This is a genomic window from Halomonas sp. RT37, from assembly GCF_040070525.1.
GTDB lineage: Bacteria > Pseudomonadota > Gammaproteobacteria > Pseudomonadales > Halomonadaceae > Halomonas > Halomonas litopenaei.
On sequence record NZ_CP098827.1, the window covers coordinates 282,669 to 396,396 of the forward strand.

95 protein-coding genes, 7 tRNA genes, 3 rRNA genes and 1 pseudogene (1 of these 106 running past the window's edge) are annotated in these 113,728 nt (G+C 63.8%); 56 read left to right on the forward strand and 50 right to left on the reverse strand.

Annotated features, from left to right (window positions below; translation table 11 throughout):
- From secG to NFG58_RS01335, 13 genes are all read left to right on the forward strand, one after another.
- Positions 1–402: the 3' portion of a preprotein translocase subunit SecG gene (gene secG, locus NFG58_RS01275; RefSeq protein ID WP_045992270.1), read on the forward strand. The gene continues 33 nt to the left of window position 1, outside the view; the window shows 402 of its 435 coding nt (coding positions 34–435); its start codon lies beyond the left edge, outside the window; its stop codon occupies positions 400–402.
- Positions 403–419: 17 nt separating this feature from the next.
- A tRNA-Leu gene (locus NFG58_RS01280) sits at positions 420–506 on the forward strand.
- A gap of 136 nt (positions 507–642) precedes the next feature.
- A tRNA-Met gene (locus NFG58_RS01285) sits at positions 643–719 on the forward strand.
- 211 nt (positions 720–930) lie between these two features.
- Positions 931–1,392: a ribosome maturation factor RimP gene (gene rimP / locus NFG58_RS01290; protein ID WP_045992269.1), complete on the forward strand. Its 462-nt coding sequence runs from the start codon at positions 931–933 to the stop codon at positions 1,390–1,392.
- A gap of 73 nt (positions 1,393–1,465) precedes the next feature.
- Complete coding sequence (gene nusA, locus NFG58_RS01295) at positions 1,466–2,959, forward strand: transcription termination factor NusA (protein WP_348827437.1); 1,494 nt, start codon at positions 1,466–1,468, stop codon at positions 2,957–2,959.
- A gap of 27 nt (positions 2,960–2,986) precedes the next feature.
- Positions 2,987–5,524 (forward strand): translation initiation factor IF-2, encoded by a 2,538-nt coding sequence (infB, locus tag NFG58_RS01300; protein WP_045992267.1) that lies wholly within the window; start codon positions 2,987–2,989, stop codon positions 5,522–5,524.
- A 21-nt stretch (positions 5,525–5,545) separates the two neighbouring features.
- Positions 5,546–5,962: a 30S ribosome-binding factor RbfA gene (rbfA, locus tag NFG58_RS01305; RefSeq protein WP_108131787.1), complete on the forward strand. Its 417-nt coding sequence runs from the start codon at positions 5,546–5,548 to the stop codon at positions 5,960–5,962.
- The gene (gene truB, locus NFG58_RS01310; protein ID WP_222516166.1) at positions 5,962–6,915 is read left to right on the forward strand and encodes a tRNA pseudouridine(55) synthase TruB; all 954 of its coding nucleotides are present in this window, start codon (positions 5,962–5,964) and stop codon (positions 6,913–6,915) included. The genes rbfA and truB overlap by 1 nt, the downstream gene beginning before the upstream one ends.
- 90 nt (positions 6,916–7,005) lie before the next feature.
- Positions 7,006–7,275 carry a 30S ribosomal protein S15 gene (gene rpsO, locus NFG58_RS01315; RefSeq protein WP_045992264.1) on the forward strand — a complete coding sequence of 90 codons (270 nt, stop codon included), beginning with the start codon at positions 7,006–7,008 and terminating at the stop codon, positions 7,273–7,275.
- 234 nt (positions 7,276–7,509) lie between these two features.
- Positions 7,510–9,642, forward strand: coding sequence for a polyribonucleotide nucleotidyltransferase (gene pnp / locus NFG58_RS01320; RefSeq protein WP_045992263.1), 2,133 nt, complete (start codon positions 7,510–7,512; stop codon positions 9,640–9,642).
- Between the two features lie 109 nt (positions 9,643–9,751).
- Positions 9,752–10,984, forward strand: coding sequence for an MFS transporter (locus tag NFG58_RS01325; protein WP_348827438.1), 1,233 nt, complete (start codon positions 9,752–9,754; stop codon positions 10,982–10,984).
- A gap of 115 nt (positions 10,985–11,099) precedes the next feature.
- Positions 11,100–11,402 carry a hypothetical protein gene (locus NFG58_RS01330; protein WP_348827439.1) on the forward strand — a complete coding sequence of 101 codons (303 nt, stop codon included), beginning with the start codon at positions 11,100–11,102 and terminating at the stop codon, positions 11,400–11,402.
- Positions 11,395–12,936, forward strand: a complete 1,542-nt coding sequence (locus NFG58_RS01335) for a sodium:solute symporter family protein (RefSeq protein ID WP_348827440.1) — start codon at positions 11,395–11,397, stop codon at positions 12,934–12,936. The genes NFG58_RS01330 and NFG58_RS01335 overlap by 8 nt, the downstream gene beginning before the upstream one ends.
- 161 nt (positions 12,937–13,097) lie before the next feature.
- Here NFG58_RS01335 and NFG58_RS01340 read toward each other — a convergent pair whose 3' ends face one another.
- The 9 genes from NFG58_RS01340 to NFG58_RS01380 all read right to left on the reverse strand — a co-directional run bounded on the left by NFG58_RS01340 (position 13,098) and on the right by NFG58_RS01380 (position 22,431).
- The gene (locus NFG58_RS01340) at positions 13,098–14,273 is read right to left on the reverse strand and encodes an acetyl-CoA C-acetyltransferase (RefSeq protein ID WP_348827441.1); all 1,176 of its coding nucleotides are present in this window, start codon (positions 14,271–14,273) and stop codon (positions 13,098–13,100) included.
- Between the two features lie 241 nt (positions 14,274–14,514).
- On the reverse strand, positions 14,515–15,222 hold the full coding sequence (locus tag NFG58_RS01345) for an HAD-IA family hydrolase (protein WP_108450006.1): 708 nt from the start codon (positions 15,220–15,222) through the stop codon (positions 14,515–14,517).
- Positions 15,223–15,280: 58 nt separating this feature from the next.
- Complete coding sequence (locus NFG58_RS01350; RefSeq protein ID WP_348827442.1) at positions 15,281–16,588, reverse strand: TRAP transporter large permease; 1,308 nt, start codon at positions 16,586–16,588, stop codon at positions 15,281–15,283.
- Entirely contained in the window at positions 16,585–17,190 is a 606-nt protein-coding gene (locus NFG58_RS01355) for a TRAP transporter small permease (RefSeq protein WP_108131779.1), read from the reverse strand. Before NFG58_RS01355 ends, NFG58_RS01350 begins: the two co-directional genes overlap by 4 nt.
- A gap of 54 nt (positions 17,191–17,244) precedes the next feature.
- Positions 17,245–18,258, reverse strand: coding sequence for a TRAP transporter substrate-binding protein (locus NFG58_RS01360; protein WP_108131778.1), 1,014 nt, complete (start codon positions 18,256–18,258; stop codon positions 17,245–17,247).
- Positions 18,259–18,329: 71 nt separating this feature from the next.
- Positions 18,330–19,307, reverse strand: a complete 978-nt coding sequence (locus NFG58_RS01365; RefSeq protein ID WP_108131777.1) for a D-glycerate dehydrogenase — start codon at positions 19,305–19,307, stop codon at positions 18,330–18,332.
- A 119-nt stretch (positions 19,308–19,426) separates the two neighbouring features.
- Positions 19,427–20,398: a sugar kinase gene (locus NFG58_RS01370; RefSeq protein ID WP_348827443.1), complete on the reverse strand. Its 972-nt coding sequence runs from the start codon at positions 20,396–20,398 to the stop codon at positions 19,427–19,429.
- Positions 20,395–21,480 (reverse strand): LacI family DNA-binding transcriptional regulator, encoded by a 1,086-nt coding sequence (locus NFG58_RS01375; RefSeq protein WP_108131775.1) that lies wholly within the window; start codon positions 21,478–21,480, stop codon positions 20,395–20,397. The genes NFG58_RS01370 and NFG58_RS01375 overlap by 4 nt, the downstream gene beginning before the upstream one ends.
- A gap of 258 nt (positions 21,481–21,738) precedes the next feature.
- Positions 21,739–22,431 carry an HAD-IA family hydrolase gene (locus tag NFG58_RS01380; RefSeq protein ID WP_045992255.1) on the reverse strand — a complete coding sequence of 231 codons (693 nt, stop codon included), beginning with the start codon at positions 22,429–22,431 and terminating at the stop codon, positions 21,739–21,741.
- 250 nt (positions 22,432–22,681) lie between these two features.
- Between NFG58_RS01380 and NFG58_RS01385 the strand changes: the two genes are divergently transcribed.
- Entirely contained in the window at positions 22,682–22,969 is a 288-nt protein-coding gene (locus NFG58_RS01385; protein WP_052704310.1) for a DUF4235 domain-containing protein, read from the forward strand.
- A gap of 42 nt (positions 22,970–23,011) precedes the next feature.
- Here the strand turns inward: NFG58_RS01385 and NFG58_RS01390 are convergent, their stop codons facing one another.
- The 3 genes from NFG58_RS01390 to NFG58_RS01400 form a co-directional block, all read right to left on the reverse strand.
- On the reverse strand, positions 23,012–23,998 hold the full coding sequence (locus tag NFG58_RS01390) for a 3-hydroxyacyl-CoA dehydrogenase (protein ID WP_348827444.1): 987 nt from the start codon (positions 23,996–23,998) through the stop codon (positions 23,012–23,014).
- On the reverse strand, positions 23,995–25,086 hold the full coding sequence (locus tag NFG58_RS01395) for a zinc-binding dehydrogenase (RefSeq protein ID WP_348827445.1): 1,092 nt from the start codon (positions 25,084–25,086) through the stop codon (positions 23,995–23,997). Before NFG58_RS01395 ends, NFG58_RS01390 begins: the two co-directional genes overlap by 4 nt.
- Positions 25,087–25,208: 122 nt before the next feature.
- Positions 25,209–25,730 carry a 2,4'-dihydroxyacetophenone dioxygenase family protein gene (locus NFG58_RS01400; RefSeq protein WP_348827446.1) on the reverse strand — a complete coding sequence of 174 codons (522 nt, stop codon included), beginning with the start codon at positions 25,728–25,730 and terminating at the stop codon, positions 25,209–25,211.
- A gap of 419 nt (positions 25,731–26,149) precedes the next feature.
- Here NFG58_RS01400 and NFG58_RS01405 point away from each other — a divergent pair, with 419 nt between their 5' ends.
- Together NFG58_RS01405 and NFG58_RS01410 are read left to right on the forward strand one after the other, a co-directional pair.
- Positions 26,150–27,169 (forward strand): AraC family transcriptional regulator, encoded by a 1,020-nt coding sequence (locus tag NFG58_RS01405; RefSeq protein WP_348827447.1) that lies wholly within the window; start codon positions 26,150–26,152, stop codon positions 27,167–27,169.
- A gap of 268 nt (positions 27,170–27,437) precedes the next feature.
- Complete coding sequence (locus NFG58_RS01410; protein ID WP_045992250.1) at positions 27,438–28,526, forward strand: hypothetical protein; 1,089 nt, start codon at positions 27,438–27,440, stop codon at positions 28,524–28,526.
- A gap of 106 nt (positions 28,527–28,632) precedes the next feature.
- Here NFG58_RS01410 and fba read toward each other — a convergent pair whose 3' ends face one another.
- The 5 genes from fba to NFG58_RS01435 form a co-directional block, all read right to left on the reverse strand.
- Complete coding sequence (gene fba, locus NFG58_RS01415; protein WP_045992249.1) at positions 28,633–29,697, reverse strand: class II fructose-bisphosphate aldolase; 1,065 nt, start codon at positions 29,695–29,697, stop codon at positions 28,633–28,635.
- 145 nt (positions 29,698–29,842) lie between these two features.
- Positions 29,843–31,006, reverse strand: coding sequence for a phosphoglycerate kinase (locus tag NFG58_RS01420; RefSeq protein ID WP_348827448.1), 1,164 nt, complete (start codon positions 31,004–31,006; stop codon positions 29,843–29,845).
- Positions 31,007–31,073: 67 nt separating this feature from the next.
- Positions 31,074–32,102 (reverse strand): glyceraldehyde 3-phosphate dehydrogenase NAD-binding domain-containing protein, encoded by a 1,029-nt coding sequence (locus tag NFG58_RS01425; protein ID WP_348827449.1) that lies wholly within the window; start codon positions 32,100–32,102, stop codon positions 31,074–31,076.
- A gap of 136 nt (positions 32,103–32,238) precedes the next feature.
- Positions 32,239–32,955, reverse strand: coding sequence for an LrgB family protein (locus NFG58_RS01430; RefSeq protein WP_045992246.1), 717 nt, complete (start codon positions 32,953–32,955; stop codon positions 32,239–32,241).
- Positions 32,952–33,335 carry a CidA/LrgA family protein gene (locus NFG58_RS01435; RefSeq protein ID WP_348827450.1) on the reverse strand — a complete coding sequence of 128 codons (384 nt, stop codon included), beginning with the start codon at positions 33,333–33,335 and terminating at the stop codon, positions 32,952–32,954. The genes NFG58_RS01430 and NFG58_RS01435 overlap by 4 nt, the downstream gene beginning before the upstream one ends.
- 174 nt (positions 33,336–33,509) lie before the next feature.
- Here NFG58_RS01435 and NFG58_RS01440 point away from each other — a divergent pair, with 174 nt between their 5' ends.
- Positions 33,510–34,562: a class I fructose-bisphosphate aldolase gene (locus NFG58_RS01440; RefSeq protein WP_222516157.1), complete on the forward strand. Its 1,053-nt coding sequence runs from the start codon at positions 33,510–33,512 to the stop codon at positions 34,560–34,562.
- Between the two features lie 165 nt (positions 34,563–34,727).
- Here the strand turns inward: NFG58_RS01440 and tkt are convergent, their stop codons facing one another.
- Entirely contained in the window at positions 34,728–36,719 is a 1,992-nt protein-coding gene (tkt, locus tag NFG58_RS01445) for a transketolase (protein ID WP_222516156.1), read from the reverse strand.
- A gap of 371 nt (positions 36,720–37,090) precedes the next feature.
- On the opposite strand from tkt, the gene metK reads away from it, so the two are divergent.
- From metK to NFG58_RS01475, 6 genes are all read left to right on the forward strand, one after another.
- Positions 37,091–38,311, forward strand: a complete 1,221-nt coding sequence (gene metK, locus NFG58_RS01450; protein ID WP_045992242.1) for a methionine adenosyltransferase — start codon at positions 37,091–37,093, stop codon at positions 38,309–38,311.
- 902 nt (positions 38,312–39,213) lie between these two features.
- A complete protein-coding gene (locus NFG58_RS01455; protein ID WP_348827451.1) occupies positions 39,214–39,681 on the forward strand; it encodes a hypothetical protein in 468 nt (155 codons plus the stop codon).
- A gap of 262 nt (positions 39,682–39,943) precedes the next feature.
- A complete protein-coding gene (gene ligB, locus NFG58_RS01460; protein ID WP_348827452.1) occupies positions 39,944–41,998 on the forward strand; it encodes an NAD-dependent DNA ligase LigB in 2,055 nt (684 codons plus the stop codon).
- 39 nt (positions 41,999–42,037) lie between these two features.
- A complete protein-coding gene (ahcY, locus tag NFG58_RS01465) occupies positions 42,038–43,465 on the forward strand; it encodes an adenosylhomocysteinase (protein ID WP_108449994.1) in 1,428 nt (475 codons plus the stop codon).
- A 193-nt stretch (positions 43,466–43,658) separates the two neighbouring features.
- Positions 43,659–44,462, forward strand: coding sequence for a UDP-2,3-diacylglucosamine diphosphatase (locus tag NFG58_RS01470; RefSeq protein WP_108449993.1), 804 nt, complete (start codon positions 43,659–43,661; stop codon positions 44,460–44,462).
- A 270-nt stretch (positions 44,463–44,732) separates the two neighbouring features.
- Positions 44,733–45,386, forward strand: coding sequence for a glutathione S-transferase family protein (locus NFG58_RS01475; protein WP_348827453.1), 654 nt, complete (start codon positions 44,733–44,735; stop codon positions 45,384–45,386).
- Positions 45,387–45,421: 35 nt separating this feature from the next.
- On the opposite strand, the gene NFG58_RS01480 is transcribed toward NFG58_RS01475, so the two are convergent.
- The gene (locus tag NFG58_RS01480; RefSeq protein ID WP_348827454.1) at positions 45,422–46,351 is read right to left on the reverse strand and encodes an AEC family transporter; all 930 of its coding nucleotides are present in this window, start codon (positions 46,349–46,351) and stop codon (positions 45,422–45,424) included.
- 248 nt (positions 46,352–46,599) lie between these two features.
- Here NFG58_RS01480 and metF point away from each other — a divergent pair, with 248 nt between their 5' ends.
- On the forward strand, positions 46,600–47,448 hold the full coding sequence (gene metF, locus NFG58_RS01485; protein ID WP_108131758.1) for a methylenetetrahydrofolate reductase [NAD(P)H]: 849 nt from the start codon (positions 46,600–46,602) through the stop codon (positions 47,446–47,448).
- A 293-nt stretch (positions 47,449–47,741) separates the two neighbouring features.
- On the opposite strand, the gene NFG58_RS01490 is transcribed toward metF, so the two are convergent.
- The 4 genes from NFG58_RS01490 to prlC all read right to left on the reverse strand — a co-directional run bounded on the left by NFG58_RS01490 (position 47,742) and on the right by prlC (position 53,629).
- On the reverse strand, positions 47,742–49,928 hold the full coding sequence (locus NFG58_RS01490) for a TRAP transporter permease (protein WP_124805095.1): 2,187 nt from the start codon (positions 49,926–49,928) through the stop codon (positions 47,742–47,744).
- A 73-nt stretch (positions 49,929–50,001) separates the two neighbouring features.
- Complete coding sequence (locus NFG58_RS01495; RefSeq protein ID WP_045992233.1) at positions 50,002–50,994, reverse strand: TAXI family TRAP transporter solute-binding subunit; 993 nt, start codon at positions 50,992–50,994, stop codon at positions 50,002–50,004.
- A 277-nt stretch (positions 50,995–51,271) separates the two neighbouring features.
- Complete coding sequence (locus NFG58_RS01500; protein ID WP_108449991.1) at positions 51,272–51,520, reverse strand: YheV family putative zinc ribbon protein; 249 nt, start codon at positions 51,518–51,520, stop codon at positions 51,272–51,274.
- Between the two features lie 60 nt (positions 51,521–51,580).
- Positions 51,581–53,629: an oligopeptidase A gene (prlC, locus tag NFG58_RS01505; protein WP_348827455.1), complete on the reverse strand. Its 2,049-nt coding sequence runs from the start codon at positions 53,627–53,629 to the stop codon at positions 51,581–51,583.
- A 111-nt stretch (positions 53,630–53,740) separates the two neighbouring features.
- Here prlC and NFG58_RS01510 point away from each other — a divergent pair, with 111 nt between their 5' ends.
- The 3 genes from NFG58_RS01510 (at position 53,741) to NFG58_RS01520 (ending at position 57,057) form a co-directional block, all read left to right on the forward strand.
- A complete protein-coding gene (locus NFG58_RS01510; RefSeq protein WP_045992230.1) occupies positions 53,741–55,081 on the forward strand; it encodes a sodium-dependent transporter in 1,341 nt (446 codons plus the stop codon).
- A 41-nt stretch (positions 55,082–55,122) separates the two neighbouring features.
- A complete protein-coding gene (locus NFG58_RS01515) occupies positions 55,123–55,707 on the forward strand; it encodes a gamma carbonic anhydrase family protein (RefSeq protein ID WP_348827456.1) in 585 nt (194 codons plus the stop codon).
- 666 nt (positions 55,708–56,373) lie between these two features.
- Positions 56,374–57,057, forward strand: a complete 684-nt coding sequence (locus tag NFG58_RS01520; RefSeq protein ID WP_045992228.1) for a metal-dependent hydrolase — start codon at positions 56,374–56,376, stop codon at positions 57,055–57,057.
- Here NFG58_RS01520 and NFG58_RS01525 read toward each other — a convergent pair.
- Genes NFG58_RS01525 through NFG58_RS01535 form a run of 3 tightly spaced genes read right to left on the reverse strand, consistent with a single transcriptional unit; the run spans position 57,021 to position 61,081 of the window.
- Entirely contained in the window at positions 57,021–58,409 is a 1,389-nt protein-coding gene (locus tag NFG58_RS01525) for a sigma-54 dependent transcriptional regulator (RefSeq protein WP_213227304.1), read from the reverse strand. The genes NFG58_RS01520 and NFG58_RS01525 overlap by 37 nt on opposite strands.
- On the reverse strand, positions 58,406–60,301 hold the full coding sequence (locus tag NFG58_RS01530; RefSeq protein ID WP_348827457.1) for an ATP-binding protein: 1,896 nt from the start codon (positions 60,299–60,301) through the stop codon (positions 58,406–58,408). The genes NFG58_RS01525 and NFG58_RS01530 overlap by 4 nt, the downstream gene beginning before the upstream one ends.
- 3 nt (positions 60,302–60,304) lie before the next feature.
- Positions 60,305–61,081, reverse strand: a complete 777-nt coding sequence (locus tag NFG58_RS01535; protein WP_045992225.1) for a GntR family transcriptional regulator — start codon at positions 61,079–61,081, stop codon at positions 60,305–60,307.
- 428 nt (positions 61,082–61,509) lie between these two features.
- On the opposite strand from NFG58_RS01535, the gene NFG58_RS01540 reads away from it, so the two are divergent.
- The 10 genes from NFG58_RS01540 to rrf all read left to right on the forward strand — a co-directional run bounded on the left by NFG58_RS01540 (position 61,510) and on the right by rrf (position 75,332).
- Positions 61,510–62,265, forward strand: a complete 756-nt coding sequence (locus NFG58_RS01540; protein ID WP_045992224.1) for a (Fe-S)-binding protein — start codon at positions 61,510–61,512, stop codon at positions 62,263–62,265.
- Entirely contained in the window at positions 62,262–63,692 is a 1,431-nt protein-coding gene (locus NFG58_RS01545; RefSeq protein ID WP_108449987.1) for a LutB/LldF family L-lactate oxidation iron-sulfur protein, read from the forward strand. The genes NFG58_RS01540 and NFG58_RS01545 overlap by 4 nt, the downstream gene beginning before the upstream one ends.
- Positions 63,689–64,345: a lactate utilization protein C gene (locus NFG58_RS01550; RefSeq protein ID WP_108449986.1), complete on the forward strand. Its 657-nt coding sequence runs from the start codon at positions 63,689–63,691 to the stop codon at positions 64,343–64,345. Before NFG58_RS01545 ends, NFG58_RS01550 begins: the two co-directional genes overlap by 4 nt.
- A 141-nt stretch (positions 64,346–64,486) precedes the next feature.
- A complete protein-coding gene (locus NFG58_RS01555) occupies positions 64,487–66,550 on the forward strand; it encodes a hypothetical protein (protein WP_124805097.1) in 2,064 nt (687 codons plus the stop codon).
- Between the two features lie 85 nt (positions 66,551–66,635).
- Entirely contained in the window at positions 66,636–69,551 is a 2,916-nt protein-coding gene (locus tag NFG58_RS01560) for an FAD-binding and (Fe-S)-binding domain-containing protein (protein ID WP_348827458.1), read from the forward strand.
- A 651-nt stretch (positions 69,552–70,202) separates the two neighbouring features.
- A 16S ribosomal RNA gene (locus NFG58_RS01565) occupies positions 70,203–71,740 on the forward strand.
- A 103-nt stretch (positions 71,741–71,843) separates the two neighbouring features.
- A tRNA-Ile gene (locus tag NFG58_RS01570) sits at positions 71,844–71,920 on the forward strand.
- Between the two features lie 38 nt (positions 71,921–71,958).
- A tRNA-Ala gene (locus tag NFG58_RS01575) sits at positions 71,959–72,034 on the forward strand.
- Between the two features lie 200 nt (positions 72,035–72,234).
- Positions 72,235–75,122, forward strand: a 23S ribosomal RNA gene (locus NFG58_RS01580).
- Positions 75,123–75,216: 94 nt separating this feature from the next.
- A 5S ribosomal RNA gene (rrf, locus tag NFG58_RS01585) occupies positions 75,217–75,332 on the forward strand.
- The 16S, 23S and 5S rRNA genes sit together here with 2 tRNA genes alongside, the layout of an rRNA operon.
- A 288-nt stretch (positions 75,333–75,620) precedes the next feature.
- Here the strand turns inward: rrf and NFG58_RS01590 are convergent.
- The 3 genes from NFG58_RS01590 to hisC form a co-directional block, all read right to left on the reverse strand.
- Complete coding sequence (locus NFG58_RS01590; RefSeq protein ID WP_348827459.1) at positions 75,621–76,613, reverse strand: 2-hydroxyacid dehydrogenase; 993 nt, start codon at positions 76,611–76,613, stop codon at positions 75,621–75,623.
- A 66-nt stretch (positions 76,614–76,679) separates the two neighbouring features.
- A complete protein-coding gene (locus tag NFG58_RS01595; RefSeq protein ID WP_213230845.1) occupies positions 76,680–77,084 on the reverse strand; it encodes a VOC family protein in 405 nt (134 codons plus the stop codon).
- 49 nt (positions 77,085–77,133) lie between these two features.
- Entirely contained in the window at positions 77,134–78,189 is a 1,056-nt protein-coding gene (gene hisC, locus NFG58_RS01600; RefSeq protein WP_045994655.1) for a histidinol-phosphate transaminase, read from the reverse strand.
- Between the two features lie 136 nt (positions 78,190–78,325).
- Between hisC and NFG58_RS01605 the strand changes: the two genes are divergently transcribed.
- A complete protein-coding gene (locus tag NFG58_RS01605) occupies positions 78,326–79,222 on the forward strand; it encodes an AEC family transporter (RefSeq protein ID WP_045994656.1) in 897 nt (298 codons plus the stop codon).
- 101 nt (positions 79,223–79,323) lie between these two features.
- Positions 79,324–79,779 (forward strand): copper resistance protein NlpE N-terminal domain-containing protein, encoded by a 456-nt coding sequence (locus tag NFG58_RS01610; RefSeq protein ID WP_348827460.1) that lies wholly within the window; start codon positions 79,324–79,326, stop codon positions 79,777–79,779.
- Between the two features lie 151 nt (positions 79,780–79,930).
- Here the strand turns inward: NFG58_RS01610 and NFG58_RS01615 are convergent, their stop codons facing one another.
- Positions 79,931–80,656, reverse strand: coding sequence for a PspA/IM30 family protein (locus tag NFG58_RS01615; RefSeq protein WP_124805028.1), 726 nt, complete (start codon positions 80,654–80,656; stop codon positions 79,931–79,933).
- A gap of 5 nt (positions 80,657–80,661) precedes the next feature.
- The gene (locus tag NFG58_RS01620; RefSeq protein WP_045994659.1) at positions 80,662–80,931 is read right to left on the reverse strand and encodes a YiaA/YiaB family inner membrane protein; all 270 of its coding nucleotides are present in this window, start codon (positions 80,929–80,931) and stop codon (positions 80,662–80,664) included.
- A gap of 190 nt (positions 80,932–81,121) precedes the next feature.
- On the opposite strand from NFG58_RS01620, the gene NFG58_RS01625 reads away from it, so the two are divergent.
- The 4 genes from NFG58_RS01625 (at position 81,122) to mnmH (ending at position 85,613) form a co-directional block, all read left to right on the forward strand.
- Positions 81,122–81,898, forward strand: coding sequence for a helix-turn-helix transcriptional regulator (locus NFG58_RS01625; protein ID WP_213230837.1), 777 nt, complete (start codon positions 81,122–81,124; stop codon positions 81,896–81,898).
- Positions 81,899–81,944: 46 nt separating this feature from the next.
- Positions 81,945–83,321, forward strand: coding sequence for a DNA repair protein RadA (radA, locus tag NFG58_RS01630; RefSeq protein WP_348827461.1), 1,377 nt, complete (start codon positions 81,945–81,947; stop codon positions 83,319–83,321).
- Between the two features lie 151 nt (positions 83,322–83,472).
- Positions 83,473–84,510 carry a selenide, water dikinase SelD gene (gene selD, locus NFG58_RS01635; RefSeq protein WP_045994662.1) on the forward strand — a complete coding sequence of 346 codons (1,038 nt, stop codon included), beginning with the start codon at positions 83,473–83,475 and terminating at the stop codon, positions 84,508–84,510.
- Positions 84,507–85,613: a tRNA 2-selenouridine(34) synthase MnmH gene (gene mnmH, locus NFG58_RS01640; RefSeq protein WP_348815194.1), complete on the forward strand. Its 1,107-nt coding sequence runs from the start codon at positions 84,507–84,509 to the stop codon at positions 85,611–85,613. The genes selD and mnmH overlap by 4 nt, the downstream gene beginning before the upstream one ends.
- On the opposite strand, the gene NFG58_RS01645 is transcribed toward mnmH, so the two are convergent.
- Positions 85,610–86,299 (reverse strand): type 1 glutamine amidotransferase, encoded by a 690-nt coding sequence (locus tag NFG58_RS01645; RefSeq protein WP_108131591.1) that lies wholly within the window; start codon positions 86,297–86,299, stop codon positions 85,610–85,612. The genes mnmH and NFG58_RS01645 overlap by 4 nt on opposite strands.
- Positions 86,300–86,370: 71 nt before the next feature.
- On the opposite strand from NFG58_RS01645, the gene NFG58_RS01650 reads away from it, so the two are divergent.
- Positions 86,371–86,664, forward strand: coding sequence for an MGMT family protein (locus tag NFG58_RS01650; RefSeq protein WP_045994664.1), 294 nt, complete (start codon positions 86,371–86,373; stop codon positions 86,662–86,664).
- Between the two features lie 124 nt (positions 86,665–86,788).
- Positions 86,789–87,373: a YjaG family protein gene (locus NFG58_RS01655; RefSeq protein ID WP_348827462.1), complete on the forward strand. Its 585-nt coding sequence runs from the start codon at positions 86,789–86,791 to the stop codon at positions 87,371–87,373.
- A gap of 108 nt (positions 87,374–87,481) precedes the next feature.
- Here the strand turns inward: NFG58_RS01655 and hisF are convergent, their stop codons facing one another.
- The 4 genes from hisF to hisB form a co-directional block, all read right to left on the reverse strand.
- Complete coding sequence (gene hisF / locus NFG58_RS01660) at positions 87,482–88,255, reverse strand: imidazole glycerol phosphate synthase subunit HisF (RefSeq protein WP_045994666.1); 774 nt, start codon at positions 88,253–88,255, stop codon at positions 87,482–87,484.
- Between the two features lie 9 nt (positions 88,256–88,264).
- On the reverse strand, positions 88,265–89,005 hold the full coding sequence (hisA, locus tag NFG58_RS01665) for a 1-(5-phosphoribosyl)-5-[(5-phosphoribosylamino)methylideneamino]imidazole-4-carboxamide isomerase (protein ID WP_108131090.1): 741 nt from the start codon (positions 89,003–89,005) through the stop codon (positions 88,265–88,267).
- Between the two features lie 134 nt (positions 89,006–89,139).
- Positions 89,140–89,781: an imidazole glycerol phosphate synthase subunit HisH gene (gene hisH, locus NFG58_RS01670; protein WP_124805026.1), complete on the reverse strand. Its 642-nt coding sequence runs from the start codon at positions 89,779–89,781 to the stop codon at positions 89,140–89,142.
- Positions 89,782–89,881: 100 nt separating this feature from the next.
- Positions 89,882–90,475 (reverse strand): imidazoleglycerol-phosphate dehydratase HisB, encoded by a 594-nt coding sequence (gene hisB, locus NFG58_RS01675; protein ID WP_045994669.1) that lies wholly within the window; start codon positions 90,473–90,475, stop codon positions 89,882–89,884.
- Positions 90,476–90,648: 173 nt separating this feature from the next.
- On the opposite strand from hisB, the gene NFG58_RS01680 reads away from it, so the two are divergent.
- The 8 genes from NFG58_RS01680 to NFG58_RS01715 all read left to right on the forward strand — a co-directional run bounded on the left by NFG58_RS01680 (position 90,649) and on the right by NFG58_RS01715 (position 96,078).
- On the forward strand, positions 90,649–91,098 hold the full coding sequence (locus NFG58_RS01680) for an acetyl-CoA sensor PanZ family protein (protein WP_045994670.1): 450 nt from the start codon (positions 90,649–90,651) through the stop codon (positions 91,096–91,098).
- Entirely contained in the window at positions 91,095–93,455 is a 2,361-nt protein-coding gene (locus tag NFG58_RS01685) for an AsmA family protein (protein WP_348827463.1), read from the forward strand. Before NFG58_RS01680 ends, NFG58_RS01685 begins: the two co-directional genes overlap by 4 nt.
- Before the next feature lie 154 nt (positions 93,456–93,609).
- Positions 93,610–94,668, forward strand: coding sequence for an A/G-specific adenine glycosylase (mutY, locus tag NFG58_RS01690; protein WP_348827464.1), 1,059 nt, complete (start codon positions 93,610–93,612; stop codon positions 94,666–94,668).
- Positions 94,669–94,852: 184 nt separating this feature from the next.
- Positions 94,853–95,125 (forward strand): oxidative damage protection protein, encoded by a 273-nt coding sequence (locus NFG58_RS01695; protein ID WP_045994673.1) that lies wholly within the window; start codon positions 94,853–94,855, stop codon positions 95,123–95,125.
- 95 nt (positions 95,126–95,220) lie between these two features.
- Positions 95,221–95,296 (forward strand) — tRNA-Phe (locus NFG58_RS01700).
- Positions 95,297–95,303: 7 nt separating this feature from the next.
- Positions 95,304–95,378 (forward strand) — tRNA-Gln (locus NFG58_RS01705).
- Positions 95,379–95,450: 72 nt separating this feature from the next.
- Positions 95,451–95,526: transfer RNA gene (locus NFG58_RS01710), tRNA-Thr, on the forward strand.
- Between the two features lie 27 nt (positions 95,527–95,553).
- Positions 95,554–96,078 carry a site-specific integrase gene (locus NFG58_RS01715; protein ID WP_253555065.1) on the forward strand — a complete coding sequence of 175 codons (525 nt, stop codon included), beginning with the start codon at positions 95,554–95,556 and terminating at the stop codon, positions 96,076–96,078.
- Positions 96,079–96,186: 108 nt separating this feature from the next.
- On the opposite strand, the pseudogene NFG58_RS01720 reads toward NFG58_RS01715, so the two are convergent.
- A pseudogene (locus tag NFG58_RS01720) lies at positions 96,187–96,390 on the reverse strand (IS3 family transposase); the annotation flags it as partial.
- Between the two features lie 94 nt (positions 96,391–96,484).
- On the opposite strand from NFG58_RS01720, the gene NFG58_RS01725 reads away from it, so the two are divergent.
- From NFG58_RS01725 to NFG58_RS01735, 3 genes are all read left to right on the forward strand, one after another.
- Entirely contained in the window at positions 96,485–97,150 is a 666-nt protein-coding gene (locus tag NFG58_RS01725) for a hypothetical protein (RefSeq protein ID WP_253555066.1), read from the forward strand.
- 47 nt (positions 97,151–97,197) lie between these two features.
- Positions 97,198–97,797: a peptidoglycan-binding protein gene (locus tag NFG58_RS01730; RefSeq protein WP_253555067.1), complete on the forward strand. Its 600-nt coding sequence runs from the start codon at positions 97,198–97,200 to the stop codon at positions 97,795–97,797.
- A gap of 197 nt (positions 97,798–97,994) precedes the next feature.
- Positions 97,995–98,165: a tyrosine-type recombinase/integrase gene (locus NFG58_RS01735; RefSeq protein ID WP_253555068.1), complete on the forward strand. Its 171-nt coding sequence runs from the start codon at positions 97,995–97,997 to the stop codon at positions 98,163–98,165.
- Positions 98,166–98,594: 429 nt separating this feature from the next.
- Here the strand turns inward: NFG58_RS01735 and NFG58_RS01740 are convergent, their stop codons facing one another.
- The 13 genes from NFG58_RS01740 to NFG58_RS01800 form a co-directional block, all read right to left on the reverse strand.
- Positions 98,595–99,524, reverse strand: a complete 930-nt coding sequence (locus tag NFG58_RS01740; protein ID WP_348827465.1) for an Rpn family recombination-promoting nuclease/putative transposase — start codon at positions 99,522–99,524, stop codon at positions 98,595–98,597.
- Positions 99,525–99,665: 141 nt separating this feature from the next.
- Complete coding sequence (locus NFG58_RS01745; RefSeq protein WP_348827466.1) at positions 99,666–101,132, reverse strand: aldehyde dehydrogenase family protein; 1,467 nt, start codon at positions 101,130–101,132, stop codon at positions 99,666–99,668.
- 70 nt (positions 101,133–101,202) lie between these two features.
- On the reverse strand, positions 101,203–102,165 hold the full coding sequence (locus NFG58_RS01750; protein WP_348827467.1) for an NAD(P)-dependent oxidoreductase: 963 nt from the start codon (positions 102,163–102,165) through the stop codon (positions 101,203–101,205).
- A 159-nt stretch (positions 102,166–102,324) separates the two neighbouring features.
- Positions 102,325–103,260 (reverse strand): LysR substrate-binding domain-containing protein, encoded by a 936-nt coding sequence (locus tag NFG58_RS01755; protein ID WP_348827468.1) that lies wholly within the window; start codon positions 103,258–103,260, stop codon positions 102,325–102,327.
- Positions 103,253–104,020, reverse strand: coding sequence for an IclR family transcriptional regulator (locus tag NFG58_RS01760; RefSeq protein ID WP_348827469.1), 768 nt, complete (start codon positions 104,018–104,020; stop codon positions 103,253–103,255). Before NFG58_RS01760 ends, NFG58_RS01755 begins: the two co-directional genes overlap by 8 nt.
- A gap of 92 nt (positions 104,021–104,112) precedes the next feature.
- Positions 104,113–105,729 (reverse strand): GMC family oxidoreductase N-terminal domain-containing protein, encoded by a 1,617-nt coding sequence (locus tag NFG58_RS01765; RefSeq protein WP_348827470.1) that lies wholly within the window; start codon positions 105,727–105,729, stop codon positions 104,113–104,115.
- 4 nt (positions 105,730–105,733) lie between these two features.
- Entirely contained in the window at positions 105,734–106,969 is a 1,236-nt protein-coding gene (locus tag NFG58_RS01770; RefSeq protein ID WP_045992607.1) for a mandelate racemase/muconate lactonizing enzyme family protein, read from the reverse strand.
- A gap of 95 nt (positions 106,970–107,064) precedes the next feature.
- The gene (aldA, locus tag NFG58_RS01775) at positions 107,065–108,489 is read right to left on the reverse strand and encodes an aldehyde dehydrogenase (RefSeq protein WP_348827471.1); all 1,425 of its coding nucleotides are present in this window, start codon (positions 108,487–108,489) and stop codon (positions 107,065–107,067) included.
- A gap of 231 nt (positions 108,490–108,720) precedes the next feature.
- The gene (locus NFG58_RS01780) at positions 108,721–109,701 is read right to left on the reverse strand and encodes an MDR family oxidoreductase (RefSeq protein WP_348827472.1); all 981 of its coding nucleotides are present in this window, start codon (positions 109,699–109,701) and stop codon (positions 108,721–108,723) included.
- A 131-nt stretch (positions 109,702–109,832) separates the two neighbouring features.
- Positions 109,833–110,501 carry a TetR/AcrR family transcriptional regulator gene (locus tag NFG58_RS01785; RefSeq protein ID WP_222568363.1) on the reverse strand — a complete coding sequence of 223 codons (669 nt, stop codon included), beginning with the start codon at positions 110,499–110,501 and terminating at the stop codon, positions 109,833–109,835.
- A gap of 169 nt (positions 110,502–110,670) precedes the next feature.
- Positions 110,671–112,146, reverse strand: a complete 1,476-nt coding sequence (locus NFG58_RS01790) for a sodium:solute symporter family protein (RefSeq protein ID WP_045992611.1) — start codon at positions 112,144–112,146, stop codon at positions 110,671–110,673.
- Entirely contained in the window at positions 112,139–112,363 is a 225-nt protein-coding gene (locus tag NFG58_RS01795; protein WP_045992612.1) for a DUF3311 domain-containing protein, read from the reverse strand. Before NFG58_RS01795 ends, NFG58_RS01790 begins: the two co-directional genes overlap by 8 nt.
- Before the next feature lie 44 nt (positions 112,364–112,407).
- Positions 112,408–113,604 (reverse strand): M20 aminoacylase family protein, encoded by a 1,197-nt coding sequence (locus tag NFG58_RS01800; protein WP_348827473.1) that lies wholly within the window; start codon positions 113,602–113,604, stop codon positions 112,408–112,410.
- Between the last annotated feature and the right edge of the window lie 124 nt (positions 113,605–113,728).

Below are 113,728 nucleotides of genomic sequence, written 5' to 3' on the forward strand. Positions count from 1 at the left end.
ATCGCCATCGCCCTGGTCGTTCTTATCCTGCTGCAGCAGGGCAAGGGCGCCGATGCCGGCGCCTCCTTCGGTGGCGGTGCCTCCCAGACCGTCTTCGGTTCCCGTGGCAGCGGCAGTTTCCTGTCCAAGGCGACCGGGGCGCTGGCGGCGTGCTTCTTCGCCACTTCCCTGACCCTGGCCTACTTCGCCTCCGAGGCGGGCAATTCCGCGCCAGAAGCGGGTATTCCCGACGCCGAGGTGATCGAGCAGCAGAACAGCGCGCCGACCCTGGATGACGAAAGCACCCAGAACAGTGCGCCTGCGCTTGAGGAAGAAAGTCAGGAAAATTCTGCGCCTACGCTTGACGAAGGTTCAAGCGACGTGGATAATGCAGCGCCAGTGCTGGAGGACAGCCAAGGCTGATCTCCGGAACTCCCCTAGCCGAAGTGGTGGAATTGGTAGACACGCTATCTTGAGGGGGTAGTGACCTTACGGTCGTGCGGGTTCAAGTCCCGCCTTCGGCACCATCCTCGTCTTCTGCAATGACGGCGTGGATGACAAGCTCTCCCGGTGATGACCGGTGATCTTCTCTCAGGGTTGGCGGTTCGGTGAAATGCCTTGACGCCCTGGTCAAGGCGCAGTATACTCACCGGCCTAGATTGATGCGGGGTGGAGCAGTCTGGTAGCTCGTCGGGCTCATAACCCGAAGGTCATCGGTTCAAATCCGGTCCCCGCTACCATCTTCTTGGCAGGCATGCAGGTATCCTCAAGGGGCATGCGAACTTCTGCCAGATGGTGACAGGTTTCTTGGAAAAAGCCCCTTCCTGTGAAGGGGCTTTTTGTTAGCAGCTTGCCGGGGCTCGCCCGGCGGCGCGAACGCCAATCAGCCACCTGACTTTCCTGTTCACTCCCGGCCAGGTGCTGATGCAACGGCTGTAGGAGCTTTCATTCGTGGCGACCAAAGATGCTGCGCTCAATGCGTTGATCGAACCGGTGGTAACGGCCATGGGGTTCGAGCTCTGGGGTATCGACTATCTGTCCCAGGGAAAACATTCCCGTCTGGTGATTTACATCGATCACGCCGATGGCGTCAGTGTCGACAACTGTGCCGATATCAGTCGACAGGTCAGCGCCATCATGGATGTCGAGGATCCCATCGCCGGGGAGTACCGTCTCGAGGTGTCTTCGCCCGGGATGGATCGTCCGCTGTTCCGTCTCGATCAGTTCTCCCGTTACGCTGGCCATCACGTGGCTCTGAAGCTGCGCGCTCCCTTCGAGGGTCGGCGCAAGTTCCAGGGCGTGCTCGCCGGAACCGAGGGTGACGAGGTGCTGGTGCAGATCGACGGTGAGGAATACTGCTTTCCGATCGACGGCATCGATCAGGCGCGGGTGGTTCCTCAGTTTGACGAGTGACGCTCACTGATGCGCGACGACTGATGCGCGACAAGAGAGAACAAGGATCGGTTTTTTGGCGAGGCTTTAAGGCATGAGTAAAGAAATTCTGGCGGTCGTTGACGCGATCTCCAACGAGAAGGGTGTCCCCCGCGAGGTCATCTTCGAAGCCGTCGAGGCGGCGCTGGCCAGTGCCTCGCGCAAGCGCTTCGAGGATGAGGAAGCCAGCGTCCGCGTACACATCGACCGGATGACCGGCGAGTACGAGACCTTCCGCCGCTGGGTGGTGGTCGAGGACGATGACTTCGACGGACCCGGCGCCGAGATCAAGCTGACCTTCGCCGAAAAGCGGGATCCGCCGCTGGGCCTGGGTGACGTGGTCGAGGAGCGCATCGAGAATGCGGCCTTCGGTCGTATCGCCGCCCAGACCGCCAAGCAGGTCATCGTGCAGAAGGTGCGCGAGGCCGAGCGTGCCGAGGTCGTGCGCATCTATGCCGAGCGTGAAGGTGAACTGGTCGCGGGTATCGTCAAGAAGACGACACGTGACGGCCTGATCATTGACCTGGGCGACAACGCCGAGGCCTTCCTGCCACGCAGCGAGATGATCCCCGGTGAGCGCTACCGCATGAACGAGCGGGTGCGCGCACTGCTGGTCAAGGTCGACGCCGAGGCGCGTGGCGCCCAGTTGATCCTGTCGCGCACCAACCCGCAGATGATCATTGAGCTGTTCAAGATCGAGGTTCCCGAGATCGCCGAGCAGCTTATCGAGATCAAGGGTGCGGCGCGTGATCCGGGCTCCCGGGCCAAGATCGCGGTCAAGACCAACGACCGTCGCATCGACCCGGTGGGCGCCTGCGTCGGCATGCGCGGTTCGCGCGTGCAGGCGGTGTCCTCGGAGCTGCAGAACGAACGCGTCGACATCGTGCTGTGGGACGACAATCCCGCACAGCTGGTGATCAACGCCATGGCCCCGGCCGACGTCGCCTCCATCCTGGTGGATGAGGATGCCCACGCCATGGACGTGGCCGTCGCCGAGGACAACCTGGCCCAGGCCATCGGCCGTAGTGGCCAGAACGTGCGTCTCGCGTCCGAGCTGACCGGCTGGCGTATCAACGTCATGACCGAAGCCGACGCCGAGGCCAAGCGCGACCAGGAAATCGACAGTCTGGTCGAGCACTTCGTTCAGCACCTGGACATCGATGATGATGTCGCTCGGCTGCTGGTCGAGGAAGGTTTCACCTCGCTTGAAGAGGTGGCCTACGTACCGGTCGAGGAAATGCTGGAAATCGAAGAGTTCGACGAAGACCTCATCGAGGAGCTTCGAGCTCGCGCCAAGGACGAGCTCTTGAACCTGGCCATTGCCTCCGAGGAGGAACTGGACGGAGCCCAGCCGGCGGATGATCTGCTGGAGATGGACGGAATGGAGCGCCATCTGGCCTTCATCCTGGCCAGCCGTGGCATCAAGACCATGGAAGATCTGGCTGAACAGTCTGTCGATGATCTGGTGGACATCGAAGAGGTGGACGAAGAGCGCGCCGCGGCATTGATCATGACCGCCCGTGCGCCTTGGTTCGAGAGCGAACAGTAACAGGGTCACGGGCTGAGGAGGGTCGTAATGTCAGAGATGACCGTTAAGGATTTTGCAGCGAAGGTGGGGCGTGAAGTGCCCCGTCTGCTGGAACAGATGAAAGAAGCCGGACTCGAGCACAAGTCGGAAGCCGACGCCGTGTCTGAGGAAGACAAGCGCAAGCTGTTGGACTTTCTGACCAAGAGCCATGGCGGTGGCAGCGGTGTGGGCGCGGCTGCGCGCAATCGCATCACCCTGACCCGCAAGACGCGCAGCAAGATCAAGACCAGCGAGCGCGGCAAGACCATCGAGGTTCAGGTCCGCAAGAAGCGCACCTACGTCAAGCGTGACGAGGCCCAGGAAGAAGCCCCGGCGCCGGTCGAGGACCACGGTCCGCGTCAGCTGGTCGGCGACATGGCCGATTCCCGTGCACGTCGCGAGGCTCAGGAGGCCGAAGAAGCCAAGCAGCGCGCCGAGCAGAAGGCGAGCCAGGACGCCGAGCAGGCCGCCAAGGCCAAGCGCGAGGCCGAAGAGGCCGCCGTCGTGCCCGACATTCCGGTGCCCGAGCTCGACACCTCTGCTCCGGCTGGCGACGAGCCGCCGGCGCCGCCCAAGGAAGGTCGTGGCGACGTGCGTCGTGCCGCCGTCAAGAAGGCCGCCGCCAAGACCGGCAAGAAAGGCCGTGGCGAGCGTGACGACGATGATCGCAGCGACCGCGAAGAGCGTCGTCGTGGCGGTGGCAAGAAGGCCAAGCGCGCCGAGCGTCGTGGCAGCCGTCGTGGCGGCAGCCAGGGCAACGGCAAGCATGGCTTCCAGAAGCCGACCCAGCCGATCGTGCGTGAGGTCTCGATTCCCGAGTCCATCTCGGTGGCCGAACTGGCCGACAAGATGTCGATCAAGGCCAACGAGGTCATCAAGGCCATGTTCACCATGGGCGCCGCGGTGACCATCAACCAGACCATCGACCAGGACACCGCGGCTATCGTGGTGGAAGAAATGGGCCACACGCCCAAGCTGGTCAAGGACGATGCCCTCGAGACCGAAGTGCTCGAAGCCATCTCCTACGAGGGCGAGGAAATCACCCGCTCTCCGGTGGTCACGGTCATGGGTCACGTCGACCACGGCAAGACCTCGCTGCTCGACTACATTCGTCGTGCCAAGGTGGCCACCGGTGAAGCCGGCGGTATCACCCAGCACATCGGTGCCTATCACGTCGAGGACGACAGCGACGGTGTGACCTTCCTCGACACCCCTGGTCACGCGGCGTTTACCGCCATGCGTGCCCGTGGTGCCAAGGCCACCGACGTGGTCATCCTGGTGGTGGCGGCCGACGACGGCGTCATGCCCCAGACCATCGAGGCGGTGGAGCACTCCAAGGCTGCCGAAGTGCCGATGGTGGTCGCGGTCAACAAGATCGACAAGCCGGAAGCCGATCCCGACCGGGTCAAGAACGAGCTGTCCCAGCACGGCGTGATCTCCGAGGAGTGGGGTGGCGACACCCAGTTCGTCCACGTCTCCGCCAAGTCTGGTGAAGGCATCGAGGAGCTGCTGGAAGCCGTTCACCTGGTCTCCGAGGTGCTCGAGCTCAAGGCGGTGCCGAGCGCACCCGGCAAGGGTGTGGTGGTCGAGTCTCGCCTCGACAAGGGCCGAGGCCCGGTGGCCACCGTGCTGGTCCAGAACGGTACCCTGAAGAAGGGCGACATCGTACTGGCCGGTCTGCACTACGGCCGTGTGCGTGCCCTGACCAACGAACTCGGCAAGCAGGTCGACGCCGTGGGTCCCGCCATGCCGGTGGAGATCCAGGGTCTCGATGGCACCCCGGAAGCCGGTGACGACTTCATGGTCGTGGCCGACGAGAAGAAGGCGCGTGAAGTCGCCAACTTCCGCCAGGGCAAGTACCGCGAGATTCGCCTGGCACGCCAGCAGAAGGCCAAGCTGGAGAACATGTTCTCCCAGATGGGCCAGAGCGAGGCCGCCAAGGTCAACATCGTGCTCAAGGCCGACGTCCAGGGTTCCCTGGAAGCGATCAAGGGCGCCCTCGAGGAGCTGTCCACCGACGAGGTGCAGGTGTCCGTGGTGTCCTCCGGCGTTGGCGGTATCACCGGTACCGATGCCAACCTGGCACTGGCCAGTGAGGCCATCGTGGTCGGCTTCAACGTGCGTGCCGATGCGGCCGCCCGCGAGATCATCGAGCGTGAAGGTCTGGAGCTGCGCTACTACAGCGTCATCTACCACCTGATCGACGAGGTCAAGCAGGCCATGAGCGGCATGCTCGAGCCCGAGTGGAAGGAAGAGATCGTCGGTATCGCCGAGGTCCGTGACGTCTTCCGCGCGCCCAAGATCGGTGCCGTGGCTGGCTGCATGGTGGTCGAGGGTACGGTCTTCCGTAACAAGAAGATCCGCGTGCTGCGCGACAACGTGGTCATCTACGAAGGCGAGCTCGAGTCGCTGCGCCGCTTCAAGGACGACGTCCAGGAAGTGCGCAACGGCATGGAGTGTGGCATCGGGGTGAAGAACTACAACGATGTCCAGGTCAACGACAAGATCGAGGTCTTTGACCAGGTCAAGGTCGAGCGCACGCTGTAAGCGTTCGAGGAGTCGTCATCCATGCGCGAATTCAAGCGTACCGACCGAGTGGCCGACCAGCTCCAGAAGGAGCTGGCGGTCCTGATCCAGCGCGAGGTCAAGGACCCGCGCCTGGGGATGGTCACCGTGAGCGGGGTCGAGGTCAGTCGTGACCTCGGCTACGCCGACGTCCATATCACCCTGCTGGGTGAGCAGGACCCGGAACGGATCAAGGAAAACCTCAAGGTGCTCAAGCGCGCCGGTGGTTTCCTGCGTAGCCAGGTGGCGCGTCGCATCAAGCTACGTCACGTGCCGGAACTGCGCTTTCACTATGACGAAAGCGTGGTGCGTGGTCAGCACCTGTCATCGCTGATCGAAGAGGCGGTGGCCAGCGATCGCTCTCGCCAACCCGAGGGGGATGACGAGAACGACAGCGGCGAGGACGGGGCCAAGGACTGATGGCCCGTCGTCGTCGAGGACTGCCGATCGATGGTGTACTGCTGCTGGACAAGCCCAAGGGCATGTCCAGCAACTTTGCACTGCAGCGGGCGAGGCGCCTGTACCAGGCCCAGAAGGCCGGTCATACCGGTACCCTGGATCCCATGGCGACAGGTCTTCTGCCGGTGCTGTTCGGCGAGGCCACCAAGTTTTCCAACCAGCTGCTCGAAGCCGACAAGGTGTACCGCACCCGGGTCGAGCTCGGGCAGAGCACCGATACCGGTGACGCCGAAGGCGAGGTCATCGCCGAGGCGCCGGTGCCGGCGCTGGAGCACAGCGACGTCGCGTCGGTAGTGGCGAATTTCATCGGCGAGCAGGATCAACTGCCGCCGATGTATTCCGCGCTCAAGCACCAGGGGCGCAAGCTCTACGAACTGGCGCGAGAGGGCAAAAGCGTAGATCGTGCAACCCGGCGGATAAGGGTGTATGATGCTCGGCTACTTTCCGCCAGCCTCGAGGGCGAGTCCCCAGGATTCGACCTGGAGGTCCGGGTCAGCAAAGGCACCTATGTGCGTACGCTGGCCGAGGACATGGCCAAGGCGCTGGGTTGCGAAGGGCATATCTCGCAGCTCAGACGGCTGAAGACCGGCCCCTTCGATGCCGACGGCATGGTCGATTTCGACACGCTCGAGGCCCAGGACGACGGCCAGCGCCAAGCGCGCCTGGCACCGATCGACAGTCTGCTTCAACACCTCCCGGCTCATCGCCTCAGTGAGGCAGGTGTCCAGGCCCTGCGCTTTGGACGCCCGGCACGCGGTGAGCTCGAGGGCGGCGATTCGGCCATGGCCGAGGAGTCGTTGTATCGCCTCTATCAGGGTGAGTCCTTTATCGGTCTCGGTCTGGTCGAGCCTACCGGGGATATCGTGCCCCGGCGCCTTCTGAGCACGTTCGTCGCGGGCTCAGGGCAAGACTGACCCCCTCAAGGGGTTGCGGCAGCTGGAGACTGCAAATATGCGTGGTCTCCGACATTCATCATTCAGGCATATTGCTTACTGGAGAGACAGATGGCACTTACCGCCGAACAGAAGGCCGAAATCGTCAACGAATACGGCCGTGGTGACAGCGACACCGGTTCCCCCGAGGTTCAGGTGGCCCTGCTCAGCGCCAACATCAACGGCCTGCAGGATCACTTCAAGACCAACAAGCAGGATCACCACTCCCGTCGTGGCCTGATCCGCATGGTCAACCAGCGCCGCAAGCTGCTTGACTACCTCAAGCGCAAGGACTTCGAGCGCTATCAGTCCCTGATCCAGCGTCTGGGTCTGCGTCGCTAAGACGTATTTGCAGCAAGCGCGACAAGGCTTCCTTCGGGAAGCGGCGTCAGACAACGGGCAGCCCCACGGGGCTGCCCGTTGTCGTTGGTGGTACAGCGTTGTGCGCGGTCGCGGCAGGCAGCGGCGGCCACTTGAAACTCCCTTGACCTTTGTGGTGGCCCTCACGGGCTTGACCCCCTAAAATAGTCGCCGAGTCAAAAACGACCCAAACATCGAAAAGTAAAGGAAGTCGCCGTGAATCCGGTCAAGAAGACGTTTCAGTACGGTCGCAGCACCGTCACCCTGGAAACCGGGCGCATCGCCCGCCAGGCCACCGGTGCCGTGATGGTCACCATGGACGACACCGTGGTGCTGTGCACCGTGGTGGCCAGAAAGGAGGCCAACCCGAGCCAGCCTTTCTTCCCGTTGTCTGTCCACTACCAGGAAAAGACCTACGCGGTCGGCAAGATTCCCGGCGGCTTCTTCAAGCGTGAAGGGCGTCCCACCGAGAAGGAAACCCTCACCTCGCGACTGATCGACCGTCCGATCCGTCCGCTGTTCCCCAAGGGCTTCATGAACGAAGTCCAGGTCATCTGTACCGTGCTGTCCACCGATCGCAACCACGATCCGGACATCGCCGCGATGATCGGCACCTCGGCGGCGCTGGCGATTTCCGGCGTGCCCTTCAATGGTCCCATCGGCGCCGCTCGTGTGGGCTTCAATGAAGAGCGTGGCTACTTCCTCAACCCGACCGTCGAGGAGCTCGGCGGCTCCGAGCTGAACATGGTCGTGGCCGGTACCGAGAAGGCCGTGCTGATGGTCGAGTCCGAGGCCGAAGAGCTGCTCGAGGACGAGATGCTGGGCGCCGTGCTGTTCGGCCACCAGGAAATGCAGACCGTCATCCAGGCGATCAACGAGCTGACCGCCGAGGCCGGCAAGGCCAAGTGGGAGTGGCAGCCCGCCGCCGAGAATACCGCGCTCAAGGAAGCCCTGGCCCAGGGCTTCGAAGCCAAGGTCGGCGAAGCCTACCGCATCACCGACAAGATGCAGCGCCAGGATGCCCTGTCCGCACTCAAGGCCGAGGCCGTCGAGAAGCTGGCCGGTGAAGAAGACGGCAAGTTCGAGGCCTCCGAGGTCGAAGGCGCCTTCGCCGGTCTCGAGAAGCGCGTGGTACGTGCCCGCGTGATCAAGGGCGAGCCGCGTATCGACGGCCGTGACCACAAGACCGTGCGTCCGCTGGCCATCGAGGCCGGCACCCTGCCCAAGACCCACGGCAGCGCCATCTTCACCCGTGGCGAGACCCAGGCGGTGGTGGTCGCGACCCTGGGCACCCTGCGTGACTCCCAGCTGATCGAGTCGCTGGAAGGCGAGCGCAAGGACCGCTTCCTGCTGCACTACAACTTCCCTCCGTACTCGGTGGGCGAGGCTGGCTTCATGGGCGGTCCCAAGCGTCGCGAGATCGGCCACGGTCGTCTGGCCCGTCGTGGTGTCCAGGCCATGCTGCCGGCGGAAGAGGACTTCCCCTACACCATTCGCGTGGTCTCCGAGATCACCGAGTCCAACGGCTCCAGCTCCATGGCCTCTGTCTGCGGCACCTCGCTGGCACTGATGGACGCCGGCGTGCCGATCAAGGCACCGGTAGCGGGTATCGCCATGGGCCTGGTCAAGGACGCTGACGGCTACGCCGTGCTGACCGACATCCTCGGCGACGAGGATCACCTCGGCGACATGGACTTCAAGGTGGCCGGCAGCGCCGAGGGTGTCACCGCCCTGCAGATGGACATCAAGATCGAGGGTATCGATGAGCAGATCATGGAAACGGCCCTGAACCAGGCCCATGAGGCGCGGATCAGCATCCTCGAGCAGATGAACACCGTGATCGCCGAAAGCCGTGCCGAGGTCTCCGACAACGCGCCCTCCATGGCCACCATCAAGATCGACCCGGACAAGATCCGCGACGTCATCGGCAAGGGTGGCGCCACCATCCGCAAGATCTGCGACGACACCGGCGCCTCCATCGATCTGGACGACGACGGCACCGTGCGCATCTACGCCGAGGACAAGAAGGCCGCCAAGAAGGCCATCGATACCGTGCTGGCGATCACCGCCGAGGCGGAAATCGGCAAGCTGTACCGTGGCAAGGTGGTGCGTATCGCCGACTTCGGCGCCTTCGTCAACATCATGCCGGGTACCGACGGCCTGGTGCACATCTCCCAGATCGTGCCCGAGCGCGTCAATGACGTGCGTGACTACCTCAATGAGGGTGACGAGATCGTGGTCAAGGTGCTCGACATCGACAACCGCAATCGCGTCAAGCTGACGATCAAGGAAATGACCGAAGAAGAGAAGGCTGCCTTCGAAGCCGAGGAAGCCGAAACCGAGATCTGATCGCACTCGGTGTCTGACGCCCCCGTCGCTGACGCCACGGGGGCGTTTTTGTGTGTGTCCCGCTGATCTCGGCCTGTCGGCGCGATCACCGGGCGGTAATGAGATGGACATGACGCAACTCGATTCCTCTTCGGCCGCGCCCGCCAAGGCCACCACCCGTCGCCGCGATTGGTGGGCCGTGGTCAGTGTGATGGCCGGCATCTTTCTGCTGGTGACCGCCGAGCAGCTCCCCATCGGGCTGTTGTCCCAGCTCGCTTCCTCGCTGGACGTCAGCGAGGGCAAGGCGGGTTTGATGATCACCGTGCCCGGCGTAGTGGCGGCGTTCGCCGCGCCGCTGTTGCCGGTGGCGGTGGGGCGCCTCGATCGTCGCTACCTGCTGACCGGGCTGATGGCCTTGATGGCCCTGGCCAGTGTCCTCGGTGCGTTGATGGACAGCTTTGGCTGGCTGCTGGCCACCCGGGTGCTGATCGGCTGCTGCATCGGTGGCTTCTGGGCCATCGCCGGCGGACTCGCCGGCAGACTGGTGGCGCTCGAGCAGGTGCCGCAGGCGATGTCGCTGATCTTCAGCGGTGTCGCTGCTGCCACGGTGCTGGGGGTGCCGGCGGGGACCTGGCTGGGCGACGTCAGTGACTGGCGCACCGCCTTCGCCGCTCTTGGCGGGCTGAGTGTGGTGGTGTGCATCGGGCTGTGGCACCTGTTGCCGAGCCTGCCCGCCCGCAAGCCGGTACGACTGGCGAGTCTTGGTGGCCAGCTCAGGGTGCCCGGCGTGTGCATCGGTGCCCTGGCGACCGCGCTTATCGTGGTGGGCCACTTTGGCGCCTATACCTTTGTCAGCCCGATCCTGCAGCGTCTTGGCGGGGTAGCGCTGGGCGACGTCTCTCGCCTGTTGCTGCTGTTCGGTGCGGCGGGACTCGCCGGCAACTTCATTGCCGGTAGCCTCGCCGGTCGCCGGCCCTACCTCACGGTGCTGCTGATACCGCTGGTGCTTGCCGGCACCACGCTGGCCTTTCCCTGGCTGGGTACTGGCCCAACCAGTGCAACCGCACTGCTGATGCTGTGGGGGCTGGTGTTCGGTGGTATCTCGGTCAGCCTGCAGACCTGGATCCTGCGCTCGGCCACCAATCCCGAGGCGGCCACCGCCATGATGGCCTTCGTGTTCAACCTGTCGATCGGCCTCGGCGCCCTGTCCGGCGGCCAGGTGGTGGATGCGCTCGGGCTATCGGCGGTGCTGCTGGCGGCGGGAGGGCTGTTCGTGGCGGCGGCGCTGCTGATCGCGGTGACCCCTGCGCGGGTGGTCAGCCGGCAGGAAACCAGGCCGCCCGGGACGACGTCGCGGACTTGATCCCGGGCATGGCGCAGGGCGTCAGCCCTTATGGCGAGTCGTGGCAGAGGGTAACCTCGGCTCGCTTTCGTTTTGGTTGTTTGATGATGGACTTACCGTGAGTCGAGGAGCCTCGATGTCTTCTTCCCTTGTTGTGCCAGCGAGCCTGCGTGGCTGGCTGGTGCTGGTGGCGGCTGTCGCCGTCTTTGCTGCGGGTATCTGGCCCGTGATCGCGCTGGTCAATCAGGCGCGGCTGGTGCTGGGCCTGCCGGCGCTGGTGGCCTGGAGCTACCTGATCCTGGTCGGCTGTACGCTGACGATGCTGCTGGGCAATCGACTGCTCCATCGAGGTCAGGACGAAGCCGGCGAGCAAGCTGGCAATGGCGAGAAGGGCGCAAGGGTCGGAAAGATGGGAGAGGGCGAGGTCGACGATGAGTGAGTGGTTGCCGCTGAGTCTGACCCTTGGCTACATCCTGCTGGCCCTGATCATCGGCCTGGGCGGTCGCGCCGGGCGCTCGTCGAACGCGCTGGAGGAGTGGGGCGTGGCCGGGCGCAGCATGGGCCCGGTGACGCTGTATCTGTTGATCGCCGCCGGCAGCGTCAGTGCCTACACCTTCATGGGGGCGCCGGGCTGGGCCTACGCCAAGGGCGTGCCGGTGTTCTACGTGGTGGTCTACCTGGGCTATCTGGCACTGGTGGCCTGGTACTTCGGCCCCCGGGTGTGGGCTTTCGGTGCCCACTTCGGCCATGTTACCCAGGCCAGTGCCATCGCCGATCGTTACCAGAGCCCGGGGCTCGGTGCGCTGGCGGCGCTGGTGATGGCGATCGGCTCCTTGGCCTACGCGGTGCTGCAGACCATCGGCTCGGCCTACATCCTCAATGTAATGAGTGGTGGGCGCATCCCGATCTGGCTGGGTGTGGTGATCGTGCTGGGCGCCATTGCGGTCTATCTCACCCTGCGCGGACAGCGGGCCATCGGTCGTACCAACGTCTTCCAGGGCATATTGATGTTCGCGGTGGCCTGGTCCGTCGGTCTGTGGGCCACCCACAGCGCCACCGGCCAGTGGGGGTTTGACGAGGTGTATCGCCAGGCCCTCGCCCAGCGCCCGGAATTTCTGACCCTTCCCGGCGCCGGCGGCGACATGAGCTTCGCCTTCTGGACCACCTCGATCATCGTCTCGATGCTGTCGTTCATGCCGCCGGTGTGGACCCAGTGGATGAGTGCTACCTCGGCGCGCACCCTGCGGCTCTCTGCCACCTGGCTGCCCAGCTACTATCTGGTGATCCTGCCGCTGGTCACGGTGGGCTTTATCGGCGTCTTCGCCCTGCCGGGGCTCGAGCGTGCCGATACCGTGGTGCTCGAGTACGCCATGGCCAACTTGCCAGTGCTGCTGGTAGGGCTGCTCGGCGCCGGCACCCTTGCCGCCTCGATGTCCTCGTCCGAGCCCTTTATCCACTCGGTGGCGCTGAGCCTCAGCCGCGACGTGATCGGGCCCTGGGCAGGCTTCAGCGATGAGCGTGCCGGGCGCTGGGCCAAGCGCTGGATCGTGCCCTTGATGGCGTTGGTGATTGCGCCGCTGGCGATCGCCGAGCCGGGGAGTCTGGTGATGATCCTGCTGATCGGTCTCGGCTTCGCCTCCCAGGTGCTGCCAGCCTTCATCGGCATGTTCTTCTGGCCCCGGGCCAACGCTCGCGGCGTGACCGCCGGCATCCTCGCGGGCTTCGTGGTGACCGTGGCCTGCATCACCCTGTGGCCGCATCCGTTGGGCATCCATGCCGGCTTCTGGGGGCTGTTGGTCAACCTGCCGGTGTTCGCCGTGACGAGCCTTGCAAGCGCCCCTACCGATCGTGCCGTGGTCGAGCGCTTCTTCCGACTGGCGGCGCCGGCCTGGGCGGAAAAGCGGTGGGGAGCCCACCGGGAAGAGCGTCAGGGTCGGGGGACAAGAGGTAGGGCGGTAGACAATGGGGTGTGATCCCTGGCGCCCGAGGCGACAGCGAGCGCGTCCTGGGAGGCGCTCAAAGTGGCATGAAAAAGGCCCCTGCTGGGCAGGGGCCTATCTGGGCAGTGCTTACTTCGCAAGTGCTCGATTGGCGAGGGCCTGTCGGTCAGCGCCCTCTTGCGTCGAGGCGCCGATCAGCGCTCGATGGCGAGCGCCACGCCCTGACCGCCACCGATACACAGGGTAGCAAGGCCCTTCTTGGCGTCGCGGGCGATCATCTCGTGGACCAGGGTCACCAGCACGCGGCAGCCGGAGGCGCCGATCGGGTGGCCGAGGGCGATGGCACCGCCGTTGACGTTGATCTTGTCGGTATCCCAGCCGAGCTCCTTGTTGACCGAGATGGCCTGGGCGGCGAAGGCCTCGTTGGCCTCGACCAGATCCAGCTCATCGATGCTCCAGCCGGCCTTCTCGAGGCAGCGGCGGGTGGCCGGCGCCGGGCCGATGCCCATGATCGCCGGGTCGACGCCGGCGTTGGAGTAGGCCTTGATGCGTGCCAGCGGCTCCAGGCCGAGCTCCTTGGCCTTTTCGGCGGAGCACAGCATGACCACGGCGGCGCCATCGTTGAGCGAGGAGGCGTTGCCGGCGGTCACGGTGCCGTCCTTCTTGAACGCCGGACGCATGGTGCCGAGTTTTTCTGCGGACACTTCGCGGGGGTTCTCGTCGGTGTCGAAGACCACCGGGTCGCCCTTGCGCTGGGGAATCTCGATCGGCACGATCTGGCCCTTGAAGCGGCCTTCCTTGATCGCGGCGGCGGCCTTCTGCTGGGAGGCGGCGGCGAAGGCGTCCATCTCCTCGCGGGTGACACCGTACTTCTCGCCGAGGTTCTCGGCGGTGATGCCCATATGGTAGTTGTTGAAGGCGTCCCACAGGCCGTCATGGACCATGGTATCGATGGCCTTCCAGTCACCCATGCGCTGGCCGTTGCGTGAATTGGGCAGCACGTGCGGGGAAGCCGACATGTTTTCCTGACCGCCGGCGATGATCACCTCGGCGTCGCCGAGCATGATCGCCTGGGCGCCCAGATGCAGGGCCTTGAGGCCGGAGCCGCAGACCTTGTTGATGGTCATGGCGGGCACGGCGTCGGGCAGGCCTGCCTTGATGGACGCCTGACGGGCGGGGTTCTGGCCGACACCTGCGGTCAGCACCTGCCCCAGCAGGACCTCGTCGACCTGTTCCGGCTTGACGCCGGTCTGTGCCAGCACGTCCTTGATCACGGCGGCGCCAAGGTCGCTGGCGGGAATGCCGGCGAGGGAGCCACCGAAGGCGCCAACGGCGGTACGGCGTGCAGCAACGATCACCACTTCTTGCATGGAGTGTCTCCTGACTTTAAGGGGCTGTCCCGTCAGCATAGGGAGCCTTGTGCAACGCGGCAATCCCTGTATGCCCGGTTTCGACGGGGGACTTTAGTATAGCGATCAAGATCAATTCGCGAGCCGTTGTGGTCAATCGCGCATAGAGCGCCGACGATCGCTAAAGTAGCAAAGAGTGGCGAAAAGACCTCCGGTTGGCCTGGGGGGGCCTGGACGAGTGTCTCGCAGCGCCCTGGCCCGGTTACTCGGTGGCGGCGACGCCCCGCTGGTGACCTCGCCGCTCCAGGTTCAAGCGCTCGATGGCTGTCACCAGTTCGCTGGCGTGGGTGATGGCGATGGCGCCCTCCGGGGTGTGCTCCTCGTCGGGAAAGTGGTTGATGTGGATGACCTGCATGCCGGCCTTGAGTCCGGCTTCCACCCCTACCGCAGCGTCGTCGATCACCACGCAGTTCTCCGGTTCGGCGCCCATGCCTTCGGCGGCGGCGAGATACAACCCGGGGTCCGGCTTCCACACCTGCAACTCGTAGGCGCTGTAGAGATTGTCGCCGAAGTGCGGCGCCAGTCCACTGGTTGCCATGGCCAGTCGGATCTTGGCCAGCGGGCCGTTGGAGGCCACCGCCTTGGGGTGGCCGGAAAGCGCTGCAAGGGCTTCCGGGATGCCCGGAACCGGGGTCAGCTCGGCCTTCATGCGCGCGGCCATATTGTCCCGCAGGCGATCCTCCATGACGTCGCGCCGGGCGTCATCGAGGGCGCCGAAGCGTTGCTCGAGTTCGAGCACGATGTCGAGAAAGCGCACGCCGCGAAACTCCTCCATGTACTGCTCGGGCGTGAACGGCAGGCCGAAGTCGGGGAAGGTCTCGGCCATGGCCCGGGCGAGCAGCGGCTCGCTGTCGACCAGGGTGCCGTCGGAGTCGAACAGCAGGCAGAGGGGGGCGGTGGTGTCGGACATGGATACCTCAGAACAGGAGGAAGGCCGCGACAGTGGGGACGGTCGCGGCGGATGATGATCAGACGAAATCCGGCGCGATCAGGCGCGGGATTGCCAGAACGATGTCGGGAAAGACGATCAGCAGCAGAATCACTGCCAGCATTACCGCTAGATACAGCAGGGTGGTGGCGAGCGCTTTCAGCAGCGGAATGCCTCCGATCTTGGCGGAAATCATCAGGCAGAGTCCATAGGGCGGCGTAATGAGGCCGAGCCCCAGCGCCATGACGCCGATGACACCGAATTGCACCGGATGCACCCCGGCCTGCATCGCCAGCGGCTGGAAGATCGGTGCCATGATGGCCATGGCGGGCAGCGAATCCATGAAGGTGCCGATGAGCAGCATCACCAGCGTCATGATGATCAACAGGGTCACCGGGTTGGTGATGTTGACGCCTTCCATCAACTTGGGCGGGATCTGATAGAAGCTGATTAGATAGCCGAAGATGGCCGCGCCCACCAGACTGAAGAGCGAGAGCGAGCACAACCGCACGGTATCGGTCGAGGCATCGAGAACCTGGCGAAAGCTCAGCTCCCGGTAAACGATGAAACCCAGTATCAGAGCGTAAAGCACGGCGATTACCGCCGCTTCGGTGGGGGTTACGATACCCAGGGTAATACCGCCGATGATCACCACCGGGATGCCTGCGGCGAGTAGTCCGTCCTTGCTGGAGCTGGCCAGTTGGCGCCAGCTGGCTCGGGGGCGTACCGGCACCTGGTAGCGCCGCACGTAGCCCATGTTCATCAGCAACTGGGCGACGCCAATCATTACCCCCGGAAGAATCCCGCCCAAGAAGAGCCCGGCGATGGAAGTATTGGTCAGGGCGCCCCATACGATCATGTTGATCGATGGAGGAATGATGATGCCCATGACTGAGGATGCGGCGGTCACGGCCACAGCGAAGTGCGTGGGGTAGCCTTCACGCTGCATGGCCGGGATCAGCACGGTACCGACACCGGCACTGTCGGCGGTGGACGAACCCGACACGCCGGCGAACAGCATGCTGACCATGACGTTGACGTGGGCAAGCGCCCCCTTGACGTGACCGACGAGACGCATGCAAAGAGTGATCAGGCGGTCGGTGATGCGTGCGGCGTTCATCAGATTGCCGGCCAGCAGGAACAACGGCACAGCCAGCAGCACAAAGGAGTCCATGCCGTTGTACATGCGCTGGAACATGACCCAGTAGGTCAGGCGAGGATCGAGGATGACCATGCCTACTGCGGTCAGCACCAGGGCCATGGCGATGGGTACACCAACAACGATAAGCACGCCGAGCAGGCCAAACAGCAGCCATGGCAGGATAAGGATGGCATCCATGGAGATCATGATGGCCTCCCGGCGCCGGTACTCTGTTGAGGCGCATCCAGGTCGAGATGGTGTTCTTGCTGGGCCGCGATGGCCTCCTGCACGGGATCTGGCGTGTTCATGGCGGCTTCCATGGCATCAAGGCCGTCGAGCACGGCCCGGGCCAGACGCTCAAGTGCGAATAGCACAATGAATAGGCCACAGACCATAAAGGCCGAATAGACGAAGATCATTGAAAGCCCCGAGGCGGTAGCGCTGCGGCGCAGGCCTGAGGCGGCGAATTCCTGGCCATACACGACGAAGATGACACCGACTGCAAGGCATGCCAGGTCACGGATCCAGCGGGTTAGGCGATCGGCACGAGTGCCACGGGGAAAGGCCTCGAGTACGAAGTGGTCGGCGTGAAGCACGCCGATGGCGGTTCCCAGCATGATCATCCACTGGAAGGCAAACCGGCTGAATTCTTCGGTCCAGTAAAGGCGTGGCAGCAGCGGCAGGTTCCGGCTGACGATCTGGTAGATGATCATGGCGATAAAACCGAACAGCAACGCCAGCAATATCCAGTGCAGTAGTTTCTCGAGCGCGCGATTCGCGCGCGAGAGCACGTTCAGGAAGAGCCTCATGGTCTCATCCTCTTGAAGGTAGGCACCGGGGCTTGCCCCGGTGCGGGGGGGAGGTTACTCGGCGTTGACGATCATTTGATGCAGCTCGGTCAGGCCCATCTCCTCGATCACCTCGGCCAGCGGCTCACTGACGATTTCCTGCATCTTCTCGCGGTCGAGTTCATGCAGGGTCGCACCTTCTTCGACCAGCAGGTCGAGCGCCTCGGAGTCCTGATCGAGCTGTACCCCGCGGGCATAGCTTGCGGCCTGGTAAGCCGCATCCATGACCGCCTCCTGTTGCGCTTCGTCCAGCCGGTCCCAGGTCATCTCGGACATGGTCAGCAGGCGCACGGTGATGTCGTGTTCGGAAAGGCCGATGTGCGGCGCCACCTCATGGAAGCGCATACGGTGGATCCACTCCGCCTCGTTGAGCAGGCCATCGATGGCGCCCAGTTGCAGGCCGGTATAGATTTCCTTCCAGGCCATCACGGTGGGCTCGGTGCCGAGGGCAGACCAGGCGGTGATCAGCGGCTTGGTGGGGTTGGTGCGAAGCTTCATGCCCTCGAGATCTTCGAGGCTGTCGAGTGCCCGACTGGAGACGATCTGGCGCTTGCCACCGCCGAAGAATGCCAGCACTTTGACTCCGGTCTCGGCGGTGATCTGGTCGGCAATCTCACGGCCAACCTCACCGTCGAGCACGGTTTGCCAGTGCTCCTGGTCGCGGTACAGGAAGGGAATGGAAAAGACGTTGGCGGTATCCGAGAAGTCGGTGATCAATCCCGGGTTGATGATCGACATGTCGAGGGCACCCGCCATCTGCTGCTCGAACATTTCTGTCTCGTGCCCGAGCACGGAGTTGCCCATGATCTGCACTCCGAGGTCGGTGTCGGACTGTTCGAGCAGTTCCTTAAAGCGGGTGGCACCGAGATGGTAGGCAGTGTCCTCGGTGCCGCCGTGACCGAAGCGCAGATCGAAGGCTTGGGCGCTGGCACCGAGGCCGAGCCCGGCGAACAGGGTAGCGCCGACCAGCAGACCGTGGCCGAGGCGCGCAATGGAGGTGCGGGAAAGGGGCTTGGGGGTATGAGTCATGTAAACCTCGATTTATTGTGTTGTCAGGCGTTGGCCGATTCAGGGGATGGGGCCGGCCACCCCATGGATCTTCAGTCGTTCAGCACTTCGTCGTTGACTGGACTCAACGGGCGTTCGCCCTTGAGCGCCAGGCGGATATTGTCCACCGCGCGCTGGGCCATGGCGGTACGCGTCTCGTGGGTGGCCGAGCCGATATGGGGCAGGGCGACCACATTGGCCATGTGCGGCAGCGGTGAATCTGCGGGCAGCGGCTCCTGCTCGTAGACGTCGAGGCCGGCGGCGTGCAGGGTGCCGTCTTGCAGCGCCGCGATCATGGCGGCTTCGTCTACCACCTTGCCACGGGCCAGGTTGACGAAGATGGCGCCGGGCTTCATGCGCTGGAACTCGGCGGCTCCAAAGAGCTTTTCGGTCTCGCGGGAGAGCGGCACCGTGACGCAGACGAAATCGGCCTGCTCGAGCAGCTCTTCCAGCTCGCGTCGCTGGGCGCCGAGTTCTCGCTCGAGCTCAGGCTTGGGTGAGGCCTTGGTATAGAGGATCTTCATGCCGAAGCCCAGGGCGCCGCGGCGGGCGATGGCGGCGCCGATGCGGCCCATGCCGACCATGCCCAGGGTCTTGCCGTGGACGTCGCTGCCATAGAGCGGCTTGCCGATGCTTTCCTTCCAGTTGCCTTGCTTGACCAGCTCGGCCAGTTCGACGGCTCGCCGTGCGGTGCTCATGATCAGCAGAAAGCCCGTATCGGCGGTGGTCTCGGTCAAGACGTCAGGGGTGTTGCACAACAGGATGCCGCGGCGGGTCAGCTCGTCGAGGGGATAGTTGTCGTAGCCCACCGAAATACTGGCGATAGCCTCGAGGTTCGGCGCCCTGTCGAGCAGCGAGGAGGTGATCTTGAGGCTTGAACCAACCAGGCCATGAGCCCGTGACAGGGCGTCGACAAAGGCCGGGTCCTCCGTATGCGAGACGCCCGGCAGGTAGTCCACGTGGAACTCCTCGCGCAGGGCGTCGAGCTGCTCTTGGTTGATCTCGCGAAATACCAGGATGCGTTTGGTCATGGGGTGCTCTTGTCGTTGTGGTGCGGTGGGTTGCCGGCCGTCCTTTTCGGCATGGGGCAGCCGGGGGCCGCGTCGGGTGACGTCTGCCGAAGGCAAGGGGGCCTTCGGCAGTCGGCGCGTCAGGCCGCGGTTGCGGCTTCCAGTTGGTCCAGGCGCTCGCGGTCGGGGAGTCCTTCCATGTCGCCCGGTACCTGGACCTGCTCGGCGCCGATAAGGTTGGCGCGCTTGAGCGCCTGGCGTGGATCGAGACCATCGAGCATGGCGCTGACGAAGCCCACGGCGAAGCCATCCCCGGCGCCGACGGTATCAACCACCGTCTCCACCGGGACGCCGGCCACGGTGAAGGCTTCGTCTTGCCCTGTCAGGGAGCCGCGGTAGTAGCTGCCCTCCGGGCCTAGCTTGATCACCACGGCATCTGCACCCTGATCCAGGTAGAAGCCGGCGATATCGTGGGCGCTGGTCTGGCCGGTCAGCAACTGGCCCTCGGACAGGCCGGGCAGCACCCAGTTGGCCTGGGCGGCCAGGCCGTTGAGGGTGTCGCGCATCTCGCTTTCGCTGGCCCACAGGGTCGGACGCAGGTTGGGATCGAAGGACACGCTGGTGCCATGCTGGCGGGCCTTTTCGAGCAGAAACTGCGAGAGTTCACGGCAGCTGGCGGACAACGCAGGCGGGATGCCGGTTGCGTGCAGATGGCGCAGGGTGCTGAAGTCGACGTCCTGGGCGTCGGCCGGCGACAGCTTGCTGGCGGCGCTGTTGTGGCGACGGTATTCGACTCGGGGATCCGCGCCGCCCACCGCGCGCTCCTTGAACACCAGACCGGTGGCGTGCTCGGCGTCGGTGATCAGGTAGCGACAGTCGAGGCCTTCGCGCTCCAGGCTCGCACGCAGGTAGCGGCCAAAACAGTCTTCGCCGACCCGACTGAGCCAGCCCACCTTGAAGCCCAGCCGTGACAGGCCGATGGCCACGTTGGTGTCGGCGCCGGCACAGCTGCGCGAAAAGCGCTCGACCTCGGCCAGGTCGCCAGGGGCGTCGGCGGCGAACAGCGTCATGGCCTCGCCGAAGGTAAGGATGTCAGGAGTGTTCTGGTTCATGAGGAGGTCTCTGAGGTGGAAGACGAAGAGGACACTGAGGAAGGCTCCGCAGTGGCGGAAGGGGTGGCAGCGGGCTGGGTGGAGCCCCTTGCCGTCAGCGTCGGGGCGAAGGTCGCACGCTGCGGCGCCTGCCGAGGCCCGACGGCACGGGCGCGCAGGCAGTCGACGGCGGCCTGACCGATGGCACCGGTGGGCTGGGCAAGGGTGGTGATGCCCGGTTCGGTCAGGTCACACCACTCTAGCTCGTCGATGCCCATCAGCCCGATCTCTCCCAGGAGGTAGCCGAGGGCCTTCATGCGTCGGGTCAGTGCCAGGGTTACCTGGCCATTGGCGCAGAGGATCGCCGGGCGGGAATCGCCTGCGCTATCGACAAATCGAGCCAATGCCTGGTCCAGGCGTTGGCGATCGCCAAGCTCGATGACCAGGGTGTCGCCGGATAGCGAGCCGTCACGGCAGCGCTGGTTGAAGCGCTCCAGACGAGCTTGACGAGAGCTGGCCTGGGCCGGCGGTTCGGTAATGAACAACAGGCGCCCGTAGCCCTGTTCGCGCAAGTGCGCGATGGCCATGTCGATGGCGGCGTCGTTGTCGAGCCCTACCTCGTCGGCATGGACGTCGGCGAGGCTGCGATCGAGCAGTACCAACGGCGTGCCGCTGTCGGCCAGCTGGGCGAGGGCGTCGCTGTGGCGGCCGGTCGCGTTTACCACCAGGCCCTCGATACGGTAGGACGACAGCAGCGCCAGCTGCTGGCGCTCCTGCTCGAGGTCGTTATCGCTGTTGCACACCATCAACGACAGTCCCGCCTGACGACAGGCCTGTTCGACGCCATGCATGATCGCCACCGAAAAAGGATTGCGGATATCGGCCACCAGCATGCCGACCAGGCCGGAGGGGCCTCCCTTGAGGCCCCGGGCCATGGGATTGGGCTGGTAGCCCAGCGCAGTGGCGGCAGCGACGATACGCTCGCGCATGGCCCCGGACAGCCGTTCTCGTTCACCGCTGTAGTAGCGCGAGACGCTGGTCTTGGAGACGCCAGCCTGGCGGGCGACTTCGAGGATGGTGGCGGGTCGACGGCGGTCATTCATGGGGCGGCTCTTGGATAAGATGGCATCGTCCGTTTACAAGGGCGACGCTGGCGAGCCCTGTCGAGGTGGGCAGGCCAGGTGATGCGACAACGGCAGGACGTCGAGAAGTCCGTATGGGAACGTTCCCATTGGCTGACAAGCTTAGGCGCTAAAGGCCGAAGCCAGCAACAAGGCGTGCCTTAGACAATGGTCTTGAGGTGATGTAGAGCAATGAAAAGGCCCGACAATTGCCGGGCCTCAGGGTATATGCAGCGGAATTTAGCCGCTGGAGAGCATGGCGTGTCTGTCGCGATCCTTCTGCAGCCGTGAGATGACCGTCGGCAGCTGGAACATGCTGGTGATCATGTGGGCGCCTTCGGGCGTTTCTTCGGCATCGGCGAAGCGATTGAGGTGGACCACGGTCATGCCTGCGGCCAGGGCCGCGTTGACGCCGACGATGGCGTCATCGATGGCGATGCAGTCCTCGGCGGCGAAGCCCATGATGCTGGCGGCATGCAGGTACAGGCAGGGGTCCGGCTTCCAGCAGTTGGCCGTGTAGCCGCTGAACAGGCGATTGCCGAACACCTCGGTCAGGCCCACGGTGGCAAGCGAGGTGCGCACCTTGTTTTCGGGGCCGTTGGAAACCACGCCCATGGGGTAGTGCGACAGCGCGGCGAGGGCCTCGGTGGCACCGGCGATGGGGGTCAGGTCGGTGGCCAGGCGGCGGTTGAGGTTGGCGCGCATGCTCGCTTCCAGCACCTCGAGGTGGTCCGGATCGACCTGACCATGTTGTGCCTCGAGGGTGGCGACGATGTTGCGAAAGCGCGCGCCGCGAAAGTCGCCCATATAGTCCTCGGCCCGGAACGGCAGTCCGGCGGCGGAGAGGCTGACGGCCATCTCGGCGGCCAGCAGGGGTTCACTGTCCACCAGGGTACCGTCACAGTCGAACAGCAGGCAGAGGGGGCGAGCCATGGAGGCGACCTCGCGATTCGTTGCGTTATCGAACAGTGTTGCAGATTTCTGCGGAGTCTGCCTGTGTTCGAAGTCGAAAACCACAATTTTTGAACACTGTTTTTTCACGCTGCGCAGTCCGCACTATTGCGGTGCGGAAAAGGGGAATTTGAGGCGGCGAGGACCTCTTCGCTATGCTGAAACACTGCGGTGTTCGAAACACCACATTCTCGGGGCGGGATGGCCCCGGCCATGGTTCAAGGAGGTACTCATGAAAGAAGAGACACTGTGGTCCATCGTGGGATCCGCGGCCGCGGTGGGGGCCAGCGTGATGTCACGCAAGGCCGCCAAGCGTGCCTATCAAAAGGTATCGGACAAGGAACCGCCGGAAAATCCGGATCGCGACGACGTCGAGTGGCGCGAGGCGATCCTGTGGGGAGCCGCTACCGGCGTGATGGTCGGCGTGGCCCGCGTAGTGGGCCGTAGCGCCGGGCGCAAGGCGCTGGACAAGACCCGCAAGGGCGGGCGTTCTGCCAGGCTGCTGCCCGGCAAGCGTTGATCACAGTACAGCAAGGGGCGTCGCCCACCGCCCCTTCCTGGGTCAACCCGTCATGCCCTTGAGCACCTGGGCCGCGATGTGACCTGCTTCGCTGTGGTCGGGGATCGCCATGAAGGTGCTCTGGGAGTAGGCGGGGTCGGGATAACGATAGAAGCCTTCGCCACTGGGCAGACCTAGCTTTCCGTTGGCAAGAAAACGCTGATGGAGGAAGTCGGCGTTGGCCCGCATCTCGTCGTTGTCGTCGACCTCGCCCCAGTGGTGGCTGACGTCGAAGCACGTCTTCATGCCGATGATGTCCATCATGCCGCAGGGCCCCGCTGCAGAGCTCCACATTTTCATGAAGGTGCGGTCGATCATCTCGGCGCTGCCGACGCCCTCACGCAGCAGGGTCAGGGAAGCTGTCAGCAGTGGCACCAGCCAGCTGTTGATCAGATAGCCGTTGCGCGGCTTTTCGACCGGGATGGGGATCATGCCGATGTCGATGGCGAAGCGCGTAACCGACTCCAGGGTAGTGCGTGATGTGCGTGGGTGAGCCATCACCTCGGCCACATTCATGATCCACACCAGGTTGGCGAAGTGCAGCGCGCAGTAGCGCTCCGGGCGTCCGCTGTCATCGGCGAAGTCGGCGGGTAGCAGGGTCGAGGAATTGGTTGCCACCAGGGTCTCGGGGCTGAGCAGCGGTGACAAGGTCCGGTACAGCTGGCGCTTGATCTCGGGATCTTCGGGTACGGCTTCGATCACCAGTTCGGCGTCGGCCACCGCTTCGGCCAGGTCGCTGGTGTAGGCGAGCCGCGCGCGGGTGGCGGCGATGGCTTCGGGCTTGGCGCACACGTCGGCCTGATAGATGCCGGCGTAGTGGTCATGGCTTGCGCGGCAGCGCTCCAGCGCCGTGTCGTCGATGTCATAGACGATGACACTCTTGCCCTTGAAGGCGCTGTGCCAGGCGATCTGGCCACCCAGGACGCCGCCACCCAGCACGCACAGCCTGTGTGGTCCATTTTCGAGAGAAGAGGAAAGGCTCGGGGTCATGTTCTGTCTCCGTGCTGGATCAGAATCTTGGCGTGATCACCGGGATGGCGAAGCGTCTCGAAGACCGCAGGGACCCCGTCGAGGGTGACGCGGTCGGTGATCAAGGGGGCGGCGTCGAGGCGGCCGTCGGCGAGGTCGGTGAGGGTGGCAGCGAACTCCTCGGGGCGGTAGCCGAACGAGAAGCTGAGGTCCAGCTCCTTGCCAATACCGACGATCGGCTCGATCTGATCGGTCTGCATGCAGACGCCGACCACCACCAGCCGGCTTCTTGGTGGCAGGTCGAGCATGGTCCGGGCGATCAGACCGGGCACGCCGACACACTCGAAGGCCACGCAAGGCCTGGGCTGAGCGCCGATCGACAGCATTGCCATGGGGCCGTACATGTCGAAGCCCTGTGGCGCTTCTGCGGCCTCGAGCCAGCAATCAAAGGGGGCACGTTCGGCCGGATCGACAACGATATCGGCACCCAGGCACTCGGCCAGTTGGCGCCGATGGGGGGAGAAGTCGGTGGCCACCACCGGGCCAAAGCCGGCCGCCTTCAGTGCCATCACCACCGACAGGCCGACCGGACCGCAGCCGATCACGATCGGCACTTCGCCTCCGGCGAGCCGGGCTCTGGCGACGGCGTGGCGGCCGATGGCCAGTGGCTCGGTCAGTGCCGCCAGTTCGCTGGGCAAATCGCCGGGCACCTCCAGCAGACTGTGTTCCTGAAGGCGCATCAGCTCACCGAAGCCGCCGGGGTAGGCGTTGGCATAGCCGATGTGATGAAAGCCTTGGGCGTTGACCGCGTAGGGCACCGAGCAGACGCGGGTTCCGGCCTTGTATCGCTTGTCGCAGCCGGGGCCGTGGTCGAGGATCTCGGCACAGAATTCGTGGCCGAAGACCACGCCCTGGTCCGGTTCGAAGGCCACCGGAACGCGGCCCTTGCGAAGCCCCGCCAGCGCATCGTGACAGTGATCTGCCATGTGCAGATCGCTGCCGCAGATACCGCAGGCCAGGGTCTTGACCAGCACTTCTCCCGCTTCCGGCGTCGGGTCGGGCAGTGACTCGAGGCCGAGTCGCTCGTTGCGCAGGACGATCGCGCGCATGGGGAATCTCCTTGGCGTCGATGACGGGCCCCGCGGCACCTGCCTGGCGGGACACATACCGAGCGCAATTGTTGTAGGGAGTCTTGTCGATTGACGCCGCGTGGAGGCGTGATCTTGGCGGGCTAGCGCGGCGCGTCGGTGTAGTGCGGTTGGGGAGGCGTGACATAGCGCGCCGGGTCGAGGCCGCGCTCGGTGATCAGTGCATCGATGAGCCCCATGATGCTGCTGGCGTCCATCAGCCCCAGATAGTTGCCTTGCTGATCGAAGTTGACGTTGGCGCCCTCGACGACCATGAAGGTGTCGGTGATCCCGTCATTGTCGGCGGGAGTGGCGAAGGTATGGATGGAGCCGCCGGGCTCGTACAGGTAGCAGCCGGCGGTCTGGGGTTGATCGGGATACTCGAGATAGTGCCAGCGTCCCGACAGGGTGAAGAAGTGCACCGTACCGGTGTGGTAGTGCTTGGGCAGCACCACACCGGGTTTGAACTTCACCCGCAGCACCCAGACGCCGTTGTGCGGGTCGAGAAACAGCGGCTGGACGTCGACGCCGGGGATGCCTGGCAGCGCGTCTTCATAGATGGGGAGTTCCTGGGTATCCAGGGTCAACAGGGCATCATGGGTCGAAAACTGGAAAGGAAATGGCATCTTGTTGTCGCTCTTGTCGTGGATGGATCAAAGAAACGTCTTCGAAGCATCATCCTCGTCTGCCTGACATCCTCCGATTTGACATTTGATGACAAGGATTTGACCTAGCGCGACACTTAGGGCTAGACCTTAGATGGAGAGGGCTAGGGCTTGTCTGAAAAGTGCCTGCGCTCGGAAATACGGCGTTAAAAATCGGATCAAAATGCTCATTTACACCCCGTAAACTGCGCTTTCTCACCGATTTTTGCCTTGTCTAACCTTCGCTCGTCGACTTTTCGGACAGCGCCTAGTCCAAGCGCGCTGGAGGCAAGAGCCCAAGGATCAACCGCCTCGAAAACGATGAACCGCTTCGAAAATTGAAGAGAGAATCAGCATCCGAGCAACGTAGGTGGTAAGGAAGTCAGGCTGAGGGAGAGAGCATGGCCGACTATTCGCGAGCGTCGTCACTGCACGGTTTTGCCAACTTCGCGCGCCAGCAGGGCATCGACCCCGAGGCCCAGCTTGCCAGGGTGGGGCTATCGCTCTCGTTGCTGGAGTCGCCGGAAAGCATCATCGAGTTCTCGAGTCTGGCGATGCTGCTCGAAAACTGTGCCGAAGCATCCGGAGATTCGCTGTTCGGCCTGAAGTTCGGCCAGTACCAGGGAGTCGATATCTTCGGACCCTTGCTCTACCTGATTCAGAATGCCGCTACGGTCGGCCTGGCGCTGGAGGAGCTGGCACATCACTTTTCCGCCCACTCGAGCAGTGCGGTCATCGACATCGAACGTGGCCCCCGCCAGGCCTTTCTCAGCTACACCATGGTGGGGGGCGGGGCGGCTCCCGGTCGCCAGATCAGCGAGTTGCCGGTAGGCGTCGGCCAGCGCCTGCTGTCGTTGCTGCTGGGGCCGCAGTGGCGTCCCAGGGCCATCTATCTGGCGACGTCCCCCAGCGTGCCTGCGCTCCTGTATCAGCGTTTGCTGGGGGTGGTGCCGACCTTCAACAGCCCTTCCGATGGCTGGCTGCTGGAATGTTCCGACCTCGAGCGTCCTCTGGTGACCGCCGACGGACGTCTGCATCGCTTGATGGAGCAGTATCTGACCTATCGGCTGGAACAACTCCCTCAAGATCTGGTCGATGAAGTGTCGTGGCAAATCCGTCAGCAGCTGGGGCAGGGGGGCGCTGGACTCGATGACATCGCCAGGCGACTGGCGCTGAACCCGAGAACGCTGCAGCGACGTCTGGCCACCAGGGGGCGATGTTTCCAGGATCTGGTCGATGAGGTCCGCAGGCAGTTGGCGATTCATTATCTTCGGGAAACGTCGCTGCCGTTGACCGATATCGCGAATCTGCTGGGCTACTCCGAGTTGAGCGCGCTGACGCGAGGTTGTCGCCGCTGGTTTGGGGTTGCGCCGAGTCGCTGGCGCCAGCACCAGCGGCGGAGATCGAACGGCGCAGGTTAGGCGCTGGTCTTCGAGTCGGCAGCCCGGGTGGTGGGCGCGAGGCGATTGCGCTGAAGTGCGCTTAGGTTATCGCTTCAGCACAGCTGCAGCCGGGTGTGGTCCGAAGGATGTGTTTCACTCTCCATGGGGACGGCCCGTGTACCCCTGATGTGGCCATGCCAAGGGGCGCCCAGGTCTTGGTGGACACTAGACTTGTTGCTGCTGACATCACTGTCATCAAGGTTGCCATCAAGAGAGCTATCACCATGAGCGAAGGAGAGGCGCGACGATGACGCCGCTATGGAAGGCATATCGGTTTACGCGCCGCGAGCAGCATGCCGCGGAAGCGGCCAGATCACGGGAGTCGCTGATCCAGATCCTGGATCGCGCCCGGGACGAGGACGTGTCGCTCAACCCGCGTCCTTCCTCCACGATTCTGGCGCTGGGGCTTCTCTGCCTGTTGCTGGGCACGCTCGGCTTTATCATCACCCTGGCGGGAGGGCTCTCCTGGCCGTGGCTGATTCCGCTGGCGCTGGTCGGGGCAGCCTTGCTGGGTTTCGACTGGCACGCCACCGAGCGGGTGGCCGCCTTCCTGCGACTGTTGGTGCGGCGTGCGGCGGAGCTCGACTTTCGACTGGCCGAGCCCGATGTCGATCTTGATGCGATGCTGACGACGCTCCGGCGAAAGATCACCGACTTTCAGCGTACCTATGCGGACAATGGCGAGCTTGAGTACTGCCGCAGGGCTGCTGATGAGCGCGTCGGTGGCGAATACTGGGTCTATCGCTTCGCCTATGACGAGGGCATGGACAAGGACCGTCGGACCTATCATCGCAACGGCCTGATCTGCGATCTCTTCGAGGTGGCGGCGGTGGATCTTTGCAACCCGCGAGAGGGCAAGTGGCGACTGTTGCACCACGGTTCCACTGGCGAACGCTGGGGAGAGGGTGCCTTTTCTCGCTATTTCGTCGCCTGCACGGCGGAACATGACGCCCTGGCGGCGTTTCTTACCGATGATGTCGTTGACTGTCTCGTGCGTCTTGCCCGCAGTTATCCGGAACTGAACGTTCAGGTCACCCGGGATCATCTGCTGTGTCTGACCTGGTCCGGCGAAGACCCCTACGCGCGGTTATTCGAGCCTGTCTCGGTGGCGCCTGCTGCGCGGCGGGCACCCTTTACCTCGAGCCAGGCGCCGGGGGAAGACCCCGATGAGGTCTATCGGGCGCTGGAGCGACGACTGCGTGCTCCGCGCCATCTCACCGCGCTGGAGCCGCTGCTCAATGCCATCGAGGACATTCGCGCCGAGCTACCGGTGTCCTCGGCCCGCACGGAGGCCAATATTCCGTTGCGGCGACGGCTGGAAGAGTCCACCTGCTGACACCTGACGAGCGGTTTGGTGTTGTGCCAGCGGCGCACAACGAAACGCCCCAAGCCTTGCCGGCATGGGGCGTTTTGCGTTACCGCTGCGGGAACCTGATCGACGCTTACTTCACCTTTGGATCAAGTTCACCTCGGGCGTAGCGCTCGAACATGCCCTCCAGGCTGATCGGCTTGATCCTGCTGGCGTTGCCGGCGGTGCCGAAGGCTTCGTAGCGGGCGATGCAGATGTCCTTCATGGCGCTGACGGTAAGCTTGAGGAACTTGCGCGGGTCGAACTCTGCCGGGTTCTCGGCCAGGAAGCGACGTACCGCACCGGTCGAGGCCAGACGCAGATCGGTGTCGATGTTGACCTTGCGCACGCCGTGCTTGATGCCCTCGACGATTTCTTCCACCGGGACGCCGTAGGTCTCGGGGATGGCACCACCGTTGGCGTTGATCACCTCGAGCCACTCCTGGGGCACGCTGGAGGAGCCGTGCATGACCAGGTGGGTGTCCGGGATGCGCTCGTGGATTTCCTTGATACGCTGGATCGACAGGGTGTCGCCGGTGGGCGGACGGGTGAACTTGTAGGCGCCGTGGCTGGTGCCGATGGCGATGGCCAGGGCGTCGACGCCGGTGGCCTTGACGAAGTCGGCGGCCTCTTCCGGGTCGGTCAGCAGCTGGTCGTGGCTCAGCTTGCCCTCGGCGCCGATGCCGTCTTCCTCACCGGCCATGCCGGTTTCCAGGCTGCCCAGGCAGCCGAGCTCACCTTCTACCGAGACGCCACAGGCGTGGGCCATCTCGACGGTGCGGCGGGTGACATCGACGTTGTAGTCGTAGTCTGCCGGGGTCTTGCCGTCCTCGCCCAGGGAGCCGTCCATCATCACCGAGGAGAAGCCGAGCTGGATCGAGCGCTGGCACACAGCGGGGCTGGTGCCGTGGTCCTGGTGCATGACCACCGGAATATGCGGAAACTCTTCCACGGCGGCCAGGATCAGGTGGCGCAGGAAGGGGGCGCCGGCGTATTTACGGGCGCCGGCGGAGGCCTGCAGGATCACCGGGGAATCGGTGGCGTCCGCGGCTTCCATGATGGCGCGAACCTGCTCGAGGTTATTGACGTTGAAGGCCGGCACGCCGTAGCCATGTTCGGCGGCGTGGTCCAGCAATTGGCGCATACTGACGAGTGCCATGGAGGTACCTGATTCTTGAAGAGGTCGAGAGCGCGATGCTGTCGCGCCCATGTCGCTTGGGTTGTCAAAGGGCCGGCGATGGCCGGCCCCGGGGCTTAGGCTTGGTAGAAAGCACCGGCGAGCGCCGCTGCTTTTTCGGCAAACCTCAGCGAGCGGCCGCCTCGAGGGCGCTGACCGCCGGCAGTTCCTTGCCCTCGACGTACTCGAGGAAGGCACCGCCTCCGGTGGAGATATAGGACACCTGCTCGGCGATGCCGTACTTGTCGATGGCTGCCAGGGTGTCACCGCCGCCGGCGATGGAGAAGCCGTCGCTTTCGGCGATGGCCTTGGACAGGGCCTCGGTGCCGCCACCGAACTGGTCGATCTCGAACACCCCGACGGGGCCGTTCCACAGGATGGTGCCGGCGCTCTTGAGCATGTCGCCCAGGCGGGCGGCGGTATCCGGGCCGATGTCGAGGATCATTTCGTTGTCGGCGACCTGGTCCACCGGCTTGGTGACGGCTTCGGCGGAGTCGGAGAACTCGGTGGCCACGACCACATCGGTGGGCAGCGGAATCTCGACCCTGGCCATCAGCGCCTTGGCCTTGTCCACCAGGTCGGCCTCGTAAAGAGACTTGCCGACGTTGTGACCCGCCGCGGCGATGAAGGTGTTGGCGATACCGCCGCCGACGATCAGCTGGTCGCACTTCTCGGACAGGGCGTTGAGCACCTCGAGCTTGGTCGAGACCTTGGAGCCGCCGACGATGGCGGTCATCGGGCGCCTGGGAGTCGCCAACGCCTTTTCCAGGGCATCGAGTTCGGCGGCCAGCAAGGGGCCCGCGCAGGCGGTCGGTGCGAAGCGGGCCACCCCGTGGGTGGAGGCCTGGGCACGGTGGGCGGTACCGAAGGCGTCCATCACAAAGACGTCACACAGCTCGGCGTAGCGCTTGGCCAGGGCTTCGTCGTCCTTCTTCTCGCCCTGGTTGAAGCGCACGTTCTCGAGCAGTACCACGTCGCCGTCTTCCAGGCTCGGCTCCTGCTCGAGATAGTCGGTCACCAGGCGCACTTGGCAGTCCAGCAGGTCACCGAGGTAGGCCGCCACCGGTGCCAGGGTGAACTCGTCGGCCGGCTCTCCTTCGGTGGGGCGGCCCAGGTGGCTCATCAGCAGCACCTTGGCACCTGCGTCGCGAGCTGCCTTGATGGTCGGCAAGCTGGCGCGCAGACGGGCATCGCTGGTCACCTGGCCGTGTTTGACAGGTACGTTGAGGTCTTCGCGAATCAGTACCCGCTGACCCTTGAGGTCGAGATCGGTCATCTTGCGCACGTTCATGTCGGCAGATCCTCGTCTGGAAAGTCTGAGGGAGACAGCGAATGGCAACGGCTGGTCAGTGGAAGTGTCATCGCTCGGGAACCCGGGGAAGGCTGGCGAGGCGCCCGGCCACGTCCAGCATGCGGTTGGCGAAGCCCCATTCGTTGTCGAACCAGCAAAGCAGCTTGAGCAGGCGGCCACCGGCCACCCGCGTCTGAGTGGCGTCTACGATACCGGAGCGGGGATCGTGGTTGAAGTCGATGGACGCCATGGGCTCCTCGGTATACCCCAGCAGGTCAGGAAGCCGTGACTCGCTGGCCTCGCGCAGCAGTCGATTGACCTCGCTGGCCGAGGTATCGCGCTTGACGCAGATGGACATGTCCATGGCCGAGACGTTGATCGTCGGCACCCGTACATGGAGGCACTCGAAGCGCTCCGCCAGGTGCGGCATCAGGCGATTGATGCCTCGGGCCAGGCCGGTGTCCACCGGCACGATGGATTGCATCGCCGAGCGGGTCAGGCGCAGATCGGTCTGGTGGTAGGCATCGATCACCGGCTGGTCGTTCATGGCCGAGTGAATGGTCGTGGTCACACCGTGCTCGATGCCCAGCGCCTCGTCGAGCACGGTCAGGATCGGCACCAGGCAGTTGGTGGTGCAGGACGCTGCCGAGACCACCCGGACGTCGGGCGTCAGGTCGTCGTCATTGATGCCGCTGACGATGGTGGCGTCGACGTCGCTTTCCGCCGGCTGGGAGAACAACAGCCGGCCGGCTCCTGCCGCGAGATGGCGCTCGGCGGTGGCGCGATCCTTGAAGCTGCCGGAGCACTCCAGCACCAGGTCGATGCCTAGCGCCCGCCAGGGCAGGCGGTCAGGGTCCTCTTCGGACAGCACCCGGATCGCATGCCCGTTGATGATCAGATGGCCGTCGCGGCTTTCCACCCGGCCGGGGAAGCGTCCGTGGGTGGTGTCGTAGCGCGTCAGGTAGGTAATGGTATCGAGTCCCGAGAGCTCATTGATCGCCACCACCTCGAAGCTGGGGTCGTTGCGTTCGATGAGGGCTCGCAGGACGCACTGGCCGATGCGGCCGTAGCCATTGATGGCAATACGCTGGGCCATGGGGCTCGATACTCTCCACGGAGGGATGGACACAGGCGCGAAAGTCTATCTCAAATCGCCCCGCGCGTCGCGGCTCCAGCGGCGTCACACTGGGCATAAAACCGCGCAGGTAGCATAAAAATAAAGCTGAATCGGTTCAGCCGAGCATGCCGGCCAGGCGCCAGGCCAGCGGCATCATCAGTGCCGTCAGCACCCCGGTCAGCGTCATGCCGAGAGAAGCGAAGGCGCCGGCGGTGGGGCCCAGCTCGAAGGCGCGCACAGTACCGATGGCGTGGCCGTTGATGCCCAGCGCCAGCCCCAGCAGGCGCTGATCGGTGATCTTCAAGAGCCGGCCGAACAGGCTGACGCAGGCGGTGGCCGCGACGCCGGTGATCAACAATCCCCCCATCAGGATCGGCACGGAGCCGCCCAGGCGCTCGGTGATGCCCATGGCGATGGGAGCGGTCACCGATTTGGGTGCCAGCGAGGCCAGCAGTTCCGGCGGCGCCCCCAGTGCCCAGGCGATCAGCAACGCATAGCAGGCGGCCAGCACCGTCGACACCGGCAGGCAGACCAGCAGCGGCCTCCACAGCGCGCGTATGTGGTGCATCTGCTGGTAGAGCGGTACCGCCAGGGCCACCGTGGCCGGGCCCAGCAACAGCATCAGCCACTGGGCGCCCTGGCGATAGTCGACGTAGGCGATGCCGGCCGCCTTGAGCGTCGCGGCGAGCAGCAACGAGGCCAGCAGTACCGGCGGGCACCAGCCGGGAGAGCCGAGCCGCCGAAACAGCGCCATGCCGGCCAAGTAGGCGCCGATGGACAGGGCGATGGCCAGCATCGGGGTATCGAGGTGATCGACCACGGCGAGGTTCATGAGGTCTTATCCTGGGCGGTGGTGGTCGCCTCGGAGGGCGTCGCCGGCAGCAGGCGGCGCATCAGCCACAGGGTGCTGGCAACGCTCAACAGGGTGCCCAGGGTCAGCGCCAGCCCCACGGCGAGCCAGTGCCCCGAGATCTGGTCGAGCACCCAGAACACCCCGACCACGCCGGGCATGATCAGCATCGCCAGCAGCATGATCAGCGGCTGTGCCGCCGCTGCCACGTCTTCGTGCATGCGGCCTCGTAGTACGAAGACACCAGTCAATAGCATCAGTCCGACGACGCCGGGGGACAGCGGCAGTTCACCCAGGCTGACCACCAGGTCGCCGACCAGCCACAGCAGCGAAAGCCATAAAAAGCCTCGTAACACGGACATTGCAATCCTCTTGGGTCATTGTCACTGGCCGGGGCCAGGGGAATTGAGCCATTGTGCCGACTCATGGTGCCTTGGTCAGCAGGGGCTCTCGTTGCAGCGCGTCATCCGCTACCCTGTGTAGACTGACTATTCGCCTACCGCCCGACTGGGTCGGGCATGACAGGGAGATTGATGATGAGTGATATTGCCAGCTGGCTGGGTGCCGAGGCAGAGGACCTTTTGACTCATGAATGTCGCGGTATCGCCAAGGAGCAACTCCACCTGCCGGGATCGGACTTCGTCGACCGGGTGATGATGGACTCCGACCGATCGCCAGCGGTGCTGCGCAGCATGCAGTCGATGTTCAACCATGGCCGCCTGGGCGGCACCGGTTACCTCAGCATCCTGCCGGTGGATCAGGGGATCGAACACTCCGCTGGCGCCTCTTTCGCGCCCAACCCGATCTACTTCGATCCGGCCAACATTGTGGAGCTGGCGATCGAGGGCGGCTGCAACGCCGTGGCTTCTACCCTGGGTGGCCTGTCGTCGGTGGCGCGCCGCTATGCCCACCGCATCCCGATGATGCTCAAGTTGAACCACAACGAGACGCTGACCTATCCGGCGATCTACGATCAGACCCTGTTCGCCGAGGTCGACCAGGCCTTCGACATGGGGTGCGTCGCCGTGGGTGCGACCATCTACTTCGGTTCTCCCGAGAGCCGTCGCCAGATCGAAGAGATCAGCGCGGCCTTCGAGCGCGCCCACGAGCTGGGCATGGTGACGGTGCTGTGGGCCTATCTGCGTAACCCGGCCTTCAAGCATGAGGGCACCGACTATCATGTGGCCTCCGACCTCACCAGTCAGGCGGTCCACCTGGCGGCGACGCTCAAGGCGGACATCGTCAAGCAGAAGCTGCCCGAGAACAACGATGGCTATCGTACCATCGGCTTCGGCAACACCCACGAGAAGGTCTACAGCGAGTTGACCAGCGATCACCCGATCGATCTGGCCCGCTATCAGGTGGCCAATGCCTACATGGGGCGTGCCGGGCTGATCAACTCTGGCGGTGCCTCCACCGGAGAGGGCGACCTGACCCAGGCAGTGCGTACCGCGGTGATCAACAAGCGGGCCGGTGGCATGGGCCTGATCTCCGGTCGCAAGGCCTTCCAGAAGCCGATGCGCGACGGGGTAAGCCTGCTCAACGCCATTCAGGACGTCTATCTGGCGCCGGATGTCACCATCGCCTGATCCAAGCCTGCCTCAACAACCGCGCAGGATAGAGGATCAGGCCGCCTAGGCCGACCATCAAGGTCGCTAGATACAGCAGGGGCACGGCGTAAGCCGTGCCCCTGCTCGTTTCTGCTGGTCACGCTTTTGGTCGCAACAGGCCGGGCGTGCCGGCCTGCGCTGGACTTAACCCAGCAGCGTCTTGGCGCGTTCCACCAGGTTGTCCACGGTGAAGCCGAAGTGCTTGAACAGGTCGCCCGCCGGAGCCGACTCGCCGAAGCTGGACATGCCGATGGTGTCACCGTCGAGGCCCACGTACTTGCTCCAGTAGTCGCGATGGCCGGCCTCGATGGCCAGGCGAGCGCGAACACTGCGCGGCAGTACGGACTCACGGTAGTCGGCGTCCTGGCTGTCGAAGACGTCGGTGGCCGGCATCGATACCACGCGCACCTGTTTGCCTTCTGCTTCCAGGGCTTCGGCGGCCTGCATGGCCAGGGTCACCTCGGAGCCGGTGGCGATTAGGATCAGCTCAGGGGTACCTTCGCTGTCCTTGAGTACGTAGCCACCGCGCTGGATGTTGGCCAGCTGGCTCTTGCTGCGCTGCTGGTGGGGCAGGCCCTGACGGGACAGCACCAGCGCGGTGGGGCCGGCGCTGCGCTTGACCGCGTGGGCCCAGGCAGCAGCAGTCTCGACCGCGTCGCAGGGGCGCCAGGTGCACAGGTTCGGGGTGGTGCGCAGGCTGGTCAGCTGCTCGATCGGCTGGTGGGTCGGACCGTCCTCGCCCAGACCGATGGAGTCATGGGTGTAGACGAAGATCGCACGCTGGTTCATCAGCGCCGCCATGCGCACGGCGTTGCGCATGTACTCCATGAAGATCAGGAAGGTGGCGCCGTAGGGCACGAAGCCGCCGTGCAGGGCGATGCCGTTCATGATGGCGCCCATGCCGAACTCGCGGACCCCGTAGTGCAGGTAGTTGCCGCCTGCTGCTTCGGCGCTGATGGCCTCGGCACCCTTCCAGAAGGTCAGGTTGGAAGGCGCCAGGTCGGCGCTGCCACCCAGCAGCTCCGGCAGTTGCGGGCCGAGCTCGTTGAGGCAGTTCAGCGAGGCCTTGCGTGAGGCCACGGACTCGCCCTTCTCCTGGGCGGCCTCGACCAGCGCTTCGCTGTTGAGCTCGCTCGGCAATTCACCCTTCTGGCGACGCAGGAATTCGCGGGCCAGCTCCGGGTGCTCCTGCTGGTAGCGCTCGAAGCGAGCCTGCCAGTCGGCCTGGTGCTTCTGGCCACGCTCGCAGGCGTCCCAGCCCTGGTAGATATCCTCGGGGATATGGAAGGGCGCGTGGGGCCAGTCGAGTTGCTTGCGCGCCGCTGCGACTTCCTCTTCGCCGAGTGCCGCGCCGTGGCATTCTTCCTTGCCCTGCTTGTTGGGGGCGCCGAAGCCGATGACGGTCTTGCAGATGATCAGGGTCGGGCGATCCTGCTGGGTGCGGGCCATCTCGATGGCGGCCTTGATCTCCTCGGGCTTGTGCCCGTCCACCGCCGGTACCACGTGCCAGCCGTAGGCTTCGAAGCGCTTGGCGGTATCGTCGGTGAACCAGCCTTCGACCTCGCCGTCGATGGAGATGCCGTTGTCATCGTAGAAGGCGATCAGCTTGCCGAGCTGGTGGGTGCCGGCAAGCGAGGCGACCTCATGGGAGATGCCTTCCATCAGGCAGCCGTCGCCGAGGAAGCAGTAGGTGTAGTGGTCGACGATCTCGTGGCCCGGGCGGTTGAACTGACCCGCCAGGGTGCGCTCTGCCATGGCCATGCCGACGGCGTTGGCCAGGCCCTGGCCGAGGGGGCCGGTGGTGGTCTCGACGCCGGGAGCGTAGCCGTACTCGGGGTGACCAGCGGTCTTTGCGTGGAGCTGGCGGAAGTTCTGCAGTTCTTCCAGACCCAGGTCGTAGCCTGACAGGTGCAGCAGGGAGTACAGCAGCATGGAGCCGTGGCCGTTGGACAGCACGAAACGGTCGCGATCGGCCCACTTGGGATCGTCAGGGTTGTGAACGAGGTAGTCGTTCCACAGCACCTCGGCGATATCGGCCATACCCATCGGGGCTCCGGGGTGGCCGGAGTTGGCCTTCTGGACGGCATCCATGGAAAGGGCGCGAATGGCGTTGGCCAGTTCGAAACGGGACGGCATTGAGGGCTCCTCGCCTGGGGCAAAGTGGCAATCTGACGTTGGCCTGCCCGGTGGGGGCGGCGCAGCGGCGTCAAGGATAGGCGCCGCCTGTCGTGCCTGTGGACAACGAGGGCGGGAGGGGCGGCGCGGATCGATCGGGGACATATTGTCGCCGGAAATGACAGATCCATCAAATGCCGGGGACTTGATCCATGCCTGGCAGGGTCTGCCATGGCCCGGCCTGTCGCTAGGAACCGGACGGTCGAGCGTGTAGAATTTCGTCCCGCCAGGTCCACGCGGAATCTGCATAGTGCGATCGTCGATCACGGTCGCTCCCGTTTCCATCTTGCCAGGCCCGCCTGCCGATTATCCTACAGAGGGTCGAGGACGCCATGAGCGAATACTCCCTGTTTACCTCCGAGTCCGTGTCCGAAGGACACCCGGACAAGATTGCCGATCAGATTTCCGATGCCGTGCTCGATGCCCTGATCGCGCGGGACAAGAATGCCCGTGTGGCCTGCGAGACCCTGGTCAAGACCGGTGTCGCCATCGTGGCCGGCGAGATCACCACCTCCGCCTGGGTGGATCTCGAGGAGCTGGTGCGCAAGGTGATCATGGATATCGGCTATACCTCCTCCGACGTCGGTTTCGACGGCGAGACCTGCGGGGTGCTCAACCTGATCGGCAAGCAAAGCGTCGAAATCGCCCAGGGCGTCGATCGCGAAAAGCCCGAGGATCAGGGCGCCGGTGATCAGGGCCTGATGTTCGGCTATGCCACCAACGAAACCGACTCTTACATGCCGGCGCCGATCCACTACAGCCATCGGCTGGTGGAGCGCCAGGCCGAGCTGCGTAAGCGTGGCCTGCTGCCCTGGCTGCGTCCCGATGCCAAGAGCCAGCTGACCTTCCGTTACGACGATGCCGGCAAGCCCTGCGCGGTCGATGCCGTGGTGCTGTCCACCCAGCATGATCCGGACATCGACCAGGAGCAGCTGCGCCAGATGGTCCAGCGCGAGATCATCGAGCAGGTACTGCCGGCGGAGTGGCTGTCCGACAGCACGCGTTATCACATCAACCCGACCGGCAAGTTCGTCATCGGCGGCCCGGTGGGTGACTGTGGCCTGACCGGGCGCAAGATCATCGTCGACACCTACGGCGGCATGGCGCGACATGGTGGTGGCGCCTTCTCCGGCAAGGACCCGTCCAAGGTCGACCGCAGCGCCGCCTACGCCGGCCGCTACGTGGCCAAGAACGTGGTAGCGGCGGGACTGGCCGAGCGTTGCGAGATCCAGGTGTCCTACGCCATCGGTGTCGCCGAGCCGACCTCGGTGTCGATCAACACCTTCGGCACCGGTCGTATCGATGACGAACGTATCGTCGAGCTGGTGCGCGATCACTTCGACCTGCGCCCCAATGCCATTACTCGCATGCTGGATCTGCTGCATCCCATGTATCAGCTGACCGCAGCCTACGGTCACTTTGGCCGTGAGCCCTTCGAGACCAGCTATAGCTGGACCGATACCGAAGGCGAGATCCACACCGAGACTTTTACCGCCTTCCCGTGGGAGAAGGTCGACCGGGCCGACGCTCTGCGCGCCGCCGCCGGTATCTGAGCCCTCATCCGACAGTATCGGCACGGTGTCCGCGCCTGCCGACATGACAAGGCCCGCCTGGTTCGCCAGGCGGGCCTTGTCGCATTGTGGCGGCGGGGGGGCCGCGAATGTGCGAAGAGACGTTGGCAGAGCGGTCGCAAGTCTTCTGGTGACCTGGTGGTAATTGTGCGTCTTTGCCTACCTCTTTGTCGCCGGGTTATGCGTCAAACGGCGACATCATCTCATTCCTTTTCATATCCGCGCATGCGGGCGGAGAAGCCTTTGGCTCACGGCTAATATTAGATGGAGACAGGATGCAGATGCCGCTTAGTCGGCAGCGCGGTATCGCATCAGCGCGTCATCATCTGTCAGGCAGCCAGTGATGGTCGTTGGTTCTCGGTAGTCAAAGGTTCGATGTGTCGTTGTCCATCGCCAGATCGTTGTCGAGAAACCACTGTCGAGAAACCGCTGTTCGAGAAACCATCGGCGGCCAAGTGGCCTGCACGGGAAAGTGACGCCCACGTCGCCGGAAAAACGGTTAGAAAGCGGTTGGAAGGCGGCCAGAACGTGAGAATGATTAGCGATAAAAAACGCCGGCGAGCCGCCTGAAAGATGTCAGGAAAGAGGCGCTTTCGGCGACAGGCATATATGGCCTGTGTGAGTTGGACGTCGGTATATATCCATGTCCTTGGCATTAGGGGCGCTGGACAGAAGGCGGTTCGTGGAAGCACATGTCTTGGCCACGATTGAAGTGTGGCCGGCACGATGGTGTGGTCGGCACGATGGAAAGAGGCCATAGCGCCCGTGACAGGAATACTGGCTGGTGCCCCGGGCGGCACGAAGAAGAGCCGATGTGCGGGTGAGACAGGATCAGGGACATGAGCGCTGCGCCAAGACGGTAGCAACGACAGGGGGATCAGAAGATGGGCGAAGCAAGGCACCACTATCACTTCTATCAGCGCCATCATCAGGGGCACTTTCAGCGTCTTCACGCGGACCCGACCTGCTCGCGAACCAGGCTGGCGTCACAGCAGGAACTCTGGCGCAAGGAGTCGCCGTCGCGCAAGGGGGCTGGCGATGACGGGACCACTGAGGCTGGAGGGCGATACTCCCATGACGTGGTATCGCCGGAAGGTGACGATGATTATCTCCAGTATCGTGAGCTATTCATGACCAAGCTGGCGCTGGAGGCTACCGCCGCACTGGCAACGTTTCTGGTGACTGCCGCCGCCATCATGATGATTCTGCTTCAGCACCAGGGACTCTTGACCGCCGTCATCGTCATTGCACTGAGCGTGCCCGCCTTTGTGCTGTCGACGCAGCGCCTTTCGAGCCTGGGGCATGATGCAACGATGTTCGAGAGCGAACCCTTGGGAGATATTCGATTATGAGCATCGGTCAACAGGTGCTGCTCGGCGTCGCCATCACCTCGCCGTTGCTGGTGCTGACATGGTGGTCGGTACGACGTACCGATCGCCATCTGAGAAAGCGTCGCCAGTAGCACCTCAGCATACGGGCTCTCCGTACAGCCGCGCCGTTCAGGTATGCCGTCTGATCACGCCGTTCGAACGTGCCGATCGGTCGAGGCGTTCGGCCGTCATGTCAGGTCGTGGTCTGCGATGGTGACCTTCGGTCGTGACCAAGGAGGGCCAGATGGCCGGGCGTCTCGTCTCTTGTCAGAGTTTCGTATCTCGTCAGAAAAGCACCACCCTCTCGTCTCTCCATTCCTCAGCCAGCTGGCGATGCCTGCTGTTCGTGGTGTCGCTGGTCCTGCCGTCGTGGGCCAACGCCAGCTGTCCTGACTGGACGGCGAGCACGGCGTCCAGTCGCATCACCGAGTTGACCAGCCACCTGCGGCAGTGGGAGCAGGCCTACCGAAAGGACGGCAGCTCGCCGGTCAGCGATGATGTGTTCGACCAGACCGAACGTCGGTGGCGCGAACTCCAGCGCTGTTTTCCCGAGCTCGAGGTGGCGGACTTCAAGGATAGGGCTTCCGCGCCGACAGCGGATAGTGCCATCCCCTGGCAGCGCCATCCTGTGGCGCATACTGGGCTGCGCAAGGCGCAGGACGCTGCCGAGGTGCAGCGTTGGCTGGTGACTGAAGGTCCAGGCTCGCCGCCTGCGGCACCGGCCGACCGCGCTACCGATGTCTGGATTCAGCCCAAGGTAGATGGCGTGGCGGTCAGCCTTGTCTATCACGAAGGCCGCCTGGCGGGCGTGTACAGTCGTGGGGACGGGCGGACCGGCCAGGACTGGACACGCCATGCCGCGGTCATCCCGTCGATTCCCCAGCGCCTGGCAGGTGATTGGCAGTCGCTTGCCGACGGCGATGGTCTGGTGTTTCAGGGTGAGCTGTATGAGCGCCTTGAAGATCATGTCCAGCAGCGGGATGGCGGGGCAGGGGCACGCTCCCATGTGGCCGGCTGGCTTGCCCGCGATGAGTTGTCCCCTGCGCTGGGCCAGCGTATCGGTCTGTTCGTCTGGTCCTGGCCGATGGGGCCGCGGGCGCTCGAGGAGCGACTGTCAGGGCTCGAGCGCCTGGGCCTGGGTCAAATATCGCGATACACCCACCCTGTTGAATCCCAGGAGGACGCCGCCGCCTGGCGCGAGCGCTGGTATCGCTCGCCGCTGCCCTTCGCCACCGATGGCGTGGTACTACGGCGTGGGCGCAGGCCCGACGGTGTGACCTGGCAGGCCGAGCCGCCGCACTGGGCACTGGCCTGGAAGTATCCACCGCGAGAGGCCCTGGCGGAGGTAGCCGACATAGCGTTCCGCATTGGTCGTAGCGGTCGCATCACCCCGGTGGCCCGGCTTGTGCCGGTGGAGGTGGATGGACGCAGGCTGAGCCAGGTCAGCCTGGGGAGCCTGTCACGCTGGCGTGAGTGGGATCTGCGGCCCGGCGATCAGGTGATCATCGAGTTGGCCGGGCTGATCATCCCTCAGCTTAAGGGGGTGGCCTGGCGCGCAGCCGAGAGGCTTGACCTCGAGGTTCCCGCGGAATCGGACTTTCACCTGCTGAGTTGCTGGCACCCGACCCCGGGCTGCCGGCAGCAGTTTCTGGCTCGCCTGGCCTGGCTCAGTGATTCATCGGCGCTGGATCTCGACGGCGTCGGGGAAGGCACCTGGAAGGCGCTGGTGGACGCTGGCCTGGTGGCGGGGTTGCTGGACTGGCGGGAACTGTCGCCAGAGCGACTGGCCCAGGCAAGCGGCATCGGCAAGGTCACCGCAGAGCGTCTTGGTGTTGCCTTCTCCGAGACCAGCCATCGCGGCTTCCCGCGGTGGCTAAGCGCCCTGGGAGCGCCCTCGGCCGGGGGTATCTCCGAGCACGACTCCTGGCGCACGCTGTCTGCGTTGGACGCAGCCGGCTGGCGCCACCGCCCCGGCGTCGGTGATGTCGGCGCCAGGCGCTGGCGCGCGTTTCTATCGCATCCCGAGGTCGACGCCCTGGCGCGGCAACTGGCCGACGCCGGTATTGCTGGCTTCGTCGGGGCCTTCGACGATGACGCGACACGTTCGATTGCCACGCCGGGCTCAGCTAGCCCTTCGCATGGCCATTCGCATAGCCCTTCGCATAGCCCTTCGAACCGCTCTCCAGCTAGTCTCTCACACCGCGCACCAGCTTCCCCCTCAGCGACTCGACTGAAAAGTGATGCTGGCGCCCGGCTAGAGATCGGCGCAGCGCCCTGGTTGGCGAGTCCGCCATGGTGACTCCTATAGTGAAGGCTGGATAACCAGCAGGAGGCGAGCATGACTCCGACCGAGGCTTCGCAAAGGGCGCAGTGGGCTCAGCGTCAGGGTGACTACCGGGTCGCCGATATCGGCCTGGCCGACTGGGGGCGCCGCGAGATTCGCATCGCCGAAAGCGAGATGCCGGCCTTGATGTCCCTCAGGGCCCGGTACCGTGAGGTCCAGCCGCTGAAGGGCGCACGTATCGCTGGCTGTATCCATATGACGATTCAGACCGCGGTGCTGATCGAGACCCTGGTCGACCTTGGTGCGAGCGTACGCTGGTCGTCCTGCAATATCTTTTCCACCCAGGACCACGCCGCCGCGGCCATCGCCGCAGCAGGCATCCCGGTATTTGCCTGGAAGGGCGAGAGCGAGGACGAGTTCTGGTGGTGTATCGAGCAGACGGTGGATGGCGCCGACGGCTGGACCCCCAATCTGGTGCTGGATGATGGCGGAGACCTGACGCTGCTGTTGCACGAGCGACATCCGGACAAGCTTGACGCCATCCACGGCATCAGTGAAGAGACCACCACCGGTGTCCATCGACTGCTCGAGATGCTCAGGGCAGGCACCTTGAAAGTGCCGGCCATCAACGTCAACGACGCCGTCACCAAGTCGAAGAATGACAACAAGTATGGCTGCCGTCACAGTTTGAATGACGCCATCAAGCGTGGGCTCGATCACCTGCTGGCGGGCAAGCAGGCATTGGTGATGGGCTATGGGGACGTGGGCAAGGGGTCGGCGGCCTCGCTGCGCCAGGAAGGCATGATCGTGCGGGTCGCCGAGATCGACCCGATCTGTGCCATGCAGGCCTGCATGGATGGCTTCGAGGTGGTTTCTCCCTATCGCGGCGGTGTCAATCGTGGCGTCGACAGTCTCGATCTCGAACTGCTCGGCAAGACCGACCTGGTGGTGACCTGCACCGGCAATATCGGCGCCTGTGACGCCGCCATGCTGGGCGCTCTCAAGAATGGCGCGGTGGTCTGCAATATCGGCCACTTCGACAGCGAGATCGATACCGCCTACATGCGCAAGCAATGGCTCTGGGAGGAGGTCAAGCCCCAGGTGCACAAGATCTACCGTGACGCCGGGCCGGGGCAGACGTACGATCCCGACAGCCGCAATGTGATCTACCTGCTGGCCGAGGGGCGTCTGGTCAACCTGGGCAACGCCACCGGCCACCCCTCGCGGGTGATGGATGGCTCCTTCGCCAATCAGGTGCTGGCGCAGATGCACCTGTACGCCCGGCGTTTTGCCGAGCTGGGCGCCGACGAACGCGACGGCATGATTGATGTCACGGTGCTGCCACGCCATCTCGACGAAGAGGTGGCGCGCTACATGGTGGAGGGCTTTGGCGGCGTGATCACTCAGCTGACCGAGGCCCAGTCGGAGTACGTCGGAGTGCCGGTGGAGGGGCCATACAAGCCCGATCACTATCGTTACTGAGGCTTGCCGGATAGGGGGCTGTGCGCCCCGCCAGCCTTGATCGGGGCAGGGAATCAGGGCTGGGTAGTCAGCCTGGGGCGAGCCTGGGGAATAGCGGGGCAGGGGGCGGCACCGGTCATCGTTTCGTCATGGCCGCGCCATGGCAGTGTCACCGGGACAGGACAGGCTGGGTGGGCGTCACAGGAGACTGCCCATGGCCACATCACTGACCGCTCGTACCCTGTTCATTTCCGATCTTCACCTCGGCACCCGGGATTGCCAGGCCGCCTTGCTGTCGCGGCTGCTGCGCCGCGTGCGCCCGGAGCGCCTGTATCTGGTAGGGGATGTGATCGACCTTATCGCCATGCACCGTCGGGCGTCACTGCCGGCGGAGCAGCAGCGTCTGGTGGGGCGACTGTTGCGCCTGGCCAAGGGCGGATGCGAGATCATCTACATCCCCGGCAACCACGACGCGGCCTTGCGTCAGCTGTGTGGCATCCGTATGCACCGGGTGCGCATCGAGCGCCGGGCGATCCACGAGACCGCCGATGGTCGCCGTCTGCTGGTCAGTCACGGCGACGAGTTCGATACCCATGTGCGCCTGGCCCCCTGGCTGATGGCGCTGGGTGATGGCATGCATCAGTTTGTGCTGTCGCTCAATCGCTGGTGCAACAAGGCGCGCAGCCTGCTGGGCCTGCCTTACTGGTCGCTGGCGGCGGCGGTCAAGGGGCGCATCGGCGCGGCCCAGCGCTATGTCGAACAGTTCGAGCAGGCGGCCATCCACCAGGCGGCCCGGGAAGGACTCGATGGCTACGTCGGCGGGCATATCCACAAGGCCGGATTTCGTGCCCAAGATGGCGTGCTCTACTGCAACGACGGTGACTGGGTGGAGCATTGCACGGCGCTGATCGAGCGCCCCGACGGCAGCCTGGCGCTGATCGACTGGGAAGGGCAGGTGATCGAGGCCGAGCCTTCGATGCCCCGCGCCTGCCCCGAGGGCGTCCTGGCGGGGGCCTGAGGAGCGCTTTTGAGCCTTCCTTCACCACTTCGATTTGTCTAACGGGCGGGGCGCTGGCCTTCGCCAGCGTTCTGCTGGCCACCCGCAATTTCTTCTTCAGCCGCGGGTCATTGACCGTGCCTGCCATGTGGCGTCGTCTGCGGCGTAAAAATAAGTTGTTGAACTCATGCTGCCAGCGGCCATGCTGCAAGACGAGCGCGACGCGCGCACACGTCGGCGTATGTATCGGTAAGCGCCGGCGGTTTTTCGTCTGGTAACCAGGAGGTTGGCATGGCAAGCGTACATATCGTGGGTCCCGCGTTCTCGAACTTCGTGCGCAGCGTGATGCTGGTGTGTCACGAGAAGGGCATCGAGCACAGTGTCGGGATGGAGGTCGAAGGACGTCGTGTCGAGCTGCATTCACCGGAGTTCAAGGCGCTCAATCCCTTCGACAAGATTCCCGTGCTGATTCACGGCGAACGACGCCTGTACGAGAGCGTTGCCATCTGCCGCTACCTGGAGGGCGCCTTCGATGGGCCAGACCTGCTAACCAGGGATGACTGGACGCGGGCCCAGGTGGACCAGTGGTGTGCTGCGCTGGCCACCCAGGTCGACCAGGCCATCGTGCGGCGCTACCTGCTGGAACTGGTCTTTCCCAAGGGGCCCAATGGCGAGGTGAGGGAAGACCGGGTTCGCGAGGCGGCCCCGGAGGTGGCACGGATACTGGCCATCCTGGAGCACCAGTTGGCGGGGAGAGACTTTCTCGTCGGTGATGGCTTCACCCTGGCCGATGCCCTGGCGGCGCCGATGCTCGACTATCTGGAGGCCACGCCGCCCGCCGCCTCGCTGATGGAGGCGGCGCCAAATGTTCGAGCCTACGTGGAGCGTCTGAGATCGCGGCCTTCCGGCAAGGCGGTATTGGTAGCGCCCGTGTTTCCCCGCTAGTTACTCTCGGCGTTAGCGACTTTCGCCTTTCAGCTTTACTGCACCAGTCCAAGCATCCCGCTCAGGTACAGCGGGATCACCAGCGGCGCGGCCAGTGTAGTGATCAACACCGCCAGGGCGCCCTTTTCGGGCGCGATGCCGAGCTCCATGGCCACCACCACTACGTTGGCGGCCATGGGCACCACCCCGATCAACAGCAGCGCCAGCGCCATGTCCTGTGACAGCCCGGTGGTGGCCTTGAGCAACAGGACGGCGCCCAGCATCAGCAGTGGCCACAGCGCATAACGCACCGCCACGCAGGCGCCGATAAAGCGCCCATCCAGCGAGCGCACAGAAACTCGGCCCAGGGTCATGCCGATGATCATCATGCCGAGCAGGGTGTAGGTTGCCGGAAACACCGACATGGCATCGGTCACCGCCGCTGGCACCGTCATGCCGACCCCTTCCACCAAAAGCGCCGCCAGGAAGGCGTAGATCAGCGGCAGCCTGGCGATCTTGAGCAGGCTGTCGCGCACCGTAAAGCGGCCGCGGGCGCTCAGATAGAAGCCGACGGTGAACTCGTAAAGGGTGACGCCGAGTGCGCAGAACAGGTACAGGGTGACGCCGGAGGGGGGCAGCAACACCAGCGCCACCGGCAGACCAAAGTAGCCGGTGTTGCCGGTGCCGGCAGAAAACGCCAGCACCGAGCCTTCCTCATCCCCCAGCCAGCGCTTGCCCAGCCGATTGATGAGCACGGCCACCAGGCTTGCGATCACGAACAGGGCGGCGGTCAGGGCGAGGTAGACCGGCGTCGGACCGCCCAGTACCAGCGCGCGGAAGAAGGTCAGCGGAGCGATCAGGTAGATCAGCATGGTGGCGATGGGACGAGGGTCGACCTTGAGCCGCCTGGCGGACAGGACGCCGAGGGCGACAAAGGCGAGCAGGGTCCACAGGGGGCCCATCAGCGAGGTCGGGTCGACGGCCATGTTCATCATCCTTGGGTGCCAGGCCCCGTATCATGCCGTCTGGGCGCGCCGGTGTCAGCCCGGGCCGGCTGCCGAGGTCATTTTTTAGAACACATGGTTATGAGTCTCACTTTTCTTATATGAAGAGAATTGAAGTTTACCCGCGAAACTTTCATTGGTCGGGGTGAGGCCGAGTCGTCACAATGGCACCCATCACCTTTACGGCCGCCGATTTGCGGTAGCCTGACACGCTTCACGAGGACCCCGAGATGAGCGCACAAGAGCACCCGCTGGGCATCAGCTTCGAATTCTTCCCCCCGAATACCGACGCCGGGCGGGAGAAGCTGATGCGCAACCGGGACCTCTTGGCCGAGCGCAACCCGCGGTTCTTTTCCGTCACCTACGGTGCCGGCGGTTCCACCCAGAATCGCACCATTACCACCGTCAATGCGGTGCGCGAGTGCGGCATCACCACCGCGCCGCACCTGTCCTGCGTCGGCAGCGAGAAGGCCCAGCTGCGCGAGCTGCTGACCGACTACAAGGCCCAGGGCATCAATAGCCTGGTGGCCCTGCGCGGTGACCTGCCTTCCGGCATGGGCGGCATCGGCGAGCTGCGCTACGCCAACGAGCTGGTGGAGTTCATCCGCGAGGAGACCGGTGATCACTTCGAGATCGCGGTGGCGGCCTACCCGGAGTCTCACCCCCAGGCGGCGAGCTTCGAGTCGGATCTGCAGAACTTTGCCCGCAAGATGAATGCCGGTGCCAATCTGGCGATCACCCAGTACTTCTTCACCGCCGACGCCTACTTCCACTTCGTCGAGCGGGCCCGACAGCTTGGCGTGGAAGCACCGATCATCCCCGGCATCATGCCAATCACCAACTACTCCAAGCTGGCGCGCTTCTCCGACGCCTGCGGTGCCGAGATCCCGCGCTGGATTCGCAAGCAGCTCGAGGCGTACGGTGATGACAGCGCCGCTATCGCCGACTTCGGCGAAGAGGTGATCTCGCGTCTGGCCCAGCGCCTGCTCGACGGCGGCGCCCCGGGGCTGCACTTCTACACCCTCAACCAGGCCGAGCCGACGCTGAAGATCGTCGACAACATCACCGGCCGCTCATGACACCAACAACAACGCTGGACGGGTCGCGCTAGCCAGTCGCGACCACAACAACAAGAACGTCGGGCCCCCCCCCTGCGGGGCCGGCGCCGTTCTTGGGGGGGGGAGAGGAACGAAGAAGCCTGGCCGTTCCCCCCTCTCCCCCCCCCCACCCCTGGCCGTTGGGCGCAGGCTAACGGCGGGCGGCCGTCGTCATGAGGGGAGTCCCAGGCACGAAAAAGCCCCGCCATGGGGCGGGGCCAGAGGGCGGGGCCAGAGGGCGGGGCTCAAGGTGCGGGGTTAAAGGGGGGCGGGGTTCAGCCTGCGGTGGCGCTGCGGGTGCCGCCGCCGCTGGCGCGCTGCATCACGAACAGGCCGATGGCGATGGCCAGCCCTGCCAGGTCGGTGACGATGCCACCGTAGATCAGGCACAGGGCGCCGATCAGCATCACCAGCCGCTGCCAGGCCTTCACCGGTCCGAAGAACCAGGCCTGGACGGTGGCCGCCAGCAGCACGATGCCGATGGTGGCGGTGGTGCCGACCCGCAGGATCTGGGGCCAGTCGCCTTCCATCAGCATGGCCGGGCTGTAGAAGAACATGAACGGCACGATGAAGGCTGCCAGACCGATCTTGAACGAGGCCACCGAGGTGCCCATGGCGTTGTCGCCGGAGATACCCGCCGCCGCGTAGGAGGCCAGCGCCACCGGCGGGGTGATCGCCGAGACCACCGCGAAGTAGAACACGAAGAAGTGCGCCACCAGCGGCTGGATGCCGATGTCGATCAGGCCTGGGGCGACCACCGAGGCGGCCACCGCGTAGGCGGCGGTGGTGGGCATGCCCATGCCCAAGAGGATCGAGATGCACATGGCGAAGAACAGCGCCAGCAGCTGGCTGACACCGGCCAGGCCCAGCAGCAGCGACGAGAAGCGCGCGCCGACGCCAGTCAGGGCGATGACGCCGACGATCAGGCCGGCGCAGGCACATACCGCGATGATCTGGATCGACATGGTGCCGGCCAGGCTGAGGGCCCGCAGGATGGAACGAATGCCCATCTTGTGGGGTGACAGCCAGCTCACCACCGCGGCGGAGGCGGTCGCCAGCGTGCCGGCGCGGATCACCGAGTAGCCCATGAACAGCGCTGTAATCAGGATGATGATCGGGGCGAACAGGTAGACCTGCTTGATCAGCTTGGAGAACTGCGGAATCTCTTCCTTGCGCATGCCGCGCATGCCCTTGCGGGCCGCCTCGAAGTCGACCATGAAGTAGACCGAGGCGAAGTACAGGATCGCCGGGATCAGCGCGGCCACCGCGATCTCGGTATAAGGAATACCGGTGATCTCGGCCATGATGAAGGCGCCGGCACCCATGATCGGCGGCATGATCTGGCCACCGGTGGAGGCGGCCGCCTCGATGGCGCCTGCGCTTCTGGCCGGATAGCCGACCTTCTTCATCAGCGGGATGGTGAGCGAGCCGGTGGACACCACGTTACCGGCGCTGGTGCCGTTGATCATGCCCATCAGGCCGGAGGCGAAGATCGAGACCTTGGCGGGGCCGCCACGGGCGCGACCGGCGCCGGCGAAGGCGAAGTTGACGAAGTAGTCACCGACCTTGGAGGCCTGCAGGAAGGCCGCGAAGATGATGAACAGGATGATATAGGTGGAGGACACCGCCGTGGTCGGGCCGAGGATGCCGGCGTCGGTGTAGACCTGGCTGAAGAAGCGCCCCAGCGACAGTCCCGGATAGCCGAGGAAGCCCGGCAGCCAGGGGCCCATGAAGACGTAGGCCAGGAAGATGGCGGAGATCACCACCAGCGCCAGACCGGCGACGCGGCGGGTCAGCTCGAGGATCAGCAGCGAGCCGGAGATGGCGGCCCAGCTGATGCCCATGGGCGCGAAGGAGGTGCCGGTGGAGGCGCGCAGCGGACTGTTGAAGACCACCAGCAGGTAGCCGGCCACGGCGGCGGCGCAGACCATCAACACGACGTCGGCCAACAGCAACTGGTGGCGGGCCTGACGGGGAAACCAGGAAAGCGCAATGGCACCGACGGTGGCCAGGATCAGCGGCGCGCCGTAGTGCCAGTTTTCGATGGCCGGCTCGATGCGCATGGCGCCGCCGGCCATGGTCTGCTGCATCAGCACCACCTGGATCAGGGCGTAGCCTGCGGGCAGCAGCAACGCCAGGGCGATCACGCTGGCCCAGCGCGGCGCACCGTCCTGGCCGTCCTCGACGAAGCGCGAGCCGGTGTAGAGGCCGAAGCCGAGGATCAGCGCGCCGGCGATATGGATGATGCGAAACGACCAGGTCTCGATGGGGTAGATATTGAGCGAGACCAGGTGAAAGACGGTGTAGGCCACGGCGAGTACGCCGAACAGCCACCACTTGCCGCCCTGGAAGACACGGCGATTGGGTTCGACGGCTTCGTCGTCGACGCCTGAGGCGACGATGGGTTCGACCGAAGCGTCGGTCGCATCCTCGTCGCGGGGAGAATCTGGGGTGTGGGTCATGGAGCGATACCTTGAGAAACGGACGACCGGCCGGGTGCCCGCCCGCGGACTGGCCACGGGCGGGTGATCCTGATTACTGCTTGATCATGGACGGATCGATCTCGTAGCCGTTTTCCTCGTACCAGCGCGCGGCGCCGGGGTGGAACGGCAGCACGGTGTTGTACTGAATGTTCTCGGGAATGGTGGTCGCGGCACTGCGGTGCACGTCGAGCATCTTGTCGTTGTTTTCCATGGTCAGCTTGGTGACCTCGTAGACGAAGTCCTCGGGCAGATCGCAGCCGGCGATGGCGAAGTTCCACATGGACACCGCACGGGCGTCTTCCTCGAGGGTGGTGTAGGTGCTGGCCGGGATCTGGAAGGCCGAGACCGGGAACTTGTCGAGGACCTGCTGCTGCTCTTCCTCGGTGAATTCAACGATGTTGACGTCGGTCTGCACCTCGAGCTGGCTGACCGCGGGGATCGGAATGCCGGCGGCGAAGGCGATCACGTCGAGCAGGCCGTCCTGCAGCTGCCCGCCCAGGTCGGACCAGCCACCGTTGCGGCGATCGAAGTTGACGCCCAGCTCTTCGAGGATGGCCGGGAAGTAGGTGTCGGAGGTGGAGGCTGCCGGGCCGAAGCCGATACGAGCGCCGTCGGGAATCTCGGAGATCGAGGTGATGCCGCTGTCGGACAGGGCGGTGATGGAGAACGGCGTCTCGTACATCGGGAACATGGCGCAGACGTTGTCCATCTTCACGCCGGGGGCCAGCGGGCTCTTGCCGTTCACCGCGTCGGAGGCGGGACCCATGGTGGTCAGGCCGAAGGCCACGTCACCGCCGTGCACCAGCGCCAGGTTCTGGGTCGGGCCACCGGTGACTTCGCCGCCGCCGGACAGACCGAGCTGGTCGGCGACCAGGTTGGCCCAGCCGGAGCCGTAGACGAAGTAGGTGCCGCCCTGGCTCGCGGTGCCCACGGTGAAGCTTTCAGGCCAGTCTTCACGGTCTGCCTGGGCGGCAGCGGACACCAGCAGGGTGCCGGCGAAGGTGGTGGCGAGGACGCCGGTGAGGAGCCGGGTAGAGGTGCTCATGCAATGTCTCCCAATGCGATGGACGTTGTGGTTATCGTGCTGCGGTCTCAAGCCTAGACGCCAAGACCGAGCCTGACCGGACGTCGGTCAACGCAAGAGGTATCGCAAGGGATGTGCCCGACCCAAGGATTTATCTGTAAATCAGTTGGTTATTAAAGAGGCTTTAGACATTGGTCGAAAATGTCGACAAGGCCTTTGTCCGAAGTTTCGCACGTTTGCCGAATTAGAGTGTGCGGATATCCGCACACCCTTGAGCGTAAAAGCGTCGCGTGCTGAATCAGTGGCGTTTGCCGGGGTCGAGAATGCGAACCGGCTGGATCTCTTCAGTGGCGGGGGCTTCGGACTCCCGGTTGACCCGTGTGGCGAGCTCTTCGACCACGTCGTCCTCGATCGGCAGCTGTTCGAAGAAGTCGCAGCTGACGCACTCACGGTAGCGCACGCCATTCTGCTCCCAGGCGCGGATACGGTCCATGGCGGCGCAGCGGGGGCAGACGACGCCGGCGATAAAGCGTTTCTTGACGGTCATGTCGGTCTCCACAAATGGCAACGCCCCCGCTGTCGGCGGGGGCGTCGACGAGACGGATGGTCAGGCGGCGCGGATGCCGCTGTGGCGCAGCAGCGGTTCGATGCTCGGCTCGCGGCCGCGGAAGGCCTTGAACAGTTCGGCGGCATCCCTGGCACCGCCCTGCTCGAGGATCTCGCGGCGGAAGCGAGCGCCGGTCTCGGCGTCGAAGGTGCCGGCCTCCTCGAAGGCGCTCCAGGCGTCGGCGGACAGCACCTCGGCCCACTTGTAGCTGTAGTAGCCCGCCGCATAGCCACCGGCGAAGATGTGGCCGAAGCTGTTCTGGAAGCGGTTGAATTCGACCCGCGGTACCACCGAGACCTTGGCGCGGACATCGTCCAGCAGCGCCTGGATGTCGGCGGCAGACGGCGCTGCTGGCTCCAGATGCAGGCGGAAGTCGAACAGCGACAGCTCGACCTGGCGCAGCATGCCCATGGCGGACTGGAAGTTCTTGGCCGCGGTGAGCTTGTCGAACAGCTCGTCGGGCAGCGGCTCGCCGGTGTCGACGTGGCCGGAGATCAGATCCAGCCCTTCACGCTCCCAGCAGAAGTTCTCCATGAACTGGCTCGGCAGCTCCACCGCGTCCCAGGCCACCCCGTTGATGCCCGAGACGTCGGCCACCTCCTGGCGGGTGAGCATATGGTGCAGGCCGTGGCCGAACTCGTGGAACAGGGTGGTGACCTCGTCGTGGGTCAACAGCGCCGGCTTGTCGCCCACCGGGCGGGTGAAGTTGCAGGTCAGGTAGGCCACCGGCAGCTGCAGCTCGACGCCATGACGACGACGCACCCGGCACTCGTCCATCCAGGCGCCGCCGCGCTTGCCTTCCCGGGCGTACAGGTCGAGATAGAAGCCGGCGATGGGCTGCCCGTTCTCGAGCACCCGGTAGAAGCTGACGTCCTCGTGGTAGCTGGGGGCGTCGGGATCCTGCTCGACCTGCACGCCGTAGAGGCGCTCGACCACGCTGAACAGCCCGGCGACCGCCTTGGGCGCGGGGAAGTAGGGGCGTAGCTGCTCCTGGGAGATGGCGTAGCGGGCCTCGCGCAGTTTCTCGCTGGCGTAGCCCACATCCCAGGGGGCGAGTTCCTCGAGCCCCAGCTCGTCACGGGCAAAGGCCTCGAGCTCGCTGAATTCCTGTTGGCCCTGGGGCAGGGCCCGTCTGGCCAGGTCGTCGAGGAAGCCGATGACCTCGCTGGGGCTGTCGGCCATCTTGGTCGCCAGCGAGTAGTCGGCGTAGCTGGAGAAGCCCAGCAGCTCGGCCATCTCGCGGCGCAGCGCCAGGGTCTCTTCCATGATCGGGGCGTTGTCGTACTCGCCTGCGTTGGGGCCTTTCTCGGAGGCCCGGGTGACGAAGGCGGTGTAGACCTCACGGCGCAGCTCGCGGTCTTCGGCGTAGCTCAGCACCGGGAAGAAGCTGGGGAAGTCCAGGGTGATGCGATAGCCCTTGTTGCCCTTGGCCTCGGCGTTGGCCGCCAGGGTGTCCAGGGCGCTCTGGGGCAGGCCGGCCAGACGGTGGTCGTCGTCGAGTTCCAGCGCCCAGGCCTGGGTCGCGTCCAGCAGCTGGTTGGAGAAGGTGCTCGACAGACTCGACAGGCGCGTGCGGATTTCCGCCGAGCGCTGTTTCTTGTCTGCCGGCAGGTCGACGCCGGCCAGGCGGAAGTCGCGCAGGGCGTTGTCCACCGAACGCTGGCGAGCCTCGTCGAGCTCGGCAAAGGCCGGGCTGTCCTTGAGCGCCTGCCAGGCGCGGAACAGGCCTTCGTGCTGGCCGATCCAGGTGCTGTAGGCGGAGAGCTTCTCGAGACAGCCGTCGTGGGCCTCGCGCAGCTCCGGTGTGCTCATGGTCGAGTTGAGGTGCGATACCGGCGACCAGGCCTGGGCCAGGCGATCGCTCATCTCTTCCAGCGGCGCCGCCAGGCTGTCCCAGCAGGGGGTGTCGCGCTCGGCTTCGGCCACCAGCTTCTCGACGCCTTCGCGCAGCTCCTCGAGCAGTGCTTCCACCGCAGGGGCGACGTGCTCCGGGCGAATTTCGCCGAAGGGCGGCAGGGTGTGGCGTTCTAGCAGCGGATTGCGGGACATGGGCACCTCTCGGGAATTCGACAATGGTTCAGTAAATGCGGGCGACTGCCGGCGGTTTCAATGTGCTAGTCTTGCGGCCTTCGTTTTTCTCGATCTGGACACCGAAAGACCATGAACCAAACGCTGGAACGCTGGAGTTCGCGCCGCGCCTTTATCCTGGCCGTGACCGGGGCCGCCGTCGGTCTTGGCAATATCTGGCGCTTCCCCTACATCACCGGGGAGAACGGGGGCGCCGCCTTCCTGCTGCTCTATGTAGGCTTCGTGGTGGTGCTGGGCCTGCCGGTGATGATGGCAGAGATCATGATCGGCCGGGCCGGTCGGCGCAGCCCGATGCAGTCGCTCGCTGAGCTTGCGCGTCAGCGCGGCACCTCGAGCCACTGGAAGTGGCTGGGGCTGTTCGGCGCCTTCACGGTGTTCTGTATCCTGTCGTTTTACTCGGTGGTGTCCGGCTGGTCCATCGACTTTATGGTCAAGGCCTTCAGTGGAGGCTTCGCTGGCCAGAGCGCGCCGCAAATCGGCGCAGGCTTCGACGCCTTCCTGGCTGACCCGCTGCGGATGACGCTCAACCATACGCTGTTTCTGGTGATGACCATGGTGGTGGTCGCCGCCGGCGTGGCCAAGGGCTTGGAGCGCCTCAATAACCTGCTGATGCCGGCGCTCTACCTGCTGCTGATCGTGCTGGCCGGCCACGCCGTGACCATGGACGGCTTCGGTCCGGCCATGGCCTGGCTGTTCACCCCGGATTTCTCGGCGCTGACGCCGATGGTGCTGGTGCACGCCATGGGACATGCCTTCTTCACCCTGGCGGTGGGGGCCTGCGCGCTGATGGCCTACGGCGCCTATATGCCCGACCACCAGAGCCTGCCTGGCGCCGCCGGCGCGGTGGCGGTGCTTGATGTGCTGGTGGCGCTGCTGGCCGGTATTGCGATCTTCTCGGTGGTGTTCACCCAGGGCATGGACCCGGGGGAGGGCCCGGGGCTGGTGTTCGTGACCCTGCCGGTGGCCTTCGCCGAGCTGCCTGGCGGGCCTTTCTGGCTGGGGCTTTTCTTCCTGCTGCTGCTGCTGGCGACCTGGACCTCGTCGATCAATCTTGCCGAGCCGATGGTCTCGACCCTGGTGGGCTGGGGGCTGTCGCGGCGCATGGCCGCCCTGGCGGTGGGCCTGTGCGTATGGTTGGTGGGACTGCTGTGCGTGCTGTCGTTCTCGAGTCTGAGCGACGTCCACCTGATCGGCGAGATGAACTTCTTCGGCGTGGTCAGCACCATTCCGCCGGAGATCTTCCTGCCGCTGGGCGGTCTGCTGATCGCCATCTTTGCCGCCTGGGTGATGCCTGAACAGGAAGCGCTGCGGGCTCTGGATGCGGGGCCCAATGGCTTTCGCGTGTGGCGCGCCGTGGTACGCTGGGTGTCGATTCCGCTGGTACTGGTGGTGCTGTTCAGCGGTCTGCTGTAGTGCCGCGACCGACCGGCGCACAACCTTCAGGAGAGACAGCGATGGCAGACAGGGTGGCAACGGAAGCGCACGATGGTACGCCGGGGTATCCGGTGATCCGTTCCTGGCAGGGCGTAAGCCCCAGGCTGGGCGCGCGGGTCTATATCGACCCCCAGTGCATGGTATTGGGTGACGTGGAGCTGGGCGACGACTGTTCGGTGTGGCCGATGGCGGTGATTCGCGGAGACATGCACCGGATTCGCATCGGCTCGCGCACCAGCGTGCAGGACGGCAGCGTGCTGCACATCACCCACGCCAGCGACTTCAATCAAGGCGGCTGGCCGCTGACCATCGGCGATGAAGTCACCATCGGCCACAAGGCGGTGCTGCATGGCTGCACCCTGGGCAATCGGATTCTGGTGGGCATGGGCGCCATCGTCATGGACGGGGCGGTGGTCGAGGACGAGGTGATCATCGCCGCCGGTGCGGTGGTGCCCCCCGGCAAGCGCCTGGAAAGCGGCCACGTCTACGCCGGCAACCCGGCCAAGGCGCTGCGCCCGCTGAAGGATGCAGAGCGCGCCTTCTTCCCCTACACCGCGGGCAACTACGTCAAGCTCAAGGATCAGTACCTGGCCTCGGCCGGATAGCCCCCGGACACAGTACCGTGTGAGTGACAGTGTTCAAATGGCCGCAACATTTTGGATGCAGCGTTCCGATCTAAAATGTTGCGTGTCATGCCGTTCCTACGCTCAAGAAATAGCTGCCGACCGAGTGCATGACAAAAATTGTCATCATTAGAAAAAAGCTAACCATCCTGTAAAGGAGGCTTTCTCGACAGCGACGAAATAATCCCAGCAGTGCAACGATAAAGCAGAGAATGGCGATTGTGCCAAATAAGTCGCTGTCAGCAAGAACGGCCAAATAGCCATCGACTCCAAAGTTTGTCACCGATCGAATTCCATAAAGTTCTGAATCCTGGATTCATAGAATAATTGCAGCACTTTGGACCACGAGGCAGAGGGCTCGTGCGCCAGTAAGTCGATGCGGAGGAGAAGCGAGGCGAATTCACCAGAGTGGAATGGCGTTTTGCCTACGCGGCGTCGCGAAGACTGGATCATGGGCACCGCTGCCGCTGCCGCTGCCGCTGCCGCTGCCGCTGCCGCTGCCGCTGCTCGTGAGGCTGAGGCTGTGAGTGCGGCAAGGTGCAAGATGCGAATTCCCCGCGTTTTACTCAACCGATTGTTTCTATTGAACTGCCGGGCGATAATCTGGTCATTTATCCAGTATATGCCTTTTCGAGGAGCCCGCCCGGCATGGCCAACTTCCGCACCCACCTCAGCGTGGCCGCCGCCGGCGGCGCGGTGCTGGCCCATGGCGGCTGGCAGGCGGGGCTGTGGTCGGCGCTCGACAGCCTGCCGATGCTGGCGCTGACGACCCTGGGCGGCATCCTCCCCGATATCGACTCCGACAGCTCCAAGGCGATCCGGCTGATCTTCAATCTGATGGCGGTGCCGGCGGTGGTGGCCGGCGCGGTGATGCTGCAGGAGCGGTTCTCCGACGGCACCTTGCTGCTGGTGTGCGGCGCCATCTATCTGGCGGTGCGCTATGTGGCCGGCGCGATCTTTGCCCGCTTCACCGTCCACCGGGGGCTTTGGCACTCGCTTCTGGCCGCGGCCATGTGCGGCCTGGCGACCGCGGCGCTCAGCCACCATCTGTTCGCACCACCGGACGCCATGGCCTGGGCCCACGGCGGCGCCCTGACCTTTGGCTTTGCCATCCATCTGTTGCTCGATGAGCTCTACAGCGTGGATCTGAACGGGGCGCGACTGAAACGTTCCTTCGGCACCGCCTTCAAACCGTTTGACTGGGGTGATCCCGGCAACTCTCTGGCGATGCTGTGCGTGACCCTGAGTCTGGCGCCCTGGCTGCCGTCCTGGGACGCGCTGCAGGGGCTGGTCGATCAGGGCGTGGCGCTGGTGTCGGGGCGCTGGCGATAGTCGTCGGGCTTGAGGGCGTGCTTCTTGAGCTTGTCGTAGAGGGTCTTGCGCGGGAGTCCCAGGTGCTCGCAGACCTCGTTGATACGGCCGTGGTGGCGGGCCAGCGACTGGCTGACCAGCTGTTTCTCGAACAGCTCCACCTGCTGGGGCAGCGGCAGCTCGCCACCGTCGCTGCCGACGCCTTCCATCAAGGCGTCGAGGCGGTAGTCGCAGGTGCTGCCGAGCAGCACGTAGCGCTCTGCCAGGTTGCGTAGTTCACGGGCGTTGCCGGGCCAGTCGTGGGCCAGCAGCGCGGTGACGCCGGCCGCGTCCAGCGGCGGCGCTTCCATGCCGCTGCGGCTGGCGGCCACCGCGGCGAAGTGGTGAAACAGCAGCGGGATGTCCTCGCGGCGCTCGCGCAGCGGTGGAATCATCAGGGTCACCACGTTGAGGCGGTAGTACAGGTCCTCGCGGAACTCGCCGGCCTCGGCGGCCGCCTTGAGGTCGATCTTGGTGGCGGCGATCACCCGAATGTCGAGTGTCACCGGGGTATTGCTGCCCAGGCGCTCGACCTGGCGCTCCTGCAGTACCCGCAGCAGCTTGACCTGCAGCGCCAGCGGCATGGACTCGATCTCGTCGAGGAAGACGGTGCCGCCGGCGGCATGCTCGAACTTGCCGATGCGCCGCTCCACCGCGCCGGTAAAGGCGCCTTTCTCGTGGCCGAACAGCTCGGATTCGATGGTGCTCTCGGGCACCGCGCCGCAGTTGATGGCGACGAAGGGCTTGCCGCCTCGGGCGCTGCGCTCGTGGATCGCGCGGGCCACCAGGTCCTTGCCGGCGCCGGTCTCGCCGAACAGCAGCACGTCGGCCTCGACCTGGCTGATGCGCTGGACCATCGACGACAGCCGCTTGATCGCCGGGGTGCGCCCTACCAGACGTGGGCCTGGCGCGGTCTGCTGGGCCTCGAGCTCGGCCTTGAGGAAGCGGTTTTCCAGGCTCAGTCGACGCTTCTCGACGCCTCGCCGCACGACCTCGCCCAGGCGTTCACCGGGAAACGGCTTCTCGAGAAAGTCCCAGGCGCCTTCCCGCATGGCCTCCACCGCTGTGGATACATCGCCATGACCGGTAATCAGTACCACCGGCAGGTCCGGGTCGCGCTGACGAATCTCTCTGAGCAGGCTCATGCCGTCCATGCCGGGCATGCGGATATCGCTGATCACCACCCCGCTGAAGTCCCGGTCCAGGGTGGCCAAGGCCTGTTCGGCGCTGGGAAAGGGCAGCGGTCGATAGCCTGCCAGTTCCAGCGTCTGGCCCAGGGTGACCCTCAGGTGCTCTTCATCGTCGATGATCATCACGGGGGCTTCGTCGGTCATGTGGCGTGGCTCTCATCGTGGGGCGGGAGGACGTGCTCGGCCTGGGGCAGCTCGATGGTAAAGCGTGCTCCGCCCAGAGGCGAGACACCGGCCTGCAGGCGGCCGCCGAGATCATCGATGATCCGTGCGGAGATGGACAGCCCGAGCCCCAGTCCGGCGCCGGGGGCCTTGGTGGTGTAGAAGGGCTCGAAGACCTGGCGGCGCTGGTCCTCGGGGACGCCGGGGCCGTTGTCGTCGACCCATAGCCTGACGCGGCCATCGGCGGCGGCCACGCCCAGTATCAGCTGTGGTGACGGCGTCTGTGCCATGGCCTGGAGCGCATTGCCGATCAGGTTGACCAGCACCTGCTCGAGTCTGACCAGGTCGGCCAGTACCCAGGGCGCTTCCTCCGGGGTGTCGAACACCACCTCGACCTGCTGCTCGCCGAGGCGTGCCTTGAACAGGCGCAGGGCGTAGTCGAGGCAGGCACGGGTCGACACCGGGCTTGGCGGCTCACCGCTCTTGCGCGAGAACTGGCGTAGCTGGGCGCTGATCTCGGCCATACGGCCGGTGAGTTCGATGATCTCGCCGAGGTTGGCGTCGACGGTGTCGTGGCGCTGTCGGGCGAGAAAGCCCCGGGCGTTCTCGGCGTAGGCGCGGATGGCCGCCAGTGGCTGATTGAGCTCGTGGTTGATGCCGGCGGCTAGCTGGCCGAGCACCGCCAGCTTGGCGGCCTGGGTCAGCTCGTCACGGGTCTGGCGCAGGGTCGCCTCGGTGCGCCGGCGCTCCTCGATCTCGTCGGATAGCCGGCGATTGGTGGCGAGCAGGTCGCGGGTCCGGCTGGCCACGTTGCGCTCGAGCTCGTCGCGGGCTTGCGCCAGGGTGGTGCGCTCACGCTCGGCAAAGGCTTCGCGCTCCCGGCGCAGCCGGTGGCGCTGCCAGCCGATGCCTCCGGCCAGTGCCAGCAGGCCGTATAGACCACCACCCATCAGCATCGCCTGCCACTGGGCCTCGATCACCGGGGCCATGGGCTTGAGGATATGCATCTGCCAGCCCAGGGTGGGAAAGTCCCGAGTGACGCCAAGGTAGTGCCCGGACGCCAACGGGCCGCTGTCGAAGCCCACCAGTCTGGCGTCGTTGGCGAGGTGATCGACGACCTCGAGGTCGCTCGGTTTCAGCGCTTCATCGGCGTAACGCCGGGAGTCGCGCAGCTCGGCCAGGCGCGGTGGCGCCAGCGGGGTGAGAGAGGTCAGGCGCAGCTCGGGTTGGCTGGCCATGAACACGATACCGTTCTGATCCACCACCAGCAGGCTGGTCCCCGGACTCTGCCAGCTCGCCTCCAGCGTATCGACGCGGACCTTGACCACCATCACCCCGGCCGGGGTGGCGTCGGGATTGACCTCGTCGAGCCAGACCGGTGCCGAGAAGTAGTAGCCGCGATCCATCGATACCACGCCGAGGCCGTGGAAGCGGCCGTAGTGCCCGGCGATGGCGTCCTGGTAGTAGGGGCGAAAACGATAGTTCTGGCCGATGAAGTTGTCGGGGCGGTGCCAGTTGCTGGCCGCCAGGGTGGTGCCCTCGGCGTCGAGCAGGTAGATGTCGGAGACGCCGGTGGTACTGCGGAAACGGTTGAGCAGTCGGTTGAGCGGCATCACGTCCTGGCCGTCCGGGGCGCTCAGGTATCGCTTGACGGTTTCCCGGGTGGCGAGCAGTTCCGGCAGGTATTCGTGGCGTGACAGGTAACCGGTCAGGCCAGTGGCGGAAAGCCTGAGTTCGGTATCGGCATCACGCTTGAGCGAGGCCAGCGCCTGTTCACGGGCCAGGGTGGCGCTCTGCCACAGCACCAGGGCGAGACCCAGCGCCAGCGCCAGCGCCAGGGTGCGGCGATTCAGCCAGCGTGACCAGCGTCGCATCGACTAGCGCGACCGGCGCGGCGGCATGACCTGGGCACGCCGCAGTGCCCGTTGCGAGCGGGTCTCGGCGCGCTCCATCTCGAGCAGACCCTCTTCGACGTAGACCAGGTGTTCGTGGGCCAGCGCCTGGGCGTCTTCGGCGCGCCCCTCGAGGATGGCGTCGAGCAGTGCCCGGTGCTGCTGCATCAGGCGGGGGCGTGCCTCCGGCTTCTCGAACAGATGGGCGAGATTGTCGACGATGCTGCGTTCCAGCAGGTGGAAGATGCCGCGAATGGTGTGCAGCAGAAGGACGTTGTGGGCGGACTCGGCGATCGCCAGGTGGAAGGCGGCGTCGGCCTTGGCCTCACCCTGGGGGTCCTCGCCGAGAAAGGACGTCTCGAGCTCTTCGAAGCGCTGAATCAACAGCGCCCTGTCGGTGGGTGTCGAGCGCAGCGCCGCATAGTAGGCTGACAGGCCTTCCATGGCGTCACGGAATTCGAGCAGGTCCAGGTGGAACTCGCCGTGGCGAGACAGCATCTCCAGCAGCGGGTCGCTGTAGCCGCTGTTGAGGGCCTCGGTGATATAGGTGCCACCGCCCTGGCGGCTGACCAGCAGGCCGCGGGCGGCCAGTTTCTGGATCGCTTCGCGCAACGACGGGCGCGAGACACCGAAGCGCTCGGCCAGTTCGCGTTCGGGGGGCAGGCGCTGGCCGGGGGTCAGGCTGCCTTCCAGAATCAGCGCCTCGAGGCGCTCGGTGATCACATCGGCCAGGCGAGGCTGGCGCACGGGCTGGTAGGCCATGGCGGTTTATCATCGACGTGGGAACGAGGCCGCCAGTGTAACGACAACCAATTGGTATTACCAATAGGAGGGATTGGTCTGTGGCCTGTGCCGATCCTCGTTCTCCCCTGATTATCAATCTGTTACGTTCAATATCAGCGAAGCATAGACCAAAGTATAGCGCAAAGTCCGGGCAAAAAACGGCGTCTGGTTTGACACTCTGGAAGAGCGAACCTACTGTGCCTAGATTCGGCGTTGTCAATTGGTTTTACCAATTTACTCCAACTCTATCCCTGGCGGTCGTTGGCAAGACCGATGATGCTCCGGGGGCCTCGGTTCCGGCGGTACAGACGAGGCGTGCAGCGGTAGCCTGCTCGCCTCTGTTGTGCCGCTATTGATACCGGGAACAACGACAACGTCCTGCCGTGCCTGACCCTGAGGACCCCGCGATGACCGCCGTCAAGCTTTATCCCCCTCGCCCCGACAAGGTCTACCTGTTCGGAACCTGTCTGATCGACATGCTCTATCCCGAGGCTGGCCTCGATGCCGTTCGGCTGCTCGAGCGGGAAGGGATCGAGGTGATCTTCCCCGACGACCAGACCTGCTGCGGCCAGCCTGCCTACACCTCGGGCTATCACACCGAGGCCAGGGCGGTGGCCAGGGCCCAGCTCGATCTGTTCCCCGAGCCCTGGCCGATCATCGTGCCGTCCGGCTCCTGCGGCGGCATGATGCGCACCCACTATCCCTCGCTGTTTGCCGGCACCCCCGAGGAGGCAAGGGCCAGGGAGGTCGCCGATCGGGTGTTCGAACTGACCGAATTCCTGGTGCACGTCTGCCACCTGACGCTTGAGGATCGAGGCGCGCCGGAGAAGGTCGCCATGCATACCTCGTGCAGCGCCCGTCGCGAAATGGGCCTCGCCGAGACCGGCCCCGCGCTGCTGGCCAAGCTCGGCCAGGTCGAGCTGGTGGAGCAGGAGCGGGCCAGCGAATGCTGTGGATTCGGCGGGACCTTTGCGGTGCGCCATCCGGAGGTGTCCGGTGCCATGGTCGAAGACAAGAGTCGTGCCATCGAAGCCGCCGGCGCCGAGCGTTTCGTGACCTCCGACTGTGGCTGTCTGATGAACATCGCCGGGCGTCTGGCCCACCGCGACAGCACGCTCGAAGGCGAGCACATCGCTTCCTATCTGTGGCGGAGGACCTCATGAGCCAGCCTGTTCAGACCTTTACCCCCCAGGCGTTCCATCGTCAGGCCCACGAGGCGCTGGAGAATCCGCAGATCCGTGCCAACTTCCGCAAGGCGATGGACGGCCTGATGGGCAAGCGGCGCAAGGCCTTCGACGACTGGGACCTGGAGACCCTGCGTGAGCTGGGGGCCAATATACGGCTACGTGCGCTGTCGAAGCTGCCCGACCTGCTGGAGCAGCTCGAGGCCAACTGCGAGGCCAATGGCATCCGCGTGCACTGGGCCGAGAATGGCGAGCAGGCCTGCGAGCTGATCACCGAGATCTGTCAGCGTCATGGCGCGTCCTCGGTGATCAAGGGCAAGTCCATGGTGTCCGAGGAAATGCACCTGAACGCCCACCTGGAGAAGGCTGGCATCGATGCCCTGGAGTCGGATCTGGGCGAGTACCTGGTGCAGCTCAACGAGCAGACGCCGTCTCATATCATCATGCCGGCGATTCACCTCAATACTGGCGAAATCTCCGACATCATGCACGAGCGCACCGGGACCGAGCGCACCACCGACGTGGACGCGATGACCGCAGCGGCCAGGGCCCAGCTGCGCGAGCGTTTCATGACGGCGGATGTCGGGGTGTCCGGGGTCAATTTCGCGGTGGCCGAGACCGGTACCCTGTGCCTGGTGGAGAACGAGGGCAACGGGCGCCTGACCACCACCGCGCCGCCGGTGCACATCGCCGTGACCGGCATCGAGAAGGTGGTCGAGCACCTGGCCGACGTGCCGCCGCTCTACGCCCTGCTGACGCGCTCTGCCACCGGCCAGCACGTGACCACCTACTTCAACATGATCAGCTCGCCACGCAAGGCCGACGAACACGACGGTCCCGAAGAGGTGCATCTGGTGCTGGTCGACAGCGGTCGCTCGCGGGTCTACCAGGACGATGAACTGCTCGACACCCTGCGCTGCATCCGTTGCGGCGCTTGCATGAACCACTGCCCGGTGTACACCCGGGTCGGCGGTCACACCTACGGCACCACCTACCCGGGGCCGATCGGCGCCATCCTGATGCCGCACCTCATGGGGCTTGAAGCGACCAAGGATCTACCGTCGGCGTCGAGCCTGTGCGGCGCCTGCGGTGAGGTGTGCCCGGTCAAGATCCCGATTCCGGACCTGCTGGTGCGTCTGCGGCGTGAGGCCGTGGGCGACGGCGTCGGCAATGTGCCCGGTGCCGGGGTCAAGCGCTCGCGCAAGGAGGTCGCCGCATGGAAGAGCTGGCAGTGGCTGGCTACCCATCCCGGAGCCTGGCGAGGCGCTACCCTGGTCGCCGGCAGCTTCCGTGCGCTGGCGCCGTCCCACCTGGGGCCCTGGACGCAGTACCGCAGCGCCCCGAAGCCGGCCAAGACGTCACTTCACACGCTGATCAAGCGTCATCGCAAGGAGAAGGGCGAATGAGTGCCAGAGACAACATTCTGGGTCGCCTGCGCGATCGCCAGGGCGGACCGCTGTCGGCCCCCGACAGCGACTTCGGCGTGGTCACCGGGCGCCAGTGGTCGCGCCACGAACGACTCGAGCGCTTCGAGCACTGGATCTCCTCGGTGCATGGCGAGGTGATTCACTGTGACTCTGCCGGCTGGACCGAGACCCTCGCCAGGGTGCTGGCGGACAAAGGCGTCAAGCGCCTGGCGCTGGGCCGGGAGCATCCGGTAGCGCAGCAGGCCCGTGAGGCCCTGGCGGATCATGAGGTCGAGCTGGTCGACGCCGACCGTGACATCGAGGGCTGGAAGCGTGAGCTGTTCGACGGCGTCGAGGCTGGCCTTACGTCCACCCGTGGCGCCATCGCCGAGACCGGCAGTCTGTGGCTGTGGCCGACCCCGGATGAACCGCGTCTGCTGAGCCTGGTGCCGCCTTTGCATATCGCCGTGCTCGATGCCGACAGCGTCGAAGACACCTTCTTCGATGTCGTCACCGGGCAAGGCTGGGCGAGCGCCATGCCGACCAATGCGCTGCTGATCTCGGGGCCGAGCAAGACCTCGGATATCGAGCAGACGCTGGCTTACGGCGTACACGGTCCAAGAGAACTGGTGGTCATCCTGCGCGACGCCTGATTCACCGTGCTCGCGTGCGACACCTGCGACATCGGAGTGGTTTGCGTCCTGACGCGCGTCATCCAAGTTGGCTATAGTGTGCGTTCCCGACGATGTTCTGTTGTCGGCGCAGGAAGCGAAATTCAACTGATGGAGGCAGGCATGTCCAAGCAGCAGTGTCCGGGGTCGAAACGCCCACTTTGCAAGGCCATTTCCCCTTTGCTGGTGATCAGCGGGGTGTCCATGGCGGTCTTGCTGAGCGGATGCCAGGACGACGGCGGTAGCCAGGGCGGGCGGTTTGTCGAGGCGCCGGATGTTGCGCTGGGCGAAGCGATTGAGGGCGAACTGACCTCGCAAAGCGGGATCAACCTCAAGGATGGCTCGCGCCACGACCGTCGCTGGGTCTGCGGCGAGGCCGAATCTGGTGTGCTGTACCAGCTCGATTCACCCTTTGCCGCCAGCCTCTCGGTGTATTCCGAAGACGGCAAGTGGCAGGGAGGTGCGAGCAGCACCCAGGAGGCGCCGGCATCGCTGTTGCTGTCTTCCGCCGAGGGGTGCTCGCTGGTGGTCGTCAGCAGCGACGACATGGCAGGCTTCGGCCCCTACTCGCTGAAGCCGACTGAGGCCCAGGCGTCCGAGACGCTGGGCGACGATCAGGACGTCGTCGGGGCGCTGGGAGGCGAGGCGGCGAGCTACAGCTTCTCGCTGGAGCAGGCTCGCCAGGTCTCTCTGGTGCTTGCCGGGGCGTCTGACGCATCGCTGGTGCTCAGTGGCAATGGTGTCGAGCATAAGGCCGCGCGCTGCGGTGATGACCAGCAGACCCTGAAGGCGTTCCTCGATCCTGGTGACTATGAGGTGCGTGTGACGCCTGGTCAGCCGGTCAAGGAACGCGTGGACGTGGAATGCCAGGATGACTTCGTCAGCGTCGGTGACGGCTATCGTCTGTCGATGCAGCAAGCCGATCTTTCCAGCGGCGAGCGTAATGCCGGACCGCTGCGCGCCGGTGACAGCATCACCGGTACCCTGGCCGACGCCTCCTCCAGCAACACCTACAGCCTCAAGATCGACGAGCCCACCAGCGTCAATCTGGCGCTCGCCTCCAGCGATTTCGACACCGTGCTGCGGGTACGCGGCGGCCAGACCAATATCGAGGTCGATGATTCGGGCAGCGGTACCGACTCTCATCTCGACAGCGTACTGATGCCGGGCGACTACCGGGTGGTGGTCAGCGGCTACGGGGGCGAGTCCGGCGGCTATTCGCTGGAGCTTTCGACCTCGCCCTTCGACGGCGAGTTGAAGAACGAAGGGGCCATCGAGCCAGGTGAGTCTGTGCAGGGCATGGCCGGCGGGTTTCAACCCAATGCCTACACACTGGACATCGAGCAGCCCTCCGAGGTGACGATTGCACTGTCGTCCTCTGCCTTCGACACCCAGCTCTATCTTGAGGGCAACGGTGTGTCGCTCAGCGACGATGACGGCGGCGGTGGTACCAATTCGCGGCTGAGCGAGGTGCTCGAGCCCGGTAGCTATCGCATCGAGGTGGCGAGCTACTCGGGTGTCGCTTCCGGCATGTTCCGGTTGGAGACCGACGTCACTGCCTTCGATGGCGAAATGCGCAACAGCGGTGAGCTGCAGCAGGGAGACACGGTGCGCGGCATGGTGGGGGCCAGCGGTGTCAATCAATACAGCTTCACCCTGGAAGACGCCGCAGAGGTGACCCTGGAGATGAACTCCAGCGCCTTCGACGCCATGCTTGGCCTGCGCGGCGAAGGAATCGACACCAGCGATGACGATGGTGGCTCGGGTACCAATTCGCGTATCAGCGCGATCCTCGAGGCTGGTACCTACAGTGTCGATGCGCGAAGCTTCAGTGGCTCCGGCACCTACTCGCTGAGCCTGTCGCAGACGCCCTTCAGCGGCGAACTGCGCTCCGAGGGTGAGATTCGCACCGGCGAGACCCTTTACGGTCAACTCGATGCCAGCGGCAGGCTCAACTACCAGCTGGTGGTCGAAGAGGCTGGCGTCATCAGCATCGAGACTCAGTCCGACGCCGTGGATACGCTGTTGGAGCTCGAGGGTGAGGGCGTGTTCTTCCAGGACGACGACGGTGGCAGTACCCAACTCGGGTCGCTGATCGAAACCCGTCTGGAGCCAGGTGTCTATGACGTTACCGTCAGCGGCTATGGCGGGGGCGGCGGCATCGTCCAGATCGACGTCAGGGGCTAACCCCTAGCGCCAAACGCCACTCTTCGGAGTGGCGTTTTAGTATCTGAACGGCTGCAATAGCGAATAATCAGACAGGGAGCGCACCATGACGGCCATCACCACCACCAAGCCCAGCATTTCCATCGACGAGTTGACGGCGATGCTGACCGAACGCCTGCCCACCGAGCGATTGGTCCAGGATCCGCTGCGCCGGCTGGCCTACGGTACCGATGCCAGCTTCTATCGGCTGGTGCCGAGCCTGGTGGTGAGGCCGGAGACCGAACAGGAGCTTGTCGAAGTCATTGGCGCCTGCCGCGAGGGCAACTGGCCGATGACCTTCCGCGCCGCAGGTACCTCGCTGTCCGGTCAGGCCATCACCGATGGGGTGCTGATTCAGCTGGGACGTGGCTGGCGCGATGCTCGTGTGCTCGATGACGGTGCCAGAATTGACCTGCAGCCAGGCGTTATCGGCGCCAGGGCCAACGAGCTGCTGGCGCCCTTTGGGCGCAAGATCGGGCCGGACCCGGCGTCCATCGCCAGTTGCATGATCGGCGGCATCGCCGCCAACAATGCATCGGGCATGTGCTGTGGCACCGCCCAGAATACTTATCGGACCCTGGACAGCCTGCGCATGGTGCTGCTCGATGGCACGGTACTGGATACCGCCGATGCCGATAGCGTGGCAGCCTTTCGTCAAAGCCATGCGGCCCTGCTCGATGGGCTGGAGCGACTGTCGACCAATGTGCGCACCGATCTCGAGCTGGCCAAGCGCATTCGCCACAAGTATCGCCTGAAAAACACCACCGGCTACGCTCTCAACAGCCTGGTGGATTTCCGTGACGGTGTGGACATCCTGGCCCACCTGATGATCGGCTCCGAGGGTACCCTGGGCTGTATCACGCGGATTACCTATCAGTCGGTGCCGGAGCCGCCACGCAAGGCCGCCGCCCTGATCTTCTTCCCGGATCTCGGCAGCGCCTGCCGTGCCACCATCGCCTTGCGTGGCACCGGCGTGGCGGCGGTGGAACTGATGGATCGTGCGGGGCTGCGTTCGGTGGAGCGGCAGCCGGGCATGCCGGAGCAGCTGCGTGAGCTACCGGACGGCGCCACGGCATTGCTGGTGGATGTCCGCGAGGAGGATGGGCCTCGGCTGGAGGCGCGTATCGAGGAGGTCGGCCAGGCGCTGGAAGGCATCACCACCCTCGAGCCCATCGCCTTCACCGAAGACCCGGTCAGCTACGCGCTCTACTGGAAAGTACGCAAGGGACTGTTCCCCGCCGTCGGTGCTGTGCGTGATCTCGGAACTACCGTGGTGATCGAGGACGTGGCCTTTCCCATCGAACGGCTGGAGGAGGGTGTCGCCGCCCTGACCGAGGCGTTCAAGCGCCATGGCTACGACGACGCCCTGCTGTTTGGTCACGCCCTGGAAGGCAATCTGCACTTCGTCTTCCCTCAGGGCTTTGAGCGTCCGGGGGAGAAGGAGCGCTACCAGGCGCTGATGGCAGATGTCGCCCAGTTGGTAGCCGTGGACTTCGGTGGCTCGCTCAAGGCCGAGCACGGCACCGGCCGCAATATGGCACCCTTTGTGGAGCTGGAGTGGGGCGAAGAGGCCTATGCTCTGATGTGGCAGATCAAGGCGTTGTTCGATCCGGGCCATCTGCTCAACCCCGATGTGATGCTGACGCGCAACCCGACGCTGCACCTCGAAAATCTGAAGCCATTGCCTGAGGCCGACCCCATCGTCGATCGCTGCATCGAGTGTGGCTTCTGCGAAGCCGTGTGTCCTTCACGCGAGCTGACGCTGACGCCTCGCCAGCGCATCGTGCTGACCCGCGAGCGAGCTCGCCTGGCAGCCCTGGATGAGTTGAGCGATGAAGAGCGAGAGCGTCGCGATGCCTTCGAGCAGAGTGCGCTTTACGATATCGATGTCACCTGCGCCGCCGATGGCATGTGCGGGACGCGCTGCCCGGTCGGTATCAATACCGGCGAGATGGTGCTCGCCATGCGCCAGGAACGTCATGTCGGCAAGCAGGAATTGGCAAGGCGAATCGGGCGTCACTTCTCCGGGGCTACCAAGATTGCCCGGGGCGGCCTGCGCGCGGCCAGCCTGGGGCGTGGGATCATCGGCGACGCTTTGATGGCCCGAGCCAGTCAGGGTGTTCACAAGGCCAGCGGCAAGCGTGTCCCACAGTGGATACCGGCGATACCTGCCGCCGCCCCGATTCGGGTGCTAAAGTCGTCGCGGCCATCGGCGGGCGCATCGTCCCCCGAGGGGCCGCGCGATTCGGTGGTGTACTTCCCTTCCTGCGCCACTCGGGTGTTTGGCGCCGACAAGCGGGACGACTCGGCGCGTCCGGTGATGGAGATCGTACTGAGTCTGCTCGACAGAGCCGGGTATGACGTCATCATTCCCGAAATGCCAGGCCACCTGTGTTGCGGGATGGCGTTTTCCTCTAAAGGGATGGATAACGAGGCGACGCACAAGGCGCGCGAACTCAACCGGGAGTTGCTGGTCGCGAGCCAGAACGGTCGTTTCCCGGTGCTGTTCGATACCAGTCCTTGCAGCTTGCAGGTCGAGGGGCATCTGGATGAGCGCTTGAAGGTGCAGGAGCCGGTGGCCTTCGCCCATGACCACCTGTTGCCGCGCCTGGAGGTGACGCCGCTGGACTGCAAGGTGGCGGTGCACGTGACCTGCTCCAGCCATCGCAAGGGGCTGACCGACTCCTTCGTGGAGCTAGCGCGTGCGTGTGCCAGGGAGGTGGTGGTGCCGGATGGTATCAGTTGCTGCGGATTTGCCGGCGACAAGGGCTTGCGCGTACCGGAACTGACGGCTTCATCGCTGCGCGATCTGTCGGGGCAGGTGGCGGGCTGTGACTTTGGTGTCTCCAATTCGAGAACCTGCGAGATGGGCATGACCCAGCACTCCGGTCTTACCTATCACTCCATACTGGAGTTGCTGGACCGCGCGAGTCAGCCGACTGCTCAAGGGGGCGTATCGGAAGAGCGCACCGTCTCGCTGTAAGGCCCTGCTCCAGGTCGCGACTGAAGCCTGAACCGCTGTCGATGACGCCCCGAAGACAGCTCGATGAACTTTTTTGCATAAGGGTATTGCCAAGGGCGGAGGGGATGCGTAAAGTACGCATCCGCTGCCGGCGACGAGCAAACGTCACAGGCGGTTAAGGGTGGTAAAAGTGATTGTTTTGAAAAGGCTTTTTCAAGTCTTCGAAAAATTCTCCACTTGACGGGCAGCGGGAAATCGGTAGAATGCTCGCCACTCGATCGGAGTCGCCAGGACGGCATCGCAGGATGCGCGTCAGGCTCGCTTCGCTTTCTCTTGGGTTCTGCAGGCGTCGCTTGCACGGCGAAAAAAGAAAGCCTTGACGAAGCGCTTCGATTCTGTAGAATACGCCTTCCTCGCAGGGCGCTGTGACAAGCCTTAGGGCTGTGGCGCAGCAAAGCGAGGCGCTCTTCCGGCCGGGTGCCGCAAGAGCAGCTCTTTAAGCTCTCTATAGAGCCCAGAGCACGCTCTTTAATAATTTGATCAGGTAATTCATGTGGGCGCTTGCCGATGAGTCAGTGACACTGTCACTGAAATATCAAGGCAAGCGACTCGTCAAACGAGACGTTTGAACCTTGAGCCAAGTTTGGTCCGCTTAACGGACTATCAGACTTTAAACTGAAGAGTTTGATCATGGCTCAGATTGAACGCTGGCGGCAGGCCTAACACATGCAAGTCGAGCGGAAACGATCCTAGCTTGCTAGGAGGCGTCGAGCGGCGGACGGGTGAGTAATGCATAGGAATCTGCCCGGTAGTGGGGGATAACCTGGGGAAACCCAGGCTAATACCGCATACGCCCTACGGGGGAAAGCAGGGGATCTTCGGACCTTGCGCTATCGGATGAGCCTATGTCGGATTAGCTAGTTGGTGAGGTAACGGCTCACCAAGGCTGCGATCCGTAGCTGGTCTGAGAGGATGATCAGCCACATCGGGACTGAGACACGGCCCGAACTCCTACGGGAGGCAGCAGTGGGGAATATTGGACAATGGGCGAAAGCCTGATCCAGCCATGCCGCGTGTGTGAAGAAGGCCTTCGGGTTGTAAAGCACTTTCAGTGAGGAAGAAAGCCTTGAGGTTAATACCCTCGAGGGAGGACATCACTCACAGAAGAAGCACCGGCTAACTCCGTGCCAGCAGCCGCGGTAATACGGAGGGTGCGAGCGTTAATCGGAATTACTGGGCGTAAAGCGCGCGTAGGCGGCTTGATAAGCCGGTTGTGAAAGCCCCGGGCTCAACCTGGGAACGGCATCCGGAACTGTCAGGCTAGAGTGCAGGAGAGGAAGGTAGAATTCCCGGTGTAGCGGTGAAATGCGTAGAGATCGGGAGGAATACCAGTGGCGAAGGCGGCCTTCTGGACTGACACTGACGCTGAGGTGCGAAAGCGTGGGTAGCAAACAGGATTAGATACCCTGGTAGTCCACGCCGTAAACGATGTCGACTAGCCGTTGGGCTCCTTGAGAGCTTTGTGGCGCAGTTAACGCGATAAGTCGACCGCCTGGGGAGTACGGCCGCAAGGTTAAAACTCAAATGAATTGACGGGGGCCCGCACAAGCGGTGGAGCATGTGGTTTAATTCGATGCAACGCGAAGAACCTTACCTACCCTTGACATCGAGAGAACTTTCCAGAGATGGATTGGTGCCTTCGGGAGCTCTCAGACAGGTGCTGCATGGCTGTCGTCAGCTCGTGTTGTGAAATGTTGGGTTAAGTCCCGTAACGAGCGCAACCCTTGTCCCTATTTGCCAGCGATTCGGTCGGGAACTCTAGGGAGACTGCCGGTGACAAACCGGAGGAAGGTGGGGACGACGTCAAGTCATCATGGCCCTTACGGGTAGGGCTACACACGTGCTACAATGGCCGGTACAATGGGTTGCGAATCCGCGAGGTGGAGCTAATCCCATAAAGCCGGTCTCAGTCCGGATCGGAGTCTGCAACTCGACTCCGTGAAGTCGGAATCGCTAGTAATCGTGAATCAGAATGTCACGGTGAATACGTTCCCGGGCCTTGTACACACCGCCCGTCACACCATGGGAGTGGACTGCACCAGAAGTGGTTAGCCTAACTTCGGAGGGCGATCACCACGGTGTGGTTCATGACTGGGGTGAAGTCGTAACAAGGTAGCCGTAGGGGAACCTGCGGCTGGATCACCTCCTTAAACGACACGTCATCTGACTGTCGGTAAGTGCTCACAATGAATTACCTGATCAAGCAAGAGCAGTGACTGTTTGGGTTAAATGCTAAGACCCAGCGTGACAAATGGGTCTGTAGCTCAGTTGGTTAGAGCGCACCCCTGATAAGGGTGAGGTCGGCAGTTCAAATCTGCCCAGACCCACCATTTCTCAGCTGGTTCTGGTCAACAACCCAAAGCGATATGGGGCCTTAGCTCAGCTGGGAGAGCGCAACACTGGCAGTGTTGAGGTCAGCGGTTCGATCCCGCTAGGCTCCACCATTTCTTCGGTCTCAAGTAAACAGTCGTCAAGTTCTAAGCAAGATACTTGTTCGCCATCAGGCGGTATCAAGTCTCTCGCTTAGAGCTTTTGCTCTAACGCTCTTTAACAATGTATATCATGCTGACAAAGTAAGATACGTTTCAAGCGTATCCGGCAATTGTCGTGACATCATCGATTGACAGACCCTTTGGGGTTATATGGTCAAGCGATGAAGCGCATACGGTGGATGCCTAGGCAGTCAGAGGCGATGAAAGACGTGGAAGCCTGCGATAAGGTTCGGCGAGGTGGCAAACGACCTGCGACCCGGACATCTCTGAATGGGGAAACCCACCCAAGGTAACTTGGGTATCTCATGTTGAATATATAGACATGAGAGGCGAACCGGGGGAACTGAAACATCTAAGTACCCCGAGGAAAAGAAATCAACCGAGATTCCCCTAGTAGCGGCGAGCGAACGGGGACCAGCCCTTAAGCAACACAACTGGTAGGTGAACAGATTGGGAAATCTGGCCATAGTGGGTGATAGCCCCGTAACCGAAACCTGAGTGTTGTGAAATCGAGTAGGTCGAGGCACGTGAAACCTTGACTGAAGACGGGGGGACCATCCTCCAAGGCTAAATACTCCTGACTGACCGATAGTGAACCAGTACCGTGAGGGAAAGGCGAAAAGAACCCCGGAGAGGGGAGTGAAATAGATCCTGAAACCGTATGCGTACAAGCAGTGGGAGCCAACTTGTTTGGTGACCGCGTACCTTTTGTATAATGGGTCAGCGACTTATTTTCAGTGGCGAGCTTAACCGTATAGGGGAGGCGTAGAGAAATCGAGTCTTAACTGGGCGACCAGTCGCTGGAAATAGACCCGAAACCGGGCGATCTATCCATGAGCAGGTTGAAGGTTGAGTAACATCAACTGGAGGACCGAACCAGGATCTGTTGAAAAAGATTTGGATGACTTGTGGATCGGAGTGAAAGGCTAATCAAGCCCGGAGATAGCTGGTTCTCCTCGAAAGCTATTTAGGTAGCGCCTCACGTATCACCGCCGGGGGTAGAGCACTGTTTCGGCTAGGGGGTCATCCCGACTTACCAACCCGAGGCAAACTCCGAATACCGGTGAGTGCAAGCGTGGGAGACACACAGCGGGTGCTAACGTCCGTTGTGAAAAGGGAAACAACCCAGACCGTCAGCTAAGGTCCCGAAATCCTGGTTAAGTGGGAAACGATGTGGGAAGGCTTAGACAGCTAGGAGGTTGGCTTAGAAGCAGCCATCCTTTAAAGAAAGCGTAATAGCTCACTAGTCGAGTCGGCCTGCGCGGAAGATGTAACGGGGCTCAAACCAGGTACCGAAGCTACGGGTTCGCCGAATGGCGAGCGGTAGAGGAGCGTCGTGTAAGCCGATGAAGGTGTGTTGAGAAGCATGCTGGAGGTATCACGAGTGCGAATGCTGACATGAGTAACGACAAGGGGAGTGAAAAACTCCCCCGCCGGAAGACCAAGGGTTTCTGTTCGACGCTAATCGGAGCAGAGTGAGTCGGCCCCTAAGGCGAGGCCGAAAGGCGTAGTCGATGGGAAACGGGTCAATATTCCCGTACCTCACAGTATTGCGATGGGGGGACGAAGAAGGCTAGGTGAGCCAGGCGTTGGTTGTCCTGGTGAAAGCCGGTAGGCTGAGGATTCAGGTAAATCCGGATCCTTAAGGCCGAGAGGCGAGACGAACTGACTACGGTCAGGAAGTCATCGATGCCACGCTTCCAGGAAAAGCCTCTAAGCTTCAGATACTGTGAGACCGTACCCCAAACCGACACAGGTGGTCAGGTAGAGAATACCAAGGCGCTTGAGAGAACTCGGGTGAAGGAACTAGGCAAAATGGTGCCGTAACTTCGGGAGAAGGCACGCCGCATTAGGGTGAAGGTCCTCGCGACCGGAGCCTGACGCGGTCGAAGATACCAGGTGGCTGCAACTGTTTATTAAAAACACAGCACTCTGCAAACGCGCAAGCGGACGTATAGGGTGTGACGCCTGCCCGGTGCCGGAAGGTTAAGTGATGGTGTTAGCTCACGCGAAGCTCCTGATCGAAGCCCCGGTAAACGGCGGCCGTAACTATAACGGTCCTAAGGTAGCGAAATTCCTTGTCGGGTAAGTTCCGACCTGCACGAATGGCGTAATGATGGCCACGCTGTCTCCACCCGAGACTCAGTGAAATTGAAATCGCAGTGAAGATGCTGTGTACCCGCGGCTAGACGGAAAGACCCCGTGAACCTTTACTACAGCTTCACACTGGACGCTGATGTTGCTTGTGTAGGATAGCTGGGAGGCTTTGAAACCCTGTCGCCAGATGGGGTGGAGCCAACCTTGAAATACCAGCCTGGCATCATTGGCGTTCTAACTCAGGACCGTAATCCGGTTCGAGGACCGTGTGTGGTGGGTAGTTTGACTGGGGCGGTCTCCTCCCAAAGAGTAACGGAGGAGCACGAAGGTACCCTCAGCACGGTTGGAAATCGTGCAGTGAGTGCAAGAGCATAAGGGTGCTTAACTGCGAGACAGACACGTCGAGCAGATACGAAAGTAGGTTCTAGTGATCCGGTGGTTCTGTATGGAAGGGCCATCGCTCAACGGATAAAAGGTACTCCGGGGATAACAGGCTGATACCGCCCAAGAGTTCACATCGACGGCGGTGTTTGGCACCTCGATGTCGGCTCATCACATCCTGGGGCTGAAGTCGGTCCCAAGGGTATGGCTGTTCGCCATTTAAAGTGGTACGCGAGCTGGGTTTAGAACGTCGTGAGACAGTTCGGTCCCTATCTGCCGTGGGCGTTGGAGATTTGAGAAGCGCTGCTCCTAGTACGAGAGGACCGGAGTGGACGTACCTCTGGTGTTCCGGTTGTCACGCCAGTGGCATTGCCGGGTAGCTATGTACGGACGGGATAACCGCTGAAAGCATCTAAGCGGGAAGCCCCCTTCAAGATGAGATCTCCCTGAGGCCTTGAGCCTCCTAAAGGACCCAGCAAGACCAGCTGGTTGATAGGCCGGGTGTGGAAGCGCTGCAAGGCGTTGAGCTAACCGGTACTAATGGTCCGTGAGGCTTGACCATATAACACCCAAAGGGTTTTGGTCGATGATGTCTCGAATTAATTGACGGATACGATGAAACGTATCGTCAGCATGATATACATTGCCTTTTTCCGCCTGACGACCATAGCGAGTGGGAACCACCTGATCCCTTGCCGAACTCAGAAGTGAAACCGCTCAGCGCCGATGGTAGTGTGGGGTCTCCCCATGCGAGAGTAGGTCATCGTCAGGCATTTATTCAGAAGAAGCCCAATTCCGAGAGGAGTTGGGCTTTTTCGCATGCATGGGGAAGACCCCTCTCTTTATATGTGGGGCCGCGCCGATAACCCCCTCGGCGCGGTCCGGCCGCTCGCAAGCTCGCGTCGTTCGTCCCCCCTTGCAGCTTCGCTGCAAACCCTGGGGTGACTCACCCCCATGCGAGCGACCTTGCTGTCTACGTGTCATCGTCAGGTATTTATTCAAAAGAAGGCCCAACTCCAAGAGGAGTCGGGCTTCTTTTGTTCAGGGCAGCGTCGACTCTCTAGAGCTGACAGTGCTGATCGAGAGAACGCCCCTCCTCGAAGGTGGTGAGGCTTTCCAGCGTGGTCGATGCGATCTCACTCAGGGCTTCCCGGGTGAAGAAGCCCTGGTGGCCGGTGACGACGACATTGGGGAAGCTGATAAGGCGGGCAAAGACGTCGTCCAGCGGGATGTCGTCGCTGCGGTCCTCGAAGAACATGCCGGCTTCCTGCTCGTAGACGTCGAGACCCAGGTAGCCGAGCTTGCGACGTTTGAGGGCCTCGATGCAGGCGCGGGTGTCGACCAGGGCGCCGCGGCTTGTGTTGATCAGCATCACCCCGTCCTTCATTCGGGAAAAGGCCGACTCGTCGATCAGGTGGTGGGTGTCTGGGGTGAGCGGACAGTGCAGCGAGATGATGTCGCTGTGTGCCAGCAATTCATCGAACTCGACCTGCGCGATGTCGGCTTGGTTGGGGATGCGGATGGGGGCTGGGTCGGTGACCAGCACGCGGCAGCCAAAGCCGCTCAGGATACCCGCCAGGGAGCGGCCGATCTGGCCGAAGCCGACGATACCGACGGTCTTGCCGGCGAGGTTGAAGCCGAGCAGGCCATTGAGGTCGAAGTTATCCTCACGCACCCGGTTGTAGGCCTTGTGGATCTTGCGGCTGAGCGTGAGCATCAGGGCGACACAGTGCTCGGCAACGGCGTCGGGGCTGTAGGACGGTACGCGACACACCTGGATGTTGAGCCGGCGAGCGGCGTCGAGGTCAACGTTATTGAAACCTGCACACCTGAGCGCGACCAGGCGTACCCCTACCACTGCCAGACGCTCGAGCACGGTGCGATCGAGCTCATCGTTGACGAATACGCACACTGCATCGAGTCCCTGACAGAGGGTCACGGTGCGGGCGCTGAGGCGTTGCTCGAAGTGCACGATACTCAGTTGAGGATGATGCTCATCGGAAAAGAAGGGGCGTTCGTAGGGCTGAGAGCTGAAGAAGCCTACCTTGAGCATGGTGCTTGCCTCGCGGGTCAGGGACAGTGGCGGAATCGGCTGAAGCGCTGTGTGGTTGTGGTGACGTCAGGCTTGCGTCTCGTAGAGTTCGATAGGCGTTCCGTCAGGATCGGCGAAGAAGGTGAAGCGGGCACCGGTGAACTCGTCGACTCGGATAGGTTCGGGTCGCGCGCCACGCCGCTTCAGCAACGCGACGCTGGCGTCCAGGTCTGATGTTGCCAGGGCAAGGTGACGAAGACCGCAGGCCTCGGGATAGCTTGGCCGAGGCGGCGGAGAGGGAAAGGAGAACAGCTCGAGCTGGATGCCTCCAGGCAGGGCCAGGTCCAGCTTGTAGCTGTCACGCTCGTGGCGGTAGGCCTCGTTGAGGATGCGGGCGTCGAGCACCTCAATATAGAAGCGCCGGGCGCGTTCGTAGTCGGCGGTGATCAGGGCGACGTGGTGCACTCCGGTCAACGGCAGACGCTCACTCATGGGGGCCTCTTGCAAAGAAGGGGCGCCGCGCGGCGCCCGATGTTGTGTCCTAGCGACAGAGGTCGCTGAGCACCTCGATCAGCGAGTCCATCTCGTCATCGGTGCCGATGGAGATACGCAGATGATCGCGCAGCGTCTCGGTATTGAAGTGGCGTACCAGGATGCCGCGCTCGCGCAGACCGACGAAAAGCTGGGCTGCGTCGTGCTTGGGGTGTGACGCCAGCACGAAGTTGGTCTGTGACGGCAGCACCTCGAAGCCCAGGTCATCGAGACGCTGGCGAGTACGTTCGCGTGTGGTGATCACCGCCTGACGCGTGGCCTCGAAGTAGTCGCTGTCTTCCAGTGCGGCGATGCCGATGGCGCTGGCCAGGGCGTCCACCGGGTAGGAGTTGAAGGAGTCCTTCACCCGGGTCAGACCCTCGATCAACTCCGGTGAGCCCACCGCATACCCAAGGCGAAGCCCTGCCAGGCTGCGCGACTTGGAGAAGGTGCCGGTCACCAGCAGGTTGGGGTAGCGCTCGACCAGGGGGACAGCGCTCTCGCCACCAAAGTCCACGTAGGCTTCGTCCACCAGCACCACGCGGTCGGTGACCTTGTCGAGCAAGGCCGCGATGGCCTCGCGGCCATGGCCGTGACCGGTGGGGGCATTGGGGTTGGCAAAGATCACGCCGCCGCTGTCGCTGGCCAGGGCGTCCAGGTCGACACGCCACTGATCGTCCAGCGCGAAACGCTGGCTGTCGATGTCGTACATGCGGCAGTAGACCGGATAGAAGCTGTAGGAGATATCCGGCATCGCCAGCGGCTTGTCCTGGCGGAAGAATGCCTGGAAGGCCAGCGCCAGCACCTCGTCGGAGCCATTGCCGGCGAAGACGTTGGCGGAGGTCGTGCCGAGGGCCTGTGCCAGCGCCTCACGCAGGGCGCTCGAGGTGGGGTCCGGGTAGCGCCGCAGATGATCCGCCGAGAACTCGCGCAGGACCCGTTCCACGCCAGGCGCGGGCGGGTAGGGGTTCTCGTTGGTGTTGAGCTTGATCAGCTTCTCGCGGGGCTGTTCGCCCGGCACGTAGGGGGTCAATTCCCGAACGTTGGGACTCCACAACTGGCTCATGGTCTCTCGCTTGGCAGGCTTGGCAGAATCGAAGGCTTGATTACCACTTTGGTCATGGTGACCGCTGCCAGGGCCCTGCGCAAGTCGCTGACGTGCTAGGCTGCGAGCGCTGACCGTTTGCCGCCTAAGAGACTCCATGACCGCTCAGATCCTCGCCACTCTGCTACCGGTATTTCTGATTTCGGGGGCCGGTACCCTCTATGGCAAGTTGCGCTCTCCCGACATCCGTAGCCTCAACACCCTCAACATGGAGCTGTTCGTGCCCATGCTGGTATTTGTGGTGCTGGCCGACCGCCAGGCGCCGCTTGAGGACTACGCCTGGCTGGCGTTGGCCGGCGCCGTGGTGGTAGTGGGGTCGGGGCTGCTGGTATGGCCGGTGGTGAAGTGGCTCAGGCTCGAGCCGAAGACCTTTGTGCCGCCGATGATGTTCAACAATTCCGGCAACATGGGCATCCCGCTTCTGATCCTGGCCTTCGGCGAGCAGGCGCTGCCGGCGGCAGTGGTGCTGTTCATCGTCGAAATGCTGCTGCACTTCTCGCTGGGACTGAAGATGCTCAGTCCCCATACGCCGTTGTGGCGCCTTTTGCGCATGCCCATCGTGCTGGCGAGCCTCGCTGGCCTGGCGGTCAATCTGTCCGGGCTTTCGCTACCGGGCTGGCTGCTGGAGGCGATGCATATGCTGGGTGGTGTATGCATCCCGCTGTTGCTGTTCGCCCTGGGCGTGCGGATGCTCGACATCGACTTCGGCGACTGGAAGACCGGGCTGCTCGGGGCGGTGCTGTGCCCGCTGTCCGGGTTATTGCTGGCCTGGCCGTTGATCATGCTGCTTGAACTAGAGGGGCTCAAGGCCGCGTCGCTGTGGGTGTTCGCTGCCCTGCCGCCGGCGGTGCTCAACTACCTGGTGGCCGAGCAGTATCGCCAGCAGCCGCATTCGGTGGCGTCGCTGGTGCTGATCGGCAACCTCGGTAGTCTGATCGTGATGCCGATCGTGCTTGGCCTGGTGTTCGCCCACGTGATGCCTCCGGTGTCGTGAGCCGGCAGCGATACAGGGCTGTGCGCAACGAAGCTGGGAGGTTATGCTGTCGGCAGGCTGCCGATTCGTCGGTTCCATGCTCAATGGTTAGGAGGACTAATATGCAACTCAGGACTTTGCTGGCGGGATCCGCCATGCTCGCCCTTTTGGCCGGCTGTGCGAGTGGCCCCAGCGACGAGGGATCCGGTGGTGAAGCCATCCAGGCGACCTCGGCGACCTACCAGGGGACCCTGCCGTGCCGTAACTGCGACGGCATCGCCCTGACGGTTACCATGGAAGGTGAAGACCAGAGCGCCCCGGCGCAGCGCACCTTCGATCTGACCGCGGCCTACCAGAACCATCCCCAGAATCCGCCGAACGAGAACTACTCCGGCAAGTGGGATGTGCTGACCGGTACCGCCGACAATCCGGAGGCCACCGTCTACGAACTGGTCCCCAACGGTGAAGGCCAGACCTACTACTTCATGCGCGTCAATCCGCAGACTCTGGAGCTGATCGACCCCCAGCGTCGTCGCTTCCAGAACAACGACATGCTGCAGCTGACCCGCCAGCAGTAAGTCGCACGACATGCAAGTGTCGAACACAAAGGGCGGCCCCAGGTGGGCCGCCCTTTGGCGTCTTGACGTGATGGTATTGTGCCGACAGGCCCGCTCGGCACCGCCTGGAGCTGTTTCGAAGCGCTGGCGGTGCTCGCGCTGATCGCAGGGCTCATGCCCCACTGGGCGATTCGCCTGGAACGGCAGCCGCGCTCCCTTGGGCCTTCAGCCGGGCAAGCACACTCCTGGCGTCCATCGATCCCTCGAGGATACCCGACGTCCTGAGGCGTCGATCCAGATCCTGGCCGCTGGCCTCTTCATCCAGCTCCTTGAGGGCCGTCGTGACCTCTGCCTGGTGTTGCTGGGACGTGCGGATGCGTTCGTAGCTGGTTGCAATTTCGTCCATGTGTCGCTGGAGCCCGGTACTGCAAGCGCCCAGCTTCCGCCCAAGGCCAGCATTGCCGCTTCGCGCCTTGGCCAGTTTCATTTCGCGCTGGTAGTGGCGCAGTGACTGAGCCGCTTGCCCGAGCTCCTCGCGCAGGGTCTGTTCCTGTCGCGACAAGGCCTCGGCGTGCTGTCGCTGTGAGGTCAATTGGCTTTCGACCTCGGCGATGCGGCTGGCCACGGCCAAGGCCAGTGCTTCATCGTCCTGTTCGAGGGCCGCGCGAGCCTGGTGCTCTCTGGCTTCGAGCTGCTCGGCCAGTTGCTGGTTGTGGCGCTCGAGCTGTCTGCGTTCGGCGATCAGGCCAGCGAGATCGAGGCGTGCCTGGTGCAAGGCCTGCTCGGCCTCACGGATCTCCTGGGCCATGATCCGCAATGCGTTGGCATCCACCAGCTTCTCTACCGGTTCGTGAGCTGTCGCCCGAACCAGGGTGTGCAGTTTCGTCCAAAGTGACATGGTGGCTACTCCGTGTATTCCTTGAGAAGTTGCTGGGTGCGGGCCTCGGAGATGCGGTTGTGGAAGCGCCGGCTCTCGTGGTCATCGCGCAGGGTCTTTGACAGGGTGATGGTGGTGGAGACCAGAAACAGTGAACACACGCCGAGATAGCCTTTGACCAGCAGGTCGATGGGCGCCATCACGATACCGACCGCCATGGCGGCCAGCGCGATGGCAAAGGTGACCTTGACGAAGAACAGCCAGCCTGACGAATTGTTGCTCGCTTCATTTTCCATGGAGATCTCCTGCTTACTGGGTGGTGGAGCCGACATCGCCTACAGGGTGTGGCGAGCGCGGCGTCGATGGCACTATGGCGAGGTCGGGGCGCGGTACGCCAGCAGGATCCGGAAGGTAGCGAGTCGATGGCCCCTGGGTCGCGTATTCTGCTACCTTGGCCGAGGCTTTCGGCGATGAGGGGTGTGAGTCATGGCGCAGACGGTGGCGATTGTGGATGCGCTCAAGGCGGCGCTGCGGGCCAATGGCGTCACCTATCAGCAGGTGGCGGCGGCGCTTGGCCTGTCCGAGGCCAGCGTCAAGCGGCTGTTCGCCGAGCGCCAGTTTTCGCTGCAGCGCCTGGATCAGGTGTGTGCCCTGGTCGGTCTCGAGATCACAGACCTTGTACGCCAGCTGGAGCCCCAGGCGCTGGTCGACGCGATCGCCCCTGAGCTTGAGCAGGAGCTGGTCTCTGACATGTCGCTGCTGCTGGTGGCCTTCTGTGCGCTTAATCGCTGGCGCTTTGAAGATATCTGTGCGACCTATTCGCTCGGCGAGCCTCAGGTGATAACGCACCTGGTGCGGCTCGATCGTATGGGATTGATCGAGCTGCTGCCGGGCAATCGCATCAAGCTGCTGATCAGCTATGACTTCCAGTGGCAGCCGCAAGGGCCTATCCAGCGCTTCTTCGAGTCCCGGGTCCAGGAGGATTTCCTGGCGTGTCGCTTCGATCGCCCGGGCGAGATAAGACTGTTCGTCAATGGCATGCTGTCGGTGCGCTCCAATGAGGTGATGCAGCAGAAGCTTCGGCGGCTGGCGCTGGACCTTCGCCACTGTCATCAGGAAGATCTGTCGCTGCCGCTCGAGCAGCGCTTTGGTGTCAGCCTGATGATCGCCATGCGTCCCTGGGAGATGGAGGTGTTTCGCCGCTACCGCCGTGTCGAGGACGACAAGTGCTACCCGGGACACGGCGGTAAGCCGCAGTGTTGACCATCGCTGACGAACGAACCCGATTGAACCGATAGAGAGAGGATTCATGGCCAAGGCCAAGAGCGCCTTCGTGTGCACCGAGTGCGGTGCCGAGTACCGCAAATGGCAGGGGCAGTGTTCCAGCTGCCAGGAGTGGAACACCCTGACCGAGGTGCGTCTGTCCTCGCCTGCCAGAAGCGGGTCGAGCGCTGGCGCGACGGCGCGCGGTGGCTACGCCGGCAGCCTGTCGCGTGAGGTGGTGGATCTGGCCAACGTGGATCTGTCGGAGGTGCCGCGGTTGTCGTCGACCTTTGCCGAGTTCGACCGCGTACTCGGTGGCGGTCTGGTGCCGGGCTCCGCGGTGCTGCTGGGCGGCCACCCCGGGGCCGGCAAGTCCACCTTGCTGCTGCAGACCGCCTGCAAGCTGGCTCAGGAGCGCAGCGTACTCTACGTCACCGGCGAGGAGTCGCTGTCCCAGGTGGCGATGCGCGCCCACCGCCTGCAGTTGCCGACCCAGGGACTCAAGATGCTGGCGGAGACCAGCGTCGAGACCATCCTGGCGGTGGCCGAGCGCGAGCGCCCCGAGGTGCTGGTGATCGACTCGATCCAGACCATGCATCTGGAGGACATCTCGTCGGCGCCGGGTGGTGTGGCCCAGGTACGCGAATCCGCGGCGGCACTAACCCGTTTCGCCAAGCAGTCCAGCACGGTGCTGCTGCTGGTCGGCCACGTCACCAAGGACGGCAGCCTGGCCGGGCCCAAGGTGCTCGAGCACATGATCGACGCCTCCCTGTTGCTGGAAGGCGGCGCCGATTCCCGCTTCCGTACCCTGCGCGGCCAGAAGAACCGCTTCGGTGCGGTCAACGAGCTGGGCGTCTTCGCCATGCTGGAACACGGCATGAAGGAGGTGAAGAACCCCAGCGCGATCTTCCTTTCGCGTCAGCAGGAGCAGGCCTCCGGCAGCCTGGTGATGGTGGTGTGGGAAGGCACCCGGCCGATCCTGGTGGAGGTGCAGGCGCTGCTCGACGAGTCGGCGCTGGGCAATCCGCGCCGCGTCGCCGTGGGCTTGGACGCCAATCGCCTGTCGATGCTGCTGGCGGTGCTGCACCGTCACGGTGGCCTGTTTACCGGCGACCAGGACGTCTTTCTCAACGTCGTCGGCGGGGTCAAGGTGCTGGAGACCAGTGCCGACCTGGCGGTATTGCTGGCGGTGGTGTCGAGCCTGCAGGGCAGGGCACTGCCGCGCGAGCTGGTGGTATTCGGCGAGGTTGGCCTGTCCGGGGAGATTCGCCCCGTGCCGAGCGGCCAGGAGCGTATCGTCGAGGCCGCCAAGCACGGTTTTACCCGCGCCATCGTGCCCCGGGGTAACGCTCCCAAGAACTCCCCGGCGGGGATGGAGGTGGTGGCGGTGGACAAGCTCGCCGACGCCCTCGAAGTGCTGTAACCCCATCCATGAACTGATCACCAGGGCGCCAGACCATACCCTGATCACAGCCGGTTACCCGGGATGTGATCAGGACGATGGTGACTGCGCCGTGCCGATTCCGCCGGTCCTGCTGGTGTAGAATGGGCCCATCATTGCCAAGGAGACTTCCATGAGCGCCATCCGCTTGACCCAATACAGTCACGGTGCCGGCTGTGGCTGCAAGATCGCCCCCGATGTGCTCGACAGCATCCTGGCCAAGGCCGGTCCGGGAGCGAGCCACTCGAAGATGATCGTCGGCAACCAGGGACGAGAGGACGCCGCCGTCTTCGACCTGGGCGACGGGCGCGGCATGATCAGCACCACCGACTTCTTCATGCCGATCGTCGATGACCCCTTCGACTTCGGCCGCATCGCCGCCACCAACGCCATCAGCGACGTCTACGCCATGGGCGGTGACCCGGTGATGGCGTTGGGCATTCTGGGCTGGCCGCTGGATAAGCTGGGCGCGGACATCGCCGGTGACGTGGTGGCCGGGGCTCAGGCGGTATGTCGTGAGCTGGGTCTGGCGCTGGCGGGCGGCCACTCCATCGATGCCCCGGAGCCGATCTTCGGTCTTGCGGTCAACGGTCTGGTGGAACTCAAGCACCTGAAGCTCAACAAGGGCGCCAAGCCCGGCGATCTGCTGTTTCTGACCAAGCCGCTGGGGGTGGGCATGCTGACCACGGCGGAGAAGCAGGGGCTTCTGGAAAGCGGTCACCATGGCCTGGCGCGGGAAACCATGCTGATCAGCAACCGTATCGGTGCCGCCCTTGCGCGCATCGAAGGGGTGCGTGCGATGACCGACGTCACCGGCTTTGGCCTGGCTGGCCACCTGTCCGAGGTGTGCGCGGCCAGTGGCGTGGCGGCTCGCATCGACTTTCGCCGCCTGCCGCGCCTGGCCGAGGCCGAGGCTTACCGGCGCCAGGGCGCGGTACCCGGCGGCACCCGTCGTAACCGTGACGCCCTGGGGGCCAGCCTGCCGCAGATGGATGAGGCCCACTGGCAGTGGCTGTGTGATCCGCAGACCTCGGGCGGTCTGTTGATCTCGGTACACCCGTCCTGGGAGGACGATGTCGAGCGGGTCGGCCGCGAGTTCGGTATCGAGCTTGCACCCTTCGGCGAGGTCGTCGAGGCCAGCGGTGAGGCGCTGATCGAGGTGCGCGGATGAAGTTGCCGCTGGTCCCGGCGGATCCCGCCCTGCTGGTCGAGGGGCGCACCTTGATCGACGTGCGGGCGCCGGTGGAGTTCGCCCAGGGCAGCCTGCCCGGGGCGGTCAACCTGCCGCTGATGAACAACGAGGAACGCCATCAGGTCGGGATCGCCTACAAGGAGTCCGGCCAGCAGGCCGCCATCGCCCTGGGCGAGCGGCTGGTGTCCGGCGAGATCAAGGCCGCGCGCATCGAAGCCTGGAAGCGTCAGCTCGAGGCGGCCCCGGACGCCATCATCTACTGTTTTCGGGGTGGGCTGCGCTCGCAGATCGCCCAGCGCTGGCTGCTTGAGGCCGGCGTCGAACGACCGCGCATCGAGGGTGGCTGGAAGGCCATGCGCCAGGCGTTGTGCGCACGCATCGATGACGCCGCCGCCCAGCCCATGCTGGTGGTGGGTGGCCTGACCGGCTGCGCCAAGACGTCCATCGTGCAGGCCCTGGACAACGGTCTGGATCTGGAGGGCTGCGCCCGTCACAAGGGCTCGGCCTTCGGCCGCCATCCACTGATCGCCCCCAGCCAGATCGACTTCGAGCACGCAATGGGCCTGCGACTGCTGTCATTGCACGGGCCGCTGGTGCTGGAAGACGAGTCGCGCCACATCGGCGCGGCCAATATACCGCTCGAGTTCTGGCGGGGGATGGAGCCGGCGCCGAGGATCCGCGTCGAGATGCCGCTGGACTGGCGCCTCAACCAGATCCACAAGGACTACATCGACGACCTGTGGACGATCTATCGCAATCAGTTCGGCGAGCGCCTCGGCTGGTCACTGATGCGCAAGCAGTTGTCGACGGCGCTGGGGCGACTGAAGAAGCGCCTGGGCAGCGCGCGACTGGCCCGCCTGCAGCGGCTGCAGGCGCTGGCCTTCCGCGAGCACGAGGCCGGCAACCGCCAGGCCCATGAGGCCTGGCTGGCGCCTTTGCTTACCGAGTACTATGACCCTATGTACCGCTACCAGCTGGAGAAGCACTCCGAGCGTCGCTTCCTGCATGTCGGTGACTGGGACAGCTGCCTCGAGTTCGCCAAGACCTGGAGCCAGCAGCAGCGGGACGCGGTGGCGAATTAGACGTCCGGTGCCGTGCGCAGCCACTGGCTCAGCAGGCGATCCAGCAGCGGCGCCAGGGTATCCAGTCGCCGTGCCTCGGCAAGAATCGTTTCTGGCGACTGGGTCCTGGGGCTTGCGTCGGCGCCTTGCGGCAACGGCATCGTCTCGAGAAAGGCCGTCAGGCTCTCCTGGTGATGATGCAGGTGGCAGGCCAGGCCAACCACCCGGCCGGCGTCCCAGGCGAAGCCGAGCACCGGGCTTGTCGGCGTGCCGCCCAGCGGCAGGGCGTCATCGGGTAGTCCGAACACCTGGCGATGCCACAGCAGGGCGGGGAAGTCGTCGGGCAGGTCGAAGGGGCTGTCGTCGGCCAGGCTGACGGTCTGCCAGCCGGCTTCGGCCTGGGTGCCACGGCCCACTGGAGCGTCCAGCGCTTCGGCGATGCGCCGGGCGCCGGCGCCGAGCCCGAGCAGCGGCTTGTGGCCGTCGAGCATCTGGTCGATCAGCTTGCGTTCGGCCTTGAGCCAGGGTGCCTGGTCGCGGTCCTCGAGATCGTCGAGGATGATCAGGGCGTCGCAGTCCCCGGGGCGCGGCACCAGCTCACCGTCGTAGAGGTGGAAGACGGTGAAGCTGTGGCCCATGCTGGCAAGCCAGTCGCCGATGCGTGCGGGGCCCAGGTCAGGATGGTGCTTGAGCAGATGAAGGTGCATGGGGGCCTCGCTCAGATTGAGGGTGGGCGGCGCCATCCCTCGATGAAAATGCAACCAGAACGAAAGGTTACATGAATCCGGACGTCCGAGAACAGATTCTTACCATCATCAGCGAGATTCCTTCGGGGCGGGTGACCAGCTACGGACGCATCGCTGCCATGACCGATGGGGCCAGCGCACGCATGGTCGCGCGGGCGCTGCGCGATCTGCCGTCGGGGCATGAGCTTCCCTGGTTCAGGGTGGTGACGGCCTCGCGCAAGCTCGCCGACCATGGTGGAGCCGACGAGCAGCGCAAGCGTCTGATCGATGAAGGTGTGGCCTTCGATGAGCGTGGACGGATCGCCCAGGAGCGCTTCTGGCCTTGAGTCGCCCAGTCCGCTTTCGGCCATCGCCGTTTTCCCGACATTCGACACGCGACCCTCGACTCTCGCCCCTTGAACCTTGAATAAAGGGACCGGCAGCCCGTTTATTGCCAGCACAGGAGCCATCATGGCAAAGCCAGGATTTCACCAGCGCCTGCAGGCGCTGTCTCTACGTCAGCAACAGGCCTTCATGGCCGCGTTGACCGAGCGCATGCTGCCCAACTATGCGCTCTACGCCGATACCAGCGGTCACGGGGACCTGGCCGGCATGAGGGCGATCCTCGACCTGGTGTGGGAGCAGTTGACGGTCAAGGATGCCAAGATCGACTTCGATCTCCAGGCCGAAAAGCTCGGCGAACTGGAGCCACCCCAGCAGGACGACAGCTTCGGCGCTCGTCGTGCCCTCGATGCGGTGGTCGCGCTATCGGCGATCCTCGACACCTTGAGGGGCGATGCGCCGGACGCGGTGCTTGAGGTCAGCAAGGTCTCGAAGGCAGCGGTGCGCTCCTTTATCGAGCTGACCGAGGGAGAAGACGATGCCGAAAAGCTCGCCCAACTGGTCAAGCAGCACCCGCTGATGGAAGACGAGAACGACTTTCAGGATGCGGCGCTGGAGGCGGCGGAGGAAGAGCCGAGCAAGAAGCACGTCAAGGCGTTGAGAAAGCTTGGACGCAACGGTGGTGTCAGCAATCTGGGGCTGACCCTGGACTGAGGTCGGTTTCAGTCCGTACAAACGACCACCCCCGCCGGGTTGCCCGGGCGGGGGTGGTTGGTTGCTGGCTCTGCAAGCCCTGGCTGAAGAGCCAGCCAAAGGCGTCGGTCAGAGGCGCATGGTGATGCCCTTGTCGGCCATATAGCGCTTGGCCTCGGGGATGGTGTACTCGGCGAAGTGGAAGATGCTGGCCGCCAGCACCGCATCGGCGTGGCCTTCGGTCACGCCCTCGACCAGATGGTCGAGGTTGCCGACACCGCCGGAGGCGATGACCGGCACCGCCACCGCATCGCTGATGGCGCGGGTGACGCCCAGGTCGAAGCCGGCCTTGGTGCCGTCGCGGTCCATGCTGGTCAACAGCAGTTCGCCGGCGCCGTACTCGACCATCTTCTTGGCCCATTCCACCGCGTCGAGCCCGGTGGGGCGACGGCCGCCGTGAGTGAAGATCTCCCAGCGAGGGGCTTCGCCTTCCTCGCTGACGCGCTTGGCGTCGATCGCCACCACGATGCACTGGCTACCGAAGCGCTCGGCGGCTTCACGTACGAACTCAGGGTTGGTCACCGCTGCGGTATTGATCGAGACCTTGTCGGCGCCGGCGTTGAGCATGGTGCGGATATCGTCGCAGGTGCGGATGCCGCCGCCTACCGTCAGCGGGATGAACACTTCGCCGGCGATGCGCTCAACCATCTCCACCGTGGTGTCGCGGTCCTCGTGGCTGGCGGTGATGTCGAGAAAGGTGATCTCGTCGGCGCCCTGCTGGTTGTAGCGCTGCGCCACCTCCACCGGGTCGCCGGCGTCACGGATGCCGACGAAGTTGACACCCTTGACCACTCGGCCGGCGTCGACGTCGAGACACGGGATGATGCGTTTGGAAAGAGCCATGGAGCCTCCTCAGCCTTGGGTCAGTTCGTCGCACAGGCGCTGCCCTTCGGCGACGTCCAGGCTGCCTTCGTAGATGGCGCGTCCGGTGATGGCGCCGAGAATGCCCGGCTCGCCAGCCGCCACCAGGGCGCGCAGGTCATCGAGGTTGGTCACGCCGCCGGAGGCGATGACCGGAATGCCACCGTCCCGGGCCAGGGCTGCCGTGGCCTCGACGTTGACGCCGTTCATCATGCCGTCGCGAGCGATATCGGTGTAGACGATGCTGGAGACGCCGTCGTCGGCAAAGCGCTTGGCCAGATCCACCGCCATCACCTCGGACACCTCGGCCCAGCCGTCGGTGGCCACGCGGCCATCATGGGCGTCGAGGCCGACGATGATATGGCCGGGGAAGGCGCGACACATTTCGGTCACGAAGTCAGGCTCCTTGACCGCCTTGGTGCCGATGATCACCTGGGAGACGCCGGCCTTGAGGTAGTGCTCGATGGTCTCGGCGCTGCGAATGCCGCCACCGATCTGGATCGGCAGGTCGGGGTACTGGCGGGCAATGGCGGTCACCGCCTCGCCGTTGACCGGACGCCCCTCGAAGGCGCCGTTGAGGTCGACCAGATGCAGGCGCCGTGCGCCGGCCTCGACCCAGCGAGCGGCCATGGCGACGGGGTCGTCGCCATAGGTGGTGGCCTCGTCCATGCGGCCTTGCTTGAGACGAACGCACTGTCCGTCCTTGAGATCGATGGCGGGAATTACCAGCATGTTGTGTCCTCGGGGTGCCTTTTCAGGGGCGTGCCAGTGTGATCGATGCAGGCAGGGCGTGGGCCGTGCCGGTGCAGATGTCGGGCGGCGGCCAGGGCAAGCGAGCGCCTGCCCGTCCGGCGCTCAGGTCTGGGTCAGGGGTTCCACTGGACAAAGTTCTCGAGCAGCCTGAGGCCGGCACGAGCGCTCTTTTCCGGGTGGAACTGCACCGCAAAGGTGGCGTCACGACCCACCGCCACATGGGCGCTGACGCTGCCGTAGTCGGTGGTGCCGAAGACCTCGGCGTCATGCTCGGCGGCCACATAGTAGCTATGCACAAAGTAGAAGTGCGAGCCGGGCTCGATACCCTCCCACAGCGGGTGGGCGTTGGGCTGCGCCACCAGGTTCCAGCCCATGTGCGGGACCTTCAGGCGAGCGCCGTCACTGTCCTTCATGTCCAGCGGAAACCGCTTCACCTGACCGGCGAGGTGGCCCAGGCAGTCGATGCCGCCGTTCTCGTCGCTGTGGTCCATCAGCATCTGCTGACCCACACAGATGCCCAGCAGCGGCTTGGACTGGCTGGCCAGCAGCTCGCGAACCAGGCCGCTGAGCTCGGTACGCTCCAGTTCGCCCATGCAGTCGCGGATGGCGCCCTGTCCCGGTAGCACGACACGGGTCGCGCCCTGGATCGAACGAGCGTCGCGGGTCACCAGCACGTTCTCGTGGGTGACGTGTTCCAGTGCCTTGGCGACGGAATGGAGGTTGCCCATTCCGTAGTCGATGACGGCAATGGTCATGAAGCGCTCCTTGGTGGTTGGCCCGGAGGGGCGCCGCTGCCGGCGACCGCCTCGCTTGGTGTCTTGTCGTCTTGTTGCTGTTGGACCGCAGCCGGCGGCGTTAGAGGCTACCCTTGGTGGAGGGCAGCTTGCCGGCCATGCGGGGGTCCTCGGCGGCGGCCATGCGCAGGGCGCGGCCGAAGGCCTTGAAGATGGTTTCCGCCTGATGGTGGGCATTGAAGCCCTTCAGGTTGTCGATATGCAGCGTGACCTGGGCGTGATTGACGAAGCCCTGAAAGAACTCCCAGAAAAGCTGGGTGTCGAAACGCCCGATGGTGGCGCGGGTGAACTCGACGTTCATGGACAGGCCGGCACGGCCGGAGAAGTCGATGACCACCCGGGACAGTGCCTCGTCCAGCGGCACATAGGCGTGGCCGTAGCGATAGATGCCGCGCTTGTCGCCGATGGCCTGGTTAAACGCCTGTCCCAGGGTGATGCCGAGGTCCTCGACGGTGTGGTGGTCGTCGATGTGCAAATCGCCGTTGACGCTGATGTCCAGGTCGACCATGCCGTGGCGGGCCACCTGGTCGAGCATATGGTCGAGGAAGGGAACCCCGCTTTCACCCTTGAGGTTGCCCTCGCCGTCGAGGTTGAGGGTGACGCTGATCTGGGTTTCCTTGGTGTCACGGCTGACCGTGGCAATACGCTCGGACATGTCGTCTCCTGCGCTCACGCGCATGTCGGAATTGGGGGCCTTGTTTCTAAGGTGGGCCGGTCGCGGTGCGAGGCGCACAAGACAGCCATTATAGTGAATCGGCACCCCCATCCGCTACAATGCAGCCATTCCAGTGGCGGCCGTCGCCGCCCTCCGGCCAAGGGAGACAGCGTATGCCGGTGACCCTCTTTCGCGTCGACCAGGATGTCTGGGACGCCGATGAACAGGTGCGGATCGATCTGACCCGCATTTATGCCGATGCGCCGGAGGAGCGCATCAAGCTCCCGCCGGGAGCCTACGTGACCCGCCAGCTCGAACATGGCTTCTTCTGGGCGGCGCGCTTCAATGATCGCCTGCTCGGTGCTGTCGCCGTCAGTCCTGGTGACGGGCGCTGGCGCATGTTCGACCTCTGTGTTCGCAAGACCACTCGCCGGCGCGGCGTGGGCTCGCGCCTGCTGGCGCTGATCAGCGCTGCCGCCAACCGTGACGGCGTGGCGCTGAGCGTGGCCGGTTCGCAGCTGACCCTGGCCGACCAGATGCTGCTAAAGCGTCTGGGCTATCAGCTGACGCGAAGCGGCGATGATTTCCAACTTGATCTGCCCACCGGAGAAAGCGGCAAATGAAACGACTCGTAAGAACCCTGCTGGCGGTCGTCGGCGTCCTCGCCCTGGTCACGGTGGGCGCGGTGGTCTACGTCACCACCTTCTTCAACCCCGAGGACATGAAGCCGAGGCTGGTGTCCGTGGTGAAGGAGCACACCGGGCTCGAACTGTCGCTGGAAGGCCCATTGGAGTGGTCCTTCTATCCGCGCATTGGTGTCAGCGTGGCCGAGGCCGAAGCGCGCCTGCCGGATCAGGCGGATGACGCCCAGGCCTTTGCTGCCTTCTCCGAGGCCTCGGTCAGCCTGGCGTTCACACCGCTGTTGCGCGGCGAAATCGCCATCGACGGCCTGACCCTGGATGGGCTGTCGCTGAATCTCGAGCGCGACAGTGATGGCACCGGCAATTGGGAGGCGCTGCTCGAACGCCTCGAAAACAGGGCCGATGACGCCGAAAAGGCGCTGGCGCCGGCCAGCGCAGGCCCCAACCCGGATGATGAAGGCGGTCTGTCGGTGGCCCTGAACATCGCCAGCGTCGAGGTGACCAAGGGCCATCTGAGCCTGGTCGATCATCAGGCCGGCCGTGAGTGGCAGGCCGAGAAGCTCACCATCAACGGTAGCAACGTCAATCCGGATACCGCCTTTCCGCTCAGCTCCACCTTCCAGCTGAAGGTGTTCGACCAGCTCGATGGCGGCGGTGAGGGCGAAACAACGGAAGAGCGCACCCCTGGGCTGCAAAGCGATGTCACCCTGGAGAGCGACGTCAATCTGGGTCTCGCCGACAGCCGCCACGTGCTCAGCGACGTGACGCTGGAGACCAGTACTCTGCTGGCCGGTGCCTCGGAACCCCAGGAGGCGACCCTGACCAGCGACGAGGTGGTGCTGAACCTTGGCGAGCAGCGTCTGCACATGGCGCCGAGTCAACTGGACGCCAGCCTGCTGGCACCCCAGTTAGGCGAGAAGCGTGTGGCCATGACGCTTTCGTTCCAGCTGGAGTCGGACTTCGACGCCGGTACCGCCCAGCTGCGCGATATCGCCTTGAGCGGCCCCGATGGTCTGTCGATCAAGGGCAATCTCAACCTGAAGGAGCTGAATTCGGCGCCACGCTATGACGGCCAGGTGCGTCTGGCACCGTTGTCGCTGCGTGCCTGGCTTGCGCGCATGGACGCCATGCCCAGCATGTCCAGCGACGAGGCGCTGTCGGAAGTGGCGCTGACCAGTCCGGTGGAAGGCACCCTCGAGCAGCTCTCGCTCAATGGCCTGACGCTGGTGCTCGATGACAACACCTTCTCCGGTTCCCTCGGCGCACGCTTCGATGGCACCCGGGTCGATCTCGATCTGGAAGGCGACCGCCTCGACGCCGACAGCTATCTGCCGCCGCCCGAGCAGGACACCGCCGCCAACGGCATTCCCGGCATCGCGTCGGCGCTGGCCCAGGACCAGGACGGCGCACCGGCGATCCTGCCGAAAAGCTTTCTGGCCGGGCTGGACGAGAGCGTATCGCTGGCGCTGGGTCAGCTGATCCTGGGCGGCCAGCGCTACCAGGATGTGTCCTTGAGCATGCAGGGCGAGGGTGGCAGGCACCGTCTGACCGGCTTCGAAGCGGGCTTCCATGAAGGTCGGCTTAAGGCCACCGGGGTGCTCGACGCCAGCGGCGATGACCTCGCCTGGCAGCTGGCGCCGGAGGTCGAGGGCGTGCGTCTGGAGTCGTTGCTGACATCGCTTGGGCAGGAGCCCGCCCCGCTCAGCGGCTCGCTGCATGCCAGTGGTGAACTGACCACCCGCGGCAACGCTCGCCATGAGCTGACCCGTAACCTCAACGGCACCCTGGACACGCGGATCAACGAGGGCAGCATTCCCCGCGCCAATATTTCGCGTCAGCTGTGTACCGCCGTGGCGCGCCTCGAAGGCGAGCAGACCACGCGCGAGTGGAGCGAGAACACCCGCTTCGAGAACATCAGCGCGCGCTTCACCATCCGTGACGGCGTCGCCCATAACGACGACCTGCTGATCACCCTGCCGGGTATCGAGGTCAGTGGTGGTGGTCAGCTCGATCTGGGCAGCCAGCGTTTCGATGCCGACGGGGCGGCCCGTTTTGTCGACACCGCCGATGCCGCCTGCAGCGTCAATCGGCGTCTCGAAAAGGTGCCCTTCCCGGTGCGCTGCGAAGGCAGCCTGGAGGGTGACAGCAGCCAGTGGTGCGGCTTTGACGCCGACGCCTTCAAGGCCAATCTGGGCGAGCTGGTCGCCGAAGAGGCCCGCTCCCGCGTCAACGAGGAAGTCGAGGAGCGGCTGGGCAAGGAGCTCGAGCGTCTCGACGAACGCATCGGAGAAGAGGCTGGCAAGGAACTTCGTGACGCCGTCCGTGGTCTATTTAATTGAGCATCAAGCAAGCCAGTCACTGCGCCGACCTCCGTGTCGGCGCTTTTTTTCGTGTCTGACTTTTGAGTGATGATAACTAATTGGTTTTATGAAATATTTATCAGAAGTCTCTGGCCCTGACAGTCGGGTGAAAGGCGACAAGGATAGCGGTCGAGTGTCGCCGCTGCTCAGTACAGAGGTGTTTTCCCGGCGCCTGCTCGACTGGTTCGATGTGCACGGTCGCCACGATCTTCCCTGGCAGCATGATCGTACTGCCTATCGGGTGTGGGTCTCGGAAATCATGCTGCAGCAGACCCAGGTTGCTACCGTCATTCCCTATTTTGAGCGGTTCATGCAGCGCTTTCCTGATGTAAAGGCCCTCGCCGAGGCCAGCCAGGATGAGGTCCTTCATCTGTGGACCGGGTTGGGCTACTACGCCAGAGGCCGGAATCTGCACAAGGCGGCCCGAGTCGTGGTGGAACAGCATGCAGGCGAGTTTCCCACGGACAGCCTCGATGCCATGGCCGCGCTGCCTGGCATTGGCCGCTCGACCGCCGGGGCGATCATCGCCCAGAGCACCGGTAGGCGAGCCGTCATTCTGGATGGCAACGTCAAGCGCGTACTGACGCGCCTGCACGCGCTGGAAGGCTGGCCCGGCCGGCCAGCGGTGGAACGCGAGCTCTGGCACCTGGCCGAGCACTACACGCCGGAACAGCGAGTGGTGGATTTCACCCAGGGCATGATGGACCTTGGGGCGACACTGTGCCGCCGTGGCCAGCCGGACTGCGAGCGCTGCCCGTTCGCCGATGTCTGTGTGGCCCGCGCCCGAGGGGAGCAAAAGCGCTTCCCGGAGTCCAAGCCGAAGAAAGCGATCCCCTTGCGCCATACCCGCATGCTGGTGCTGAGCGACGAGGCCGGGCGCATCCTGCTGGAGCAGCGGCCTTCCCAGGGGCTGTGGGGCGGGCTGTGGGGGCTTCCCCAGTTCGACAGCGACGCCGAGATCGATGCCTGGCTCGATACCCACGCGCCCGGAGCCGAGCGAGACGAGCCTTGGTCGAGCTTCGTCCATGTGTTCAGTCACTTTCGCCTGGAAATCACGCCGGTGCCTGCACGCGGCGGGCGAGTCGATGGCGTCGCCGAGGGGCGGCTGTGGTACGACCCCCAGGCGCCGGAGTCGGTGGGACTTGCCGCACCGGTAAAGAAGCTGCTTGCGTCACTAGCCCCTTTGCCTTGAGCCAGCCGCCTTCGCGTTGACGTCCGTGCTGCCCCCCGCGCTGACCTTAGCGCACAGGGAGCCCGGGACGAGCGCCAGGGCTCTGCAGCAACAGAACGCTTAAGTCTGGGCGGGGCACACTGCTATCCTCGTGCCAGCAGGCCACACCATCGCCAGCAGGCCGTACCATAGAAAGGAGACCGCCATGAGTCAGACCGTGTTTTGCCGCAAGTACCAGAAGGAGCTCGACGCCTTGCCCTTCCCGCCGCTGCCGGGCAAGAAGGGGCAGGAGATCCAGGCGAGCGTGTCACGCCAGGCCTGGGAAGAATGGCAGGCGCTGCAGACCCGTCTGATCAACGAGAAGCATCTGAACATGATGGACCCGGCTAACCGCGAGTACCTGATGGAGCAGATGGAGCGCTTCTTCGACAATGAAGAGACCGACCGCGCCGAGGGCTATGTTCCGCGTGACGCCTAGCCTTGCGACGCCTTAGAAAGCGCTCGCCATCATTTTGAAAGAAAAGGGGTTGACGGAAAACGGAGGAATTGGTTTAATACGTCGCGTTGGCAAGGGGCCAGATAGCTCAGTTGGTAGAGCAGGGGATTGAAAATCCCCGTGTCGGCGGTTCGATTCCGTCTCTGGCCACCAACTCTGCTGGGGTATCGCCAAGTGGTAAGGCACCGGTTTTTGGTATCGGCATGCGCAGGTTCGAATCCTGCTACCCCAGCCACGCCAACCCCGTTTCGGGTGAGACGCCCAAGGCGTAACACCAGAGCAGCAAGCGACCTTCCGGTCGGCCCGAGCCGGCATAGCTCAGTTGGTAGAGCAACTGACTTGTAATCAGTAGGTCCCGGGTTCGACTCCTGGTGCCGGCACCATCTAAAAGATGGTTATGGATCAATGACTTGCTGCAACATCAAAACCGCCCATCGAGGCGGTTTTTTTGTGCGTGCGTAGATTTTTTTCTGCTAGTGGTTTACTTTCCTGAATTCAAGCAACAAGCGCAGCACCTGCGGTATTCAGGGCTCACAGCTACCTGGCAGGGTGCAAAGAATAACCGCGAGCACTTTGTCCCGATATCCAATGCTCTTTACCCGCACCTAGAGAACCTGATGAACTCTGCCAGGATGGTGGGGATCAAGCGTGGTGAGCAGATTTTCAACGTCAACCGATTCAGAATGCGGCACCGAATGGAGATGATGGACTCCTGGCAGGTTGAGAGCTGCTATCAGAAGCTTTCCCAGATTTGCGGCTATCAGATGAGCCCGCACCGATTCCGTCATACGTTGGGCACTGAGCTGATGAAGGAGCCAGACCGCAACGTGCACATCGTCAAGGCGCTGCTCGGCCACAGTAACATCAGCACGACGCTTGAGTACGTCGAGGTCGACATCGGCAGCCTGCGCAGGGCCATCGAGGGGCGTGTTTAAAGGTCGCGCGCTTTTACTTGTCATCTGCCGCTGGCCCAAGGGCAGAAGCCGATAATGGTTGGCCACCACTCCGGTAGACGTCAAGAAACCTCTCGCGTCTGAGTTCATTCAGGCCGCCTGCTTTTCCGGCTCAGCCGTGCTGATTTGAAGCTCCCGCTCCGGGTTGAGCGAGACGGTGCCGGTGGGCGTCCAGTTGTGGGGCTTGCCACTCCAGCGGGCGGGGTTGGCTTCACGCGCCGCCTGATTGATGACGTGGCGCTTGGCGAGTACGTCATGGTCATCTCCGGCATGACGCTGTGCCGGGATCATTCTAGCAGTAGAAATTGTTTGACATGTTTTTAGAGCGTGGCGAAGAGTGGGATATTCGCTTATGCTCAATGAATGCCAACTTTGTCAGGGGGCAGGGATGGGGCTGAAGCAATACCTGAGCATAACCGAGATGCCTGTGCTATTTGGAGCGCTTCTAACATTCTCCATCTGGGTAGGTGGGCAAATCGTCGAACGGGTGACGTCGACACCATTCATCGAGTATTCCTTTTCCTGGCAAGAAAATGATGATTACGGTAACTGGAAACAACAGTATGTGACGCAAATCCATGATTGCATGAGAGATCCGATCGACGAGCCGCCGCCACATATTCTCAATATTGTTCTGCGAAATTTATCTGCCGATCAGCTTCTGGACGATATTACCATTGCATTCAGGACGCCAGTTGGTTCCGGCAGTAGAGTGCTCGGTACTCAGTTGATCTCCCGAGCCCCTGCATTGAAGAAGGATGGTGCCGAGGTGTGTGAGAGCCACTATGCTGCGGTTAGCTCCGTTACTTTTCATCCTCGCTGGGAGTATGTTTTTTCCGTGGCTTTTACCGAGAAGGAGTTGCCCATAGTCTTTCTCGATAGTTCGAGTTCGGCGGTGGTGCTGGAAGAAAGTAGCATCAAGACTCGGATAGTCAGAAATGAGGTGACGCTTTTGTTTGTCGGGCTTGTGGCCAGCCTCTTGCTAGCGTTCCTTTTTATATGGGTGCACTGGCCTTCGACTAAGAAGGCAGAAAGAGGTGGTGGGGGTGAATAATGAAGTGGTGCATATTGTTGTCGACTATGCTCTTGTGCTTGAGCGTCATGGCCGAACAGACGGTATTGGTTCAGGATGATCATCTTCAGGGAGTTGTATCTGTTGTTTATTCTGGCTCAGAAGAAAATCCCAAGGGTGAGACGGACCATCGAGGGATGCTCCAACTGGAAAAGATTTGTGAGCCTCAGGTGGTTTTCATCGCTCGCCCTTCCAGCCCCTTCTATGAAACCGGGAAAGCCCGTTGTCTCCAAGAGATGGAAGTATTGACCATCAGGGTGACGGCAAAGCCCTTCTACAGCAATCTACTGATTAATCGTGATAACTTTTTAGAAAGTGGCGACTATGCAGCGGCCGCTTTGGCTTCAAATGAAATAGCGGCGCGAACGACTGATGCAGAAAGTTCCCATGAAGAGCGCATCAAGGCCATTGAAAGTTTTGCAAGATACTTGGAGCTTACAGAAGCGGCCTCAGCAGTGTCTTTCGACGAGCGGCAAGGCGCGCGGGTTGCCAGCGACGATTTTGTCGAGGCGTTGCGCCATTATCAAGAGCGAGAGGGGTTGCCGGCGTCTGGACAGTTGGACTATCAGACGCTCAGGCAAGCAGCTGAGTTGGATACGGGCACGATACTGTTCGAAGTGCTGGAATGAATGATGGGCTAATGGGAAAGAACGGTCCGCATTCCCTAATATACTTGGCTGTTCAGAAGAATGGACATCCACTCTCTGGGCCGGTGAGCAGGTATTCAACGTGAACCGATTCAGTATCCGGCACCGAACGGAGATGATGGACTCTTGGCGGGTTGAGAGCTTCTATCAGAAGCTTTCGCAGATTTGCGCCTATCCAAATGAGTCTGCACCGATTCCGCCATACGCTGGGCACTGAGCTGATGAAGGAGCCGGACCGCAACCTGCACATCGTCAAGGCGCTGCTTGGCCACAGCAACATCAGCACGACGCTTGAGTACGTCGAGGTCGACATCGGCAGCCTGCGCAGCACCATCGAGGGGCGTGTTTAGGCTCAGTGGCGCACGAGCGCAAATCTGATCATGACCCACCTGCGGTGCCAGGGACTGGCTTTGATGATGCCGTGTGATGTTGATGATGGAGCCTGCCCTCAGACCGCCTCTGTAAGCATTCCACGAAGATTTTTCCACGCAGTAACGTGTTGATTTTTTGAGATGTTTTGGTGCTGTGACTTGTGATCAGTAGGTCCCGGGTTCGACTTCTGGTGCCGGCACCATCTAAAAGATGGTTATGGATCAACGACTTGCTGCAACATCAAAACCGCCCCTAGAGGCGGTTTTTTTGTGCGTGGGGGAATCATGGTGTTGTGCCCGACGGGGCGGGGGTACGTCAGGCGTTCGGCACCTGCGCAGGCACTTTTCGTACAAGCCCTAGCGCTTGAGCTCGTCTCTCAGCGTCCTGACCTGCTCGATATCCAGCCCCTACAGCTCCGACACCATCTGGTCATCTAGCTGAGTCCGCTCGATCATGTTGTGGGCGACCTCCAGACGAGCCTTCTGTTCGCCCTTCTGTTCGCTTTCCAGCAGGCCTTCCTGACGTCCTTCCTTGCGGCCTTCTTCAAGACCCTGTTGCTTCCACTGCTCGGGCCATCGTTTTGCACGCTCGGCCAGCATGTTGTGTACCTCATTGAGTTTGTTGAGATTCTGCCACTCGGTTCCTTCGCTCTCGGGTATCCAGTTGGGCAGCAGCACGCGCTTGATCCAGATGGCGAAGTGACGGCGCAGACGAGTCTGGTCCGGCGCTTCGAGCCATCTTGCCAGCAGTCCGATCAGTTCGACCGCCTCCCTGGTGCCACGGTGGTGTTCCAGTCGGAATATGGCGGCTACCACGTTGCGTGCCTCCGGCGACCAATGCTCCGAGTCCACGATGGCGCCTTCGTCCAGCAGAAGATAGGGCATTCGTGGGCGGTATCGCTCCAGCTCCCTGGGCACGCTTTGAACGAGGTCCGATACGTCGACGGCGGCGTTCCAACGCTTCTCTCCATTGTAGAGCACGACGGGCAGCACCGGGGGCAACCTGGCGTGGGGCGAGAGCTTCTGCTGCTTGATCAGGTCCTGATACAGGAGGCCCACGTAGGTCATGATGCGCAGCGCCATGAAGGGATCGATGGTGCTCTGGAATTCGATCAACAGATAGACGTAGATCCAGTCATCGCCGAAGCGTGCGCGCCAGATGACGTCGGACTCCCGATCGCGCAGGTCGTCGCTGACAAAGCTGCTGCTGACCTTCTCCAGTGAGTCGAGGTCGAGATGCGCTATCCAGTCCTCCTTGATGAAGCCTGTCAGGAGGTCTCGAATGACTCTAGGTTCGCTGAACAGCAGTTTGTAGCTGTGGTCGTGCTGGTGGTTCATGGGATATCAGCCGCCGACTGGCGAGAGCCAGTAATGGAAGGAGATGGCAATCATCCTGGCGGCTAATGGCTGGCATGTACGGCTACGGAGTCGATTGGGTGGAAACCTGACCAAATGTCAGAAGTTTGAGCAAAGTCTTGTTCAGACCTTGTTCAGAGAGAGGCGTAGTGACAAGCCCTCAACCCCCCAACCCCCCAGGATGGCCTTGGTTTCCAGATATTCCTCCAGGCCCTCTTCGCCCCATTCGCGACCGTTGCCGGATTGGCCGAAGCCGCCGAAGGGGGCATCGAAGGAAAAGTCCGCCCCTTGCAGGTAGCACTGGCCGGCCTTGAGGCGGCGGGCGATGGGCAGGGCGGCTTCGGCGCTGGCGGCGTAGACGGCGGAAGACAGCCCATAGGGCGTGTCGTTGGCGATCTCGATGGCCTGTTCCAGGTCGTCGTAGGGAATCAGGCACAGCACCGGGCCGAAGATTTCTGAGCGTGCGATTGCCATGTGGTTGCTGACGTCGCTGAAGAGGGTGGGGCGAACATAGTAGCCCTGCTCCAGGCCCTCAGGGGCCTCGGTACCACCCAGCATCAAGCGCGCTCCCTCGGCGATACCCTGCTGAATGTGCTGGCGTACGCTGTCGCGCTGGCGTCGGGACACCAGCGGCCCCATGGTGGTGGCGGTGTCTGTCGGGTCACCTGCCACCTGCTCCCGGGCGACCGTCAGGGCGATGCGTTCGGCGTCGGCCAGACGTGAGCGTGGTATCAGCATGCGGGTGAAGGCGTCGCAGGTCTGGCCACTGTTGGCCATCACGTTTTCCACCCCGAAGCGCACCGCCCGGGGCAGGTCCGCGTCCTCGGTGATGATCAGCGGCGACTTGCCCCCCAGCTCCTGACACACTCGCTTGACCCCGGCGGCGGCGTTGATGGCCACCTCGATACCGGCGCGGGTGGAGCCGGTGAAGGACACCATGTCGACCTCGGGATGGCTCGCCAGCAGAGGGCCGATCTCGCTGCCGGAGCCCGTCACCAGGTTGAAGACCCCGGCTGGGAGGCCGACGCTGTGAAAGATCTCGGCCATGATGAAGTCCTGCAGCGGCGTCTGTTCGGCCGGCTTGGTGACCACGGTACAGCCCGCCGCCAGGGCCGGGGCCAGCTTGCCGACCAGCTGATGCAGTGGGTAGTTCCAGGGGTTGATCAGCGCGCACACGCCGACCGGCTCGCGGACGATGGCGACGCCATTGCGGCGTTCGATCTCTTCGGAACGCAAGGCCCGCTCGGCGTAGTAGCGCATGCCTTCGATGGGGCCATCCACGTGCATGGCGGGTGTGATCTGGACCGGACAGCCCAGGGTGATGACGTGCGCCTCGACCAGGTCTGCGTGGCGCCTTTGCATCTCGTCGGCGACGGCGAGAAGTATCTCGCGCCGTTGCCCGGCGGGGGTCGCCGACCAGTCGGGCAGAGCGCGCCGGGCCGCCTCGACGGCGGCGTCGATGTCCGCTCGGTGCGCTCTTGGCACCGAGGCGCACAGATTCTCGGTGGCAGGGTCGAGGATGCCAAAGCGCTCGCTGTCGCTGGGCTTGTGCCAGCGGCCATCGATAAAGAAGTGTTCTCTGTAGTGCATGGCGAGGTCCTCGTTGGCTCGGATGATGATCAAGACCGGCGTATGCCGTCGCGGTCAGCCTGGCAGCCCTTTATCCGGACCTGCCGCGCACGACCACTTCATGGCCGACCTCTTCCGGCTCGGTGTCGGTCAGTTCGGCGGGGAAGCCGTCGCCGAGCACCTCGACGCCGCAGGCGTCCTCAAGGCGCCGGATGATGTTGGATGACCACTCACGGGAGCCATAGCGCTCTTGGCCATCCTGAAAGATGTCGAGCAGCAGCGGCGATATCTCGAGGGGCACCTCGAGGCTTCTGGCCAGGGCGTCGAACAGGCCCACGTCCTTGAGCACCAGATCCATGGTGAAGCTGATATCGCGGCTACCGTTGAGAATGACCTGGGATTCGGTCTCGTGGACAAAGGAATTGCCCGAGGAGATACGGATGGCCTCGAAGGCGGTGTTCATGTCCAGGCCGGCCTTGCGAGCCACGGTCAAGGCCTCGGCCACCGAACACAGGTTGGCGGTGGCGAGGTAGTTGGTCAGTACCTTGAGCATCGAGGCCGTGCCTAGAGGTCCGGTGTGCAGGACCCGACGCCCCAGGGTGGTCAGCACCGGCAACACCCGTTCAAAGGTGTCGCGATCACCGCCGGCGAAGATCGAAATGTTGCCGGTGGCGGCGCGGTGGCAGCCGCCGGAGACCGGTGTCTCCATGGCGAGGGCGCCGGTGGCGGCGACCCTGGCGGCGATGCGTACTAGTTCCTGGGCATCGGTGGTGCTCATCTCCAGCCACACCTTGCCGGCAGATAGCCCGGCGATGACCCCATCCTCGGCTTCCATTACCGCGCTGCAGGCGCGAGGAGATGGCAGGCAAGTGATGATCATGTCGCTGGCCTCGGCCACTGCTCTGGGGCTGCTGGCGGCGGCAGCGCCCTGGTCGATGAAGCGTCGAGTGATCTCGGGGTCGAGGTCGCGGATCGTGACGTGATAGCCGTTGCGCAGCAGGCTGCCGGCGAGCTTGCCGCCGACGTTGCCAAGTCCGATAAAGCCGATGTTCATGGGAGGTCATCTCATGCCGGTGAGCCGATCATCTTGCAGTGACATCCTTGCGCGGGGGCGGATGAAATGCTGCAGGTAGGCTTCACGCTAGGCACGGCGGGGGCAGACGACAATTCATCTTTTCTTGGTGATTGGTCACTTTTGTTGAGTGAAGGCGACTCAGTCCCGCTGACTCAGCAGCCAGGTGCGGAAGGCCACCACTCGCGGATCGTCGGCCAGATGGGAGGGGGAGGCGATGCCCCATTCGCCGCTGGCGGGCTGTACCTTGCCCATCGGGTTGATCAGCCGGCCCGTGGCCAGGTCATCCTCGGCGAAGGGGCCATTGACTAGGGCGACGCCTTCACCTCGGGCGGCCATCTCGAGCGCCGCAGCCAGGGTGTCGACCTGCAGGGCGCGTGGTGGCGCGGGCCGTGTGGCAGGAGGCGACTGGGTGTCGAACCAGCCCTGCCAGCTCCAGCTCTCGGTATAGACGCTGATCAGCGGGAAGGCCTGCAGCGCCTCAGGGGATAGCGGCAACGAATGCCCCATCACCAGCGACGGGCTGCACACAGGGGTCAGCGTCGAGGGAAACAGCGGTGTCCAGTCAAGTCGAAAGGGCAGCGGGCCATCACGGAAGAGGATGGCGATATCGGCGTGGGCGCTGTCGAAGGTCCAGTCCAGGCTGTAGGTCTTGATCCTCAGTTCGGTCTCGGGATAGCGCTGGTGAAATTGTGCCAGTCGTGGGGCCAGCCAGCGGATCGAGGTGGTCACATAGACCTGCACGCGCAGGGGTTCAAGGCAGGGCTGGCGACGCAGTGTTTCGGCGCCCAGGATCAGCGCTTCCAGGGCGTCGCGCACGACAGGGTAGAAACGTCGCCCGGATGCGGTGAGCTCGATATGCCGGCCCCGGCGGGCGAACAGTTTCGTCCCCAGGCTCTGCTCCAGACGCTGTATCTGGTTGGCGATGGCGGGGTGGGAGAGGTGCAGCTCCTCGGCTGCGGCGCGCAGGCTTGATAGTCGCGCCGCGGCCTCGAATCCCTTCAGCGCACTCAAGGGCGGCAGGCGATCCAGCGGCAGCGGTGCCGTGGATGTCTGATGACGCGGGACGTCAGACAACGCGGGACGACAGCTGGCGCGCGGCCTGCACCAGGTTCTTGGAGTAGCGGCGCGCCTCCTGGGGGCTCAGGGTGTCGCTGCTGATGGCGGCGCTGATCGCTGCGATGGGCTCGTTACGCAGGTTGAGCACCGGTGCGGCGATGCAGCTGACGCCCTGCTCAGGCGCGCCGTCGGAGGTGGCGTAACCGAGCCGATGGGCCCGCCCCAGTTCCGCCATGACGCCTTTCACTCCCTTGTTCTCGGGAGCAAGACCAAGCTCGTCGGCGAGATAGCCCTGCCAGGAGTCCTCGTCGCGCATCGCCAGGATGATCTTGCCACTGGCCGCTTCGTGCAGCGCCATGGTCTTGCCCACGTAAAGGTTGAAGCTTGCGCCACTGGCACCGTCGATCTTGGACACCACCACGACCTTGTTGCCGATGGGCACGCACAGAAAGATGGTCTTGTGGATTTCGTTTTTCAGGATTTCCGCGATCGGATAGAAGTAGGGTATCAGGCTCTGCTTGTTATAGATGGTGGAGGATATCTGGAAGATGCGTGAGCCGATGCAGTAGGACTTCTTGCGGCTTGGATCCTGGGCCACCAGCTGGTGGTGAAGCAGGGCGTTGATGACACGGTGACCGGTGGCCGGCGAAATACCGGTAGCGTCACAGATTTCCGAAAGCGTCATGGGATAGCTGGTGGCCGCCAGCAGGTCCAGGATCATGACGCTATGATCGACCGCCGGAGCCTTGGTCTTTTCCGAGGTCCTTTCCGAATTCATGATCAGCCGCGGTCTCCAAAACGCGAATGCGAGGACGAATGCAGATGACTCGTCCGGTCAGACTCAGGGGCGATGTGGCTCCTGGGCGTCGTTCAGATCGGGTGGTCCTGAAGGATCAGGTCGGCCCCCTTTTCCGCCACCATCATCACCGGTGCATTGAGGTTACCCGAGGTGATGTTGGGAAAGATCGAGGCGTCGATGACCCTGAGCCCGGACACGCCATGCACCCTGAGACTGCCATCGACCACCGCCTCGCGAGGGTCGGGCCCCATGGCGCAGGTACCGCACAGATGATAGATGGAGCCTGCGTTGGCGCGAAAGTACTCTAACATGCTTTGGTCATCGTGGACGGCATCCGCCGGAGTGACCTCGGCGTCGATGACGGCACCCAGGGCCGCCGTTTCGGCCAGCGCGCGAATGAGCCGGCTGCCCTGAATGGCCTCGTCCTGATCTCGCCGGGTTCCCAGATAGTTCGGCCGGATCACCGCCGGCTCATTGGCATCGGCGCTGGCCAGATCGATGGTGCCACGACTGTCGGGACGGCAGGAATTGAAGGCCAGCAGGAAGCCGGAGTAGGCATCCGCGGTCAGTGTCGTGTCCGGCGGTGCCGGGATGCGATAGGACAGCGGGTTGAAGTAGAGCTGGATATTGGGCGCGGGTTCGTCGGCATGGCCGCGAAAGAAGCCTCCGGCCTGGTTGACGCTCATCGCCAGCGGGCCGCTGCGATTGATCAGGTACTTCATCGTTGCCCTGGTCAGGCCGGGCAGAGAGTTGAAGTCGTCGTTCAGGGTCCGGCAGTTGGCGCGATAGAAGTAGCTGACGGCCAGGTGATCCTGCAGGTTTCGGCCCACGCCGGGCAGCTGCTGGAGCGCTGCGATCCCGTGTTGTCGCAGCTTCTCGCTGTCCCCGAGTCCCGAGAGCATCAGCAGCTTTGGCGAGTCCACCGCACCGGCGCAGACGATCACCTCGCGGCGTGCGCGCAGGGTCTTCAACTGGCCTTGCTCTCGGTATTCAATGCCGCTGGCGCGACGCTGATCGTCGAACAGCACCCGTTGAACCTGGCTGACGTGCTTGAGGGTGAGATTGGAGCGCTCGAGCGCCGGCTTCAGGTAGGCAGTGTTGCTGGAATCGCGACGGCCTCGGCGGATGTTCGTCTCATAGAGGCCGGCACCTTCGATGGAGGCGCCATTGAAGTCGTCATTGAGCGGGTAGCCGAGTTCATCGGCAGCCCTGAGGTAGGACTGGCAGATTGGATGGGCGATTTCCTTGAGCGGGGTGATGCCGATCAGTCCCTGGCTCGAGTGGAATTCGGTATCGCCTGCCGGGTGCTGCTCGAGTTTCCTGAAATAGGGCAACAGCGCCTGGTAGCCCCACCCCGGGTTACCCGCGCGCGCCCAGTCATCGAAGTCCGATGGCTGGCCTCGCACATAGATCATGGCGTTGATGGAGCCCGATCCTCCCTGGACCTTGCCCCGGGGTGTGTAGATCCGCCGGTTGGCCAACGCCGGCTCCTCGGCGCTGTAGTACATGTAGTTGTAGCCGGGGTGATAGTAGGTCTTGGCAAAGCCCACCGGCACCCGAAGCCAGGGGGAACTGTCACGGCCGCCGGCCTCGACGATCAGTACCTTGTGGTGTCCGCTGGCACTCAGCCGGTGGGCCAGCACGCAGCCTGCGGAGCCTGCACCGACGATGATGAAGTCGTAGTCCATCGCCTCAGGCCTCCGGTCGGGTCTTCCAGCGGGTGCAGGACTGCTGGACGACGTCGTAGGGCGTGGCGTCCATGCTCAGGTGCAGGCGCTTGCCGGTGTAGGGCGAGTGGGCCCTGACCACCGCCATGTCCAGTTCCACCCCGAGCCCCGGTCGATCGGAGGGAATGATAAAGCCGTCACTCCACTCGATCTTGGCTTCGAGCACCTCGGCGTGGAAGCCGTCCCAGGTGCCGATGCTCTCCTGGATCAGGAAGTTGGGTGTGGTGGCGGCGAGCTGAATGCTGGCCGCCGCACCCACCGGGCCGTTGTACAGGTGGGGCGCTATCTGGGCGTAGTGGACCTCGGCCAGGGCGGCGATCTTCTTGCCTTCGAGGATGCCGCCGACCCGGCCAAGGTTCATCTGCAGGATCGAGGCGGCCTGGTGGCGCAGCAGGTCATGGAACTCGTACTTGGTGGTCAGCCGCTCACCGGTGGCCACCGGGATGGAGGTATGGTCGGCGACCCTGGCCATGGCCTCGCTCTGGCCGGGTGGCACCGGCTCCTCGAACCACAGCGGGTCAAAGGGTTCGAGGCGCTTGGCCAGGCGGATCGCCGAGGCCGGCGTCATCTGGCCGTGGGTACCGAACAGCAGGTCGCAGCCGTTGCCGACCGCCTCACGGATGCGCTGGCAGAAGGTTGCGCTCTTTTCCAGCGCCTCCAGTGACAGCATATGCCCGCAGTAGGCGGTGTAGGGGCCCGCCGGATCGAACTTGAGCGCGGTAAAGCCGAGGGCCTTCTGCTCCAGGGCGCACTCCACCGCCAGCTCGACATTGTCGTAGTCATAGTCGCCGCCGGGGGCACGGGGGTAGAGATAGGTGTAGGAGCGCAGCCGATCGTGGAGCTTGCCGCCGATCAGTGCATGTACCGGCTGGCCGGCCGCCTTGCCGACGATGTCCCAGCAGGCCATCTCGAGGCCGCTGAGCACCCCCATCATGGTCAGGTCCGGGCGCTGGGTGAAGCCGCTCGAGTAGGTCTCGCGATACAGCCGTTCCAGATGGTGGGGATCCCGTCCCTTCAGGTAGCGCTCGAACACGTCCTCGATGGCGGCGACCACCACTTGCGGGTGGAAGGTCGCCGCATAGACCTCGCCGACGCCCTCGATGCCACAGGCGGTTCCCAGTTTGACGAAGATCCAATACATGCCGCCGATGTGGGGCGGAGGTGTGGCGACCACATGGCTTTCACAACTGACGACTTTCATGAACGGCGAGTCCTCTGAAAAGGGCAGCAAGCGGCCGACCGCCCGGCGAAGACGCGGCGGTGATGGGCTTGGGTGTGGGGTGGCGCGGGATGGCGTCAGTAGTTCAATACCACCAGCCGGGTCTGGGAGTAGTCCAGCATGCCGTGCTTGCCGTCGTCGCCGCCGAGACCCGAACGCTTCCAGCCGGCGTGGTAGCCCTGGTAGGGGTCCGATGGGGTGCGATTGATGTAGACCTCGCCTGCCTCGATGTTGTGGGCCACCTTCATGGCGGTGCGGTAGTTCTCGGTGAACACCACCGAGGCAAGGCCGAACTGGTGGTCGTTGGCCAGCGCCAGGGCTTCATCCACATCGGCGTAGGTCAGCACCGGCAGTACCGGGCCGAAGATCTCTTCCTGGACGATCTCCATGTCCTGGCGGCAGTCGGTCAGCAGGGTCGGCGGGTAGAAGTGTCCGGGGCCAGGGGGAATCGCGCCGCCGGTGGCCAGGGTGGCGCCGTCGTCGATGGCACGCTCGACCATCTGGTGGACATTGAGGCGGGTGTTCTCGTTGATCAGGGGGCCCATGTGGCTGGGGTCCTCGGCACGATTGCCGAAGGTGCAGGCCTCCATGTTGGCCTTGAGCAGGGCGATGAAGGGCTCGGCGATGGACTGATGCACGTAGACTCGCTCGATGGCGGTACACAGCTGGCCGCAGTTGGTGGTCTTGGAGGCCACGATCTGACGGGCGGCCTGCTCGAGGTCGGCGTCGGGCTCGACGATGGCCGGTGACTTGCCACCCAGTTCCAGCGACGACTTGGCGATATTGACCTGGGAGTACTCCAGCACCTTGCGGCCGGCGCCGACGCTGCCGGTGAGGGTGATCATGCCGACCCTTGGGTGAGTACACACGGCCTCGGCGGTGGCGTGGTCCATGCTCAGGATGTTGACCACCCCCGGCGGGATCTCGGCCGCCTGGACGGCCCGGGCAATTTCGAAGGCCGAACGCGGGGTGTTGTTGCTCGGGCGCACGATCACGCTGTTGCCGGTGATCATCGCCGGTGCAATCTTGCGCAGCAGGGTGAAGACGGGGTAGTTGAAGGGAATCAGGCAGGCCACCACGCCGATCGGCTCCCGAGTGAGCAGCAGGCTCTCGTCAGGGGTGTCGCTGGGCACGATATCGCCCTCGATCCGTCGCGCCCATTCGGCGTGGTAGCGGGTGATATCGGCCGCGTATACCGCCTCGTTGGTGGCGTCCTCGAGGCTCTTGCCCGACTCTTCGGCCAGCGCCCGCCCAATGGCCTCGCGACGCTCCATCAGGGCGTCGGCCAGGCGCTGCATATGTACCGCCCGTTCGGCACTGGTCAGCCTGCGCCAGTGCTTCTGGGCCCTGGCCGCGACCTCGACAGCTTCCATCGCCTGGGCGTTGGTGGCGGCCTGGACCTGGCCCACCATCGCTCCCGTGGCGGGGCAGTAGACCGGGATCATGCTGGCCTGGGGGGCGCTGACAAAGTCGTTGTTGATGAAGTTCCCATCGGTGCTCATGGCTGATTCCTCGTCAAGTTCAAACCAGCCTAGGAAGCGACCCTGAGGGCGTCAAGAAAATTCCCTATGTAGAAATAAAATTCCGCATATGGAATATGTGGCGGTGTGCTGGTGCCTGTATGCGAGCCGGCAGGAAGCCAAGACAGCGCCAGGTAAGGCCCAAGAAAGCGCCGAGGAAAGCAACATCAGGCGCCCTGCCGGCGACGGCCAGCAGGGCACGTGTCATCGGGCCTAGCGGCTGGCGACCACCACGCGGCCTCTGACCTTGCCTTCCATCAGGCGCTCTGCGGTGGTGATGGCCTCGCTCAGCGGGATCTCGCTGGCGATGTCGTCGAGACGCTCTTCAGGCATCAGCTCGGCCAGGCGCTGCCAGGCTTCCAGGCGAACTTCTCTGGGCTGCATCACGCTGTCGATGCCGGCCAGGGTCACGCCGCGCAGGATGAAGGGCATCACCGTGGCGGGAAGGTCCATGCCCTGGGCCAGGCCGCAGGAGGTCACCGTGCCGCCGTAGCGGGTCGAGGCCAGCACATTGACCAGGGTGTGGCTGCCGACGCTGTCGACGGCACCCGCCCAGCGTTCCCTGGCCAGGGGCTTTCCGGGCTGTTCGAGCTCGCCGCGGTCGATGATCGAGGTGGCGCCCAGTGCCTTCAGATAGTCCGCCTCCTCGACCTTGCCGGTGGAGGCAACGACTTCGTAGCCCAGCTTGGCCAGCAGGGTGATGGCAAAGCTGCCGACGCCACCGCTGGCGCCGGTGACCAGCACCTCGCCCTGGTCCGGGGTCACCCCGTGGCGCTCCAGCGCCAGCACCGAGAGCATGGCGGTGTAGCCGGCGGTGCCGATGGCCATGGCGTTTCTGGTGCTGAAGGCTTCTGGCAGCGGGATCAGCCAGTCGCCGTTCAGGCGTGCCTTCTGGGCCAGCCCGCCCCAGTGCTTCTCGCCGACGCCCCAGCCGTTCAGGACCACCCGGTCACCCGGCTGGAAGTCCTGGTGCTGCGAGGCTTCCACCACGCCGGCAAGGTCGATGCCCGGGACCATGGGGAAGGACTTGACCACCGGGCCCTTGCCGGTGATGGCCAGCCCGTCCTTGTAGTTCAGGGTGCTGTAGTCGACGTTCACGGTCACGTCGCCCTCGGGCAGGGCCTGGTCATCCAGTGACTCGATGGCGGCCTTCTGAGTGTCGCCTTCCTTGCGGATCACGATGGCGTCGAACATGGCGGTCTCCTTTTTAGACGGTTTGTCTATAAATTGGCGCAAGCAGTATCAGGGCGCAGTATACGACCCCGCAGGAGCGGGCTCTCGGTTCAGTGTCGGACTATTGTCCAGTCAGGTCGGCTCAGTTCAGTTCATGGCGACGGACGACCCTGGCGTTGGGTGTCCAGGCCCGAAAAGAAGCTGTCGGTGAACACATCGATCGGGCGCGGGCTGCGTTCCAGCCTGGCGCGCATGATGGCACCCTCCCAGCCGATCCAGAAGGCCTCGGCCAGCCGATCAGTGTCCCTGTCGGAGGCGATATCGCCGTGGTGGCGGGCTTCTTCCAGGCAAGCGGCGAGACGTCGTTGCCAGTCGGCGAGCGTGGCGATCAGCCGCTCGCGGTAGTCTGCCGGCAGTCCAGCCGCCTCCTGACCGAGATTGCCCACCAGACAGCCACGGCGATAGTCGTGGCGTGCCATGCCAGCCTTGGCATCGTCGACAAAGGCCTGCACGCGCTCGAGTGGTGGCCGGGAATCGTCTTGCAGATGGCGGTCGAGCTTGTCGGCAAAATAGCGGGCGTAGCGCTCGAGCACCGCCTGGCCGAAGGCTTCCTTGCTGGCAAAGTAGTGATAGAAGGAACCCTTGGGCACCCCGGCACGCTTGAGCATGCCGTCGAGCCCCGCGCTCAGAAAGCCGTGTTCGGTCAGGGTCTCGAGGCCGCTGGCGATCAGCGCCGCTCTGGCGTCGCCCTGGGTGGCGCCGACGCTGTAGTCGGTCTTCGGCGGTCGCCCCCGGCGCCTGGCTATCGTCGGATTGGTCATGCAATGATTTTAGACCAGGTGTCTATAAAATCAATGATGGGGCTGACCACGAGGGCAAACGAGAAGACACGCGAGGGTGGCCACGGGGGGCGACAGCGTCACCTGACACGACACCAGCGGCCCGGTATCGGGCCGCTGGCGATTGGAGCAGGTCATCGACGAGGGTCTATCAGACCTGGGGTGACAGGCACTCGACCGGCGAGCGAGACTCGCGCGACTTGCGCATCAGGCTGATGACGACAAAGATCGCCGAGTTGACCACCAACCCGCAGAAGCCCGGGTGCCAGCCGAAAGGCGCATCGATGCCGAATTGCAGCAGCAGGGTGATGACGGCGCCGACACTCAGCCCGATAAAGGCCGCGGTCTGGGACGCGCGACGCCAGAACAGGGCACCCAGCAGCATCGGCAGCAGTTGCACAATAATGCCGTAGGCTCCGAGCAGCAGGCTGACCAGCGAGCCGGGGTTGGCCAGTGCCAGCAGGTACGCCATCAGCGATATCGCGATGACCCCGTAGCGCGTCAGTGACAGCGCCTTGTGCTCGGGCAGGGCGCGCATCCTGGGCGTGAACTGGACCACGTCACGTACCAGGATGGTGGCCGAGGTGTGGGCCAGGTTGGCGGCGGTCGACATGGCCGCCGCCAAGGCGCCGGACAGTGCCAGTCCGATCACCCAGGCGGGCAGGTCGGCGAGTTCCACCACGATGGTCAGCAGCACCCGGTCAGGCGAATCCAGTGGCGTGTCGGCGAGCAGCACGATGCCGGCGAAGCCGATGATCAGCAGCGGTACCAGCAGGTAGCTGTAGAGCGGGTAGAGCACAAAGACACGCTTGAGCGTCCTGACGTCCTTGGCGCTGTAGAACTTCATGAAGATGTGAGGCCACATCACGCAGCCCAGCGCGCTGACCAGTACCGCAGTGGAGAAGGCGCCCCAGCCCATCCCGGTGGCGCCGGGCATGGTCAGATATTCCGGCGCCTGGTCCTTGATCTGCTGGAACATTTCACCGACGCCGCCAAAGAACTGCTCGGCCGTGGTCAGCCCCAGTGCCCAGGCGATGACGACCATCATCAGGCCCTGCATCAGGTTGGTCCAGCCGATGCCCTGAAGGCCGCTGGCGTAGACGTAGGCGGCCACCACGCCGCAGGCCAGCAGACTGCCCAGCCAGAACGGGATGGTGCCGGAGGTCGCCGCTTCGAACAGCATGCCGGCGCCAGCGATCTGGATCGTCAGGTAGGGAATCATCGCCAGCACGCTGACGACACCGATGACCAGGCCCAGCACATTCTTTGGAGTGGGGTAGCAGGCCGACAGAAACTCGGCCTGGGTTAGAAAGCCGTGGCGGCGACCCAGTCGCGAGATATGCGGCGCGATCAGCCACCACACGATCACCGCCAGCGTCAGGTAGGCGATGATATAGAACGCCGGGGCGCCCTTGCTGTAGGCCCAACCCGGTGCGCCGAGGAAGGCAAAGGCGGAGAAGATCTCGGCACCGAGGATGAAGAACAGCACCAGCAGGCCCATATGGCGACCGCCCGCCACGTAGCCTTCCAGCGAGGAGCCCTGGCCACGCCTTGCGCGCAGGCCCACCAGCAGCACGATGACCAGATAGCCCACCGTCATGGCGGTGATCAGCAGAGAATCACTCATGGTCTGCCTCCTCGCCGGTATCCTTGCGATAGGCGATCAACAGGCCCACGAACAGGGCGAAGACCCAGGCCACGTACCAGAACATGAAGAACGGCATGCCGAGCACCATCGGATCGATGCGATTGGCGATCAGCGCACCCGGCCACACCATGGCCAGGGTGCACAGCACGAAGTAGATCAGCAGGCCCTTGGAAGGCATGCCTTTTTGGTGGTTCATGGGAAGACCTCTTGTTGTTGAGTGTGGTCGTTGTCGGCATCGCCTCAGCGATGGTCGTTCAAGGCGCCAAGAGCGATGGCAACCAGCAGTCGGCTGCCTACGGGAATGATGGCGTCGTTGAAGTCGTAGCGAGCGTTATGAAGCGGCGGGGTGGTGTCCGCTTCGGCGCTGCCGAGGAAGAAGTAGGCTCCCGGGCACTTTTCGAGCATAAAGGCGAAGTCTTCACCGCCAAGGCTGGGATTCACGTCGCGCTCCAGTGCGGTCTCGCCCAGCAGTTCCTTCGCGGTGGTGATGACGTGGTTGGTCGCCGCCGGGTGATTGACCGTGGCCGGAAAGATGCGCTGGTGATCGACCTCGATCTCGCCGCCGTAGGTCGCCGCCACACCATCGCAGGTGCGCTGGATGGCCTCGGCGATGCGATCCTGGGTAGCGCTGTCGAGGGTTCGCACCGTGCCGCTCAGTCGGACCTCGTCGGGAATGATGGCGAAGCCTTCGAGTTCACCTCCCTTGATGCCGCACAGGCTCAGTGCCGCTGGAGACAGTGGGTCGGCATCGCGCGAGACCACGCTGTGCAGGGCCTGGATCAGAGCGCCGGCCATCCTGACCGGGTCGGTAGAAAGGTGAGGGTTCACCCCGCCGTGGCCGCCCTTGCCGCGGATGCAGATATCCAGGCGATCGGTGGCGGCCATGATCGGGCCCGGGCGAATCGCCACCTGCCCCCGGGGCAGAGCCGGCCAGTTGTGCAGGCCGTAGATCGCATCCATGGGGAAGCGCTCGAACAGCCCCTCCTCGACCATCGCTCGTCCACCGCCCAGGCCTTCTTCCGCCGGTTGGAACACCAGGTGGATGGTGCCGGAAAAATCGCGGTGGCGGGCGAGGTAGCGAGCGGCGCCGATCAGCATGGTGGTGTGGCCATCGTGGCCGCAGGCATGCATGACACCAGGCACTTCGGAGACATGGCCGTGGTCGCTTGCCTCCTGAATCGGCAGCGCGTCCATGTCGGCGCGCAGGCCAATACGGCGACCGTTGTCGGGGCCAAGCCCTTTGATGGTGGCCACGACACCGGTGCCGCCCAGGCCGTGGTCGAAGGGAATGTCGAGCCGCTCGAGTTCATCGCAGACACGCGCGGAGGTGGCGTGTTCCTTGAAGCCGAGTTCCGGATGCCGATGAAAGTGCTGGCGCAGTTCGGTCAGACTGCTGTGCTGGTCGTCGAAGAAGGTGGGGTCGATAGGCTGGGTCATGATATTCCGGACGCTTGTTGATTGTGTCCTTCATCATGGTTGGCGGTATGTCATAGATAAAATATTATTATTTTTATGTTTCCATGCTTTTATTGTATGGATTTGCCGTATGAGCCGTCGACTG

Bases quoted from the DNA above. Each gene is read 5' to 3' on its own strand.
- NFG58_RS01340 (WP_348827441.1), bottom strand. From the start codon at position 14,273: ATGCAAGAAGTGGTGATCGTTGCTGCACGCCGTACCGCCGTTGGCGCC.
- NFG58_RS01550 (WP_108449986.1), top strand. From the start codon at position 63,689: ATGAGTGCCAGAGACAACATTCTGGGTCGCCTGCGCGATCGCCAGGGC.
- NFG58_RS01655 (WP_348827462.1), top strand. From the start codon at position 86,789: ATGGCAAAGCCAGGATTTCACCAGCGCCTGCAGGCGCTGTCTCTACGT.
- NFG58_RS01610 (WP_348827460.1), top strand. From the start codon at position 79,324: ATGCAACTCAGGACTTTGCTGGCGGGATCCGCCATGCTCGCCCTTTTG.
- NFG58_RS01325 (WP_348827438.1), top strand. From the start codon at position 9,752: ATGACGCAACTCGATTCCTCTTCGGCCGCGCCCGCCAAGGCCACCACC.
- NFG58_RS01535 (WP_045992225.1), bottom strand. From the start codon at position 61,081: ATGGCCTACCAGCCCGTGCGCCAGCCTCGCCTGGCCGATGTGATCACC.
- NFG58_RS01500 (WP_108449991.1), bottom strand. From the start codon at position 51,520: ATGACCGTCAAGAAACGCTTTATCGCCGGCGTCGTCTGCCCCCGCTGC.
- NFG58_RS01625 (WP_213230837.1), top strand. From the start codon at position 81,122: ATGGCGCAGACGGTGGCGATTGTGGATGCGCTCAAGGCGGCGCTGCGG.
- selD (WP_045994662.1), top strand. From the start codon at position 83,473: ATGAGCGCCATCCGCTTGACCCAATACAGTCACGGTGCCGGCTGTGGC.
- NFG58_RS01620 (WP_045994659.1), bottom strand. From the start codon at position 80,931: ATGGAAAATGAAGCGAGCAACAATTCGTCAGGCTGGCTGTTCTTCGTC.
- NFG58_RS01780 (WP_348827472.1), bottom strand. From the start codon at position 109,701: ATGTTCGACGCCATCGTGATCCGCAAGGAAGGCGACACTCAGAAGGCC.
- NFG58_RS01345 (WP_108450006.1), bottom strand. From the start codon at position 15,222: ATGTCCGACACCACCGCCCCCCTCTGCCTGCTGTTCGACTCCGACGGC.
- NFG58_RS01405 (WP_348827447.1), top strand. From the start codon at position 26,150: ATGGCCGACTATTCGCGAGCGTCGTCACTGCACGGTTTTGCCAACTTC.
- NFG58_RS01475 (WP_348827453.1), top strand. From the start codon at position 44,733: ATGGCAAGCGTACATATCGTGGGTCCCGCGTTCTCGAACTTCGTGCGC.
- NFG58_RS01335 (WP_348827440.1), top strand. From the start codon at position 11,395: ATGAGTGAGTGGTTGCCGCTGAGTCTGACCCTTGGCTACATCCTGCTG.
- NFG58_RS01795 (WP_045992612.1), bottom strand. From the start codon at position 112,363: ATGAACCACCAAAAAGGCATGCCTTCCAAGGGCCTGCTGATCTACTTC.
- truB (WP_222516166.1), top strand. From the start codon at position 5,962: ATGGCCCGTCGTCGTCGAGGACTGCCGATCGATGGTGTACTGCTGCTG.
- NFG58_RS01380 (WP_045992255.1), bottom strand. From the start codon at position 22,431: ATGGCTCGCCCCCTCTGCCTGCTGTTCGACTGTGACGGTACCCTGGTG.
- NFG58_RS01545 (WP_108449987.1), top strand. From the start codon at position 62,262: ATGAGCCAGCCTGTTCAGACCTTTACCCCCCAGGCGTTCCATCGTCAG.
- hisH (WP_124805026.1), bottom strand. From the start codon at position 89,781: ATGACCATTGCCGTCATCGACTACGGAATGGGCAACCTCCATTCCGTC.
- NFG58_RS01440 (WP_222516157.1), top strand. From the start codon at position 33,510: ATGAGTGATATTGCCAGCTGGCTGGGTGCCGAGGCAGAGGACCTTTTG.
- NFG58_RS01590 (WP_348827459.1), bottom strand. From the start codon at position 76,613: ATGCTCAAGGTAGGCTTCTTCAGCTCTCAGCCCTACGAACGCCCCTTC.
- NFG58_RS01785 (WP_222568363.1), bottom strand. From the start codon at position 110,501: ATGACCAATCCGACGATAGCCAGGCGCCGGGGGCGACCGCCGAAGACC.
- hisA (WP_108131090.1), bottom strand. From the start codon at position 89,005: ATGCTGGTAATTCCCGCCATCGATCTCAAGGACGGACAGTGCGTTCGT.
- NFG58_RS01735 (WP_253555068.1), top strand. From the start codon at position 97,995: ATGAGTCTGCACCGATTCCGCCATACGCTGGGCACTGAGCTGATGAAG.
- NFG58_RS01790 (WP_045992611.1), bottom strand. From the start codon at position 112,146: ATGAGTGATTCTCTGCTGATCACCGCCATGACGGTGGGCTATCTGGTC.
- NFG58_RS01685 (WP_348827463.1), top strand. From the start codon at position 91,095: ATGAAACGACTCGTAAGAACCCTGCTGGCGGTCGTCGGCGTCCTCGCC.
- NFG58_RS01750 (WP_348827467.1), bottom strand. From the start codon at position 102,165: ATGAACATCGGCTTTATCGGACTTGGCAACGTCGGCGGCAAGCTCGCC.
- NFG58_RS01560 (WP_348827458.1), top strand. From the start codon at position 66,636: ATGACGGCCATCACCACCACCAAGCCCAGCATTTCCATCGACGAGTTG.
- NFG58_RS01350 (WP_348827442.1), bottom strand. From the start codon at position 16,588: ATGATCTCCATGGATGCCATCCTTATCCTGCCATGGCTGCTGTTTGGC.
- NFG58_RS01420 (WP_348827448.1), bottom strand. From the start codon at position 31,006: ATGAACGTGCGCAAGATGACCGATCTCGACCTCAAGGGTCAGCGGGTA.
- NFG58_RS01510 (WP_045992230.1), top strand. From the start codon at position 53,741: ATGAACCAAACGCTGGAACGCTGGAGTTCGCGCCGCGCCTTTATCCTG.
- tkt (WP_222516156.1), bottom strand. From the start codon at position 36,719: ATGCCGTCCCGTTTCGAACTGGCCAACGCCATTCGCGCCCTTTCCATG.
- NFG58_RS01435 (WP_348827450.1), bottom strand. From the start codon at position 33,335: ATGTCCGTGTTACGAGGCTTTTTATGGCTTTCGCTGCTGTGGCTGGTC.
- ahcY (WP_108449994.1), top strand. From the start codon at position 42,038: ATGACTCCGACCGAGGCTTCGCAAAGGGCGCAGTGGGCTCAGCGTCAG.
- metF (WP_108131758.1), top strand. From the start codon at position 46,600: ATGAGCGCACAAGAGCACCCGCTGGGCATCAGCTTCGAATTCTTCCCC.
- NFG58_RS01410 (WP_045992250.1), top strand. From the start codon at position 27,438: ATGACGCCGCTATGGAAGGCATATCGGTTTACGCGCCGCGAGCAGCAT.
- NFG58_RS01360 (WP_108131778.1), bottom strand. From the start codon at position 18,258: ATGACTCATACCCCCAAGCCCCTTTCCCGCACCTCCATTGCGCGCCTC.
- NFG58_RS01365 (WP_108131777.1), bottom strand. From the start codon at position 19,307: ATGACCAAACGCATCCTGGTATTTCGCGAGATCAACCAAGAGCAGCTC.
- NFG58_RS01765 (WP_348827470.1), bottom strand. From the start codon at position 105,729: ATGGACTACGACTTCATCATCGTCGGTGCAGGCTCCGCAGGCTGCGTG.
- fba (WP_045992249.1), bottom strand. From the start codon at position 29,697: ATGGCACTCGTCAGTATGCGCCAATTGCTGGACCACGCCGCCGAACAT.
- NFG58_RS01395 (WP_348827445.1), bottom strand. From the start codon at position 25,086: ATGCGCGCGATCGTCCTGCGCAACGAGCGACTCGGCCTCGAGTCACTG.
- NFG58_RS01770 (WP_045992607.1), bottom strand. From the start codon at position 106,969: ATGAAAGTCGTCAGTTGTGAAAGCCATGTGGTCGCCACACCTCCGCCC.
- mnmH (WP_348815194.1), top strand. From the start codon at position 84,507: ATGAAGTTGCCGCTGGTCCCGGCGGATCCCGCCCTGCTGGTCGAGGGG.
- NFG58_RS01680 (WP_045994670.1), top strand. From the start codon at position 90,649: ATGCCGGTGACCCTCTTTCGCGTCGACCAGGATGTCTGGGACGCCGAT.
- nusA (WP_348827437.1), top strand. From the start codon at position 1,466: ATGAGTAAAGAAATTCTGGCGGTCGTTGACGCGATCTCCAACGAGAAG.
- NFG58_RS01760 (WP_348827469.1), bottom strand. From the start codon at position 104,020: ATGAATTCGGAAAGGACCTCGGAAAAGACCAAGGCTCCGGCGGTCGAT.
- rpsO (WP_045992264.1), top strand. From the start codon at position 7,006: ATGGCACTTACCGCCGAACAGAAGGCCGAAATCGTCAACGAATACGGC.
- prlC (WP_348827455.1), bottom strand. From the start codon at position 53,629: ATGTCCCGCAATCCGCTGCTAGAACGCCACACCCTGCCGCCCTTCGGC.
- NFG58_RS01730 (WP_253555067.1), top strand. From the start codon at position 97,198: ATGGCCGAACAGACGGTATTGGTTCAGGATGATCATCTTCAGGGAGTT.
- NFG58_RS01390 (WP_348827444.1), bottom strand. From the start codon at position 23,998: ATGACCCCGAGCCTTTCCTCTTCTCTCGAAAATGGACCACACAGGCTG.
- NFG58_RS01515 (WP_348827456.1), top strand. From the start codon at position 55,123: ATGGCAGACAGGGTGGCAACGGAAGCGCACGATGGTACGCCGGGGTAT.
- NFG58_RS01375 (WP_108131775.1), bottom strand. From the start codon at position 21,480: ATGAATGACCGCCGTCGACCCGCCACCATCCTCGAAGTCGCCCGCCAG.
- NFG58_RS01330 (WP_348827439.1), top strand. From the start codon at position 11,100: ATGTCTTCTTCCCTTGTTGTGCCAGCGAGCCTGCGTGGCTGGCTGGTG.
- hisC (WP_045994655.1), bottom strand. From the start codon at position 78,189: ATGAGCCAGTTGTGGAGTCCCAACGTTCGGGAATTGACCCCCTACGTG.
- NFG58_RS01520 (WP_045992228.1), top strand. From the start codon at position 56,374: ATGGCCAACTTCCGCACCCACCTCAGCGTGGCCGCCGCCGGCGGCGCG.
- NFG58_RS01530 (WP_348827457.1), bottom strand. From the start codon at position 60,301: ATGCGACGCTGGTCACGCTGGCTGAATCGCCGCACCCTGGCGCTGGCG.
- NFG58_RS01400 (WP_348827446.1), bottom strand. From the start codon at position 25,730: ATGCCATTTCCTTTCCAGTTTTCGACCCATGATGCCCTGTTGACCCTG.
- aldA (WP_348827471.1), bottom strand. From the start codon at position 108,489: ATGAGCACCGATGGGAACTTCATCAACAACGACTTTGTCAGCGCCCCC.
- NFG58_RS01455 (WP_348827451.1), top strand. From the start codon at position 39,214: ATGGGCGAAGCAAGGCACCACTATCACTTCTATCAGCGCCATCATCAG.
- NFG58_RS01430 (WP_045992246.1), bottom strand. From the start codon at position 32,955: ATGAACCTCGCCGTGGTCGATCACCTCGATACCCCGATGCTGGCCATC.
- NFG58_RS01740 (WP_348827465.1), bottom strand. From the start codon at position 99,524: ATGAACCACCAGCACGACCACAGCTACAAACTGCTGTTCAGCGAACCT.
- rbfA (WP_108131787.1), top strand. From the start codon at position 5,546: ATGCGCGAATTCAAGCGTACCGACCGAGTGGCCGACCAGCTCCAGAAG.
- NFG58_RS01495 (WP_045992233.1), bottom strand. From the start codon at position 50,994: ATGAGCACCTCTACCCGGCTCCTCACCGGCGTCCTCGCCACCACCTTC.
- NFG58_RS01370 (WP_348827443.1), bottom strand. From the start codon at position 20,398: ATGAACCAGAACACTCCTGACATCCTTACCTTCGGCGAGGCCATGACG.
- NFG58_RS01725 (WP_253555066.1), top strand. From the start codon at position 96,485: ATGGGGCTGAAGCAATACCTGAGCATAACCGAGATGCCTGTGCTATTT.
- NFG58_RS01385 (WP_052704310.1), top strand. From the start codon at position 22,682: ATGAAAGAAGAGACACTGTGGTCCATCGTGGGATCCGCGGCCGCGGTG.
- NFG58_RS01525 (WP_213227304.1), bottom strand. From the start codon at position 58,409: ATGACCGACGAAGCCCCCGTGATGATCATCGACGATGAAGAGCACCTG.
- radA (WP_348827461.1), top strand. From the start codon at position 81,945: ATGGCCAAGGCCAAGAGCGCCTTCGTGTGCACCGAGTGCGGTGCCGAG.
- metK (WP_045992242.1), top strand. From the start codon at position 37,091: ATGAGCGAATACTCCCTGTTTACCTCCGAGTCCGTGTCCGAAGGACAC.
- NFG58_RS01615 (WP_124805028.1), bottom strand. From the start codon at position 80,656: ATGTCACTTTGGACGAAACTGCACACCCTGGTTCGGGCGACAGCTCAC.
- hisB (WP_045994669.1), bottom strand. From the start codon at position 90,475: ATGTCCGAGCGTATTGCCACGGTCAGCCGTGACACCAAGGAAACCCAG.
- infB (WP_045992267.1), top strand. From the start codon at position 2,987: ATGTCAGAGATGACCGTTAAGGATTTTGCAGCGAAGGTGGGGCGTGAA.
- NFG58_RS01470 (WP_108449993.1), top strand. From the start codon at position 43,659: ATGGCCACATCACTGACCGCTCGTACCCTGTTCATTTCCGATCTTCAC.
- NFG58_RS01745 (WP_348827466.1), bottom strand. From the start codon at position 101,132: ATGCACTACAGAGAACACTTCTTTATCGATGGCCGCTGGCACAAGCCC.
- NFG58_RS01650 (WP_045994664.1), top strand. From the start codon at position 86,371: ATGAATCCGGACGTCCGAGAACAGATTCTTACCATCATCAGCGAGATT.
- NFG58_RS01555 (WP_124805097.1), top strand. From the start codon at position 64,487: ATGTCCAAGCAGCAGTGTCCGGGGTCGAAACGCCCACTTTGCAAGGCC.
- NFG58_RS01425 (WP_348827449.1), bottom strand. From the start codon at position 32,102: ATGGCCCAGCGTATTGCCATCAATGGCTACGGCCGCATCGGCCAGTGC.
- NFG58_RS01480 (WP_348827454.1), bottom strand. From the start codon at position 46,351: ATGGCCGTCGACCCGACCTCGCTGATGGGCCCCCTGTGGACCCTGCTC.
- NFG58_RS01490 (WP_124805095.1), bottom strand. From the start codon at position 49,928: ATGACCCACACCCCAGATTCTCCCCGCGACGAGGATGCGACCGACGCT.
- hisF (WP_045994666.1), bottom strand. From the start codon at position 88,255: ATGGCTCTTTCCAAACGCATCATCCCGTGTCTCGACGTCGACGCCGGC.
- NFG58_RS01540 (WP_045992224.1), top strand. From the start codon at position 61,510: ATGACCGCCGTCAAGCTTTATCCCCCTCGCCCCGACAAGGTCTACCTG.
- NFG58_RS01605 (WP_045994656.1), top strand. From the start codon at position 78,326: ATGACCGCTCAGATCCTCGCCACTCTGCTACCGGTATTTCTGATTTCG.
- NFG58_RS01695 (WP_045994673.1), top strand. From the start codon at position 94,853: ATGAGTCAGACCGTGTTTTGCCGCAAGTACCAGAAGGAGCTCGACGCC.
- NFG58_RS01645 (WP_108131591.1), bottom strand. From the start codon at position 86,299: ATGCACCTTCATCTGCTCAAGCACCATCCTGACCTGGGCCCCGCACGC.
- NFG58_RS01800 (WP_348827473.1), bottom strand. From the start codon at position 113,604: ATGACCCAGCCTATCGACCCCACCTTCTTCGACGACCAGCACAGCAGT.
- NFG58_RS01355 (WP_108131779.1), bottom strand. From the start codon at position 17,190: ATGAGGCTCTTCCTGAACGTGCTCTCGCGCGCGAATCGCGCGCTCGAG.
- NFG58_RS01595 (WP_213230845.1), bottom strand. From the start codon at position 77,084: ATGAGTGAGCGTCTGCCGTTGACCGGAGTGCACCACGTCGCCCTGATC.
- ligB (WP_348827452.1), top strand. From the start codon at position 39,944: ATGGCCGGGCGTCTCGTCTCTTGTCAGAGTTTCGTATCTCGTCAGAAA.